The sequence below is a fragment of the Actinosynnema sp. ALI-1.44 genome, from assembly GCF_001984155.1.
In the GTDB taxonomy this organism is placed as follows: Bacteria; Actinomycetota; Actinomycetes; order Mycobacteriales; family Pseudonocardiaceae; genus Kibdelosporangium.
The window spans coordinates 112975-226320 of the sequence record NZ_MTQO01000053.1; the positions used below are offsets into that span (position 1 = coordinate 112975).

The following is a 113346-nucleotide window of genomic DNA, read 5'->3' on the forward strand; positions in this document are numbered from 1 at the left end:
GGCGGTCCCCTATCGTCGGGACCTAGGTCCTGTGGGGGGTGTCACTCGTGCGCACGCGCTTCGCGATCGCGTCCATCATCGACTCGACGGCCAGCGGTGTGTGGCCGCCGTTCGCGTTGTTGTTCCTGGTCAACGCTCAGCACCTGACGCAGACGACGGCGGGGATGAGCCTCACGGTCGGCGGGCTGATCGGTGTGACGGCCGGACCAGCGGTCGGGGTGCTGCTCGACCGGATCGGCCCGGCGAAGCTGGTAATCGCTTCCAACGTCGTGCGGCTGGTGGGCTTTCTCTACTACCCACACGCCGACACGGCGTGGGAGGCGGTTCTCGTCGCGACCGTGATCAGTGTCGGCGACCGTCTCTTCTGGACGTCGAACGCGCCGTTCGCGAAGGCCGTCAGCAGGGGCGACCGGGATCTGGAGCGGCTGCTCGGCCGCCAGTCGATCGGCCGGTTCGCCGGGTTCGGGCTCGGGTCCGCGCTGATCGGGGTCATGCCGGACGTGGCCGATCCGGCGGTCTACAACGTGGTGAACTACGTGACCGCGGCGCTGCTCGGGGTGGCGGCGGTGGTCCTGGTGGGGATCAGGACGCCGCCGCGGGTGTCGACGGCGAAGGCGGACTGGGCGGTCGTGGTCAAGGACCGCCGTTATGTGGCGATCTGCGCGACGCAGATCCTGTTCTGCCTGGCCAGTGTCGGCAAGTACACGGTGCTGCCGATCGCGGTCATCAACGAGCTGCACGAACCGCAGTGGGTCGTGGCCGCCGCCATGATCACCGGGACCGCCGTCTACATCGTGGCGCAGGAGCCGGTGCTGCGGATCGCCGAGCGGTTCCCGCGCAGCCTCGGGATGGCCGTCGCCGCCGGGCTGTTCGCGGTGAGCTTCGCCGCTCTCGCTGTCTTCCCGGCCATTCCGGTGCTCATCGCGACGAGCGCGCTCATGTCGCTCGCCGAGACCCTTTTCAGCCCGCTCAGCACGGCGGCGGCCGCCGACGCGGCGCCAGAACAGGCTCAGGGCCGCGCCAGCGCCCTGTTCCAGCTTTCCTGGGGCGTTTCCGTCGCCGTCGGTCCCGGGCTGCTGACGGGCCTCCTGGCGTTGGGTACGGCCCCGCTGTGGTTGACGCTGGCGGTCATCTCGGCGGCGGCCGTTCCGGCCGTCATCGCAACGCGACCGCGACCTCCGCGGCAGTCCGCACAACCTGCGGCCCCACGACCTCCGCGTGCAGACGTTCGAAAGTGACCACGCCGACGCTGGCACGCAACCCCGACACGCCACGCACGGGCGCGGCGATGCCGAACGCCCCGGCCTGCAGCTCACCGGCCGTCGACACCCACTCCGGCCCTTCGAACGGCAGCAGGATGGCTTTGCCGGACGCGCCCTTGTTCAGCGAATGACGCGTTCCGACGCGGTAGGCCACGTGATACGCCGTCCACGACGGCTCGACGACGGCGACGGCTTGTGCCTCATCGCCGTCGGCGACCGTCAGGTGCGCGGTCGCGCCGATGGACTCGGCGAGCTCGCGCAACGCGGGCAACGCGGCGTGCCGCAGTTGCGGCAGGACACGCGATGACAACCGCAACAGACCCAAGCCGAGGCGTACACGAGAGCCCTCCCTGCGCACCAACCCGCGTGCCTGGAGCGGCACGAGCAGCCGGTACACCGCCGCGCGGCTGGCGCCGATCGCGGCGGCGAGGTCGCTGATGGTCGGCGCTTCCGACTCCGAGTCGGCGACCGCCTGCAGCAGCGCCAGCCCCCGGTCGAGCGTCAGGGAGCTCTCTTTGCCGTGCACGCCCGGCGAGGTCATGACGCGGGTGTCACGGTTCCGACGACCTCCGCGAGCCCGACGACGGAGCCGTTCGGGCCCGGCGCGGTCGCGGTGATCCGCACGGTGTCGTCGTCCTCAAGGAATGTCCGCTGCTCACCGCCTGCCAGCGAGATCTTGTCCCGCCCGCCCCAGCTCATCTCCAGGAAGCACCCGAGCTTGTCGCGTTCCGGACCGGAGACGGTGCCGGACGCGAACAGATCGCCTGGCCGCACGGTCGCGCCGTTCACGGTCATGTGCGCCAGCTGCTGGGCGAACGAGTAGAACATGTCCGCGAACCGCGGCCGGGACACGATCGTGCCGTTCCAGTCGACCTGGAGCAGCAGATCAAGGCCCCACGGCTGGTCCTCGACCAGGTAGTCGAGCACCGCGTGGTCGCGCGGTGGCGTGTGCACGCGCGCGGCCGAGAACGCGTCCAGCGGGGTCACCCACGCCGAGACGGACGTGGCGAACGACTTGCCGAGGAACGGACCGAGCGGCTGGTACTCCCACGCCTGGATGTCACGCGAGGACCAGTCGTTGACGAGCACGACGCCGAACACGTGGTCCGCGGCCGACGACACCGGGACACGCCCGGTGACCGGCCCGCCGCAGACAAAACCGACCTCGGCCTCGATGTCCAGCCGCTGCGACGGCCCGAACGTCGGGCCGTGCTGGCCGCGCCGCTGACCGTGCGGCCGTACGACGGGCGTGCCCGACACGACGATGGTTCCCGCGCGGCCGTGGTAACCGACCGGCAGGTGAGTCCAGTTGGGCAGCAACGGCTCGTCGTTCGGCCGGAAGATCCGGCCGACGTTCTCCGCGTGGTACTTCGACGAGTAGAAGTCCACGTAGTCGGCGACCGCGAACGGCAGGACCGGCTCGCCGAGGGGCACGAGCGCGGCGCCCTTCGGCGCGGTCGGCGCCTGCGTGAGCTCGATCAACCGGGCCCGCACGTCGGTCCACGCCTGCCGACCCGCCGCGAGCAACGGGTTCAGCGAATCGGCCGCGACCAGGTCGGCGTGCTCACCGAAGGTCTCGGCGATCGGCCGCAACGGCAGCGCCTGATCGCCGAGGCGCACGGCGATCTGGCCGTCCACGACGCCGTACGGCAGCGTCTGCGGACCGAACGGCTGGTCGGCACTGAAGGCCTCGTCCTGCACCCACGTCACAGCAACCCCAGTTGTTCCAAGTCGGCGACCGGCTCGGCCAGCGAGCACGAGCCGTAGGACGCGAAGACACCGCGGACCGCGTGCGAAGCCGCCTCGGACAGCTCGGCTGCCTCCTTGGCGAGCGCCTCGGAGTCCGTGCTGGTGAGCGCCTCGCGGACATCCCCGCCGGCCAGCGACCGGGCGGTCGCCACGAGCAGGTTGAGGAAGCCGTGGTGGGTGAATCCGGTCTCTTCGTCAGTGTGCCGGACCGCGTTGTGCAGACCGGCGGTTGCCTTGAACGACACGCCGCCCGCGCTGACCACCGACATGAAGTCGGAGATCTCGTCGACGGTCGGGAAGGCCTGCTGGCTCAGCCCGCCGCAGCGCAGCTTGGGCCAGCTGCCGTGCTCGGCGACCCTGCGGATGCTCTCCAGCCAGTCCGGGCCGCCCCGGCGCGGCTCGATGACGCGGATGACGTCCTCGGGCACGAACTCGGAGACCCGCTCAAGCCACTGGTCGTCGACGTCGGACGGCGCGGGCATCTCGACCATTCGCAGTGCGAGCAGTTCGGTGCGCGATTCGACGATGGACAGCGCCTTGGGCACGCCCCCGAGGCCGGTGTCGATCACCAGGGACAGTGCTACGGGCTTGACCGGCCGGGCCTTGATCAGCTCGGTGATCAGCTCCGGCAACCGGGACGCCGGACACAGGAAGAGACCCATCACGGCGGCCCGGTTCGACGACCGCATCGCCAGGTGCGCGGCGATGGCGTCGGGCATCGCCGCGTTGCCTGGCGGGAACAGGGCGGCGTCGTCGACAAGCCTCGCGAGCAGGGGCGGAACACCTCGAGGGCCGGGCGGCGGGAGTTCGACTGCGCTTGACACGGCTGACACGCTAGTAGCGTACCGGCAACTGAACAAAAATGTCCGCTATCCGGACACAGGAGAGGCCATGCCTTACTACCGAAGCGTGGGTGAGATCCCCCGAAAGAGGCACACGCAGTTCCGCAAACCGGACGGGTCGCTCTACGCCGAAGAGCTGATGGGTGTCGAGGGGTTCTCCAGCGATTCGGCGCTGCTCTACCACCGCCACCTGCCGACCGCGATCGTCGACGCGGTCCAGGTCGCCGACGAGCGCTCGACCACCCCGAACCTCCCGCTGAAGCCGAGGCACTTCAAGTCGCAGGAGCTCAAGTGGGACTCCCCTGCCGAGGTCGACGCGGTGACCGGCCGCAGGCTGCTGTTCGGCAACGCCGACGTGAAGATCTGCTTCGTCGCGGCCACGCAGCCGTCCCCGCTGTACCGCAATGCCGCCGGTGACGAGCTGCTGTACGTGCAGACCGGCAGCGCCGTGATCGAGACGATCTACGGCCCGCTGGCCGTCGGTGACGGCGACTACGTCGTGATCCCGACGTCATGCACCTACCGCGTGATTCCCGGCGACGACCTTCGCCTGCTGGTCCTCGAGGCCACCGGGCACATCGGCCCGCCCAAGCGCTACTTGAGTGCGAAGGGGCAGTTCCTCGAGCACGCGCCGTACTGCGAGCGCGACCTGCGCGGTCCGACCGAGCCGATGCTGGCCGACGGAACCGACGTGGACGTGTTCGTGCGCCACCGCGCGGGCGTCACCAAGTTCACCTACGCCAACCACCCGTTCGACGTGGTCGGCTGGGACGGCTCGTTGTACCCGTGGGTGTTCAACATCCGCGACTTCGAACCGATCACGGGCCGCGTGCACCAGCCGCCGCCCGTGCACCAGACGTTCGAAGGCCCCAACTTCGTGGTGTGTTCGTTCTGCCCGCGCAAGGTCGACTACCACCCGCTGGCCGTGCCTGTGCCGTACAACCACGCCAACGTCGACTCCGACGAGCTGATGTTCTACGTCGGCGGGAACTACGAGGCCCGCAAGGGCTCCGGCATCGGGTTGGGTTCGTTGTCACTGCACCCGTCCGGATGCACACACGGCCCGCAGCCCGGCGCCGTCGAAGCTTCGCTCGGCGCGGAGAAGTTCGACGAGACAGCGGTCATGGTCGACACGTTCCGGCCGTTGGAGCTGGGCGAAGGCGCCGAGGCGTGCGAGGACCCGCGGTACGCGTGGAGCTGGGCGCGGCGGGGCCCCGACTGGAGCTGAACCTCCCGCAACCGGGCCGTTTCGACCATGATCCACTCCTGACCTGGGCCAACGAGAACTGTCGGTGGGTGGCCCTAGAGTCTCATCCGAGATCGAGACTTTGGGGGTCCTGCCGAAATGGATGTCGACGCGGTCCTTGCCATGGCGCCGGACAAGCAGGTCGCGAGCAGCGCGGCCCGCTTGGCGGCGCCTGGCAACTGGAGCGAGCTCGGGTACGACGAGCACGCTCTGTGGGGCTTGTGCAAGGGCAGCGGCAAAAAGCCGTACCAGGTGTGCGTCGACCTGACCGACCGCGCGACCAAATGTTCTTGTCCCTCACGGAAATTCCCGTGCAAGCACGCCGTCGCCGTTCAGGTCATGCACGCCCGTGGCGGCGCTCCGGCAGGCACCGCGCCCGAGTGGGTCAGCGAGTGGCAGCACCAGCGTGAGGTCCGCAGAACACCCAAGCCGGTGGACGATTCCCCCGAGGCCGTCGAACGCCGGGCCGCGCAGCGGGCCAAAACCGTTGAGGCGCGTGATCTTGCCGTGCAGGGCGGGGTCGCCGGGTTGCGGGAGTGGCTCGCCGACGTCGCCCGCCGGGGCGTGGCCGAACTGGCCGGCCGGGACCGGGCCTGGTGGGAGTCGATCATGCGCCGGATGGTCGACGCGCAGGCCCCTGGGCTGGCCGGCGCGTTGGAAGACCTCGCGGCTGCCGTTTTCGCCGGCGGCGCGAACTGGACCGAGCGGGCAGCCGACCGTCTCGGCGGGTTGCACCTGCTGGCGACGCTCGCGGCCAATCCGCCGCCCGAGCTCGAAGACGTCATCCGGATGCGTCTCGGTTACACCGTCACCGAACAGGAAGTCCGTGACAAACCGGGGTGGCGCGACACGTGGGTCGTCCTCCTTCGCAAAGACGAGGACGACGGCCGCGTAAGGACGACGCGGCAATGGGTGTGGGGGCGTGAGCGACGTGAATGGGTCATGGTCGTTCGTCACGCGGCCGGTGGCGCGATTCCCGGGCCCGCGTTGCCCAACGGTGAGTTCACCGGCGATCTGCACCCGTATCCGGCCGGTGCGCCGCGCCGGATGGCGGTCGGTGATCGCGATCCGTCCACGGCAACCCGCCCGATCGACCTCTCCGACACGTGGACGGACGCGTTGGCCGGTCTGGAGCCCCTGCTCCGCCAAGATCCGTGGCAGCGGCTGCACCCGTTGACCTGCAAGCAGATCCGTCTGGCCGACGGTCTGGTCGCCGTCGATGTCGACGGTCGCGCGTTGCCGGTGGTCGACGATGTCGCCGCCGATCGAGCGCTCGCCATCCACGGCGGTCACCCGTTCGACGCCATCGGGTTGTGGGACGGTTGGTCGGTCAAGCTCGGCGCGGTCGCCGAGCCCGGTGGCGCCCCGGAGGTCGTGTGATGAGCTGGCCGGAGGTCACCCAGAAACTCGTCATCGGCTCACCGGACCCGGAGCGGGCGCTCGCCGACTCCGCCGCGTTCGGCCTGGCCAGGCGAGGTGGCCGGATCGCGCCCGAAGCCGCGGCCGAGCCGATCCCGCCCGCGCCGCAGGACACCCGCGCCGAGGCGTCCGCCCGTGTCGGTGCGATCTTCAGCCAGGTGATGGCCACGGAGGACAACGAGATGCTGCGCGAGTGCTGCCTCGCGCTCGACCGGGCGAACCTCGTCGTCCCGTATCGCCAACTGCCGGACATCCTGGCCGCCGCGACGGCCCGATCCGTCGTGCGGGACGCGGTTCTGCCCGCGCTCGGGTCGCGGGGGCGGTGGCTCGCGCAGCGCCGGGCCGGCTGGGCGTGGGCGGCGGGCCAGCAGGACACCGACGGCCCGATCGACATCGAGGACGCGCTCGACCTCTCGCCCGTGCAACGCAAAGCACGGCTCGTCTCGGCCCGCCAACAGGATTCCGCGCGATTCCGGGCGTACATCGCCGAGCACTGGTCCGAACTGCGCCGGGTCGAGGACCGCAAGTTCCTGATCGCCGCCTTGTCGGAGGGCCTCACCGCCGAGGACGAGCCGCTCCTCGAACAGGCGCTCGACGACCGGTCCACCAACGTCCGTGAGGAAGCCGTCGCGTTGCTGCGCAGGCTGCCGGGCTCCGCACTGTCCAAACGGGCCGAACAACGCCTGCGCGACGGCCTGCTGGACGACACGGTGGACCTGCACCCGGACGGTCCGTACGAGCAGGAGCCCACGCGCGACGAACTGCGCGACTCGCCGGTTCGCCGGACGGGGTCCGCGCGGCTGAAGGCGGACGCGGCCAGCGTGTCGCCGGATTTCTGGCTGGACTGGCTCGGCCCGAAGGCGCCGCGCAAGCTGCGGCTGAGCACGTGGGGAACCGCGCTGCTGCAAGGCGTCGCGGAAAACCTCGGCGCCGCGCGCGATCCTGTTCCCTGGCTGACCGATCTCGCCTCCACGATCAGTTCGACGGCCCTGCTCGACGCGTTGGACAAACTCCCGTCGGCCACGCTCGCCCGTGTGTTGATCAAGCTCGCCGGGTCGTGGGACGCCAACGAACTCGACTACTTCTGCGGACTGCTCCCCTCACCGTGGCACCCGGACGTGACCAGGGTCGTGCTGGAGCGCTTCGCCGAACTGGCCGACCGCGGCTGGCGCGTCGGCCGACCGCCCGAAGCCTTGTTACGCCGTGGGGACCTGCGCGTCCTGCACGACCACTGGCCGCGCATAGCCGCGCGCTGGCCGGTGCACGGCGCCGAAGAACTCGTCTTGCGGCTGCGAACTGAACTCCACGAAGAGATCGAACGGAGCGGAAACCCGTGACCACACCGACTGTGCTGCGCCCCAGTGCGGAAACGCAGTACGCCGAAGAACTGGCCGCGCTGGCCGCTGCCGACGACAAGCCGCGCCCGCCGAAGTGGAAGCTCTCGCCGCAGGCCGTCGTGCAATACGTCCTCGGTGTCACGCTGCCGGACGGGACCGTGATCACGCCCAAGTACGTCGGTGACCGCCGCCTGGTCGAGGTCGCGGTCAGCACCCTGGTGACCGACCGCGCGCTGTTGCTCGTCGGTGTCCCCGGAACCGCGAAGTCGTGGCTGTCGGAGCACCTCGCGGCGGCGATCAGCGGCGATTCGACGCTGATCGTGCAGGGCACGGCGGGCACGAGCGAGGAAGCGGTCCGCTACGGCTGGAACTACGCGCGGCTGATCGCCGAAGGTCCCAGCGAGGCCGCGTTGGTGCCCAGCCCGGTGCTGCGCGCGATGCAGACCGGTGCCGTGGCCCGTGTCGAGGAGCTCAGCCGGATGCCCGCCGAGGTGCAGGACTCGCTGATCACGATCCTGTCCGAGAAGGCGCTGCCGGTGCCCGAGCTGAACCTCCAGGTCCAGGCCGTGCCGGGCTTCACGCTGATCGCCACGGCCAACGACCGCGACCGCGGCGTGAACCAGATGTCGTCCGCGCTCGCCCGCCGCTTCAACACCGTCGTGCTCCCGCCACCGGCCACCGAGGACGCCGAGGTGGAGATCGTCAGCCAGCGCGCCGCCCAGTTAGGGCGCGCGTTGGAACTGCCGTCCGAGCCGCCCGCGTTGGACGAGGTCCGCCGGGTCGTGCGGATCTTCCGTGAGCTGCGCAACGGCACCACGGTCGACGGTCGCACGCAGGTCAAGAAGCCGAGCGGCAGCCTGTCGACGGCGGAGGCGATCTCGGTCGTGACCAGCGGGATGGCGTTGGCCGCGCACTTCGGCGACGGCAGCCTGGGCGCCGACGAGCTGGCCGCGGGCCTGCTCGGCGCGGTGATCAAGGACAGGGTGTCGGACACCGTGGCCTGGCAGGAATACCTCGAAGCAGTGGTCAAGGAGCGCAGGGAATGGCGCGACCTCTACCGGGCATGCCGGGAGCTGGATCCGGCCTGATGAAACCGATCCCTGACCGGGTGACGCTGGTCGGCATCCGGCACCACGGCCCCGGCTCGGCCCGCATGGTCCGTGCCGCGCTCGACGCCGTGCGTCCCCAGTTGGTCCTGGTGGAGGGCCCGCCGGACGCGGACGCGCTGATCGAGCACGTCGGTGAGCTGATCCCGCCCGTGGCGTTGCTGCTGCACGACGCGACAGATCCGGCGAACGCCGCGTTCTGGCCGTTCGCGCGGTTCTCGCCCGAATGGCAGGCGCTGACGTGGGGCGCGCGGCACAACGTCGACGTGCGGTTCGCGGACCTGCCGGCTGGGGTCTCGCTGTCCCGTGCGGACGACGCGGACGAAGTCGACCGTGTGGTGGTCGACCCGCTCGGAGTGCTCGCCGAGGCGGCCGGGTTCGACGACCCGGAACGCTGGTGGGAGGACGTGGTCGAGCACTCCAGCGCGGAGCCGACACAGCTCGCCGCCGCGGTCGCCGAAGCCATGACGGCGCTGCGCGAGGAGTTCGCGGACACGGTCGACCGGCGAACGCTGCGACGCGAGGCATGGATGCGCCAGGTCCTGCGCAAGGCGTTGACCGAGTACGACGGGCCGATCGTCGTGGTCTGCGGCGCCTGGCACGTGCCCGCCCTGCGCGAGCTGCCTGCCGCCAAGGCGGACGCGGACCTGCTCAAAGGCCTGCCGAAGAGCAAGATCGCGGGCAGTTGGGTGCCGTGGAGCCACGGCCGTCTCGCCGCGACCTCGGGCTACGGCGCGGGCGTGGCGTCACCGGGCTGGTACGCCCACTTGTGGGAGTACCCGAACGACACGATCCCGCGTTGGATGGCGCGCACGTCGCACGTGTTGCGTGAGGAGGGCCTGTCCGCGTCCACCGCGAGCGCTGTGGAGGCTGTGCGGCTGGCGGACACGCTGGCCGCGTTGCGTGGACGGCCGTCGCCGGGGTTGTCCGAGGTCAGCGAGGCCGCGTTGGCCGTGCTGTGCGGCGGGGACGATGTCGGGCTGCGCATCGTCCACGAGAAGCTCGTCGTCGGCGAGGAACTCGGCGCCGTCGGGGATGGCGTGCCCCGGTCCCCACTCGCGACGAATCTGGAACGGTGGCAGCGCAAGCTGCGCCTGCCCGCGAGCGCGGCCGAGAAGAGCATGCGGCTGGACCTGCGGCGCGACATCGACCGTGGCCGGTCGCGGCTGTTGCGGCAGTTGCACGTGCTGGACGTGCGGTGGGGCGAGCCGGACGAGACGACCACGCTCGGCACGTTCGCCGAGGCGTGGACAGTCCAATGGGATCCGGGCCTCGCTGTCGCGGTCGCCGCGGCCGCCCGTCATGGCGCCACTGTGGAGGGCGCGGCCGAGCACGTGTTGTTGGAGCGGACCAAGTCCGCCGAAACAGTGGCCGCGGCTGCGGAGGTCTTACGGGAGGCGGTCGCGTGCGAGCTCGTCAGCGCTGTCACGGCGGCGCGTGCCGCGCTGGACCGTTGCGCCGCGGCCGCGACGGACGCCCTCGAGTTGCTGCAGGCGTTGCCCGCGTTGGCCGGGACCGTCCGATATGGATCGGTGCGTGGTACTGATCCGGAGTTGTTGCGGGCTGCCATGCACGGTCTGCTCGCCCGCGGGTCCGCAGGCTTACCGTTGGCGTGCCACGGAATCGACGACGCCACAGCAGAAGTCGCTTTATCGACATTGGACACCGCGCACGAAGCCGTCTTGCTCGCTGCGGACGAGGAGCACTCCGCGGGCTGGTGGGAGGCGTTGCACCGGCTCGTGCGGACGGATCCGTCGGCACACGGTCTGCCAGTCGGACGAGCGACGCGGTTGCTGTGGGAAGACGACCGCCTGGACACCGAGGCAGTCGCGATCCGCATGCAACGAGCCGTGTCGATCGCTTCGTCGGGCACGTCGTTCGTCGCGGGGTTCCTGCGTGGCTCGGCCGTCCGGCTCGCCGCCGACCCACGGCTGCTCGGCCTGGTCGACGACTGGCTCACCGGACTGCCGACCGAGGGGTTCGAGGACGCGTTGCCGTTGTTGCGGCGCGCGATCTCCACCTTCTCCGCGCCCGAGCGCCGCACGCTGGCCGAACGCGTCGGGCAGGGCGCGGGAGCGGCAGTGCTCGTCGTTGACGACGGCGACCCGGACCGCACTGAGCGCCTCGTGGAATTCGTGCGTGGGTTGTATGAGAGGGCGGGAGTATGACCGACGAACGGCTGCGTCGATGGCGGCTTCTGCTCGGCCCCGAGGCCGACCAACTCTGCGGCCTCGGTGACGACGACACCCGCCGCGACAGCGCGTTGACCGCGTTGTACGGCGGCGACAGCGACGGCAAACGAGGCGCCGGGCTCGGCGCCAGTTCGCCGAAACTGCACCGCTGGCTCGGCGACGTGCGGACGTACTTCCCGAAGTCCGTCGTGCAGGTGATGCAGCGTGACGCCGTGGAACGCCTCGGCCTGACCAAGCTGTTGCTCGAACCGGAGCTGCTGTCGTCGGTCGAGCCAGACGTGAACCTGGTCGGCACGCTGGTGTCTCTGTCCCACGCGATCCCAGCCCGGACAAGGGAAACAGCGCGAGCCGTGGTCCGCCAGGTGGTCGAGGAGATCGAACGCAAGCTCGCCGACCGGCTGATAGCCGCGGTGACCGGCGCGATCGACCGGTCCCGCCGGACCAGGCGGCCCCGAATGTCCGATGTGGACTGGTCGGCGACGATCCGGGCGAACCTGCGGCACTACCAACCCGACCAGCGCACGCTCGTGGTGGAGAACCTGATCGGCTCACACCGCCAGTCCCGCAGCGCGGCGTTGCGGGACGTGATCCTGCTGGTCGACCAGTCCGGTTCGATGGCAGAGTCGGTGGTGTACTCGGCGGTCTTCGGCGCGACGCTCGCCTCACTTCGTTCGGTCAACACAAGGATGGTCGTGTTCGACACCGAGGTCGTCGACATGACGGAAACCCTGGACGACCCGGTCGACCTGCTGTTCTCCACCCAACTCGGCGGCGGAACGGACATCAACCGCGCGGTGGCGTACGCGCAACAACACATCCGCCGCCCGGCGGACACAGTGGTGGTCCTGATCAGTGACCTCTACGAAGGCGGCGTCGCGGCCGAACTGCAACGCCGCGTCCGCGAAATGGTCGCGAGCGGCGTGATGGTCGTGGTCCTGCTCGCCCTGTCCGACAGCGGCAAACCCGCCTACGACCACGAACTCGCCGCGCGACTGTCGGCGATCGGCGCCCCGTCGTTCGCCTGCACCCCGGACGCCTTCCCCGACCTGCTGGCCACAGCCCTGCGCCGGGAAGACGTCGCGGCGTGGGCGGAACAGGAAGGCATGGCGGTCGGGAAATGATCGAGACAGACCTGGAACTGCCCGGCGGACAACGTCTGCACATCTACGACACGGGCCCAGCGCGACACACCGTGTTCTGGCACCACGGCACCCCCAACATGGGCACGCCACCAGCCCCGCTAATCCGACCGGACGTCCGCTGGGTCTCCTACGACCGGCCCGCCTACGGCACATCGACGCCCCTGCCAGGCCGGACCGTCGGCTCCGCGGCAGACCTGGTCAGCGCAGTCGCAGACGCCTTGGACATCGACAGATTCGCCGTCATGGGCCACTCCGGCGGCGGTTCACACGCCGTCGCCTGCGCCGCGAAGCTCACCGACCGCGTAACGGCCGTCGCCGCGTTGGCCACAGTGGCACCGTCCGACGCAGCGGGCCTCGACTGGTTCGACGGAATGGCAGCCGCGAGTGAGGCCTCACTACGCGCGGCAGCAGCCGGGCGTGCGGCCAAGGAGAAGCACGAGGCCTCAGCCGAGTTCGACCCCGGGGTGTTCACACCAGCCGACTTCGACGCCCTGTCCGGCACGCAGTCCTGGCTCGGCGCCGTGGTCGACCCCGCCATCGCCGCAGGCCCAGACGGCCTGATCGACGACGACCTCGCCTACGTCGCCTCCTGGGGCTGCGACCCGGCAACGATCACCGCCCCCATGCTCCTGCTGCACGGCGAAGAGGACCGCATGATCCCCGCTTCCCACAGCGCATGGCTCGCCACCCACTGCCCGACAGCCGAACTCCGCCGCACCCCCGGCGACGGCCACATCTCCGTCCTGAACCACGCCCCGGAGGCCCTCGACTGGCTCACCGAAAGCCACTAGCAACGCCCTAGACCGTCACGTTCCACTCCGCCGGAAGATCGGCATCACAGAACACACAAGCAAAGTAGCCATCCCGCACAACGTTGATCTCGGCACAACGCAGGCAACGGCGGAAAACAACCAGATGCGTGAACCCGCCAGGATGCGCAATCCCGGCACGCTCCAGCGCACTCGCAACTGCCGGCCACGACCCAAGATCAGGGCAGTATCCAGTCGACTGGTTACTGATCTCGACAACCACTCCGGCGCGATCGAACGTAACCTCGCCGGCCGCGAGGACCCCTTCGCCACCGGCACAAACCACATGCTCACTCCGCCGAGGAGCAACCCGAAAAAGCCCATCAACACCAACAACAAACGTAAAAGCCTCATCACCGCCTTGCCCGAACATCCCCCGCCACTCCCAGGGGGCGACCCCGGGTCCAGTCTATCGGGGGGAGGGTCGGATGGAATGGCTACCGGCGGGTTGTGGATAACCGGATTTGCCGATGATCCCTTCGGTACGGCTTGCGGTTGCGGACCGCCGCGCGGCGGCGCCGAGAGGTTGTCCAGCAATGCTTGTAGGTCCGCCAACGAGCGGATCGGGTGGCCTTTGCTGTCAGGCCGGACTTGGGCGAGCAGGTCGGGTGGACCGACGTAGCCGTAGTCGCGCATCGGTTCAGTCTGTGGCGATCTTGATGCCGAAGGCGATCAGGATCGTGCCGGTGACGGTGTCCATGATCTTGCGGACCCTGGGTGCGGTGAAGAAGCCCTTCAGGAGGCCGACCAGGTTCGCCAGCACGGTGAACCACGCGATGGTGACGAGCACGGTCACGGCGGACAGCAGCAGTGTGTCGGTCAGGCTTGGGGTGCCGTGGAGGAACTGAGGCATGAGGGCTACGAAGAACACCGCGCACTTCGGGTTCAGCAGGTTGGTGATCAGGCCGTGCCTGAAGGCCACCAGTGGGCGCGCTGGGGGCAGGTGGGTTTCCAGCTGTACGCGTTCTCCTCGGCGCCATGCTCCGATGAGTGCCTTGATGCCGAGGTAGGCCAGGTAGGCGGCGCCGACGAGTTTCACGATCGTGTACGCCAGGGCTGAGGCGGCGAGGAGGCTTGCCACGCCGAGCGAGGCGACCAGCGCCCAGACGAACACTCCACTGGCGATTCCCAGTCCGGCTGCCATGCCCGCGCGTTTTCCGGAGAACGCCGCGTGGCGGGTGACGATCACGAAGTCCGGTCCTGGGGTCATCGCCGCGAGCAGGACCACGCCCATGAAGGCCAGCAGGTGCGTCATGGCGTGAGCTTAGCCGGAAATAGATCCGATCATCGCCGATTTACAATCGTTTTCAACCCTTGACGGCGCCGCAAGCGCGCCCTAGTTTTGGAGATACATCGGAGGTGTAGCCGACCCGGGTAGGTGGCAGAGTGGCCGACCTCAACCGACGAACGATTCTCTCCGGCGCGCTGGCCGGGTTCGCGGGCGCCGCGTTCGCCACGCCCGCCCACGCCGGGCACAGCGCCGGGGTCGACTGGCCGCGGTTTCTCGCCGGTTCGGACATGATCTGGCGGCGGCTTCCCAGGACCTGGTACGACGGCCCGTTTCTCGGCAACGGTTTCCTCGGGTCCGGCATCTACGCCGAGCCCGGCCGCGACGTCATCCGGTTCAACGTCCAGCATTCGCAGGTGCAGGACCACCGGCCCGAGTTCGGTTCGCTGTTCGGCCTGGCCAGGCTGCCGATCGGGTACTTCACCCTTGAACCCGTCGGCACGATCACCGCACTGGATTGGCGTCTGGACCTGTGGAACGCCGAGTTACGCGGCACACTTACGACATCGGCAGGCAGCATGAAGCTCCGCGCGCTTGTCCACAGTGTCCGGTCGTTGCTCGTCGTCGAGGTCACGCCGTCCGACGGGGAACGCGCCTTCCAGTGGGTCTTCCACCCTGCCAAAGCTGTCAGTCCACGGGCCGATCCCGTTTTCGGCAAACCACCGCCCGCCGGGTACACCGAGAACCCGCCTGTCCAACGGCACACCAGCGGCGACGTCGAACTCGCGGTACAACCGCTGCACGCCGGCGGTGAGCACGTCACCGCGTGGCGGCAGGTCACACGGGGTTCCACGCGGACTTTGTACACGTCCGTCGCGTGGTCGCATCCGGCGAAGACCGCGGCGGACCGCGCGCGACGAGCCGTGCGGACGGTCGGGCCGCTGTCGTCGCTGGCGCGGGATCACCAGAACTGGTGGCACGACCACTACCGGCGGAGCTTTCTGTCTATTTCGGACTCGAGGCTTCAGTCGTTCTACTGGATCCAGCTCTACAAAATCGCGTCGGCCGCGCGCAAGGACGCGCCCGTGATGGCCACGTGCGGTCCGTGGCTGGAGCCGACGCCGTGGCCCGCGACCTGGTGGAACCTGAACGTGCAGCTGGAGTACTGGCTGATCCACGGCGCCAACCACCTCGAACTCGACGCGGTCACGTACGCGTTGGACAAGTTCCGGCAGAACCTCCGCGACCAGGTCGCCACTCCTTACCGCGCCGATTCGTACGGCATCCCCCGCACGACCGACATGAGCCTGCTCAACGGTGCCGGGTCGGGCACGTCCGGGTTCGCGCTGGGGATTCCGGGCCGGGCCTCCCCGACGCCCGAGGTCGGCAACCTCACGTGGGCGCTGCACAACGTATGGCTGTCCTACCGGCACACCATGGACCAGCGGATCCTGCACGACGTGCTGTTCCCGTTGCTGCGCGGCGCGATCAACTACTACCTGCATTTCCTCACGCGCGGTTCGGACGGCAAGCTGCACCTGCCGTTCACGTTCTCCCCGGAGTACGGCGAGAACGCCCCCGACTGCACCTATGACCTGGCGCTGATCCGTTGGGGTTGCTCGACTTTGCTGGCGACAGCGCCCCAAGATCCGCTCGTGGGGCGTTGGCGTGACGTGCTGGCGACGCTCACCCCGTACGCCGTCGACGGCAACGGGTACATGATCGGTGCCGGTGTGCCGTTCGCGAAATCGCACCGGCACTACTCACACCTGTTGCAGGTGTACCCGTTGTACGAGGTCACATGGGAGAAGTCGGAGAACCGGGCGCTGATCGAGAAGTCGCTCAGCCACTGGATCAGCTTCGAGGGCGCGTTGCAGGGCTACAGCTTCACGGGCGCGGCCTCGATCTCCGCGCAGATGCTCCGTGGCGACAAGGCTGCCTTCTACCTCGGTGAGCTGCTGCGCCGGTTCGTCCAGCCGAACACCATGTACAAGGAGTCCGGTCCGGTCATCGAAACCCCGCTGTCCGCGGCGCAGTCCGTGCACGACATGGTGTGCCAGAGCTGGGGTGATGTCGTGCGGGTCTTCCCTGCCGTGCCGTGGCCGGACGTGGCGATCGAGAACTTCCGCACGCAGGGCGCGTTCCTGCTGAGCGCGTCCCGGACCGGCGGACGGACCCGCTGGTTGCGGGTACGCAGCGAAGCGGGTGCGCCCTGCGTGATCCGGCACGACATCGCGGGCGACGTCGTTGTCCGGGATTCGGTCGGCCGGGATCTCCCCCATCGCCTGGTCAGTCCTGACACGATCGAGATCGGCCTCGCACGCGGCGGTGAGGCGTTCGTTCACCCAGCGGGTGACCGGCCGGACTTCACTGTTTCGCCGGTGCCCGGTGACTCGTCCGCACCTTGGGGCCTGCCATGAACAGTTGGTTGGCGAGGTGGTCCCGTACGGCGACAAGATCGGCGATGCGCTTGTCCAGTACGGCAAGGCGTCGTCGAGCCACCTCGGCCACCGCCGAGCCTATCCGCGCGTTCGCCATGTCCCCGTCGAGGCAGACCTGGAAGGCGTGTACGTCCTCCAAGGTCAGCCCGGCGTCCAGCAGGTATCGGATGTTGGTGACGCGGGTGACAGCGATCTCGTCGTAGTCGCGGTAACCGTTGGCCAGTCGCCGCGAGGTCAACAACCCTTCCTCCTCGTAGAACCGGAGCGCCCTGGTTGTCACGCCTGTCCGCTTCGCCAACTGCCCGATTCGCACGGGTTTTATCCGACCACGGCCGCGCCGTCGACCGGAAGCACCACGCCGGACGTGAACGCGGCCTCCGGCCGGGCGAGCTGGACGATCCAGAACGCCACTTCCTCGGGCTGACCGATCCTGCCCAGCGGCACGTATCCGACCATCGTGTCCCGTAACGCGTCGGCCTCAACCGGGGTGAGTCCCTGGTGTTCCGGCATGGAGGTGGCGATCGGTCCCGGCGCCACGGCCGCGACACGGATCCCCTTCGGCGCCAGGTGCACCGCCCAGCTGCGGGTCAACGACTCCAGCGCCATTTTCGCGGCGCCGTAGACCGTTCCGCCCGGGACCGGCCAGCCTCGCTGCGCGATCGAGGTCGTCACGTTGATCACCACGCTCACGTGCGGGGTGGCGGCCTGGGTGAGGTAGATCGGTGCCAGCAGGTTCGTCGCCAGCATCTGCTCGAGTCCGGCGCGGTCGTCGTCCTGCTTGAGGATGGCCGCGTTGTTCACCAGCACGTCCAGCCGTCCGAACGTCTCGATGGCCGTGCTCACGATGCGCTCGGCCGCGTCCGGCTCGGCGACGTCCGCGACGAGGGTTCGGATGCCCAGTCCTTCGGCGGTCTCCGCCAGCCTCGCCTCGGTGCGCCCGACCACCAGAACGTCGGCGCCCTGTTCGGCGAAGGACCGCGCGGTGGCCCGTCCGATGCCTGTTCCCCCGCCGGTCACGATCACGGCCTTGCCGTTGAAATCTCCCATGTCCGCCGACCGTAAACATTCACGCACACGTGAAGGTCAAGCCGCTGCCACCCCCGGTTCGGGTGACCTCCACTTCCCAAGCACCGGCGTTTCAAGTTAGGCTGCCCTAACCTGGAGGTGACCGTGACCGAGACACCCACGCCTGCCGAGCGTGCGCGCACCATCGCCACGCGCGGGGGCAAGGCCACGCTGATGCCGTCCGCCGAAGGTGCTGGCAAAGTCATCCCACTGACGCACCACGTGCACGCGGACGGAGTCGCCAGCGTTCTCGTCGCCCAGAGCAACCCGTTCGTGCAGGCCGCGTGGGCCGCGCCACGGGGCGAGCTCGCCGCGATGCTCGAACTCGCGGACACCGCGCCGGTGCCACTGCGGGAACCGGTGCGCGGTCTGCTGTGGTTCACCGGGTGGGTGCGGGCGCTGTCGGACGACGAGGCCAGGCGGGCCGCGGTGCTGGTCGCCGAGGAACGTCCGGACCCGCGTCTGCTTGATGTCGGTCACGGCGCCACGATGCTCCAGCTCATCCCCGCGTCCCTCGTCCTCGCCGACGCCGAGGGCACGCACTCGCTGCGGCTGGAGGACTTCACCGCGGCGACGCCGGACCCGTTCTGCGCTTACGAAGCGGACTGGTTGCGGCACTTGGAACTCGCGCACACCGACGTGGTGTCGCTGCTCGGCCGTCACCTGCCGGACGAGCTGCGCGGCGGGCACATCAGGCCGCTCGGCCTTGACCGGTTCGGCCTGCGGTTGCGTGTCGAGGCAGGCGACGCGGACCACGACGTGCGGCTGGCGTTCGAGCAGCCCGTCACCACGACGACCGAGCTGGCGAACGAGCTGCGTCGCCTGGTCGGCTGCCCATTCCTGGCGGAGACCAGAAAACGGCACTGAGAATCCGCACCGACTGAACCGAGTCTCCCCGCGGGGCGTTAGTACCCACTGGCGTGGCCCCTTCGGCGAGGAGGCATGACTGATGATCAGACACAGGCGCCTGCTGGCAGTGGCCGCCGCGGTTGGTGCCGTTGTCGCGTTGTCGGCGACCGCGAGCGCAGCAGCGCCTCATGACGTGGACGGTTTCGCCTCGCGTCATTCCGTGCGGGAACAGCTTTCCGGGTACCACGAGCACCCGTTGCCGTTGTCCACGACCGGGACGGGATCGTTCCGGGCGACGTTGAACGAGCGCACCCAGGAAATCACCTGGCAGCTGAGCTACGCCGATATGTCCGGCGCTGTCACCCAAGCGCACATCCACTTCGGGCACGCGTTCCAGGCAGGCGGGATCAGCGCGTTCCTGTGCACGAACGCGGGCAACGGCCCGGCGGGCACGCAGCTGTGCCCGGCCGCCCCGGCGACGATCAGCGGCACACTGCGGGCTGCCGACGTCGTCGGCCCGGCCGCGCAGGGCATCGCAGCAGGTGAGTTCGCCGAGCTCGCCAGGGCTTTCCGCAGCGGCGTGACCTACGCGAACGTGCACAGCGCGACGTTCCCGGCCGGCGAGATCCGCGCCCAACTCGACCGTTGACCTGGGGGAACATGCGCGGCGGGTGAGGCCGCGCAGGCGAAGGCGGCGAGTACTCGGCCTCGCCGCCTCCGCTGGCGGATCAGTCCGCCAGCTCGGGCGGGAATCCGCCGGTCGCGATCGGCCCCCAGCGCTCGATCGTCACACGGATGAGGCTCTTGTTCTGGGCGCGCATGGCCGCGCGGTACTCGTCCCAGTCCGGGTGCTCGCCCGCGATGCACCGGAAGTACTCGACGAGCGGTTCGACGGCGTCCGGCATGTCCAGCACCTCTGCCTGCCCATCGACCTGCACGTACGGGCCGTCCCAGTCGTCGGACAACGTGCACAGCGACACGCGTGGGTCACGCCTCGCGTTGATCGCCTTGGCTCGTTGCGGGTAGGTCGAGATGACCACCCGGCCCTCGGTGTCCACGCCGCAGGCCACCGGCGACATCTGCGGGCTGCCGTCCGCGCGCCGTGTCACCAGGACGGTGTGGTGCCTCGGACGCAGGAAGTCGACCAGTGCCGCGCGGTCCACTTTGTCTTTCGTCGCGATCCGTCGAGCCATGCGCTAACGGTAACGTGCGGACGTGGCGAATCGACTCCGCGCCTGGCTGGCGCCGCAGCACGACCACGCTGTCGTGACCGACCCGGCCGAGCGCCGCTCGATCAAGATCGAGCTGGTCATCGTGTTCGCGGTGACACTCGGCATGTCCGGTGCGCGGTCGCTGCTCAGCCTGGCCGACTCCCTGCTGCGGCCGGAACCGCTGTCGAGCCAGAGCGTGGCGCTCAACGTGCCGCAGGCCAAGCTCGACCTGCTCGACCTGCTCAAGCAACTGCTCAGCGCGACACAACTGTTCGGTTGGGGCGCGCTCGGGCTGTACCTGTTGTGGCGCGCGGGGAAGCGGCTCACCGACGTCGGCCTCGACCGGCGGTTCCTCGGCGGCGACACGCTGCGCGGCGTCGGCCTCGCCGCGCTGATCGGCATCCCGGGCCTGGGGCTTTACCTGGTGGCGTACGCGATCGGCGCCAACCTGGAGGTCATGCCGACGACGCTGACCGACACGTGGTGGCGGCCGATCGCGTTGACGATCTCGGCGGCGGGCAACGCGTGGGCCGAGGAGGTCCTGGTGGTCGGGTACCTGATCACCAGACTGCGGCAGCTCGGGTTCGGTGAGAACAAGTCGCTGCTGGTCTCGTCGGTGCTGCGGGGCTCGTACCACCTCTACCAGGGGTTCGGCGGGTTCGTCGGGAACGTCGTGATGGGGCTCGTGTTCGGACGGGTCTGGCAGAGGACGACCCGGCTGTGGCCGCTGGTCATCGCGCACACACTGCTGGACGTGGTCGCGTTCGTCGGCTATTCGCTGCTGCGCGGGGTTTCCTGGCTGCCGTAGGCCTACGGGCTGTCGACGATCTCGGGTTTCATGGGGATCTGGTAGCCGGAACGGCCGAGGCTGTCGCGCACGAACCGGTCCCAGCTGCCGTCGGCGACCATGGCGCGCAACGCGTCGGTGACCTTCGTGCGTCGACTGTCCCCTTTGCTTAGACCGATGCCGTAGCGCTCGGTCGAGAACGGCTTCCCGACGACTTTCAGCTTGTCCGGTTGTTCGGCGGCGTAGCCCGCGAGGATCACGTCGTCGGTCGTGACGGCGTCCGTTTCGCCTTTCAGCAGGGCGTCCACGCATTCGCGGTATGAGCCGCGCTGGTCCAGCGTGACGCTTTTCGCGTACGTCGCCTGCACTTTCTCCGCGGGCGTCGAGCCGGACACCGAGCACAGGCGCCAGTCGCTGTCGTTCAACGCTTCCGGGCCGTCGATGTCCGAGTTCGTCTTGCGCACCAACAGGCTTTGGCCCGCAACGAAGTACGGTCCGGCGAAGTCGACTCGCTGCCTGCGGGCGTCGGTGATGGAGTACGTGGCGACGACCATGTCCGCCTTGTGCTGTTCGAGCATGGTTTCACGGTCGGCGGGACGTGCCTCGACGAACGTGATCGCGCGCTTGTCGGTGCCCAGTTTGGCGGCCACGTACTGCGCGACGTCGACGTCGAAGCCGGTGTACCCGCCGTCGGCGGAGCGCACGCCGAGGCCCGGCTGGTCGAATCGGATGGCGATGGTCAGCCTGGGGCCGGACGGCGGCTCGTCACCATCGCCGCACCCGGCCGCCATCAGCAGCCCTATCGCCATACACACGACGGCAGCACGCATGAACTCAGCTCCCCGACTTCGCTGATCCGCACGGACCATACTCGACCAATCGGCGCACAACAAATGACACACGATTCGGTCATCAGATGAAACGATTCGCCGTTTATCACCTTCGACAACAACTGTTTCGATCAGAAACAGCGTCCAGCACGACGATTTGCATAGCCAGCGGCTAGGCTGGGTTCTCGTGACCACAGACGTGCAAGTCCAGGCACAGCCCCGCGTCGACAGCGAGGTGGGCACGCTCCGTTCGGTGCTGCTGCACCGGCCGGGCGCCGAACTGAAACGGCTCACCCCGCGCAACAACGACAAGCTGCTCTTCGACGGTATCCCGTGGGTGGACCGGGCGCAGGAGGAGCACGACGCGTTCGCCGAGGTGCTGCGCGGCCGGGGCGTCGAGGTGATGCTGCTGGCCGACGTGCTCGGCAAGGCGCTGGAGGACGGGCGCGCGCGGACAACCGGCGTGCTGACCGCTGTGGATGAACGCCGCCTCGGCTACGAACTCGCCGACTCACTGCGCTCACACCTGTCCAGCGTGGACGCCAAGACGCTCGCGCACGTCCTGACGGCCGGGATGACGTTCGAGGAGCTGCCTGTCGCGGAGGGCGCGTCTCTCGTGCGACGGATGCACTCACCGCATGACTTCGCCGTCGACCCGCTGCCGAACCTGCTGTTCAGCCGCGACTCGTCGGTGTGGATCGGTGACCGGGTCGCGATCGCGTCGCTGGCGATGCCCGCGCGTGTGCGGGAGACGTCGGTCCTGGACCTGGTGTACGCGTACCACCCGCGGTTCCGGCTGTCCGGGCGTGCGTACGGCGCGCATTCGGCGCCGGTCGAGGGCGGCGACGTCCTGCTGCTCGCACCTGGTGTGCTGGCGATCGGCGTCGGCGAGCGAACCACGCCTGCGGGCGCGGAGTCCCTCGCGCGGTCGGCGTTCAACGACGGCTTGGCGCACACGGTCCTTGCCGTACCGATCGCGCAGGACCGCGCGACCATGCACCTGGACACGGTGTGCACGATGGTCGACCGGGACGCGGTCGTGATGTACCCCGCGGTGCGGGACACGCTGCAGGCTTATCCGATGCGTTCGGACGGTTCCGGCGGCGTTGTCGCCTCCGGCCCTGTGCCTTTCCTGACGGCGGCCGCCGAAGCAATGGGAATCGAGCGCCTCAGGGTGATCGACACGGGTCTGGACTCCGTCACGGCGGAGCGCGAGCAATGGGACGACGGCAACAACACCCTGGCGCTGGCGCCGGGCGTGGTCGTGGCTTACGAACGCAACGCGGAAACCAACGCCCGGCTCGAGGACGCGGGTGTGGAAGTCCTCCGCATCAGTGGCTCTGAGCTGGGCTCGGGCCGCGGCGGGCCGCGCTGCATGTCGTGCCCGATCAACCGCGACTCGGTGTGAGAAATTAGGAATGCCTAACCTGAAATAAGGCGGACTTAATTTCTGTTAGGCTTTCCTAAATTCCACGACAATCGGTTGTCTCACACCACATTATTTGGTCTCCTGGGCGCGCGCGAGTTATCGTAGAAATATGACCAGCAAGTTCCACCAGCTCCTGCAGCAGCAGATCCGCAACGAGTTCACGGCGTCACAGCAGTACATCGCACTGGCGGTGTGGTTCGACGACCAGGACCTCCCCCAGCTGGCGAAGCACTTCTATCACCAGGCGCTGGAAGAGCGTAACCACGCCATGATGATCGTGCAGTACCTGCTGGACAACGACATCAAGGTGATCATCCCGAGCGTCGACGAAGTCCGGAACGACTTCGTCGAGGCAGCCGAACTGGTCGAGCTCGCGCTCAACCAGGAGCGCCAGGTCACCGACGACATCGTGGCGCTGGCGAAGGCCGCCCGCGACGAGGACGACTACAAGGGCGAGCAGTTCATGCAGTGGTTCCTCAAGGAGCAGGTCGAAGAGGTCTCCTCGATGTCCACACTGCTCAACGTCGTCAAGCGCAGCAACGGCAACTTGTTCGACGTGGAAACCTTCGTGGCCCGCGAATCCGTCGGCGACGGCGGCTCCGACGCAGGTGCCCCGCGCGCCGCAGGCGGCTCGCTGTAACCACACGTGATTCGTGGGGCCGGACGGCGTCCGGCCCCATCGGCTGTCCTACTTAACTAACACAGTCCTGTTGGTTCGCCAGCAGGGCGATGCTGGTGACTTTTCCGGACGCGAAGGTGAACTTGTACTTCGCTGCGGTGTTTCCGGGGACTGTCGCCGTGCTGCCGGTGAAGTCGCGGTAGGCGCCTTTCACCGAGTCCGCCGTCGAGCCGATGGTGATGTTTTCCGGGGTGGTTGCTTCCGAGCGGTAGACGATGGCCACCACTTTGCCGCTTTGGCCGATGTAGGCCGTGCCGGTTGCCGATCTCGTCGGGAAGGATGTGCAACCGGCGGGTTCTTTCGCCGTTGTCGGGACTCTTTTGGCTGATTCCAGGTCTTTCTGGGTGTCGCCGAGCCGGGTTGTGCCGTCGCCGGTTGGCCCGAGGATCACGCCTGGTTTGGACGCGGGCGGCTGCGCGGTCGGCTTCGTGGCCCCTGGGGAGTCGACGGGGGAGCTCGTCGATTTGCTGACGGGCTCGGGCGGGCTGGGGGCCGTCGTCACGCTGGTTTCCGGGCTTGGGCCCGCGGCGGTCGGTTGGGTGCTGTCGATGGGCAGGTCGGACGGTGGGGTGGCGACCCCGGACGACTGGGGGCCCGACTGGGTCAGCACGAGGGCGCCGCCTGCGAGCACCGCCGCGCTCAGCACTCCGGCCGCGGACATCGCCACCATTCGGCGGCGGCGCAGCCGGTGCGCGCCCGCGACCACGTTCGACTCGGCGTCGGACGCGACTCGCACGTCCAGTCTCTCGTCCTTGAACAGGCGCTGGAGTTCGTCTTCCAGATCCATCTCAGCACCTCCCTTCTTCCGTCGCCCGCATGCGGGTCCGCAGACTCGCCATCGCCTTGCTCGCCTGGCTCTTCACCGTGCCGGTGCTCACGCCAAGGGCCGCGGCGATCTCCGCCTCCGACAACCCCTCGTAGTAGCGCAGCACGATCACTGCCCGCTGTCGTTTGGGCAGTGCGCGCAGTGCCTGCCACAGTGGCTCGTTGTCGAACCGGTCTCGTGCCGCCGCGGCTGGGATGTCCGGCAGTTCGGCGACCAGGTTCTCCCGGCGGGTACGGCGCCACCTGCTGATGTGTGTGTTGGCCATGGCACGGCGGGCATAGGCGAGCGGGTCACCGGTGTTGCGCACGACACGCGCCCACCGTGACCCGAGCTTCTCCAGCACGGTCTGCACCAGGTCCGCCGCGTCGTGGGGGTTGCCGGTGAGGGCATGGCCGTAGCGCAGCAGTCCCGGCAGGGCCGCCTGGACGAACTCGCCGAAGTCATCCACGCCGTAGCTCTCCCCCACCGCGGGGTTGAGCGTTCCCACCGTCACATGCAGGACACGCCCCAGCTCGCGCTGGGGTTGCCTCGAATTTCCTCACGGGTTCGCGAGCACCGCGGGCAGGGTGAAGGTCCCGTCCGCGCCAGGCGGGAAGTCGATCACGTCGACCACCGCGTCCGGGTTGATCGGGCCGTAGACGTGCGGGAACCACGGTCCGTCCGGCGGCCCGACGACCGGGCGCTCCCACTTCACCGAAGCGGTCAGCCTGGCCGGGTCGATCACCAGCAGCACCAGGTCGGTCCGGCCGCTGAACAGCGCGTTCGCCGGCAGGTGCACGGTGCCGTAGTCCGAGCAGTGCACGAATCCCTCGACCTCGAGGGATTCGGCGCGGTAGTCGTCGCCCTGTGGTGGCCATTCAGCGCGGCCACACATGTGCAGGATCACCGGATCGTGACCTGCCTGCCGATCAGCCCGTCCCTGGCCCGGCGCTCGTCGCTGGTCAGCGGGTTGTCGTTGAGCGCTTCGGCGAGCCGGGCGCCGAGCTCGGCGACGGGCTTCTCCCACTCGCGGGAGTGCATCTCGTTGTCCAGGTCCCACACCGGCACCAGCAGGCCGTGCGCACGGAACGAGCCCGCGTACTTCGACCCCTCGCCGAGGGACAACGAACCGGCGGCGCTGAGCCGGGCCAGCGCGGCCATCAGCTGCTCCTCCGGCTCCGGACGCACCCAGCGCAGGTACGCCTTGTCGCCTGCGAGGGTCCAGTACGCCGCGTCACCGACGCGCTGCGTCGGCATGATCGCCTCGTTGGCTCGCTCGAGCGACAGCGCGACCTCGCCCGTCGCCTCGGCGTTCTCCGCGAGCCACCAGTTGAAGTTGTCGTGGATCTCCGGCTCGAACGGCGCGTCCACGACCAGGAGGTCCTGCAGCCGCTCGGTGCGCTCGTCGTCCTGGGGAACCACGCTCAGCACGTCACCCGGGTCCGCGTCCTGCGTCCACAGGATCGCCCTCGCGACGTCACGGCTGATGTCCAGCGACCGGATCTGCACCTGCAGGCCGATGAACGCGTCTTCCGAGTCGTCCCCGCGGACCAGGCCCGCGGAGGCCAACGGCAGCACGGTGCCCAGCGTGACCTGACGCTTCGGCTCCGACGCGAGAGTCAGCCGCACAGTCGCGGACGGGACGAACTCCCGCAGCGCGACGAGCTCGCACTCACCGGCGAGCCCTTCGAAGGGACGAGCGACGGCGACCTCGGTGACACCGCCCGGCGCGCCGTGGCACGCCTTGTAGCGCTTGCCCGAGCCACACGGGCAGGCCTGACGCGGGTTGATCCCCTCGTCACCGGCAGCCGACCGGCGTGCTCTCCTGGCCTGCTTCGCCCCGGCGCCCTTGCCCACAACTGACTCCCTATCTCGACGGTTCGGACTCCGGGACCGTACCGCGCAGAACTTCCAAGGTCGCGGCGGGCTTGTTGGTCGCGACGAACCTGACCCCGAGCTGCTTGCAGAGCAGGACGTCCTCGGGCTCGTCCACGGTCCAGCAGTACACCGGTCTACCCGCACGCTCCACATACGTCGGATCGGCACGGAGGCGTTCAATCGACGGGCCCGCGTAGTCGCCGATGCGCGGCGCCAGCCGGGTTCCGCTGAGCATCACCGTGGGCAGTTGCGGCGCGTGCCGCCGGACCCGCCGGACCGCCTGCTGGGAGAAGGACATCACCACTACGGGTGATTCCTCCTTGCTGGCCGGTCTGGCCAGGCCGTGCCGGGCGAGCAGGGCCACGAGTTTCGCCTCGACCAACCCGGCGTAGCGAACCGGGTGCTTGGTCTCGACGAACAGACGGACACCGGGTTTCAGCAGGTCGAGTAACGATTCCAGGCGCAGGACACCGGGCTTGTCCTCGTCGCCCCAGCGCAGTTCGTCCAGTTCGGCCAAGGTCATCACGCTGACCACACCGCGGCCCGACGACGTCCGGTCGACACGGCGGTCGTGCACGCAGACGAGCTCGCCGTCCCGGGTCAGCCGGACGTCGCACTCCAGGCCGGTCGCGCCCTGCTCCAGCGCGAGCTGGTATGCGGCGAGCGTGTGCTCGGCCAGGTGTGCGGACGCGCCACGGTGTGCGACTACTTCGGTCAACATAAGGTCCGGACTACCAGTTGACCTGCATACGAAGCTAGACCGCAGGTCAGAGGTGTTGGTTAACGTTGGTCTGCGTAGGGGTGCAGCGGAGGTTGACCGGGGTTCGTCTCCCAGATTTCTCCCAAGGTGCCGCCCCAACGCGAGCCCGTGGGGCGTCGACTGCATCGTTCAGTCGACGCCCCACGGGGGAAGTCAGCCGTGGATGCCGCCGCCCCGGATGGCCGCGAGTAGCGGCGCCAGAGGTACGTCAAGTTCGATCGACGGGTTCTTGCTGTCCCGTACCGCAGTCAGCGTGCCAGCCACTTCAACACAGTCTGTCTCCTCTGCGCTGAAGCTGGACTTCCGCCAGTTCGTTTGTGCCTCGGTCATCTGGTCTCCTTGCCATCGGCGATACCGGCGATGAGTCTCACTGAGTCATCGGGACTCATGGCCACTTCCCTACGGAGATACTCCGCAGCCTCAACAAATGCCTGAACATCAGCCTCGTCCCAGATGGACACGGACGCCCGAAGATGTTCGAGGTGCACGATGGGTGAGGCTTTCGCGAATTCGAGCAATCCGAATGAGCCCGCCAGCAGCGGGTTATAGCCGGGGCGCGTGCTGTCCACCAGTTGGATCGTGACGTTGGGACGTTCAGCCATCCGCTGCAAGTACCTGAGCTGATCAAGCATGACATCCGGCGCACCAACGGGACGAACGAGAACCTCAGAATCGATGACGGCGTAGTACTCGACTGGGTTCCGGGTTCTTGTAAGGACATCACGCCTACCCGACCGCAAGGTGACTCGCGGTTCACTGTCCTCACCGAGGATCGCTCGCGCGTAGTCACTCGTCTGAAGAAGTCCAGGAATCAGCCCGAGCGCAACGTTCGTGATACGGACGGCTACGCGTTCGTGGTCGATCAGGGCCGCGAGTGGGGCACCGATTCCGGGCGGCCCAATGGTCAGTTGGCCGGGGCCTTCAGTGGAGCGGATCATCGTCATGATCTGCTCTCGTTCTTCGTGCCCGAGGTCCAAGACATCCATGATCCGCTGATACTCCGGATCAGCCAGACGCTTGCGCCCATTCTCTGCATCATCCACGCGTGAGTGAGAGCTGATCTCCGCTGCCTTCGCCAGAGCGCGGAGTGACAAGTCCGCAGCTTGGCGCCGCTCCTTCAGCAAGGCTCCAGCCTCCCGCAAGGCGGCTTGCGCCCTGTACTCAGCCATAGGACACAGCGTACGACCCATGTGAGCACCGCGAGATGTCGCCCGATTAGGGCATTGCATGGCTGTACTTAGTACATGCACTCTGTACTCAGTACAGCTCGCTTGGGGGGCGAGCGACCACTGCAAGGCTAATGACAGGGCGTGAAACATGGGCAGGTGGACGGTCGTTGACGGCATCGATGCGGAAGGGCCTTTGTTCGTCGCCGAAACAGTCCCGGACGGACTCGTGTCCCTTCACATCCCATCGCTTGACCCTGTTGTCGTTACACGAGCGAAGGCCGTGGAGATCCGCCTAGCCATCGGCGCTGCTATGGGCGAAAGCGAGAGTTCGTCATGATCGCCTACCTTGCCTCGTTGATTGCCAGTGATGGCTACCTCATGGCCATGGGGTTGATGGCCGTCGCTGGGATCGTCAGCGCGGCTTGGCGAATCACCGAACGACGCCATCAACACCGACGCGTGGCGCATCGCAAGCTACGGGCCGCTTCACCCGCCACCAGGAACAGGGGAACCTACCCCCTCACTGGGCACCCCCGACACCGAGCTGCCGTCGACCCGTTCACAGACTATCCAGTCGACGGCAGCTCGGCCCCGATCTCCGCAGGCGGGTGCGCACTCAAGGTTGACGATAGCCAAGCGTCCACAACCACCCGCCACCCCAACACGGCGCACGCCCCCGACATCAAGTCGAGCTCCAGGCATCGCTGTCCAAGAGCGGGTCACCGCGACCACAATGAGACGAGCACTCGCCAGCGAGAAGGCGACGGTCCGGCCCCAACCCCGGTCGGTGTCGGTGTACCCCCCGCCCCGGCACCGATCGGGCCCGCTGTGTCGACCACCCAACCCGTGACCGCCACAGGCAGCAGGGGCGCGACAACATGAGCTCCTGGACGTGGCGCATCGCACCGACACCACCTCACGGCCGAGTCAAACACGCCTTCGACTTCAGTATTGACGCTCCTTGGCTCCAAGCTGCATGCGGCCACACCGTTCCCATCGAACGCATCGAGCCCCATTCCAACGATCGTGTGGTGATGTGCCAACGCTGCCTAGTCATCGTCGGTGAAGGAATCTCCTTGGCCGAAGAACGGAAAACCAGAGACTCGTCATGATCTGCGTCTGCTAGCGGAGCACTACCTGCACATCTGGAGAACGTAGACGAACGGAGAACACCCGATGAAGGCAGCACAATTGATCGCCGAAATTGCGGTCATGCTCGGAAACGAGGGCAACGTTCGGGTACAGATCGACGTACCTGGCGCCATCTATGACATCGACGCCGTCACCTTCGCCCCGGACGAGGAACTTCCCACTATCTACATCGGAACCCGTTGACAGCAAGGGAACGGTCGATCCTTGACCGTCCCTCAAAGACGCGGGACGCAATCCCCCGGGCGTCCCGTCTATGGCCGGTAGCGTCGTAGTTCTTGCTACCGGCCTACCCCTTCCGAGGTCGGGCGTTAATGCGCTTCCGGGGAAGCCTCAGCAAAGGACGGCCATGATCCTGAATCGAGCGGGTAGCCGTACCTGCGTCCGACCTTGGAAGGCCATATGGAAGTGCAACCCAGATTAGGTGTGCGATGCGTGGTAAGCCTGACTCTGATCAGTGGAAGTCGTTGGCTACGTGCGACGCATGCGGCAAGGGGTCGTATGCCAGTCGGAAAGCGGCGAAACAAGCTTCCCGTCGACGTCATCCGGGGGGTGAAGCTCAACACCTATCAGTGTCCAGAGAGGACCGGCGTGTGGCACTACGGCGGTCCACCGCCGGGTGGCCGCGCCGAAGCGGAGCGGATGCAGCGACGCGCGCACTCAACAAGGGCGGTAACGAGAATGGCGCGAGAATACGATGCGGCCCTACGGATCGCGATACCGGCCAGGAGTGGCCTGTACGCGCCTGCTGGCCATGCGCAAGGTGTCCTGCGCGCTTTGCTCGCGCATGGCATGCCGCTCTATATGGCGGAGTTGGCGCGTGTGTCTGATATCGGAGCCGATGCGGTGTGTTATTGGTTGCGTCGTTTCATTCGCAATGGTTTCGTGGAGCGTGTACCTACCGTTGGGCTTGGGCCTGATGGATACGTACGGTACGGACTAACACAAGCGGGCAGAAGATTCGCCGCGATCAGCTCGGTTGCCGACATACTCCGGTATTACGCCCGACCCCAAGAGAAACGCGAGAAAACGGCGCGAGATCAGCTTGTCGGGGAACTACGAACAACCCGCCAGATTCTCGCCGCGGTGGCCGTGGATCTTTTTACTGACGAATTGCATCCGATTGAGGCGGTTGCGTCTGCGCATCGTGCGATGGCGTCAATTGATCAGATCTACGCGCAGATAGAGTACGTGGTCCGCGCGGACACAGGTCAGATCTTGCGCCATATTCGCTGCTTTCGAGAAATGAGTACATCCCAGGTGGCCGCTAAGTTGGGCGTATCTAACCGGACGATGATCAAAGTAGAAAGCGGCGACGCTATGCCGAGTTGGCAATTTCTCCGCAATGTCACCAACCTTTACGACGTCCCACTCAGCGCTTTTCTTGTTCCTGCTTGCGCGCCGAACGCCTCCAAGAATCAAAATGTCGCACCAACCGAAAAAGAGGATCTTTAGACAGGTTAACCACTACCAATGACCGAGTCTTGCTCGCATCTAAGCACAAGTAGCAGGGTAGATAAGGAGACCGGAGAGTCCGTTATATTTTGTACGACCTGTTTCAAAACCCTCTGGCGCGGTTGAAGCAACGGTATCGTCACCGATTATAAGCCGACCGTCCGAGGCACTGGACCGAGCCGCTCCGGAAGTGTTCACGCCTGGGCGACCTGATGACAATCCAGGCCGATGACCGTACGCTCGGGGCTGTGGCTGCTGAGAACCGTTCCTCTGGCAAGACTTCATTCAGCTCTGCGTCGGCGTGGGAGATCATGCGAACCGGTTGCTCCCAAGCAGGCGTCGACAGTGCTGATGCCAAGCTGATTCGGCTGGGTGAAAACGCTCTCTTCCACGCGCCGAAGGCCGCAGTAGTGGTGCGGATCGCGCGTAGCGGCTACGGGAGAGACGCCCTCAAAGAGGTGAACGTAGCCCGGTGGCTTGCCGAGCGAAATTTTCCGGCAGCCGAACTGTACCCAGTTGACCAGCCGATAACTGTCGATGATCATCCGGTGACGTTCTGGAAATTCATCGACGGCCGCCCTGGCGAGAGGCGGGACATAGCGACTCTAGGAGAAGTCCTTCGTCGGCTACATGGGACAAGGTCGCCGAGTAGTTTTAATCTCCCCCACGCCCATATGCTCGGCCGCGTTCAGCCGCGAATCGAGATTGCACCCATACCGAAAAGTGACAGAAGTTTCCTTCTAGATCGGCTTAGCGAACTGGAATCGAAGCTACCCAGCCTTCGCTTTCCATTGAAGCCTGGTCCTATACATGGTGACGCCCATAACGAGAATTTGATGTTTCGCAACGAAAAGGCCATCCTCATCGACTTTGAACGCTTTGCATGGGGGCAACCTGAATGGGATCTCACTATGACGGCAACCGAATACTTGACCGCTGGCTGGTGGTCCACGGACGAGTACCAGAAGTTTGTCGATGCCTACGGATACGACGTCACTTCTTGGCATGATGGATTCGACACCTTGAAAGCAGTCAACGAACTAACTATGACCACTTGGCTTATGCAGAACGTTGACGAGTCGACCGAGATTGCTGCGGAATATCAGGTGCGGATGCGGACTCTTCGTGGCGAGCCTTCTCCTGGTTGGCGGCCATTCTAGGTGTGGGTGGTGTCCACAGTGTGGGGTAAGAAGAGTGCAGGAGCTCGGTAAACTGCCGGACAGAAGGATGCTCGGAGTGTTTCAGGGCAAGAGATTCTCGAAAGTCCGCCAAGTACCGTATATATCGTTGGGATTTCAGCGAGCTTTCCATACCCAGGGAAGTGGTCGCAATGGATATTGCCTCATCCAAATTGCCGGACTTCAATGCACCAGCAGCGTTTACCATGCCGATAAACGCACGAGTACGGGGCGGAGTACGGACAGCGTCGATCGCTTGCTCAACGAATCGTCGTGTTTCGTTGGGTTTACCCAAATCACGAAAGACGTGCGCCGCTTCTCCTGCAAGTTCGAGCGCATCAAAATAGTCAATCCACGTTGGGTCTTTGCTGGGATCGCTTCGGTCAAAGGCTTGTTCGGCTCTGTGAAGGGCGTCTACGCTGCCACGTTCGTCACCCGCACTCGCGAGCGCGCGGGCCTCCATCGCGAGAAACATGGCGTCAACTATCGCAGTTGACCTGCCGAAAGTGGCCGACTGGGCGGCGCGTGCGAAGTGGACCGCGTCATTGAACTTGCCAAGGTAATTCGCTTGGTGGCTTAGATTCGCGAGAATCTGGCCGCCCATCAGATGGTCGTTCGCTTCCCTAGCCAGACGAAGACCTTGGTAAAAATAACGTTGAGCAAGACCGTGACGGCCTGCGTCATAAGCGCTCCATCCGAGCACCTCGGCAGCATCAGCGGCGGCAGCAAAGATCTCCCGCTTGACAGGTTCCGGATAAGGGCGCCGGAGTTCGTTGATGACTTCCGTCTTCCAATAGAAGAGAAGCATTTTGCGGACATGGCCCCCGCCATACTGAAAGTCAAGTTCGAGAAAGTAGTGAATCGTCGATCGGATGCGTTCCGCAACCTCAATCCCGGGACTGGCGGTCGGACTTGTAGCGACCTCAAGCCGACGCGGCTGATCGAACAGGTAGCGCGTGATCACACCGGGTGCGGTGGCCGATGACCACCCGGCGCTCACCAGGAACGGCCTGTCTTCAAGATCGCCATCCGTGAGGCGTTCCATCACCTCGGGAACTTGCTCGACTTCGGTCGGGTACTGGGTAGCGTCGTCCGCCAGAGCAGCAGACTCGTCCGCAGAGTCAGCCGGGCTGTCATGGGAGGGCGACGGCGTCACAGTGCCGAACCCAAGGTCGGGATTGGTGAGCTTGCGACCGAGCTTTGCACTGAGGACGGACACAATGCATCGGACTGTCTCCGCGTGCGGTACGCCGCCAGCAAGCCACCGGCTTACTGCCACATGATCCGGCGATGCCTTGTGGTCTATGCGAGCCGCTTCGGCTCGAACACGCGCGGCGAACCCCTTATGGCTGAATCCGGCTTCTGCCAACACCGCAGCTAGGAGTGTGTTCGGCTGCGCCTTGCCACCACCCACTCAGTCATCACCTCATGATTGAGTAAAGCACGTGCACCCCCTGATGCACCCCCCGATGCACATATGCACCCCCTCGTGCACTCTTCTGCACCCCCGGTGGCCAGCGGTTTCCTTGTGACATGAACGACACGGCGAACACGGAACTCGACCCGAGTCACCGACGCCTGTCAGTACACAAGGGAGACCAGAATGGCCAAGAACATGCTCCCCATGAAGCCGGGCGGCGGGATCATGGGGAAATTGATCACGGCGGTGATCGGGCTCGCATTGATCATGCTCGTGGTCAAGTACCCGAGCGACGTCGCGAGTTGGGTCACCGGAGCCGGACACATACTGACCGGTCTGGCCGACGGCCTAGTGACCTTCTTCAGGGCACTTTGACGCTAGCGAGAACGGTTCTTGCGTTCGAGCGCATCGACCCGTTCGGCAAGATCCGCAATCAGGCTGCGAAGTTCGGCGACCTCTGTCTGCCATCCGGGCTCTGCGCCCTCGGACGCCCCGGCGGCGCCGTCGAGAACGTACGCCAGGTGCCCGGCGGGCCATTGCAGTCCTTTGGAGACGTCTTCCAAGGTGTGGCGCGCGCGCCGACGCGGGCCATAGTTGTTCTGGAGTTGGCGGAGAGTCGCCACGCTGACACCAGAGCGGTCGGCCAACTCCCGTTGAGTAGTGCCCAGCTCGGCCATGCGAGCCCTGATGGCATCCGCTACGGCAGACCAGTCGCCACTCATGACGCCTCCGTTGTCGCTTTCATCAGCGCCAACACTATCGCCGCCGTCACCTCGACGTGAACTAACCCGTGTAGGACACCGCAACCCAACCGAGACCGATTGCAGAAGCGCTATCAATAGCGCTATGGTTACCGCAACGGTTACCGCTCGCACGGTCTCCACTCCACGAGGAGAAACCAACGATGTTCCGCGAATCCCCAGCTCAGAAACCTCCTGAGTCGACGCCGGACGCGAGCGATTCCATGCCGATCGAGTCCGACATGGGCGATGCCGCTCTCCTGGAGAACGCACTCCAAGCGGCTGTTGATGCGCACGCCGCTGGCCTGCTGATCGCCCCGTTCGGGGTGGACGAGACAGCGCTCAAACGGGCGAGGCGCCGGGCGTTGCGTTCCGACCTGCGTCGCTTGCTGGTCGAAGGACAGACCAACCAGGACCACCAGGACACAACCTGACTTCGCCCCGGTCCGGCGGCTAGCCGGGAAGCACATCCGCCGGACCGGGTCTCCCGACAGCTACTAAGCAACTCCAGGAGATTCACCATGATGACCGACCTTCGCATGAACGGTCACGCACACCCTGCGGGGAACACGACGAAAAGTGCGTATCCCCGACAGTTGGAGGACCTGATCGCGCAGGCTAAGCGGCTGGCCCGCGAAGCCGGTGCGATCCCCAGTCAGAACAAGCTCAAGGCCGCCTTGCATGTGCGTTCCGAGCGAGCTCGTACCGTCCTGCAGGCACTTCGTGAATCCGGATTCGACCCTACCGTGCCAGAGGCCGGTTCCGGCGTGGGACCGGCCGAACCCGACCGGGAGCCGGTGACCGAGCCCGTTCCCGTCATCGATCCCCCAACCGTACCCACACCTGATTCATCGGCGATTCCGCAGCAGGTCAGCACGCCTGCGGAACCGGTACCCGCACCTCGTGTCCGGCGGGCACACGTACGGCACCCGATGTCGGGTTGGCCTGTGGTGTTGCTGGCCGCACCCGCGTTCGTCGCGATCTGGTCGGGTTGGGTGGGACTCGGCGAACTTGCCGGGTTCGGCATGGTGCGGCCTCTCCCGGGGATCGCGGACGGCTTCGCGATCAATTCCGCGATCACGCTCCCTATTGGAGTAGAGGCTTACGCCGCCTACGCACTGCGCGTTTGGCTGGCAACCGGTGTCGGCGCGAACAATCGTGCCCGCCGGTTCGCCAAGTGGTCAGCAATCGGATCGCTCGTGCTCGGCATGTGCGGTCAAGTCGCGTACCACCTGATGGCTGCCTACGGCGTAACGGTGGCCCCATGGGGCATCACCACCGTCGTGTCCTGCCTGCCCGTAGTCGTGCTCGGGTTCGGCGCGGCACTCGCTCACCTGCAGCATCGGGACCGAACGGAGTCCTGCCATGACTGACAAGACACGCGTCAGCTCTCCTGACCCGGACGATGACTTCCGCGCCCCGGTCTTGCGCCTGCACGCTGACGACCTTGCGTCAGGCGGCGACGTAATCGACGCACAGAGCACCGACACGGCACAGGATGACAGCGTTGACCGTGAAGCCATCGTGGTCCAGCTCGAACGCAAAGGCGCACCGGTTGATCCGCCGGACGAAACCAGGTCAATGGTGAGTCAACGACCGCCACACCGCCCGATCGTGCCAATCTGGCTGCGCAGTACGGAAAACGCACTCCGGACGGCACGATGGGCTGCAAAGCAGGCTGGCTACGCCTTGGCTTTCCACGGCCTGCGGCTGCCGAAGTACCTAGGCAAAGTCCTGCTCTACGCCCCGATCGGACTGGTCCGTACTGCAGGTCGGTTGACGCGTTGGGCAATGGCCGAAGACGGCAACTTCGCCCTGCGTCAAGCGGCAGCCGCTCAAGATGACGCGCAAGGCTGGATTCGGCTGGACATGCAACGCGAACGGCAATCCCGCTGGCGTTGGTCGCTGTTGCTCACCGCGGCCATCGGTGTCGTCATCGGTGCGGTGATCGCCACCGATGTTCTGTCCGGCTGGTCATGGTGGCTGGTATTGGCGGCTGTGGTGGCCGCATTCGCCAGGATCGGACGTCCAGCGGATCGACCGATCACCGACCGAGTCACCGAAGGGCAGGTGTACCGCAAGCTGACTGCCGAGCTGGTGCGTCGCGCGCTGTTGAGCGTCCAACTGGGCGCGATCAACTCGGCAGTGTCCAAAGACCCGAATGCGATCACGTTCCCGGTGGAGATCCATCGCGACGGGCCGGGTCACCTGGCCATAGTTGATCTGCCCTACGGGGTTGAGGCTGGCGATGTGTGTGCCCGCCGTGGCCGCCTGGCTTCAGGTCTGCGGTTGCCGTTGGACCAGGTGTGGCCGGAACCCTCACGCGGTCACACCGGTCGCTTGGCCCTGTGGGTCGGACACGAACCCGCATCCCAGATGCGGCAACCCGCTTGGCCGCTGATCCGGGATGGCGTAGTAGACGTGTTCAAGTCCTTCCCATTCGCCACCGACCCGCGAATGAACATCGTCGAAGTCGGATTGATGTTCCGCAACTGGCTGGATGGTGGGCAGCCTGGTTCGGGTAAGTCGTTTGCACTGCGGCTTAAGGTGCTTGCCGCATCGCTTGACGTCCGAGCCGAAATACGTGGCTACGAGCTCAAGGGCGTTGGAGACTTCGCAGTCCTTGAACCACTGTTGACGGAGTACGGCAACGGGTTCGATGACGAGACCTTGTCTCGCTGCGCCGCGATGTTCGATTGGCTGTACGCCGAGTGTCAACGTCGTGCCAAGCGGATCGCACACTACGCCAAGCTCGGTAAGGCGCCGGAGAACAAGGTCACGCCGGAACTTGCTTCGCTCAAAGGCTCCGGACTGCACCCGCTCGTTGTGTTCGTCGACGAGATTCAGGAACTGTTCCTGTCGTCCTTCGGCAAGCGTGCCGGGGAAGTGGCCGAGAAGGTCATCAAACTAGGCCGGGCGTTGGGCGTGATACTCCTCATTGGTACGCAGATCCCGGATAAGGACAGCTTGCCGACTGGGATTACCCGCAACGTCAATACTCGGTTCTGTCTGTCGGTGGCCGACCAGAACGCCAACGACATGATTCTCGGTACGTCGGCGTACAAGCAGGGCTTGCGAGCCACAGCCTTTAAGCCCGTGGAGGAGGCCGGTTGGGGCATCCTCTCTGGCATCGGCGAACCAGGTGCCCGCCGCTCGTTCGCCGTCAACTCCGACGACGCCAAGAAGGTCGTGGCTCGCGCCATCGCCTCGCGGGTCAAGGCTGGCACGATGCCTGATCCGGACGTTCAAACGCGCGCGGCAGGACCGGCCTACGACGTATTGACCGACGTCGCCACCGTGTGGCCACAGGGGACAGACGCCGTATGGAACGAAACTCTGATTGAACGGCTGACCGACTACCGGCCCGACGTGTACCGGGGTTGGAAACCCGCTCAGCTCACTGCGGCCCTGTCCGTCCACCGCGTCAAGGTCGGCCAGATCGGCCGACGCATCGACGGCAAGACCGTCACTCGGCGAGGTCCACGGTCAGACGATGTCCAGACGGCAATCGCGCAGCGTAGCGGAATCCGGGGCGGCGAGAACCCTTGAGAAGGATGCTAGCGCTAGCGGCCAACACTGCTAGCGCTAGCACCTCCGCTAGCACCAAAAACGCTCATCACCAGGACGCCAGCATGCTAGCGCCCTCGGGATACGGCACCCAAAACGTCATGGAGACCAGCGATGGACATCCTCACTTCGCTTGCTAGCGCTCTGTTCGTCCCTGCGCTACTTGTTACAGCCGGTTACCTCTTCACCTGCGTGTTCTGGCCCTTCAAAGCCTGCCGAGTCTGTCGCGGACACGGCCAGGTTTACGGCCTCTTCGGCGGAATTCGCCTCTGCGCTGTCTGCGACGGGACCGGCCTGCGCCTGCGACTCGGCCGACGACTGATCAACCTGGCTGGCCGCCTTTACCGCGAAATCAATTCAACCAACCGCAACCGCTAACCCACCGTGGCCCAGCCGCCCGGGACGGCCACACCACACCAAAGGACACCAACACTATGAACAGCAACATTACTACTCATACCATCACCACTCGACTGCTCGGACCGGCAGAGAATGATGACTTGTGTGGACAGTGCGCATTGGACAACGTCGTGGCGTTCGTGCGCAGGTTCTCCGCATTCCCTTCCCAGTACTGCGCACCTGTACTTGCTCTGTGGTACGCGCACACCCACATTGCCGACCGGCTCTACGTCACACCCCGGCTTATCTTGGATTCAGCCGAGCCTGGATCAGGGAAGACCCGGGTTTTGGAAGTCGCTCAGTACCTGGTGGCCGCACCAGAGATGACACTGTCGGCCAGCCGGGCGGCGCTCTTCCGCATCGTCGCCGAAGGTCCAGTCACGATCTTGTTCGACGAAGTGGACACAATCTTCAACGGCAAGGGCGGCGGCAACGAAGACCTCCGCGCGATGCTCAACGCTGGCTACAAGCGCTCGGCCACCATCCCGCGCTACGACGCCGCGACCCGCACCGTTCGCCGATATCCCGTCTACACCCCTGCCGCGCTGGCAGGGATCGCAGGCGGCATGCCAGCCACCATCACCACTCGCGCCATCACTATCCACATGCGTCGCCGTCGCACTGACGAATACGTAGAGCCGTTCCGGGAACGACTCGTAGAGCGAGAGGCTCCATGCCTACGGACGGCACTGAGCGAGTGGGTCACCTCGGTGGCCGACGAGGTTGTCACGGCGGAACCCCTTATGCCGCACGGAGTCACCGACCGATCAGCAGAGATCTGGGAACCCTTGCTCGCTATCGCGGACGCGGCTGGCGGCCACTGGCCGGACACAGCTCGCGAAGCATGTCGACACTTCGTGCTGTCACCAACCCTCACGGACGATTCACTAGGAATCCAACTCCTGTCCGATCTTCGCGATCTCTTCACCGTTACCGGCTTGGACAGGATGCCCACAAGAGACATCCTCGCCACACTGCTCGCTCTTGAAGGCGGGCCATGGGCCACGTTGCCGGAAGGGCCACTACACGCCCGGCGGCTGGCGCGAGAGTTGGGCCGGTACGGCGTCGGCCCAGTCGCGTTCGATGCAAAGATCGGCAAGGCCAAGGGCTACGTGTCCTTCGCCACGACCGGCAAACAGTCCCAACTCGGCCTGGCCGACGCATGGAGCCGGTACCTGCCCGACAGCGGCAATTCCGGTACTGCCGATAACACCGCTGATCACGTGGTTACTTCGGACACCGCAGTTACCGAACCGATTTAATTCGACTTGGTTACCAATTCCCGGCAACTCATATCAACCGTAACGCTCTGACCAAGAGGGTTACCAATGTTACCGCAGATAGGAAGTGAGCTCTCATGCCACCTGTCAAACGCCCGGCCGGACCGGCAGCAAGGCGCCGGGAACGGCTACCCCTTCAACCTCGTTTGGAGGTGTCGCGTGGCCACAACGGACTCATCAAACGAAATCGTCTACTACAGGCCCGCAGAGGTGGCGTCGATCCTCCGGTGTTCGGAGTGGTGGGTAAAGGAACAGGCTCGCAATCGGCGCATACCGTTCAGTTGGATCGGCGGTGGCTACTTGTTCACCACTGAACACATTGTGGAAATCGTCGCACTCTTTGAACGACGTCCCACCACCGGTCGAGCGGCAACCAGCAGGACTCACAGTCCAAGGCAATCGACGGACACGGTCAATGGCAATCCATTGGCCCAACTGGTAGCACGTCCCCCTCGTCGAGCACGCGACGACGTAAGCAACGACTAGGCAACTTAACAAACGAGCGCCCCGCCATCGCATGGCCGGACGGCGGGGCGCTTCATTCAAGGGGTAACCATGGGTTATGCAGAGAAGCGCGGAACATACTTCCGCGCTCGGTACAAGATCGCACCTGGTAAATATGGAACCGTGTCCGATGCCGCAGGCGCTGCAATCAAGTTCAGTACAAAGCGCGCGGCAGAACAAGCGGCAAATGACGAAGAGTCAAAAATTCGGGGAGGCACTTGGCGGGACCCGTCGGCAGGGAAACTCCGATTCGGCGCCTATGTATCACGTTGGTATGCCGCGCTGGATCTAGCAGCCTCCACAATGCAAAACTACAAGCGGCATATCGAGGAGCACCTTCTGCCGGAGTTCGAGGAGAAGGCGCTTGCCGAGATCCTTCGGCTAGATGTCGACACCTGGGAGAAGAAGGAAAAAGCCGCTGGCTACGCAGTTTCCAGTGTCAGGGTGTGGAGAAGCACCTTGCATCTGATTCTAGAAGATGCACGCGAGGAAGGGCTGATCGATGCCAATCCTGCTACGAAACGGCGCGGACGAGGAAAGCGCGCAGGGCGCGCGCGTCACAGAGGGCCGGAAAAGGCAATAACCGATCCGCTCGGTCTACTGCTCCTCGCTGAGCGTGCCTCCTTGTTGTCCGGTCGGGACGATGAGTTCGTGGCCGTCATCGTGATGGGATACACGGGCATGAGGTGGGGCGAGACTGTGGGCTTGGAGACAGAGTTCGTCCGGCCAACTTCCATCCGCGTCGAGTGGCAACTGTACGAATTGGACACTGGTGAGTTCCACCGTTGCCCACCCAAGGACGACAGCTACCGAACGCTTGACATCCCAGGCTTCCTATCGCAATTGATCTCGGATCACGTCGCCCGCGTCGCGCCACGCCCGTGCGCATGCCACAGTCGGACGTACGTGTTCCGAGGTCTGCGCGCCTCCAGGGGAACTCCTCGGCGAACTGGCGCGACATTGGCCGACGTGGCCCGCTTGGCAGGTGTCTCGATGCGCACGATGTCGACCCTGCGCAAGCGCCCAGAGGCGGTACCGGAGAGCACACGGATTCAGGTTGAAGAAGCGATCGCTACCCTTGGGTACGTCCGTAGCGCTTCATCAGGTGAGCCTGCCGCGCACTGGCGCCGGAACGGATTCAGCACTTGGTTGTTCCAACCAGCCGCCACGGGCTGGTATCCGAAGAAGGCACCGTATGACGCCCGCCCCGTCCCGCTCTTGAGCGATCAGTGGCCAGGCGTGCCGATCCGGGGAGGAAACACCTCTGGCCGCACGGAGGCATGCTGGGTTCCTATCGCACCGGGGATCACGCCGCACGGATTGCGACACACGCACAAGACACGGATGCGTGGGCTCGGTACGCCTCCCAAGCTGATGGATGAGCGCATGGGACACCTGGACGGCACAGTTCAGGCTCTGTACGACCACATCACACCCGAGATGCGTGAGCGTCTGATAACGGGGTTGACCGCTGAGTGGGAAGCGGCGCTAGGTGCTCGCAAGGCAATGTGTCCGACTTCGCCGGTGGGGGTGCTCAACGACCTCTTGGCGTCCCAGCCGTGACGCCTCCCCCCGGGAGAGGGGAGACACCCATGCCCCAAGATCTTCTCCCGGATTTCTCCCATACACGGGGCTACGGCCCTCTCTGGGTCGACGAGATGGCCTCTGACCAGTGTCGAGACTAAGAGGGTTGCACTACGACCTCTTTGGTCAACACAAAGTGATCGTCGCACGAGCCGTCTGGCGACCGTGTGAACTGCGGCCATACGGTTGCTGACATGCCGTTCGACCTCCATGACCCCGAGTTCGTCGCCGACCCGTATCCGACGTTCGCGGCGTTGCGTGAGAAAGCCCAGGTCCATGCCCATCCCGATCTGGGTGTCGCGGTCGCGGTGTCGCACGCGGCGGCGTCGGAAGTGCTGCGCAGCCGCGGCCTCGGCCGGATCTGGCACGACGCCACGCCAGTCGAGCAGTTCACGTCGTTCAACCTGCTGCACCGCAACTCGTTGCTGGAGAACGAGCCACCGACGCACACCCGGCTGCGGCGACTCGTGTCCGCCGCGTTCGGCCGTGGGCACACCGAGCGGCTGCGTCCCTGGGTCGACGAGCTCGCCGGGCGGCTCGTGGACGACCTGGAAGGCGGCGGTGATCTGCTGGAGAAGGTGGCGGCGCCGTTGCCCGTCGAGGTGATCGCCGAGTTGCTCGGCGTGCCGGAAGCGGACCGGTCGAAGCTGGTGCCGTGGTCGAACGCGATCGTGAAGATGTACGAGTACGGCCTGCCCGAGGAGTTCCGCCGCGACGCCGAGGCCGCGGCGAGCGAGTTCGTGGCCTACCTGCGTGACCTGGCCACGGCCCCGGCGCCGGGCAGTCTGATCGAGGATCTCGTCGCCGCGCATGACGGCGAGAAGCTCGACCAGGACGAGCTCGTGGCCACGGCTGTGCTGTTCCTGATGGCCGGTCATGAGGCGACCGTGAACGTGATCGGCAACGGTGTCGTGGCGCTGATGCGCAACAGGGACCAATGGCAGCGGCTTGTGGAGGACCCGTCGCTGCTGCCCACGGCGGTGGAGGAACTCATCCGATACGACGCACCGCTGCAGATGTTCGAACGCACCGCCACCGAGGAGGTCACGATCGCCGGTTACACCGTGCGCCCCGGCGAGAGGATCGCCGCGCTGCTGGGCGCCGCGGCTCGTGACCCGCTGGCGTTCGACCGGCCGGACGCGCTCGACGTCGGCCGGAACCCCAACCCGCACCTGGGTTTCGGCGCCGGGATCCACTACTGCGTCGGCGCACCGCTCGCCCGGGTGGAGATCATGGCCGCGCTGAAGGCGCTGACCACGAAGATGCCGGACCTGCGGCTGAACGGCGAGCCCGAGCGGCGGCCCGAGTTCGTCATCCGCGGCCTGCGTACGCTGCCGGTGCTCGGTTGATCCGCGCAACTCGTTCCGAATACACGACAAAGGATGTCGTGATTCGTTGAGAGGGTCGTTGACACGGCGCCGCCGAACTGACGGGCGTACGTGCTCTCAACGAATCGAATGGAACTGATGTGGCAATGGAACGAACAGCGGTCAACCCGGTGACGTGGTCGGTGGAGTTGGGGTTCAACCAGGGTGAGGTCGTCTCCGGGCACACTCGCACGCTCTACTGCTCCGGGCAGACCGCGATGGACGCGGACGGCAAGCCGCAGCACGACGGGGACATGGCCGCGCAGTTGGCGCTGAGCCTCGACAACCTGGAGGCCGTGCTCGGCGAGGCAGGCATGTCGCTGGCGAACCTGGTCCGGCTCAACTTCTACACCACCGACGTCGATCTGCTGTTCCAGCACTACGGCGCGCTCGCTTCGCGGTTGGGCGCCGCCGGAGTGGCACCGACCACCACGATGCTGGGAGTGACGCGGCTGGCGATCCCCGGCCAGATGGTCGAGCTCGAGGGAACCGCTGTCGCATAACGCCGCTCTGCGTGCTCGTGCCGGTGCCGAACCGCCACGAGCACGCAGACGGACACAGACGCACGCCCGGCTGGAATCGCTCCCAGCCACCCCCGCACCCCTCCGCAGCCAGAAAGGGGACCCCTGATTCCAGGCTATTGCTGGTAGCGGCGGGGCGGAAGCCCGGCGGGGGCCGGGCTGTGGACAACTACTTGCTGTGGACAACTCTGGCCGATCCGCGACCAGGTGCGTCAGGTCACGGTTCGGCCTGGCTCTTGCCCGGCGTCAGGCGCGGAGTTACCGTCCGGTATGTCGTGATCTAAGTCACGCTTGCCCGGTTTGCCTGGTGCACAGGAGGGCGCGCGGATGTTGGCTGTCAGCAACCTGGAAGTTGTCTACGACGACGTCGTCCTGGTTCTGCGCGGGCTGAGCCTCGACGTGCCCGACGAGTCGGTCGTGGCCGTGCTCGGCGCGAACGGCGCGGGCAAGACGACGCTGCTGCGCGCGGTCACCGGCCTGCTCGGCCCGCACCGGGGGAAGATCACCAAGGGCACGGTCCGATTAGCCGACGACGACATCACCGGTGCGGACCCGGCGTCGATCGTCCGCAAAGGCATCGCGCAGGTCCTCGAAGGCAGACGCGTGTTCGCCGAGATCACAGTGGACGAGAACCTGCGCGCCGGTGCGTACACGCGCCGATCCCGTGCCGAGGTCAAGGAGTCGTACGCGCGCGTGCTCGACCTGTTCCCCGTCCTGGCCCAGCGCCGCAAGTCCATCGCCGGGTACCTGTCCGGCGGCGAGCAGCAGATGCTCGCGATCGGCCGCGCGTTGATGGCGTCCCCGAAGCTGCTCCTGCTCGACGAGCCGTCGCTCGGGCTGGCGCCCCGGCTGGTCGAGCAGGTCCGCGACATCGTCGTGCAGATCAACCAGCAGGGCACGAGCGTGCTGCTGATCGAGCAGAACGCGGTGATGGCGCTGGCCATCGCGGACGTCGGCTACGTGCTGGAGAACGGCAAGGTCGTCAAGGACGGCCTGGCCGCCGACCTGTTGGCCGACGAGGACATCCGTGAGTTCTACCTGGGTTCCGGTGAGCGCCGGTCGTTCGCCGACGTCAAGAGCTACCGGAGGAGGAAGCGTTGGAGCGCATGACCCCTCTGCTCGAGGTGCGGGATCTGGTGCTGCGGTTCGGCGGGGTGACCGCGCTGGACGGCGTGAGCTTCGACGTCGGCGCGGGTGAGCTGTTCGCGATCATCGGCCCGAACGGCGCGGGCAAGACGTCCATCTTCAACTGCCTCAACGGTGTCTACCGCCCGCAGCAGGGCACGATCGCGCTGGGCGGCACCCGGCTGAGCGGGAAGTCACCCGCCGCGATCGCGGGCCTCGGGGTGGCGCGGACGTTCCAGAACCTCGGGCTGTTCGAACACCTCAGCCTGATCGACAACCTGATGCTCGGCCGCCATCACCTGATGAGCACGGGAATGGTGTCCGGGATGCTCTGGTGGGGCCGGGCCAAGCGGGAGGAGCTGGCGCACCGCGAGGCCGTCGAGTCGATCATCGAACTGCTCGAACTGGAGCCGTACCGGCGGATGCCCGCCGGCTTGCTGCCCTACGGCGTGGCGAAACGGGCCGAGCTCGGCCGTGCGCTGGCGATGGAACCGACGCTGTTGCTGCTGGACGAGCCCGTCGCGGGGATGAACCTGGAAGAGACCGAGGACATGGCCAGGTACCTGACCGAGGTCCGCAGGCGCCTGCCGTTGACGATGATCCTGGTCGAGCACGACATGCGGCTGGTGATGGACCTGGCGACCCGGGTGCTGGCACTGGACTTCGGCGTCGTGATCGCGTCGGGCCCACCGGCGCAGGTGCAACACGACCCGCAGGTCATCGAGGCGTACCTGGGTGGTGCGGCATGAGCGCGACGCTGCAGCGGTCCGAAGTCGGCACGGCGACACTCCCGGCCCGGTTGCTGGAGTTGGCGGCCACCCACCCCCAGGAAGTCGCGTTGCGGCACAAGCACGGGGGACGCTGGCGGGAGACGACGTGGGCGGGCTACGCCGACCAGGTCGCCCGGACCGCCGAGGGCTTACGCGGGCTCGGCGTGGTCGCGGGGTCCCGAGTGGCCATCCACGCCGAGAACCGGCCCGAGTGGCTGATCGCCGACCTCGCCGTGCAAGGGCTGGGCGCGGTGAGTGTCGGCGTCTACCCGACGTCACCGGCGGCGGAGATCGAATACCTGCTGGGCCACGCCTCGGTGTCGGTTCTGATCACCGAGGACGAGGAGCAGCTGGACAAGGTGCTCGCGGTCCGGGAGAACCTGCCGGACCTGAAGCACATCGTGGTGATCGACCCGCGAGGCGTGCGGACGACGGGAATCCTGACGTTCGGGGACCTGATGACCGCCGAGGACTCGGTGGCCGCCTACGCGGCCGCGGTGTCCTCTTTGGATCCGTCCGCGCCCGCGATCCTCGTCTACACATCGGGGACCACCGGACCGCCGAAAGGGGCGGTGATCTCCCACACCAACCTGGTGGCGTCCGGGCGGACGTTCGTCGGCGCGCTCGGCGCGGGTGCCCGCGACGAAGTGCTCAGCTACCTGCCGTTGTGCCACATCGCCGAGCGGCTGATCTCGGTGATCGACGCGGTGTGGGCCGGGTCGACGGTGAACTTCGGCGAAGGCGGTGAGGCCTTCCCCCAGGACCTGCGGGACGTCCAGCCGACGGTTTTCCTCGGCGTGCCACGGGTGTGGGAGAAGATGATGGCTGGCGTGGAGATCCGGATGTCGGACGCTTCCCGGCTGAAACGCCTCGTCTACCGGACTTGCCTGCGGCAGGGGCGACGGATCGCGCCGCGCCGGATGTCCGGCCACACCTCACTCGCGGACAAGCTCGTCCTTGCGGTGTGCGAAGTCCTGGTCTTCCGCCCGTTGCGCCTGAAACTCGGCATGTCACGGGTCCGCGTGCCGGTGTCAGGGGCGGCACCGATCGCACCGCAGGTCCTCGAGTACCTGTGGGCGATCGGAATTCCCGTCCTGGAGGGCTACGGGCAGACGGAGAACACGGCGATCTGCACCCTCACCCCGGCAGGCGACGTCCGGCTCGGCACGGTCGGCCGCACGCTGCCCGGAGTGGAGCTGCGGATCGCCGACGACGGCGAGATCCTGACCAGGTCAGCGGGTGTGTTCCAGGGATACCTCGACGACCCGGCGGCGACCGCGGCGACAGTGGACACCGACGGCTGGCTGCACACCGGTGACGTCGGCGAACTGTCGGACGACGGGTACCTGACGATCACGGACCGCAAGAAGGACATCATCATCACGGCGGGCGGGAAGAACGTCTCGCCGTCGGAGATCGAGAACCTGCTGAAGGTGTCGCCGTACATCAGGGAAGCCGTGGTGATCGGCGACCGCCGCAAATACCTGACGGCACTGGTGGGAATCGAACTGGACACCGTCGGCAACTGGGCGACCCGGCGCGGCCTGGCGTACACGACATACGCCGACCTGTCCGACAAGCCGGAAGTGCACGCGCTGATCGGCGACGTGGTGACCGCGGCGAACAAGGAACTGGCGAACGTCGAACAGGTGAAACGCTTCGCACTGATCGGCAAGGAACTCGACCACGAGGACGGTGAGCTGACCGCGACCCAGAAGGTCAAACGCAGCGCGATCGAACAACGCTTCCACGCGGAAATCGAGGCGATGTACCCATGACGCCCCCACATAACAGTCCCCCACCCAACCCGGGGGGCGACCCCGCTCCAGTCTACCGGGGCAGAGGGGTTGGCAGGGGTTTCGGCGTGTGCGCTGTGGACAACTCCGCGCCTGTGGACAACTGGGCGGTGTGGATCTTCGGCCGGTCCACGGTGTCGGCGGCCCCGCGTAGGCTGGCGACCGGGGGCCGGAGGCCGTCTGGAAAGGACCGGTCCTGGCCGGAAGCGCACCAAGCCGGGCAGTGCGGGTGGGTGGGTCGATGACCGCCTTCCTGCAGAACTGTTTCGCCGGGCTGGCGCTGGGCTCCACCTACGCACTGGTCGCACTCGGATTCGTGGTGATCTTCAAGTCCACCGGGGTCATCAACTTCGCGCAAGGTGGGCTGCTCGCCCTCGGCGCCTACCTCGGGTACACGTTCTCCAACAACCTCCTGCTGTCGTTCGCCGTGGCGATCCTGTTGGCCTGCGGCGCTGCGGCGCTGGTCGGTGCGGGGTTCGAAAGGCTTGTGCTGCGCAGGATGGTCGGGCAGCCGCCGTTCGCGGTCATCATGATCACCATCGGGCTCCTGTTCGTTCTCGAGCCGCTCATCACGGCGATCTGGGGGTTCGACAACCACCAGGTCCGCAATCCGTGGAACATCAACACCGTCGAGGTCAGCGGGTTGGTGTTCGGTGTCAAGGACCTGTGGACGATCGGGCTCACCGCCGCTGTCGTCGTCGGTTTCTTCGTCTTCTTCCGGTACTCGTCGCTGGGGTTGGCGATGCGGGTGACCGCGTTCGATCCGGAGGCCGCGTTGGCTCAGGGCATCAGCGCGAAGAAGGTCTATGCCGTGTCGTGGGCGATCGCGGCCGCGTTGGCGGCGTTGGCCGGGGTCGCGATGGCTGCCGGGCCTGGGGGGTTGTCGCCGTCCATCGGGTTCATCGCGTTGGCCGCTTTTCCCGCCATGATCGTCGGCGGGATGGATTCGCCTGCCGGGGCTGTGCTCGGCGGGGTGGTGATCGGGCTCGCCGAGGCGTTGACGCGCGGCTACCAGGATCAGCTCTTCTCCTGGGCCGGGGACAACGTCTCGGTCATCGTTCCCTACCTGTTGATGATCGTGATCCTGCTGATCCGGCCCTACGGGCTGCTGGGAACCAAGGACGTGAGGCGAGTCTGATGGCCAAGCCGCACCGCGATCTCGTCCGGGACTACCGCCAGGACCTCAGGCTGTTCGGCTCGCCGCCCGCGCGGGCCGGGCTTGTCGCCATGGTCGCCGCTCTCGCCCTGTTGCCGATGGTGGTGCAGGACGACTTCTGGCTGTCGGTTCTCATCTACGTCGGCATCACGGCCGTCGGCGCGATCGGGCTCAACCTGCTGACCGGCTACTGTGGTCAGATCTCGCTCGGGCACGCGTTCTTCATCGGCGCGGGCGCGTACGTCACCGGCTGGGTCGGCAGCGACCTCCCCCTTTACCTGTGGTTGCCGACGGCCGCGCTCGTGGGCGGGCTGCTCGGTGCCGTGATCGGGCCGTTCGCCTTGCGGCTGCGTGGGCACTACCTCGCGATCGTCACGTTGGGCCTGGTGTTCATCGGTGAGCACCTGTGGCGCAACTGGCGCGGGCTGACCGGCGGGAACTCCGGCACGTCGGTCGACGCGCAGGTGTCGCTCGGCCCGATCGACTTCAACCGGGTCGAACTCGCCGGTGAGGTGTACTCGCGCAACCAGGGCTACTTCTGGCTGGTCTGGGTGCTGGTCGCGATCGTCGCGCTGCTGGTCAAGAACCTCGTCAGGACCAGGCCTGGCAGGGCGCTGCAAGCCGTGCGCGACCGGGACCAGGCGGCCGAGGTGATCGGGGTGCGCGCCGGCCGGTACAAGATCGGGGCGTTCGTCGTCTCCAGTGCGATCGCGTCGGTCGCGGGCGCGCTTTTCGGGTCGTACCAGCAGTTCGTCAGTCCGGACGAGTGGAATCTGCTGCTGTCCATCCAGTACATCGCGATCGTCATCGTCGGCGGGCTGGGCACGGTGTTCGGGTCGATCCTCGGTGCGATCTTCGTCGGGGCGCTGCCCGCGCTGATCGACCGGTTCGGCGACGCCATCCCGGGGGTCCGCACCAGCGTCGGCGGTGAGGGGTTCATCAGCGTGTTCGCGTTGAACCAGGCCATCTTCGGGGTGTTGATCGTGCTTTTCCTCGTTTTCGAGCCACGGGGTCTCGCAGGGATCTGGTTGCGGATCAAGGCTTACTTCAAGTCTTGGCCGTTCTCGTACTAGGAGGCCGTCACCATGCATCGACGCATCACGTTGGCGTTCGTCGCCACCCTTCTCGTGGCGGGCTGCGGAGGCGCTGGAAATCAAGGCGGGAGCCAGGGCGGCGGCACCGCGGGCGCGCCGCCGTCCACCACCGGGTTCGACGGGACCACGATCAAACTCGGTGTGCTGTCGCCGTTGTCGGGGCCGGTCGCGGTGATCGGGCAGCCGCTGACGGCGGGCAACAAGATCTGGTTCGACGCGTTGAACCAGCGCGGTGGGGTGGCCGGGAAGTACAAAGTGGAGCTCGTGCAGGAGGACACCCTGTACAAGCCGGACGTCACCGTGCAGCAGTACAACAAGGTGAAGGGCAACGTCGTCGCGTTCACCCAGGTCCTCGGCACGGCGCCGACCTTGGCGGTGTTGCCGCAGTTGAAGACCGACAAGGTGCTGGCCGCGCCCGCTTCGCTGGACGCGCTGTGGGTGCGTGAGCCGAACCTGTTGCCGGTCGGCGGGCCCTACCAGATCCAGGTGATCAACGCTCTGGACCACTACCTCACCGAAGGCGGCGGCAGCAAGGACGCCAAGGTCTGCATGATGCTCCAGGACGACGTGTACGGCGAGGCCGGGTTGCAGGGCCTGCAGTACGCGGCGCAGAAGTACGGCTTCACCATCGCCAACACCCAGCGGTACAAGACCGGTACGGAGAACTTCACCGGCCAGATCCAGGCGCTGGCGGGCTGCCAGATGGTGTTCCTGACCGCGACGCCGACCGACGCGGGCAAGATCTGGGGCACGGCGGCGCAGGCGAAGTTCGCGCCGCGCTGGTACGCCCAGTCCCCCGCGTACGCCGCCGCGATGGCCAAGTCCCCGATCACGCCGTACCTGCAGCAGACCGCGATCATCGTGGCCGAGGGCACGGAGTGGGGCGACGAGAAGGTGTCCGGCATGAAGGACCTGGTGTCCCGGACCACGCAGTTCGGCCCCGGTCAGCAGCCTGACTACTACCTCGCGTTCGGCTACAACCAGGCGCGCGCGATGACCGCCGTGCTGGAGAAGGCCGTTCAGAACGGCAATCTGTCGCGTGACGGAATCCTGAACGCGCTCAACCAGTTGGGCAAGGTGTCCTTCGACGGCTTGACCGACGACTACCAGTACGGCCCGGCCGAGACGCGCAACCCGCCGCGCTCCAGCACCTTGTTCGCGGTCGACCCGGCGAAGCCGTTCGGGTTGAAGACCGTGAAGTACAACACCAGCTCAGACGCCGCCAGGTCCTTCGAGTTCAAGAAGACCGGCTAGCGACCCGCACGCGTCGGTGACGCGATCGTCAGCGCGGCGAAGTCGTAGGCGTCCCATGCGGCTCGCTGTGCGTCCTTCGGCGCGACCGCGAGTCGTGCCGGGGTGTCCCAGATCTTCGTGATGCGCAGCACGTACTGCGGCCAGCCCGGGTTGCCGTCTCGGGCGAACGACGTCCACGCGCGGCGCATGTGGTCCGACAACGCCTTGGCCGCAGGGGGATTCGCGTCGTAGGCGCGTTGTCCGCCGGGGACACCGGTGAAGCTCATGGTGCCGAACACGAACGGCAGCTCGGCGGTGTGCACGGCCGGGCCCCAGTCGAACTGGTAGACGTACGCCTTGCCCCAGCGGCGTTGCGCTTCGGCCATGCGTGTCGCGGGGACGCGCATGGTCTGGTCGGTGAGCATCGCCAACGCGACGTTCGGTTCGGCCCGGTACGGCCGCGAGACCACGGCCAAGTCGAGGTCACGGGGGAAGAACGCGCGGTACTGGTCGAGCGTGAGGTTCAGGATTTCCGGGTCGAACTGGGCGAAGTAGCCCATCTCGTCGCGGTTCGTGCCGATCAGCAGGTCGATGCCACGTGCGTTGCCCGCGCGCAGCGCGTCGATGACCGGCCGCCGGACCAGCGTCCCGTCGATGTACGGCCCGAAGTGGACGGCACCGGCCAGCGGGTTCTCGCCGACCATCTTCTCCTGCAGCCGCAGGACATCCAGTGTGCTCATGCCGGTCAGGTCGGCCTGGGGCGTCGGTGACGCGTGCGTCATGTAGCCGGATCCGCTTTGCAGGACCACGCGGCGGAACAGGCGCTGCGGATTGTCCGTGGCCAGGATGGCGCTGAGCGAGAACGCGCCTTCGGATTCGCCCATCGCCGTGACGTTCCGCGGGTCGCCGCCGAACGATCCGATGTGCTTCTGGACCCATTCCAGTGCGGTTATCTGGTCACGCAGGAAGTTGTTGCCCGCGCCGAGCAGCCCGAGGCGGTAGTTCGCGGTGACCACCACGGTGCCGTTGCGCGCCAGCGCGGTGCCGTCGTAGCGGGGTTCGTTCGCGGTGCCGAACCGGCTCGCGCCTCCGTGGAAGAACACCATCACCGGGTGTTTCCCACCGGTCCGGGGCGCCCACACGTTCAGCTGCAGGCAGTCCTCGTCCAGGTAGACCTGTTCGTCGTCGGGGTACTCCTCGGACACGGTGTCGCGGAACTGGGGGCAGACCTTGAGCTGTCCGGTTTCCTTGAGGCTTTCGACGAGCCGGGGCGGCTGTTGTCTTGCGGCGGTGGCGTACTGGATTCCACGATGGACACTTATCGACATGTCGCTGTGCGCGGCCGGGGCCGGGCCGAGTGCCAGCGCGACCGCGAGGAGGATCTTCACGACACAAGCGTGGAACAGCGTCCGCGCAAGGGGATCGCCGACAAGGACCAATCAGCTCTGGCCCGCGATGACCAGACCGGACTCGTAGGCGAACACCACCGCCTGCGCGCGGTCCCGCAGACCGAGCTTGCTCAACAAGTTGCTGACGTGGGTCTTCACCGTGTGCTCACTGACGTGCAACTCGGCCGCTATCTCTACATTGGACAGACCACGGGCCAGCTGCCGCAGGGTGTCCCGTTCCCGATCGGTCAGGTCGGCCAGCCGGGTGGCCAACGCGGGAACGGCGTGACCACGGCGCGAGAGGTCCGCGATCAGCCGCCGGGTCACGCTCGGCGCCAGCAGCGCGTCACCGGCCGCCACCACACGGATCGCGTTCGCCAGTTCGTCCCGGCGGGTGTCCTTGAGCAGGAAACCGCTCGCCCCGGCCGCCAGCGCCGCGTAGACGTACTCGTCCACGTCGAACATGGTCAGCACGATCACCTTGGCGTCGGTCTTCGCGCAGATCTCGGCGGTGGCCTCGACCCCGTCGACCAGCGGCATCCGGATGTCCATCAGCACGATGTCCGGCTCGAGCCCGACCGCGACCCTGATCGCCTCGGCGCCGTCCGCCGCCTCCCCGACGACCCGCATGTCCGGTTGGGTGTCGAGGATCATCGCGAAGCCGCCGCGGAACAGGTCCTGGTCGTCGACCACCAGTACGCGCAGCATCAGATCGGCAGGCTCACGTGCACGGCGAATCCGACTCCACCAGGTCCGGGGCCGGTACGCAGCGTGCCGCCGCAGGCGGTCACCCGCTCCCGCATGCCCAGCAGCCCGAAGCCGTGACTTCCGGACGGGCCACGGCCGTCGTCCACCACATCGACCCCCACTGTCCGTTCCCGCCAACGGACCCGGACCTGGATCCGCGACGCCGAAGCGTGCCGCACCGCGTTCGTCAGCGACTCCTGCACGACCCGGTACACCGTCGCGTCCACGTCGGGCGACAACGGCCGCGGCGCGCCGACGACCTCCAGCGACGCGATCCCCGTGACCAGTTCGGGCAACTCCGCCACGCCGGGCGACCGCAACGCGTGCACGACCTCACGCAGTTGCGCGATCGCTGTGCGGCCGGTCGACGCGATCGCCTCGAACGCCCCGGTCGCCTTGTCCGGATCGGACCGGACGACCAGCGGACCGGCCTCGGCCTGCACCACCATCATGCCGACGGAATGCGTGATGACGTCGTGCATCTCGCGGGCGATCCGCGTCCGTTCCCGTGCGGCGGCTGCCGCGGCCTGGGCTCGGCGTGCCCTGGTGCCGGTGCCCAGCGCGTAGGCGGCGATGTACGCGATGGCCAGGTAGCGGTAGGTGTTCAGGTCGCCGTCACCGGGGATGACCAGGGACACGGTCACACCGGCGACGGCCACGGCCACGCAGACCATCCGCCAGAAGGGCGGACTGGACGCGGCGATGACGTAGATCGCCAGCAACGGCCCGGCGGGGATCAGCGGGGCCACGAAGAACGCCGCGAGCACGGTGGTGGCGAGCCCGACGACCAAGCCGACCAGCAGTGGTTGGCGGAACACCCAGTACACCGGCGCGGACGCGATCACGGCGAGCAGGACGGCCGCCCACCCGGCCGTGCAGGCGACCGGTACGACGGTCGCGGCGACGACGACAGCGGTCAACACCCAGCGCACGTCGTCAGTATGTCTTCGTGCGAGGACGATCGCCTCGCTCGTGAGGACCAGACGACCTTCACCCGACCAGCTTCTCGCCGAGTTGCGACAGCTGGTATTCGGACAGCGGCAGGGTCGGCCGACCGGCACCGACCCTGATCGGGGCGCCGGAGTCCTTGTGCGCGGCCAGGTCCTTCTGACCCCAGTTCTGCACGGTCAGCCGGTAGACCGTGTGGTCGGGGAAGTAGATCGACATCGTCTGGGTCACCGACTGCAGGGACCGCGTCACCTTGTCGTAGGTCGGCCGGAGATCGTAGATCTGCAGGACCGTGCCGTCCGGCCGGACCAGCCGTTTCGGCGGCTGGCAGTTGCTCTCGGTGAACGCCGTTCTGCGCGAGTTCTTCGGCTTCGACCCAGTCACCGCACAGCGCGTACGCCGTGCGCCTGGCCCAGTCGAAGCGCGCCGAGAAGAACTCGGCGAACTCCTCGTCGAATCGTGCCACGGTTGCCTAACGCCACCCGACGTTCGCGGGTTGCATCAGCGCGTGGAGCCGAAAGCCCTGGTCGCGCGCAACGGGGGCTCCGGGGCGTCAGCCACCCTGACCACGCGCATGGGCCGCAAGGTCGCGGCGTCGATCGGCGCCAGCAGTTTCACCAGCCGACGGATCAGCAGGATCGTGAGCACGGCGACAGCCGCGCCGAGCAGGTCCGTCAGTATGGCGAGTACGACGCCGTCGGCCTGGGCCTGCACGCCGCCTCGGAACCGCCAGATGATGGTGACCGCCGTCAGCACGCCGTCGGCGATCCACAACCCCCACCACCACTTGACCAGTCTGCCGGGTTTCGGCCGGTCTTCGCGGTCGCGGCGTTCGGCGGCGTGCTCGAGCTCGGCGAACACCGATCCGGCCACCGCGAGGTTGATCCCGGGCAGCAGCATCCCCCAGAAGAACTGCCTGGTGGTGCGGCCGGAGGAGTACCCGGCGACCTCGGCGGCCGCCTGCCTGGCGACGTGCAGCCACCAGATCGTCAACGCCACGGCCAGCGCTCCGACGGCAAGAGCGAGGATCGCGCCCGTGTAGACGAAGGTGTCGGACGCGGACACGACACCGCTGCTCAGCGCGCCGTAGCGGCTGCGCAGCAGCAGCACGTACCGCCAGATCTCCGATCCGGCGGCCACCACGGCCAGGCCCGCCAGCAGCCACAGCATCGCGATCGCGTGCTTGGCGACGTACCGGACGCGGTCGACCGGCGCGGGGACCTCCGGCCGGGCACCGGGCACGGACGTCGGCCACCGCCACGCGACGCTGGGGAAACCCCAGCGCGGCGGTGTCGGGTACGCGGGTGGCCCGGCGTACGGGCGCCGCCGGTATCCGCCGCGCCCGCGCTGGTACGCACCGGGTGGCGGGGCCGCCACCCAGGTCACCCGTTGCGCGGGCGGTCTGGCCGGGTAGTGCGGGTGCATGCTCAGATGACCTGCGGCTCGGCCTGCGACTCGCTGACCATCGCCTTGCCCGCCAGCTGCCACGACTGCATGCCGCCGTCGATGTTGGTGGCGTCCCAGCCGTTGCCGTTCAGGTACGCCACCACCCGCGCCGACCGGCCGCCGGTGCGGCAGATCACGTACACGTCCTGGTCGTTGGGCAGTTCCTCGAGCCGCCCGGCCAGTTCGCTCATCGGCAGGTGCAGCGCGTCCGGAGCGTGCCCGGCGTCCCACTCGTCCTGCTCGCGCACGTCGAGCAGGGTCACGTCGGCCGGGACCTCGTTCACGGTCACAGCCGGCACGTTAGGCATGAACACAGGTCAGATGCTGCCACGACCCGCGTGGGAATGCTGTTATGCCAGGTCACCCCCTCACTGGTGGGTGGCTTTCTCCGCGCCGATGCCGGTCAGTGCGCGGACCTCCATCTCGGCGTACTTGGCCTCGTCGTGCTCCTTCGACAGGACTGTGCCGAGCCAGCCGAGCAGGAACGAGACGGGGATGGACACGATTCCGGGGTTGGGCAGCGGGAACAGGTCGAAGTCGGCGTGCGGGAACATCGCGCCGGAGTTGCCGGACACCGCGGGCGAGAACACGATCAGCAGGACGCAGACCACGAGGCCGCCGTAGATGCTCCACAACGCGCCGGAGGTGTTGAACCGCTTCCAGAACAGCGAGTACAGGATGGTGGGCAGGTTCGCCGACGCGGCGACGGCGAACGCCAAGGCGACCAGGAACGCGATGTTCTGACCGTTGGCCACGATCCCACCGGCGATGGCCACCGCGCCGATCACCAGTGCGGTGATCCTGGCGACCCTGACCTCCTGGTCCTTGTCGTCGACCGCGCCTTTCTTGATCACGTTCGCGTACACGTCGTGGGCGAACGACGCCGACGCGGTGATCGTCAGCCCGGCGACCACGGCCAGGATCGTCGCGAACGCCACGGCGGCGATGAACCCGAGCAGCACCGGCCCGCCGAGGGCGTCGGCCAGCAACGGCGCCGCCGAGTTGACCCCGCCGGGGGCCGTCCTGATCGCCTGCGGGCCGACCAGCGCGCCCGCGCCGTAGCCGAGGACCAGCGTGAACAGGTAGAAGACGCCGATCAGCCAGATCGCCCAGACCACGGAACGACGGGCTTCCTTGGCCGTGGGCACGGTGTAGAAGCGCATCAGGATGTGCGGCAGGCCCGCTGTGCCCAGCACCAGCGCCAGCGCCAGCGACACGAAGTCGAGCTGGGTCAGGCCGGTCTTGCCGTACTGCATGCCGGGGTCGAGGACGGCCGGGCCACCCTTCTGCGCGGCACCGCCGAGTAGGGCGGACAGGTTGAAACCGAACCTCGCCAGCACCCAGACGGTGATCCCGGCGGCGCCGACGATCAGCAGTGCGGCCTTGATGATCTGCACCCACGTGGTGCCCTTCATCCCGCCGACCAGGACGTACACGATCATGATCAGTCCGACGACAGCGATCACCGCGCCCTGGCCGACCGGGTTGCCGATGCCGAGCAGCAGCGCGACCAGACCACCGGCGCCCGCCATCTGCGCCAGCAGGTAGAAGAAGCTGACCGCGAGCGTGGACACCGCGGCCGCCGCGCGGACCGGCCGCTGGCGCATCCGGAACGCCAGCACGTCGCCCATCGTGTACTTGCCCGTGTTCCGCAGCAGTTCCGCGACCAGCAACAACGCCACCAGCCACGCCACGAGGAAACCGATCGAATAGAGGAAACCGTCGTAACCGTTCAACGCGATCGCGCCGGCGATCCCCAGGAAGGACGCGGCCGACAGGTAGTCTCCGGAAATCGCGATCCCGTTCTGCGGACCGGTGAACGCACGCCCGGCGGCGTAGTAGTCGGCGGCCGTCCGCGTGTTCTTGCTGGCCCGGAACACCACGACCAACGTGATCACGACGAACAGGCCGAAGATCGAAATGTTCAACGCGGGGCTCGACCCGGCGACGCCTTGGGCCAAGGTCATTCGCCCGTCTCCTCGACCGCGCCGGATTCGATCTCCGCGCGGATCTTCTCCGCCTGCGGATCGAGCTTCCGGTTGGCATACCAGACATAGATCGTGGTGATCACGAATGTGGACACGAACTGGAGGATCCCCAGCACGAGCGCGACGTTGACATTGCCGAACAGCCGCGTCGACATGAATCCGTGCGCGTAGTCGGCCAGCAGCACGTATGCCAGGTACCAGATCAGGAACAAGCCGGTCATCGGAAACACGAACCGGCGCAGTCTGCGCCGCAGTTCGGCGAAATCAGCCGAATCCTGCACTTCACGCCACGTCCCGGCGTCGGGCCCGGTTCGCTCGGATGTGCTCATTTGCCCTCCCCGAATGCCAGTTTCGTGATCAGGACACAGGTCGGACCGTAGATACAACTGTCGGTACGAGTAAGCGGCCGTTCGGGCACATTCGCTCAGCCCGTTGAGCGATGCGGTAAACGGTCACCGCACTGACGCGACCGGTTTCAACGACGGTGACGGCCGTCAGCGAGACGCGCTCTTTCCTCGGCCGTGCCGAATCGGGCCACGTCCCGGTCGCGGATGAAACCGAGCGGGTCGGGCGCGTGCATCCGCAGCAGGGTCCTGCTGGTGTCGGCGGGCAGCCGCCGGTGCGTGGCCTTGCTGACGATGTACACGACGAAGAACGCGATCGGCACCGTGATCAACGCGGGCTGCTTGACGAACGCGGGCGCCCAGTCACCGGTGTACCGGCTGACGAAGTCCAGCACGATCGCGCCGATCACCAGCCCGCCGCCGACGATCATGCCCGCACCCGCACCGGCCCAGGTCAGTTTGCGCCACCAGATCCCGAGCAGCAGCACCGGGCAGAACGTGGACGCGGCGAGCGCGAACGTGAGCCCGATGCTCAGCGAGATGTCGTTGGGAGGCAACACCAACGCCAGTCCCAGCGGCGCGAGACCCGCGATCAGCGCGGCCCACCGGAAGTCGCGGACGCGACCGCGCAGCACGTCCGTGGACAGCACCCCGGACACGCTCACCACCAGGCCCGACGAGGTCGACAGGAACGCCGCGAACGCCCCGGCGGCGGCCACCGCACCGAGGATCTCGCCGCCGATCCCGGGGATGATCTTGGCGGGCAGCGCGGTCACGGCCGCGTCGGTCTGCCCGCTGACCAGCAGCTCCGGCACGTAGATCCGCGACAGCGCGCCGAGCAGCAGCGGGAACATGTAGAACAGCGCGAGCAGGAGCATGATGTGCAGCGTCGTGCGGCGCGCGGCCTTGCCGTCGGGGTTGGTGTAGAAGCGAACCAGGACGTGCGGCAGGCCCATCGTGCCGAGGAACGTCGCGAAGATCAGCGAGTACGTGGTGAACAGGTCACCCGCGCCGCCGGACGACGGTCTCATCCAGCTGTCGTTGTCCGCGGGCGCCCCGGCGACGACGGGAACCGCGCTCCCGGCGCTGAACCGCAAGGTCGTGCCCGCGTCGACGGTGACCTCACCTACCCCCGGCTTCCAGTACACGTCACCCGACGCGGGCGCGCCGTTGACCACGCCGTCCGCCCACAGCCACACGGGTTCCTTGACCTGCAAGCGAACCGGCGTGTCCACCTGCACCGTGGTGGCGTCGGTGAACGTCGGTGACGTCGGCGCGGTCAACGAGGTCTCATGCGCCCCCGCGCCCCCGCGCCCGATGAAGATCGCGCACAGCACGAACGTGGGCAGCGCGATCGCGAAAAGCTTGAGCCAGTACTGGAAAGCCTGCACGACGGTGATCGCCCGCATGCCGCCGCCGAACACGTTGACCACCACGACGACGATCACGATGACCGGCCCGACCCATTGCGGCACAGGCATGATCCGCGAGAGCACGAGCCCGGCGGCCTGCAACTGCGGCAGCAGGTACAGCATGCCGATGAAGATCACGAAGAACGTGGCGAGCTTGCGCAGCCCGCCGGATCCCAGCCGCGCCTCGACGAAGTCCGGCAGCGTGTAGGCACCCGAGCGCCGCAAAGGAGCGGCGACGAACAGCATCAACGCGAGATACCCCGCAGTGAACCCGATCGGGTACCACAGTGCGTCGACGCCGTCCTTGAGGATCAGACCGGCGACGCCGAGGAACGACGCGGCCGACAGGTACTCACCGGAAACAGCGGCGGCATTGCGCCGGGACCGCACGGTCCGCCGCGCGACGAGGAAGTCCTGTGTCGTGCTGGCCGCCCGTGAGCTGCGGAAACCGACATAGAAAGTCATCACCGCGACCAGCGCGATGCCGGACACGGCCCACAGGTTCAGCTCAACGGCCGTGCCACCCACTGGACAAACCCTTCAGGCTACTTCTCGACCATGTCGACGAAGTCGCGTTCGTGCCGTTCAGCCAGCACGTTGTACCAGTATCCGATACCGAAGAGGACGGGGAAGGGGGCGACCCCCAGCAACAGCCACGGCAGCCGCACACCGGCCACGGTCACATCGGAGATCGAGGGGACGAAGAAGAACAACACCGGCAGGCCGCACAGCAGGACAGCGGCGAGCAACGCCAACCGCACAGCAGTCCGGAACTGGATCCGGATGAACCCGCGCACGAGCTCCTCGCCGTAGCTGGTCTGCTCCTCCAACTCGACGACAGTCCGCAGCACAGTCACCGGCGCCCGGGAGTCCGCGAGCACGACGCGCTTGCGCCTCGGCGGTGGCCCAGCGGCACCGTTGTCCTGGGAGTCCTTGGAAGACCTACCTGGTCCGCTGCCCGCCGAGTGCTTGCTCACGACTAGCCACCGAAGCCAGAACGCGGCGACCGCACGAGCTTGTCCTTCAGCTCACGCGTGTGCCGACGGCTCACCGGCAGCTCCTTCTCCTCGCTGCCGATCACGACCGTGTACCCGGACGCACCCATCCGCAACTCGGTGATCAGGTTCAACGGCACCAGGTACGACCGGTGGATCCGCACGAACCCGACCTTGCCCCAGCGCTCCTCCAACTGCGCCAACGGGATCCGGACCAGGTGCGAGCCGTCCGTGGTGTAGAGCCGTGCGTAGTCGCCCTGCGCCTCGACCCACCTGACCGACTTGCGGGCCACGAGTTTCGTGGTTCCGGCCAGTTCGACCGGGATCACCTCGTCGTCGCGTTCGTCCTGGACCGCCGCGCCGCCACCGGGCGCCGACCCCGGCGCGGGCAGGGTGTTCAGCCGCAGCTTGGCGATCACCCGGTCGACCGCCTTGTCCACTCTCGCCTGGTCGTTCAACGGCTTGAGCAGGTAGTCCACCGCGCCGAGCTCGAAGGCGTCCACCGCCTCGTCGCCGCCGACGCCGGTGACGAACACCAGGCAGGGCGGCGGGTTGAACTCGGAGAGCACGCGGCCCATCTCGATGCCGGTCAGGCCCGGCATGTTCAGGTCGCAGAAGACCGCGTCGACCGCGGGCATCCCCGCTTTGCGACGGGTGACCAGTTCCTCGTCGTTGCCGCTGAGCACCCGCAGTGCCTCGGCGGCGTCGAAGGCCGTCAGGATCTTGCGAACGTGCCGGTTTCCCTCGAGCCGTTCGGTGATCATCTCTATGCCGGCCCGCTCGTCGTCCACGCAGAGTACGACGAGCCCGGCTGCGCTCTCGTTAGTCACGGTGGGGTGCATCTTGCCTATCGCACCGCCTCGATGTCCATGTTCATCCCTACCGCCACCCTGCCGAGTGAAGTTTCCTCACCACAGGATCACAGACCGAAGCGTGACCAGGTAGCTCTGTGTTCCACCGCCTGAATCGCCGCTCCCAGAATCCCGGCCCCGAGAGTCGACACCGCCGCACCTCCGCCGACGCCGAGCTTGGCGAGCAACGGGCGTCGTGGTTCGGCGATCACGATCTCGGCGTCCGGGTAGCGCTGCGAGATCACGCCACGCAAGGTGCCGAGGTTGTCCACCAGGCCGCGTTCGACCGCTGCGGCACCCGTCCACACCTCACCGGAGAACACGTCGTCGTGGTCCTCGCTGAGCCGGTCACCGCGCCGCTCGGTGACCCACTCGACGAACTGCTTGTGCAGCTGGCCCTGCAGTCCGACCAGCCATTCGACGTCCTCCGGTTTCTCGTTCTGGAACGGGTCGAGCCGCATCTTGTTGTTGCCCGCCGTGTACACACGCCGCTCGACGCCGACCCGCTCCAGCAACCCCGTCAGGCCGAACCCGGCGCTGATCACGCCGATCGAGCCGACCAGCGACGTGCTGTGCGCGTAGATCTCGTCGGCCGCGCACGCCAGCCAGTACCCGCCGGAGGCCGCCACGTCCTCGCAGAACGCGATCACCGGCACGTTCTTGCGGGCCGCGAGCTGCCTGACCCGTTCGGCGACCAGCGCCGACTGGGTCGGCGCGCCACCGGGCGAGTTGACCTGCAACGCCACCGCGACCAGCCGTTCGTGGTCGAACGCCCTGGTCAACGCGGACTCGACCGAGTTGAGGTTGATCGACCCGCGGCCGAGTGGCGACGGGGTCGGCGTGATCACGCCATGCAGCTTGATCACGGCGACTACGGGCTTGCGATCGATCCGGTCACCCAGGCCGGGCAACCGGGACACCAGCTTCTCGGTCACGCTCATGCGCACTCTCCGTTGTGGTCGAGCTCGTCGCATGAGCGCGGCCCTGTGTTGAATGATTCGCTCGCAAGCTCGCTCATGGCCGAAACTCTACGGACTCGACGCGTGTCCGTTGGGGGACGCCGAGCCGGGAACCGGCGCGTAGTCGTCGTCCGACTCGGGTGACGAGTAGTCCGGCAGGGCCGGTCGCACGCCGGGGAACGACTTCGGCACGCGCAGGATCACCTTCATCCCGGCGCCCGGCGCGGTCTCGACCATCAGCGCGTACTCGTCGCCGAACACCGAACGCATCCGCTGGTTGATGTTGCCGATGCCCACGTGGGAGCCGGTCTTGTGGGCGTCGCGCAGGTCCGCGAAGAGGCGGTCCGCGTCCATCCCGACGCCGTCGTCCTCCACGCTGATCAGCGCCTCGGAGCCGTTGTCCTGCGCGATCACGGTGACCGTGCCGCCGCCGGGCTTGCGGGCGATGCCGTGCCGGACCGCGTTCTCCACCAGGGGCTGCAGCACCAGGAACGGCACCACGACCGACAGCACCTCCGGCGCGATCTTGAGCCGGACGGCGAGCCGGTTGCCGTAGCGGGCGCTCTCGATGGTCAGGTAGCGGTCGATGTTGCGCAGTTCCTCCGACAGCGTGGTGAAGAAGCCGGACGCCCTGAACGAGTACCTGGTGAAGTCCGCGAAGTCCTGCACCAGGTCACGGGCTTGTTCGGGGTCGGTGCGGATCAGCGAGGAGATCGTGTTCAGCGCGTTGTAGACGAAGTGCGGCGAGATCTGCGCGCGCAGCGCCCGCGCCTCGGCCTGCGCCAGCTGCTGCTTGGCCTCGTCGAGCTTGGCCAGCTCCAGCTGGATGCAGACGAACTTGGCGACCTCGTCGGCCATCCGCATCAGCCGCCCGGAGTTCATCCCGCCGACCACGATCAAGGCACCTTCGACCGTGCCCTCCACGATCAGCGGCACGATGACGGCCGTGCGCATCGGGCAGCTGCCGCGCCTGCTGCACGGCAGGCTCTCGTGCTGCACGTGCTCGCGCTGGCCGCGGGAGACGGCGCTGACGATGTGGTCGGCCAGGTCCCGGTAGTGGTGGTTGGCCTGCCCGTCCCACGACAGCAGCGAGCCGTTCGCGTCACTGAGCCCGACCGCGACGCACTTGAGCAGCTCGACCAGGTGTTTGGCGGTCTGGTCGGCGGAGGACTCGGTCAGCCCGCCGCGCAGCTCCGGCGCGGCCTTGGACAGCCGTTGGATGGCGTCCAGCTGCGCCTCGTCGACCGACGTGCTCACCCGCCGGGTCCGGCACAGGAAGACGAAGAGGCCGAGGACCGCCAGGGTCGCGATGACGCCGAGGACGATTCTCTCGGTCAGGAACGGCCACACCGCTCAATGCTCTGGTACTCGGTACACACAGGCAAGCTCTGGGTCCAGATTAGTAGACATCCGATGTCTTCGTCGGGCAGTGTGTCGATCGTGCCGACCGAGCAACGAGCTGGACGGGTCGCGCTCTTCGCGACCTGCCTGACCGACACGTTCTTCCCGGACACCGCACGCGCGGTCGTCCGGCTGCTGGAACGTCTCGGCTGTTCAGTGGAGTTCCCGCAAGGTCAGACGTGTTGCGGGCAGATGCACTTCAACACCGGCTACCGGGCGAAGGCGGCGCCACTGGCCCGCAACGTCGCCTCCGTGTTCGCGGGCTACGACGCGGTCGTGGTGCCGTCCGGCTCCTGTGCGGGCATGGTCAGGCACGTGTACCCCGATCTTTCCGTCACCCCGGGCCCGGTGTACGAGCTGTCGGAGTTCCTCGTCGACGTACTGGAAATCGAGGATGTCGGCGCATATTTCCCCCATCGGGTGACATACCACCCGACGTGCCACTCGCTGCGGATGCTCGGCGTCGGCGACAAGCCGCTGCGGCTCCTGCGCGCGGTGAAAGGCCTTGACCTGGTCGAACTGCCCGCGGCCGAGTCGTGCTGCGGGTTCGGCGGGACGTTCGCGCTGAAGAACGCGGAGGTGTCGTCGGCGATGCTCGCGGACAAGATGTCGTGCGTCCTCGACACCGGCGCGGACGTGCTCACGGCGGGCGACAACTCGTGCCTGATGCACATGGGGGGCGGATTGTCACGACTCCAGGCCGGGGTGCATCCGGTGCATCTGGCCGAGATCCTGGCGAGCACCGAGGAGGAGCCGTGGGTGACACCACTCGCAACCCGGTGACCTGGCTGGGCAGCCCGGCCTTCCCCACCGCGGCGAAGACCGCCCTCGCCGACGACCAGCTGCGCCGCAACCTCAAGCACGCCACGGGGCTGATCCGGACCAAGCGCGCGGGCGCGGTCGCCGAACTGGCGGACTGGGAGCAGCTGCGGCTGTCCGGCGAGGCGATCAAGGACGACGTCCTGGCCAACCTGGACACGTACCTGCTGCGGTTCGAGGAGTCGGTGACCGCGCGCGGCGGAACCGTGCACTGGGCCAAGGACGCCGCCGAGGCCAACGAGATCGTGCTGCGGCTGGCCCGTGAGGCGGGCGCCGACGAGGTCGTGAAGATCAAGTCCATGGCCACGATGGAGATCGGGCTGAACGATGCGCTGCAGGCGGGTGGTGTCACGCCGATCGAGACCGACCTGGCCGAGCTGATCGTGCAACTGGGCAACGACCGGCCGTCGCACATCCTCGTGCCCGCGATCCACCGCAACCGCACGGAGATCAGGGACATCTTCAAGGCGACCATGCCCGGCACCGAGGACCTGACCAACGAGCCGGTCGAGCTCGCGGCCGCCGCGCGGGCGTTCCTGCGGCGGAAGTTCCTGTCCGCCAAGGTCGCGGTGTCCGGCGCGAACTTCGGCGTCGCCGAGACCGGGTCGGTCGTGGTGGTCGAGTCCGAGGGCAACGGCCGGATGTGCCTGACGCTGCCGGAAACCCTGATCACCGTGATGGGCATCGAGAAGCTCGTGCCCACCTGGCAGGACCTCGAGGTCTTCCTGCAGCTGCTGCCCCGCTCGTCGACCGCGGAGCGGATGAACCCGTACACGTCGGTCTGGACCGGTGTGACGCCGGGCGACGGCCCGCGGAACTTCCACCTCGTGCTGCTCGACAACGGTCGCACGGACACGCTGGCGTCGACCGTGGGCAGGCAGGCGCTGCGGTGCATCCGGTGTTCGGCTTGCCTGAACGTCTGCCCGGTGTACGAACGGACCGGCGGGCAGGCGTACGGCTCGGTCTACCCCGGCCCGATCGGCGCGATCCTCGCCCCGCAACTCGGCGGCGACATGCACGACAAGCACGCCGCATCCCTGCCGTTCGCCTCCTCGCTGTGCGGGGCGTGCTTCGAGGTGTGCCCGGTGCGCATCGACATCCCGTCGGTGCTGGTGCACCTGCGGGCGAAGGCCGTCGAGGCGAAACCCCGCTACAGCCCCGAGGCGATCGGTATGGCCGCGATGTCGTGGGTGATGGCCGGGCCACGCCGGTTTCACGTGGCACAACGCCTCGCTGTGGCGGGACGGCTGTTGTCGCGCGGCGGCAAGATCCGCAAGCTGCCGTTCCCCGGTTCGAAGTGGACGAACAGCCGCGACCTGCCCGCACCCGCGAAGGAGTCGTTCAGTGCCTGGTGGAAGCGGACCCGTGGCTGACTCGCACTCGCGGGACGTGATCCTCGCCCGGATCCGGGGCGCGCTCGGCGACCGCCCGGCGCCGCGGCCGGTGCCGCGCTCCTACGAGCGGTCACGGGATTTCCCGTCCGTGCTCGATCTTTTCGCCGAACGCGTGGCCGACTACCGGGCGATCGTGCACCGGGTGACCGATCCGGTCGAGATGATCCGCTCGACACTGGCGGGCAAACGCGTCGCCGTCGCGTCGGACGCGCCGCCGGACTGGCTCGTGCCGGACGTGACCTGGCTGCGCGAACCGCTGACCAACGCCGACCTCGACACGTGTGACGGGGTACTGACCGGCTGCGCGGTGGGCATCGCCGAGACCGGGACGATCATCCTGGACGGCGGCGTGGCGCAGGGCAGGCGCGCGCTGACGCTGCTGCCCGACTACCACCTGTGTGTCGTACGCGCCGACCAGGTCGAAGGAACTGTGCCCGAGGCGTTGGCGCGGCTCGAACCGACGCGTCCGTTGACGTTCATCAGCGGACCGTCCGCGACCAGCGACATCGAGATGGACCGGGTCGAAGGCGTGCACGGCCCCCGCACCCTGGAAGTCCTGATCGTCGACGGTGGAACCGCCTGACGAGTCAGTCGGTGCTCTTGGGATGTCCTGTACTGGCGAACGTGACCCAGACGATCGTTCTGTCCGGATCAGGGCAGTACCAAATACGCCCACCTGCCGTGACTTCGTACTGCCACTGGTCCAACGCCCGACCGCCTACTTCCCGAGCCGCGAACCTACCCTTGAGCCGGTGCTGACGAGCGGGGTTCTCGGGCGCGGTTGGTCGTTCCGTGAGCACAACCCATGCTTCCCAAGTGTTCGACCGCGCGGTTTGGCAGAGGTCTTCCCAGCCCTTTGCCGCTTCCGACGTGGCGAACCGGGCCTCCCAGCCACCTGGCCGGGCAGGCGGGCTGATCCGGTCGCCGCGTTTCGCAGGCACGATCAGATCTCCGTGGGAGCAGGCACCGGACCGAGATCATCCTCGAGCGGCCCGGTGAGCCGCGTCGCCAACACCGGATCAGCGTGGATGATGGCAGTGCTCTGCCACTCCCTGACGGTCTGCGCCAAGATCGACCACTGTTCGAGCTCCGCGGAAGCTTGAAACGCCCGCACGAAGTCCGCCACGAACTGAGCGCGCTCTTCTTCGGGAAGAATGTCGACCCAGGGGAACTCGTCAACAAGCGCTTCGGCGGCCACTCCCGGTGGCACATGGCCAAGGACGGTACGCAGCGCCCTGGCTGCGGCCATCGATCCCTCCGCAGCAGACTGAACCCGATCCTCCCTGGTCAGCAAGAGGGCGACGCCATCCCTACGGCGAACCCGCACGTCTCCCTCGTCGGCGAGGGCAGCAACGCTCTTGGGGTCACGCTGGAGATCGCTCCACTGCACCTCGGTAGCCATGCCTCAATTCTGAACTTTTTCAGAAGTCCTGGCAACTCCGTTCATGGTCGACTGTGGGCTACTTGAGCAGCTTGGACATCCGGCGGTCGGCGAGCGGCTTGCCGTTGGTCTGGCAGGTGGGGCAGTACTGGAAGGACTTGTCCGCGAACGAGACCTCGCGGACCGTGTCACCGCAGACCGGGCACGGCAGGCCGGTGCGGGCGTGTACGCGCAGGCCGGATCGTTTCTCGCCCTTGAGCCGTGCCGCGGACTGGCCGACCGAACGGTCGACGGCATCCTTGAGCACGGACTGCATGGCCTCGTGCAGCCTCGCCATGGCGCCGTCGGTGAGCTTGCCCGCTGTCGCGTACGGCGAGAGTTTCGCGGTGTGCAGGATCTCGTCGGAGTAGGCGTTGCCGATGCCGGACAGCAGGCGCTGGTCGGTGATCGCGTTCTTCAGCCGCTCGGTCCGGCCGGACAGCAGCTTCGCCAGGTCTTCTGCCGACAGCGACAGCGCGTCCGGGCCGAGCGTCTGGATCTGCGGGATCTGCTGCACGTCGGTCACGATCCACACCGCCAGGCCCTTCTTGGTGCCTGCCTCGGTCAGGTCGAAGCCAGGCCCCTCGCCAGGTGGCCCGAGATGCACCCGCAACGCCAGCGGTCCCTTGCCGGGCTTGGGCGGCGCGGCGCTGAGCGTGTCCGCCCATCGCAGCCAACCCGCGCGAGCGAGGTGCACGACCAGGTGCAGTCCGTCGCAGTCCATGTCCAGGTACTTGCCGTAGCGCCCGGCGCCGGTCACCGTACGGCCGTGCAGTTCGGTCCACGGCGGTGACGCCGTCTTCAGCACTTGCAGGGAGGCGACGTCGACCCGGTGGACGGTACGGCCTACCGCGAACTCACGCAGGTGATGCGCGAGCGCCTCGACCTCAGGTAGCTCTGGCACAGGGACAGTCTCACCCGCGCACGCGGCCCTGTCACTCCACCCGATGTCATTCCACCCGATGTCATTCCACGGGGTGCAGCGGGCCGTCGAAGCTCGGCATCGTGTCCCGTTGGATGTCCCTGGCCACCTTCGCGACCTCGGAACGGACCGTGAACATGCCGCGGACCGTGCCCACCCATTTCTCGACCGGGGCCTCCGGCGTGCCGTCGCCGGTCTCGGCGACCAGCTTCCACGGGCGGCGCAGCGCCCAGCGGGCCGGGAAGAACAGGAAGATCATCAGCAGGGCCAGCACGACCCAGGCCGGGACGACCACGTCCTCCGGCATGCGCAACACCCAGACCAGGCCGAGCACGATGACCAGGAACATCATCACGACGCCGGGGCCGTGCCCACCGCTCACGTCGTGCTCGAAGTCCTCGGCTGTGGCCGGCCTGCGACCCCACTCCAGCTCACCACGCACAGTCCACATACGGCCGTCTGCTCCACGTACCAGGCGCGTCATGCTCGCCGCCTCCTCCACGACACGTCTGCGTAGGCGCCGATCCACTGTCTGCGGTTGCGCACGCGTCAACGTTACCGTGTCGCGACTAGGCCCAGCGGGTGAAAGTCCTTCGTCACTCAGCGCGTCGACTGGCTCGCGGTCTCCGGCTCGGGTGCCGGAGTCACCTGCGCGGGCCGCTGACCTGGTGCCGGAGTCACCTTGGGGGTGGGTTTCGGTGTGGTCTTCGGTGGCTTCGTCGGCTTCGAGGTCGAGGTCGTCGACGTGTCCTCGGAGATGACCGACTGCCCCGAGGTCGGCGGGCAGGTCTCCTCGTCCGGCGGGCCGATCAGCACACTGGACCCCGAGGTCTCGACGCCTTCCGTCTCGAAGTCCCGCTCCTCGGCGACCGTCGGCGGCTGGTTGCGCAGTTCCAGTTCGATCTCGCGGTGCACGACGGCACCTTGGTCCTGCTGCTGCGCGGGCTGGTCGCGCACGGCTGCGGCGCCATTGCCGTCGCCCGCGGCGGGCCCGGCGTCGTTGGCGGCGGGCGGTTGGGTTCGGCTGGTCCCCGTCGAGTGCAAGGACGACGACAGCGATCCGGTCGCGGTCTTGATCTCCGGCAGCGGCGACTCGGTGATGACGAGTTCGGCCGGGCCCTGGCCGGTGAAGTCCAGTGCGGCCACGACCGCGTCGTCGGCACCGGGCACGACCGTCATGCCGACCACCCCGACCGCGACCACCGACGACCCGGCGAGGGTCAGTTTCGCCCCGGCGGACGCGACCAGGCCCTTGAGCGTGGTCCAGAACCCGGTCTTCTGCGCCACCAGCCCGCCGAGCGCGACCGGAGCGGCCATCAGGCCCGCGTAGGACCGCAGGCCCGCGCAGACGTCACGCAGCTCGTCGTGTGTCGACTGACACGACGAACAGGCGAGCAGATGGGCACGGACCCGGCGCCGCTCGGCGCCCTTGATCGTCCCGGCGGTGTACGCGCCGAGCTTCTCCAGTACCGACCGGCACCCGGTCGACCCGTGGTGTGTGGACAGGTGCGCCTGCAGGTACGCGGCTCGCAGGCCCCTGCGGGCGCGGCGGGCGAGCGCGGCGGTCGCGTTGGGGCTCAGGCCGAAGTTGTCGGCGACCACGGCTGGCCGCTCGCCTTCGACCTCCACCTTCCACAGCACGCTGCGCCAGCGCTCGGGCAGGCTGGTGAACGCCCGCGTGATCAGGTTGCGTTCGTGTGCCTGCCCGGACGTGTCGGGGTTCTCGCCGGCGCGGTGCGAGAGGACCTCGTCGGACACCGGGACGTCCCGGCGCCGCTCGCTCCACTCCCACGCCACCCGCCGGGTGACGATCAGCAGGTACGAGCGGACGTTGTCGACCGGCCCGGCACCGCGGCGGATCGCTTGCAGCACCCGGAAGAACGCTTCCGCGGTGAGGTCCTCGGCGTCCGCGCGATCGGCCGCGAGACTCCGGGCCATCCGCCGCACGGCGTCCGCGTGCCGGGAGAACAGCTCGCCGAAAGCAGCGTCCTCACCGGACCGCAGAGCGGCCAGGAGTTCGCGGTCGTGGAACGATTCCTCGCCCGTGTCGAGAGCAGGGTTGCCCGTGGCGGTCATCCGGCTAGGTACCTCCCTCCGGATACACGCGAACGTTGAACAACATGCCACATCCGGGCGTCGCCGAGTGTGGGTAGTGTGAAGACTCTTGGTGACATCCGACCAAGGATGTGAGCCACATAACCTGATCAGATCCGCCATTCGGCCGACTGAATCGCTCATGTGTGACGCGAATGAACTACACCCGCACGGGGGAGGTCGGCCCGCTGAAATCACGTGGAGTGGATCAGGTAAGGTGTTCTCATCGCCGCAAGGCACCACGCGGATGTAGCGCAGCTGGTAGCGCATCACCTTGCCAAGGTGAGGGTCGCGGGTTCGAGTCCCGTCATCCGCTCAGCGACGCAACGGCCCGAGTCGAACAGACTCGGGCCGTTTGTCGTGTTCGGGTGCGGTCGTCCGAGCCGTCTGATAGTGGCCAGTTAGTCCACTTCGCTTGACCCGATCGGGTTAACCCGATAGAGGTAACGGCGTGCTCGACACACGAGGCGCTCCGTTACGCATGGCCGTGGGGGCGTTCCTGGGAGCTGCCGTCGCGGCCTTGTTCGCTGTCGGTGCCGTGAGTGGACGCGCGTCCGACAAACCGCCGTTGCGGCTGGAACACGTGGCCACGGACGGTACGCCGGTCTCCACGCCCGCCACCACGACCGCGCCCGCAGCCACCGAGCAAACCTCGCAGAGCTCTCAGTCGAGCTCCTCGTCCAGCTCGTCCTCGTCGTCTTCCCAGTCGTCCGAATCGAGCACGACGACCACCACGACGACTCAGAAGGTGGTCACCACCACCCCGGAAGTGACGAAGACCACTACGACGACCACCACGACGACGAGACGGCCGACCACCACGACGACAACCCGCTGCACGCACCTGCTGTGCTAGAGCACGCGGTCTAGGCAGCCTTGAACGGGTCGTGCTCGGTCATCAGCTTGTCCAGCCGGGCCTGGTCGACCCGCTTGGTCACCGAGCTGTCCTCCTGCCGGTCCCTGATGCACTTGGCCAGGGTGAACGCCGAGGTCACGGTGTACAACAGGCCTAAACTCAGGAACCCGCGCATCCAGGGATCGACCGGCAGCACGATGATCCCGACGGTGACCGCGACCAGCGCCAGGACGAAGGAAGCGACGGCCTGTGCGTAGAAAGCTGCTGTGTTCTTTGGCATACCCGTAGCGTGTCCGCACTCCGGCCGACTGTCTTGAGTACATCTACTCGGCCGGTGCGCATCGAGACACTGTCGTTAGCAACCGTTGTCAATGCAGGGTGAACACGACGACGTCGCTGTCCAGGTCGGTCCTCGTCACCGGCAGCCCCTGCACCGACCGCAGCAAGGCCCTTTCGTACGTGGGGGACTTGTCGTCGGCGGACCGCGGCCGCTCCAGCAGCGACCTGATCACGATGACCTTGCGGATGCCGTGGCTCTTGAAGTCGTCGACGCTGCGCGGGCTGGGGAACGCCGTGGCGGCCTTGGACAGCTCCGTCCACGACTTCGGGTAGTTGCCGGTGTTGCCGTTGGCGATCACCGGGAACCCCTCCTTGATCGACCACAGCATCGGGATCGAGTCGCCGGTGAGGTGGATCGGCAGGACGAGCGTGGGCCCGGCTGGTTCCATCCTGAACGCCTCGCTCAGCGCGGCGGGCGGCTGCGGCGGGTGCGCGTACGGCAGCACCGGCGCGGACTCGACCACGGCGCCGACAGCGGGCAACACCATCACCAGCCCGAGCAGTCGCCGTTTCACCGGCGACCCAGTCCGCTTCTCCGCCAGAGCCTGCGCCAGCCTGGTCACCGCGCCCGCGGCGAGCAGGATCAGCAACAGGGTCGTCCAGATGATCAGCCTGCCGGGCGTGCGCAGCGCGTCCCAGCCCGGCATGAACCGCCACACCAGCAGGTACGTGAAGGTGCCGTGGAAGAAACTTGTTCCCAGCGCCAGGATCCCGGTCAGCACCGCGCCCGCGCCGAGCAGGATCCGGGCCCTGCGCGACCAGGCGCTGACGAACAGGCCGATCACCGCGAACATGATCAGCACGAGACCGGGGAAGATCCACTTCTCCCACGGGGCCGGGTCCATCTCCCACGTCCACCGGGTGAGCGCGGTGTCGCTCCACAGCCACGAGAAGTGCGACGTGGTGATCAGCCCCTGGGGCGGCGGGGAGTACACCGCCAGTTCCTCGGCCGTCCGTTTGAACTGGTAGATGTCGACGACACGCAGGTACGGCAAGATCATCAGCAACGTGATGACCAGCAACACCCCCACGCCGACGCCGTTGGCGAGCACGAGCCGCCGGGTGATCTGGCTCCGCTTGCGCCACATCGAGACCGCGATCGCCACGCCGACCGCGCCGAGCACGTAGGAGAACGGCAAGCCGGTGGCGAACCCGATGGTGATCTGCCACGTGGCGATCAGCCATCCGGCCAGCGCCCAGCCCGGCCTGGCCAGTTCCGGCCGGAAGCCGCCGCGCAGCGAGAACCCGTGCCCGCGGGCCAGCGCGAACAGGGCGAGCGCGATGCCGCCCGTCGACAGGAGGTTGAGGTGGTGCACGTGCGCGAGCCGCCACGGCGCCCACGCGAACACCACTCCGCCGAGGGCGGCCGCGTGCCAGCTGCCGCCGAGCTGGCGAACCAGCCAGTACCCGCCGACGAACGCGAGGGTGCTCGCGAACAGGAAGACGATGTTGTAGCGCAGCAGCGCGCCCGCCTGGTCGTCCCCCCCGATCAGGCTGAACGGCAGGTAGCCGAGCAGCGAGTCGGTGAAGGCGAAGTTGTTCTTCGCGCCGAGGAAGATGTTGCCGGTCCAGAAGTCGCCGCCGTCGAACAGGAAGTGCCGCTGCCAGGCCAGCTCCCACGTCTGCAGCAGCGGGTCGCCGAGGTCGAACAGGACCGTGGTGCGCGGCGCGCGCACGATCGGCCAGCAGAAGGCCACCGCGAGCGCCAGCCCGCCCAGGATGACCAGCACGGGCTCCTTGAGAGCCCGGCGCGGCCCGGTGTTCTCAGGCCGCCGTGGTCCGCTGGGCGCGGTCTGCTCGGGGGCAACAACGGTCTGTGTGCTCAACAATCCCCCTGGAACAGCGACTTTCCGGGCCCGCGCAGCAGCACTCAGCGAACACCCGGCCCGACAATACTGGACCGCACGGCGCGCACTTACCCGCACGACGTGTTGGTCACCATGGTGCGAATGCAAATATTCGGTCCGTTCATCGCTGAGCCCGGACCGCTGACATGACGATGAGGCCATTTGGGTGACGGCCAAGCACTGTCCGTTGTACAAACAGTGGCAAGATTCGCCTGTCACGGTGACCATGGCGACCGGAGAGGATCAACCACCGTCCTTCCCGGCAAGGCACAGACCTTGCCCGTTAAGCACATCCGTCCCGGTCGCGCCGCCATGGCTGACGGCTGGGAGCGAGAATCGCCACATGGCTCCATGGCCGGGATGAAGGGGGCTGACTCATGGGTTGGCAGGACGAGCTGCAGAACTTGGACGAGCAGTTGTCCGCGGGGCAGATCCGCGCGGAGGAATACCGCAAGCGGCGTGACGAGCTGCTCGCCGCCGCGTCGAGCGGCGCGGTCAGTCTGCGACGGGTGCACCGGCAGAAGTCGCCGTCCATCGCCAACGCGTTCAGCTCGGAGACCAAGCCGGACACGAGCCGGTCGGCCGACGTGACCCAGAAGGTCCCCGCCAGCGCGTGGCAGACGGCCAGACCCCAGACGCCCTCGCTGCCGCCGCCGTCGCAGCCCACCACACCGCCGCCGCCATCGTCACTGCCGTCGTCGCCGCCCGCGTCACCCCCGGTGCCGCCGCCCCCACCGGCGTCGACGTCGACGGCGCTGGTCCCGATGCACGGTTCGGAGGTGTTCGGCAAGCCGACGCAGTCCAGCACGCGCAAGTCGTCGAAGATCCCCAAGGTCATCGTGGCCGTCGTGGTGCTCGCGCTGGTCGCGGGCGGGGTGTGGTGGTTCGCGTTCCGCGGCACCGACGGCGCCGACAACAAGGCGGCTGCCGAGCAGCCCAACGCCGCGCCACCGGCGGCCACGTCCAGCGAGCTGACCCTGGAGAAGCTGCCCAACCCGACCGATTCGCAGCTGTCGACGACGGGTGTGCTCACCGTCGACCAGGCGCAGACCAACAACCTGATCCGGCCGGACGAAGCCGCCTACCTGACCGCGACCGACCTGCAGCGGATCTACTTCCGCACGATCGTCACCGGCAACCTGAGCTACCAGCTGTTCGCCTTCCAGACCCAGACCGACACCGGCGGGCAGCGCATCGTGTCCGGTGCGCTGGAGCGCGGCAAGCGGGTGAGCATGGTTCCCGCCACGATCGACGGCCTGCCCGCGAAAGTCACTGTGACGAAGATCCTGGTCGCCGGGGCGGCGTACTACGAAGCGGTGTACCCGATCGACAAGGGCGCCGTGCGACTGGTCGTCCTGCAGTCGGGACCGAACAACGAACGGCAGCTGGTCAACGCGATGAAGCGGACGGCCGAGCTGACGACCGCGTCCATCAAGCCCAAATAACGGCTCGGTAGCGACGTACGGGCGCCCGTGGGCATGCGCAACAATGTGACCCGTTTGAACGATTCTGGAGGGTCGGATGTCCTGGCAGGAAGACCTCAGGCAGCTTGATCAGGCGCTTGCGGAGGGGCGGATCCACGCCGACGACTACCGCAAACGCCGGGATCAGCTGCTGGCGACGGCGACGGGGGCCACGACGCCGCCCGCGCCAACCGGGCCTGCCAGCAACCCGTTCCCGGCGCAGCAGCCGCAGGCGACCAACAGCGGCCCGTTCCCCGCCCAGCAGCCGCAGGCAAGCAACAGCGGCCCGTTCCCCGCCCAGCAGCCGCCCGCCAGCAATCCCTTCCCGGCGCAGCAACCGCCCCAGCAGCCCACGCCGCCACCACCACCCCAGCAGCCCACGCCGCAGCAGCAGGCCGAGGCCACCCAGGTGCACCAGCCGGGCCAGCAGCCCACCAGCGGCCCGTTCCCCACCGCGTTCCGGTGGGAACCGACGCAGGGCGGCGCCGAGTCCACCCAGATCGTCGGCCAGCAGCCGGGCGGCAACCCGGATGTGACGCAGGTCGTCAGCCAGGAGCCGGGCGGCAACACAGCCGAGGCCGAGCGGACCCAGGTCGTCCGCCCGGTCCAGCAGCCGGGCATGCAGCACCAGGCGCCGTGGCACTCCACACCGCCGAACCCGAACCAGGGCTCGCCGTGGGGTGTCGACGACCAGCCGATGCCGTCGATGCAGCCGACGTGGCTCGCGCAGGGCCCCGAGGTCTTCGCCGAGGACAAGGGCTCGAAGTTCGGCAAGGGCGCCAAGATCCTCGTCGCGCTCGTGCTGGTGATCGGTCTCGGTGTCGGGGCGTACTTCGTCTTCTTCACCGGCAAGGACGAGAACCAGCCCGGCGCGATCGAGCCGCCGCCGTCGCCGACCCCGACCAGCACGACGAAGCCGAAGCCGCCGCGCGACGAGCTGTCCATCGCCGACATGCCGGGCAAGCTCAACGAGAAGTACAACAGCGTCAAGACGTTCGCCGACGCCAAGGCCGAGAACTTCCTGACCCCGACCGAGGTGCAGATCCTGACCGACGCCGGTGCGGGCAAGGCCAGGCTGGCGGTGTCGGACACGCCGGAAGCCATCAACCCGTCGGTGTTCACCACGCAGACCACGTCGGCCGAGACCGCGGCTGTGGCCAGGGACAAGCTGGCCGAGCAGCAGATCGTCAACGGCGCGAAGGCGCTCGAGAACCAGCCGACCGGCGTGATCGCGTCCAAGTACGACAAGACGGCCAACACCCCGGCGTTCATCCGCGCGCACTACGCGCACAAGGGCACGCTGGTGCGGATCCAGGTGGTCGGCAGTGACCTGGTCACCGTCACGGAGGTGTTCAACGACCTGCTGGCCGACCAGCTGAAGATCCTGGCCGCGAATGGCTGACCGCCCCGGCGCCATCGCGTGCACGATCGTCGCGCGCAACTACTTGCCGTTCGCGCGTGTCCTGGCGAAGTCGTACCTGGAGCACCACCCGGGTCACGAGTTCGTCGTCGTCGTGACCGATGGCGTACCAGGGGGTGTGACCGGGGACGGCTTCCAGCTGGCCGGGCCCGAACTGCTCGGCGTCGACCGGGCCGACTACCTGCGGATGGCGACCGCCTACACGGCGCAGGAGCTGGCGAGCGCGGTGAAACCGTTGCTGCTGCGGCAGTTGCTCACCCGCGCCGACGTCGTCGTCCACCTGCACCCCGACATCCACGTGCTCGCGCCGATGCCGGAGGTCGTGCGGCTCGCGGCCAGCCACGACATCGTGCTCACCCCGCGGTTCCTGTCGCCGCTTCCCCGCGACCACAAGGAACCCGACGACCTGACCGCCCTCGGCGAGGGCATGTTCGACCTCGGCTTCGTCGCCGTGGGTCAGGGCGCCGGGGATTTCCTGGACTTCTGGGCCGACCGGCTGCGCCAGGACGCGCTGGTCGACGCACCCCGGCAGATGTTCGCCGACCAGCGGTGGGCCGACCAGATCCCCGCCCTGTTCCGGCACACGGTGATCAGGGACACCGGGTTCGACGTCGCCTACTGGAACCTGCACGAGCGGCCGGTCAGCCGCGCCGCCGACGGCACGCTGCGCGCCGGCGCGCATCCCCTGCGGTTCTTCCACTTCAGCGGCTACCGCCCGGAGGACCCGTGGCTGCTGAGCGTGCACTGCACGCTACGGCCGCGGATCAGGCTGTCCGAGCACCCCGAAGTCGCGCGGCTCTGCGCGGCCTACCGGGACCTGCTGCTGGCCAACGGTTACCGCGAGCCGTTGAAGTCGGTGCCGTACGGCTTCGACACGTTGCCCGACGGCACCGAGCTGACCACGTCGCTGCGCCGGGTGTTCCGCGACGCGTGGATCGAGGCGGAGCGGCCGGACGCCGAGGACATGCTGTTCAAGCGGGCCGTCACCGAAATCCCGCCACACCCGTTCGGCGACGACAACGGCGCCGAGTTCCAGCGTTGGCTGTCCACACCGAGCACACCGCCCGCCGAAGCGGCCGGGATGAACCGGCTGGTGATGGCCGTCTGGGAGCAGCGGGACGACTTGCGACGCGCGTTCCCGTCGCCGTGCGGCAGCGACGCGGCGGCGTTCCGGCACTGGTGCCGGACGCACGGTGTGGCCGAGGAGATGGTTCCGAAGTGGGCGCTGCCCCAGGAACCGCGCGCGCTGCGTCCGCCGGTCGACGAGTTCGGCGTGAACATCGCCGGGTACCTCACCGCGGAACTGGGTCTCGGCGAGATGGGCCGGATCATCTCGAAGATGGTCGAACGGGCCGGGATCCCGCTGGTGTCGGTCGTCGAGGAGCACTCGCTGGCCTGCAGCACCGCGCTCGCGCTGCCGCCGACCGCGGGCAGGCCACGGTTCCCGGTGACGATCATGGCCGTCAACGGCGACCAGACCGAGCTGCTGATGTCCAGCTATCCCGAGATCGGCCACGAGCGGTACCGGATCGGGCTGTGGGCGTGGGAGCTCGAGGACTTCCCGGCGTCGCAGCACGGCGGTTACGACCTCGTCGACGAGATCTGGACAGTCAGCGAGTTCTGCGCCAAGGCGTTCGCCCGGCACACGTCCGTGCCGGTGAAGGTGATCCCGGTGCCGGTGCTGGATCCCGGACTGCCACCGCGGCAGCCGAGGCAGCCGGGCGAACCGGCCCAGTTCTTCTTCGCGTTCGACTACAACAGCACAGGCGAGCGCAAGAACCCGTGGGGCGTGGTCAAAGCCTTCAAGAAGGCCTTCCCCGGCCGGACCGACGTCAAGCTGGTGATCAAGGCGACCAACGGGCAGTTGCACGCCAAAGCGGTCGAACGCCTGCTGTACGAGGTCGACGGCGACCCGCGGATCGAACTGGTCGAGCGGTACCTGTCCGTCGCGGAGCTGAACAAGCTCTACGCCGACAGCGACTGCTACGTGTCACTGCACCGCAGCGAGGGTTTCGGCCTCACGGTCGCCGAGGCGATGATGCGTGGAATGGCCGTCATCTCGACGGACTACTCCAGCACGACGGAGTTCTTCGACGACGATTCGGGCTGGCCGATCCCGTACCGGACGGTCGAGGTCGGCCCGGGCTGGCCGCCGTACCAGCAGGACGGGCACTGGGCCGATCCGGACCTCGACGCGGCCGCGGCGGCGATGCGCGAGATCGCCGACAACCCGGCCGAGGCGCATCGGCGTGGCCAGGCCGCGCGGGAGTACCTGCTGCGCACCCGTTCGCCGGAAGCAGCCTCCGCGTGGATCACCGAGCAGTTGCGCGACGCGCACAGGACCTGGCGGGCCCGCAAGTCCGACAAGCCGACGCAGTCGCTGCTGCCCACTGATCCCGTGCTGCGGCCGTTGGCCGAGGCGCGCGAGGCTGTGCGGTGGCGTGCGGAGACCAACGGGCCTTCCCGGCTGCCTCTCGCCCCCGCGATGCGGCGCGTCGTGCTCCGGTTGATCGACCACTACGACGTGCACCAGCGCAAGGTGCTGGCCACTTTGGCCGATGGCGTGCAGACCGCGCTCGACCGGCTCAACCGGCGGTTCGTGGACACGACCGACGCGCAGAACGCCCGGATCGAGCAGCTGTCGGAGCAGCTCGGCAAGGTCGAACGGATGCTGGACGAAAGACTTGCCGGAGGGGAATCAGATGAGCAAGGAGCTTGACAGAGTCCGCGACGCCTGGGAAACACTCGGCACGTCGGACCCGTACTGGGCGGTGCTCACGGAGCACGAGTTCCACGACGGCCAGGCCAAGACCAGGTTCTTCGACAGCGGCCGGGCCGAGATCCGCGCACTGCTCGACATCCTCGACAGGTTCCGCAGGCCGTACGGTGACACGGCGGTCGACTTCGGCTGTGGCGTCGGCCGGTTGAGCTTCGCGCTGGCCGAGCACTTCAAGAGCGTCACGGGTGTCGACGTGGCGCGCTCGATGATCGAGGAGGCGCGGGCAAGCAACCCGTTCCCCGACCGCGTCCGGTTCGTCCACAACGACGCCGCGACGCTGCCGTTCGACGACGACTCGGTCGACCTGGTGATCAGCGTGATCACGTTGCAGCACATCAGGCCCGCGCTGACGCTGCGCTACCTGCTCGAGATGGCGCGGATCGTGCGTCCGGGCGGGCACCTGCTGTTCCAGATCCCCAGCCACATCCCGGCCGTGCGGCCGATCCCGCCATGGCACAGCAAGGCCGAGCTGCGCGTGGTGGAGGCGCCGTCGTCGCTCGAAGTCGGCGAGAACAGCTACATCCGGGTCGGCATCACCAACCTCAGCGACGGCGAATGGCCGCGCGGGCAACTGCTCAACGCGGGCAACCACTGGCGCCGCAACGGGTTGATGGTGATCCAGGACGACGGCCGCGACAGTGTTCGCTGCCCGCTGGGGCCGGGTGAGCAGACCGAGGCCCTGATCCGGATCAAGGCACCGACCGAGCCGGGGTCGTACGAGCTGGAAGTGGACATCGTCCAGGAATCCGTGGCGTGGTGGGCCGACCGGGGCAGCCAGCCGGTGCGGGTGCCCGTCGAGGTGCGTGCGTCCACCGCTGCTCCTGTGAGCGATGACACCGCTGAGGCCACACCTGCTCCGGCGACCATCGGCGCGATGGAGATGCACGGCGTGCGCAAGGACCTGGTGTGCTCGATGTTCGAGCAGATCGGCTGCACCGTGCTCGAAGCCGTGCCGGACGAGCGGGCGGGCAGCGACTGGGCCAGCTACCTGTACGCGATCGAAGTCGGCGAGTACCGCGTGGACATCAATCACGGCATCTGAGGACAGGCGTCCGGTTAGGGTGGGCTCATGGCGCAGACAACGCTGCCTCCGATCCACGAGGCATGGCTGCCCCGCGAGCACACCCTGTACCGGCCGCGACACGGTGCGCGGCAGCTCACGGCGATCATCTGCGCTGTCGTTTTCTTCGGATTGCCGGTTTTCTCGCTGACAGTCGGCATGCGGCCGACAGAGCTGGAGAACCACCGGCTGGCCGCGTTCCCCAACCCGGGCGACGGCTGGTCGTTCTTCGCGAACTTCGACGGCTGGGCCAACGACCACCTGCCGTTCCGCCGGGACGCGATCGACCTGGTCAACGGGATCAGCCGAGGCCTGTTCGGCGAGCCGCCCGCGCTGGGCCGCAGCTCCGAGGTGTCCGGCCCGGTCGCGGGTGTGCCCGCCCCGCAGAGCGGCGACAAACGCCAGATCAACCCCGGCATCACGATCCCGCTGGCCATTGAGGGCAAGAACGGCTGGATGTACTACGGCGACGACGTGGTCAGCCGCTGCAACCAGGTCCGTGACCTGAGGGCGACCGTGGACCTGATCCGCAGGCTGCGCGACGGCGTGAACGCGTCCGGCCGCAAGTTCGTGATGGTCGTGGCGCCGGACAAGTCGACGATTGTGCCGGAGAACCTGCCGAACACCTACGCGGGCAAGGACTGCCTGCAGAAGGTCAACAGCGAGCTGTGGCCGTTGCTCAACGAGCAGGGCGTCGTCGACCTGCGCGGCGAACTGCAGGCCCGGGGCAAGCAGTTGGGCAAGCCGGTCTACCCGCCGCTGGACGGCCACTGGTGGGACGAGGGCGGCGTCATCATGGCCCGCAGGCTGGCAGAGGCCATCCACCCGACGATCACCCGCAACTGGGTGACCACGCCGACGCAGGAGTACTCGGTCCCGTCCGACACCCCGCCGCTGATCGGCCTGTCCGGCACCAACAAGGGCTTCCAGTACGCGCTCAAACCGGACGGCGTGCGAGACCAGACGAGGGCCGTACCGCCGGACTTCAGCACGCCCGTCCAGGTCGGTCACGCCACCGGGCAGGGCACGGTGACCAAGTCGGTCGGCATGCTCGGTGACTCGTTCACCATCAAGGCGCTGCGCTACATCGCCGCCTCGTTCGGCGACCTGACCGTGCTGCACTACGGCAAGGTCAACACCGACAACGGCCGTGCTGCGGGTGAGATGCTCGCGCAGAACGAGGTCGTCGCGGTCGAGGTGGTCGAGCGCACGATCGCGTCGGGCAACAACCAGCTGCTGCAACCCGATGTGGTCGACGGCATCGTGCGTGTGCTCAACGAGAACCCGATCCGCAAGTAGCGTTTGGCGCGCAGCCGCGCGAGACTCGCATTTCGCTGATCAGTTGTCACTGTCTTCCGTTCCCGGCTTGTTTCCCTCAGCGAGCAACGCCATGGCGAGCAGAGCATCGGCGACGCGGCGCGCCTCCGTGGGTAGCAGATGCACCATCTTGCGGTCACCGGGCAGTTGGTCGAAAACGATTCTGGGCCCCACCTCGCGAACGTGCTGGTCCAGGTAGATGACCAGTTCCACGGGCTGGTAGTCCGACGGCTTGTGGGGCACCTGCCCTCGAACCTTCATGTCCTCCGTGGACAACAAGATGGTTCGCGCGTCATCGGACACGTGTCGCCGGTCGCTGACGTCCAGGTCACCCTCATGGAACTGGTCACACCAAGTCGGACACGGTTCGTGGAGCCAGAACGGACGGACCGTGGACACAGTTCCTCCTGATTGATGTGTTCGTTGAACGAGGCTCACAGAACCAGGACCGGCTACGATTACATAATGAGGCAACGCCACTACACACGGTACTTGACCATTTGCCCCCAATGCGCGCGGAGACACCGGTGACACGAGATGGAGCGGCTGCCGAGGAGAAGCCCGTTCCCGCTGCGGCACGGCTGTCCTATGAGATCAGGCGTCAACGAAAAGCCGCCGGTCTCAGCCAGCCCCAACTCGCAGACAAGGTCGGATACACACGGCAGTACGTCTCGTTGGCTGAACGAGTCGGCAGGAACATTCCTTCTCGTGAGCTGGTCGCCGCGATCGACAAGGCAGTGGTAGCGAACGGGAAACTGATCGAACTGCGGCAGCGAGCCAAGGCCGAACAGGCCGCCCTGCGTCAGAGCTCCAGACCCCACCCGGTCGACCGGCGAAGTTTGCTCGCTGCCGGTGGGGCTACCGCATTCGACACGGTCCTTTCATCGAGAACACGAGTCCTTGAGGCACTGGAAATCGTGACTTCAGGCGACGCGGATACACTCAAAGTCGCTGTCGGCTGCCTCGATGAACTGATCGCGCACCACGCGGAGAAACTTCCAGTATCACCAATGGTCGACATGTACGGCGACCTTCTCAATCTCCGGTCTTACGCAGGCGACCTGATGCGGCGATCAGGAACTTCCGCCCGTCGGCGAACCGACCTGACCACAGCGGCCGGGCGACTGTCCAATCTCCTCGCGGTCGTCACCAGCTACCTGGGAGACGACGAATCGACCTTGATCTGGTGTCTCGACGCCGAGCGGCGCGGCCATGAATCAGGGTGCCACGAGGTCAACGGCTGGGCCGCGTTGACCAGGGCAACGTCGGCCTACTACCAGGGCGATGCGAAACGCTCGATCGAGTACGCGGTCCAAGGTCAACGAACCGCCCCGGCTGGGACAGCCGCACATGCCAAGCTCGCCGCTCACGAAATGCGAGCACACGCGACGCTGGGAGACGTCCGTGGAATGACGCAGGCGCGGCACCGGGCCGCGCAGGTGATGACCGAACTTCCCGCAAGTGTTGCCACAACGGGGGCTTTCTCGATCGCGCGGTCTGAGGATCCCCCCTACACCGCTACTTCCCTCCTCCACCTGAACCAGTTCGGGGAGGCGGCGTCCGCGACGCGGGCCGTCATTGAGACCGCTTACCCAACAACTAGGCACGTTCACCATGAGAAGTCTTCCAGTTATGGCCGTACGCTCTTGATCCTCGCCCTTGCCGAAGCTGGCCTTGGTCGCGTTGACGAGGCAGTCGTGGCGGGCCGGACGGCACTCGAAGGTAGCGGCTCGACGTGGCCGACATTGGTACTGGCCGGGAAACTGGACCGGGTATTGTGGAGTCGCCACAAGAACTCGGCGGAGGTATCGGATTACCACGACCGCTACCTCGCCGCATCAAACGCATTCGGGCAGCGGCGATGACGGAGGAGTTCCGCACCCCTGAGCAGTTGGCTGCCATCACTACCTACGTTGATGTGACAGCACCGCCAACCGCGCCTACGGCTCATTTCATCTTCGGTACCAACCAGGTGATTCCGGCGAACATCGTGGCCGACCGCTACAGGGAAGGCCTGGCGCCGCTCGTGATCACCACAGGGGGCGCCAATCGCCACAACGGCGTCGTCGAAGGCCAGGAACTCCGTCGCCTGCTCACCGAGCAAGGCGTCAGCGACGCGGACATCCTCTGCGAAGATCAGTCGGCGAGTACGCAGCAGAACGTCGAACTCGCCTTGCCGCACCTCCGGGCGGCCGTGGATTCGGGATTCGCGGTCACTGCCGTCTGCAAGTGGTACCACCTTCGGGCCATCCACTACCTGCGACAACTTCTGCCGGAGGTGGACGGCATCCACGCCGTCACCTTCGAACCGGTCTACTCGAACGTGCCGATCACGCGCGAGAACTGGAGCCACCACCCGGACGGCAGAAGGCGAGTTCTCCGCGAGTGGCAAGAGGTGTCGCGCCGGATCGCGGATGGCAGCTTCGACAGGCTGGAGCTCGCCGGGGGCATGTGGCGATGACCGTCACCCGATCGGGGACGGCTCACGCGTGTCGGTGCTGTGTTACCCGGGTCACACACTCAACCGGTGGAGCCTCGGAAACGTCCTAGGAACGTAAATCCACCACCGACGGAGGCCCCGATGTGGTTGCCAGTCGTGATCGTGGCCCTGGGGACGGCGTTCTTCCTGGGCCGGTTGATGCACGTCATGCTCAAGCGACCGCGTAAGAGCTAACGGCCGACGGCGTACGCCTGCATGCCGCGGGCGTTGGCGGCGGCGCGCAACATGCCGTCTGCCGGGTCGCGGGAGACCGCCGATGTCCGGCCCAGCGTCCACGGACCCGCGTCTGTCACGAGGTGTCCGCGTTCGCGCAGTTCAGCGATGGTGTCGGCGCCGACCCTCGATTCCACGACCAGTTCGCCCGGCTGCCAGTAGCGGGGGAAGAACGAGCTCGGGAACGCGCCCGAGTGCCATGCCGGGGCGTCGACGGCTTCCTGCATGTTCAGGCCCGCGCCGATGTGGGCCAGCCAGAAACACAGCTGCCACTGGTCCTGCTGGTCGCCTCCTGGGCTGCCGAACGCGATCCTGGCGACGCCGTCACGCAACGCCATCGACGGTGACAGCGTGGTCCGCGGCCGTCGTCCTGGGCGCAGTGAGCTGGCGAAATGCCGTTCGAGTGTGAACATCTGCGCGCGGGTGCCGAGGCAGAAGCCGAGCGCCGGGATCATCGGCGACGACTGCAGCCAGCCGCCGGACGGCGTCGCGGAGATCATGTTGCCCGCCGCGTCCACCACGTCGACGTGCACGGTGTCGCCGCGGACCACGCCGCTGTTGCCGACGGTCGGTTCGCCGAGTGCGCCGGAGATCTCCTCGGCCGGGACGAAGTACGGCACCGCGAACTCCGGCAGCCGTGGCGGTCGGCCGTCCGGGGAGCCTGGCCGCAACTCGAACGAGGCGTGGTCTGTCACGAGTGCGCGGCGGTTGGCCGTGTAGTCGTCCGACAGCAACGCCGCCAGCGGGACGTTCGAGTCGTCGCCGTACCAGGCTTCCCTGTCGGCGAACGCCAGTTTGGTGCATTCGATCGCCAGGTGGATCGTCTCCGCCGTCGGCATTCGGTCTACATAGGACAGCCTGTCGGCGAGGCCTTCCAGCAGCCGCAGCTGTTGGGCCAGGACTGGTCCCTGGGTCCACGCGCCGCACTTGACCAGCGTCCAGTCGCCGAACTCGACCGTCAGCGCATCCTCGAAGGACGCCTGCCACGACGCCATGTCCTGGCCGGTCAACAGGCCCGCGTGGGACCGGCCCGAGTCGTCGAGGAACGCGTTGCGCGCGAAGGAGTCGATCTCCTCGGCCACGAACCCCGCCGACCAGGCCGCCCTGGCCGCCTCGATCTGCGTTTCCCGATCCGTGCCCGCGTTCTCCGCTTCGGCGAGCAGCCGTTCCCACGTGTCGGCCAGCACCGGGTTGCGGAACCGGGAACCCGCCGCGGGCGGGCGGCCGTCGGGCAGCCACACCGCGGCCGAAGTGGGCCAGTGTTCCGCGAACAGATCCGACACCGTGTCGATCACGTCCGGAATCCGAGGTAACAGGGGGAAACCGGTACGGGCGTAGCCGATCGCCCGATCCAGCACGTCACGCAGGCGTTTGGTTCCGTAGTCGCGTAACAGGATCAGCCAGGCGTCCCACGCGCCGGGGACGGTCGCCGCCAGCATTCCGCTGCCGGGGACCAGTTCCAGCCCGAGTCCGCGGTAGTGCTCGATCGTCGCGGACGCCGGTGCGACGCCCTGGCCGCATAACACCCGTGGTCGTGACTCCCCCGCGGCCTGGAACACCGCAGGTACCTCACCACCGGGGCCGTTGAGGTGCGGCTCGACCACCTGGAGCACGAAACCGGCGGCCACGGCGGCGTCGAACGCGTTCCCGCCGTCCTCGAGGACAGCCATCCCCGCCGCCGAGGCCAGCCAATGGGTGGTGGCCACCATTCCGTAGGTACCGGCGAGCTCAGGACGCGTGGTGAACATAGCCGACTATTTAAGCCGTCGGTTAACGATCGTTCAACCAAGGGGTCGGCCGATGGCCTTCCACCGCAGGCCCGCCTTGCCGAGTTCGTCGCCCGACAGCAGGTCACGGGTGTCGACGACGGTGAAGCCGTCCATCAGCTCCGCCACCCTCGTCCAATCCAATGTGCGGAATTCGGGCCACTCGGTCAGCACGACGACAGCGATCGCGCCCTTGACCGCCTCGTACGGGTCGTCCACCAGACGCATCCCCGGCAGTTCACCCGTGATCGCCGGGTCGTGCGCGGTGATCTCCGCGCCTTCGGCGATCAGCGCGTCCGCGATCCGCAGCGCGGGCGAATCCCGCAGGTCGTTCGTGCCCGCCTTGAACGCGAGTCCCAGCAGGCCGATCCGGGCGCCGCGGATGGTGCCGTCGCACGCCTGGCGGATCCGCTCGACCACGTCCTGCTGCTGGCGGGTGTTCTGCTCGATCGCCGACCGCAGCAACGCGAAGTCCAGCCCGACGGAGTCGGCGACGTGCAGCAACGCGTTGGTGTCCTTGGGCAGGCACGATCCGCCCCAGCCCGGTCCCGGCTTGAGGAACGACCGGCCGATGCGCGGGTCGAGGCCCATGCCCTCGGTCACCTCGCGCACGTCCGCACCGACCCGGTCGCACAGCTGCGCGATCGCGTTGACGTAGGACAGTTTCACCGCGAGGAAGCAGTTCGCCGCGTACTTGACCATCTCCGCGCTGGCCGCGTCGAGCACGAGCGTCGGCGCCTGGAGTGCGGAGTAGAGGTCACCGACCCGTTGCGCCGCGTCGCGATCGTGCGAACCGACGACGATCCGGTCGGGGTGCAGGAAGTCGTCGACCGCGCTGCCTTCGCGCAGGAACTCCGGATTCGACACGATCGGCACGCCGACCATGTGCCGCAGGCGGTCCGCGGTACCGACGGGGACAGTCGACTTGGTCGCGACCGCACACCCGGCTGGCAACAACTCGCCGACCTCACGCAGCACGGACTCGACCGCACGCAGGTCAGCGGCGCCGTCGGCGCCCATCGGTGTGGGTACGCAGAGGAACAACACGTCGGTGGCGGGCGAGACGGCGTTCGCCGCGCCGAGCACGAACTCGAGGTTGCCTGCCGCGATGCCCCGCCGGACCAGTTCGTCCAGGCCGGGTTCGAGGATGTCCACACGGCCCTGCCGCAGTCTTTCGACCTTGGCGGCGTCGATGTCCGCGCACACAACGTGATGTCCGAGCGCTGCCAGGCACGCCCCCGTGGTCAGGCCGACATAGCCGGTGCCGACCACTGCGATCTTTCGCTGCAACCGAACCACCCCATCCTGTCACTGGGACGGTCGCAGCCGGAGTTGACCTCCGTCCTAACACAAGCTGGCGAGCTCGAATACTCCATGCGACGTACGCGGCTGGATCTCTTGGCTCGCTCCGACATAGGGTCCCACCGCATGGAGCACCGACATCTCGGTGAGTCCGGGCTCGTGGTCAGCGCCATCGGACTCGGCTGCAACAACCTCGGCAGGCCAGGCACCCCCGCGGAGTCGCTCGCCGGGTCGAGGGCCGTCGTCGGCGCCGCGCTCGACGCCGGAATCACGTTCTTCGACGTCGCCGATGTCTACGGCGCCCCGCGTGGCCGCAGCGAGGAACTGCTCGGCCAGGCGTTGTCCGGACGGCGCGACCACGCGGTGATCGCCACCAAGTTCGGCGTGGACATGCAGGGCGGCAACGGCCCCGACTTCGGTGCCCGCGGTTCCCGGCGGTACGTCCGGCGCGCGGTGGAGTCGTCGCTGCGCAGGCTCGGCACCGACTGGATCGACCTGTACCAACTGCACCGCGCGGACCCGAAGACCCCGATCGGCGAGACCCTCGGTGTGCTGTCCGAGCTGATCACCGAAGGCAAGATCCGCTACGCGGGCGTCTGCAACCTGGCGGGCTGGCAGATCGCCGACGCGGCGTGGACCGCGCGCACGCAGCACGTGGCCCAGCCGATCTCCGCGCAGAACCACTACTCGCTGCTGGAGCGCGAGGCCGAACGGGACGTCAACCCGTCGGCCCGGCGGTTCGGGCTCGGCGTGCTGCCGTACTTCCCGCTGGCCAACGGCCTGCTCACGGGCAAGTACCGACGCGGCGCGGAACCACCGCCGGGCACACGGCTGGCGGGCAGGCGCAAACTGCTCACCGACGCGCCGTGGGACCGGATCGAAGCGCTGCAGGCGCTCGCCGACGAGCGGGGCATCTCGATGACCACGCTCGCCCTGTCCTGGCTGACCGCGCAGACCCCGGTGTCGTCGGTCATCGCCGGTGCGACGACAGCCGAGCAGGTCGAGGAGAACGCCGCCGCGGTCAAGTGGCGCCCGTCAGCCGACGACCTCGCCTACATCGACGAGATCTGCCCGCCGGGCCGCCGCTGAGACAGTCTGTTCGAGCAGCAACGCGATCGTCATCGGACCGACGCCGCCCGGCACCGGCGTGATCAGCGACGCCGTCTCGGCCAGCTGGTCGAAGTCGACGTCGCCGACATTGCCCTCGTTGTAGCCCGCGTCGATCACCACGGCGCCTGGCTTGACGGCGGTGATGAACTTCGGCCTGCCGACCGCGGCGACCACGACGTCCGCCGTGCGGACGATCTCGTCGAGGTTCTCGGTCTTGGAGTGGCAGATGGTGACGGTCGCGTCCCGCGCGAGCAGCAGCATCGCGACCGGCTTGCCCAGGATCGGGCTGCGGCCGACCACGACGGCGTGCTTGCCCTTGAGGTCGACCTGGTAGGCGTCCAGCAGCCGCATGATGCCGCCGGGTGTGGCGGAGGCGGACCCCGGCTCGCTGAACGCCATGGCCGCGAAGGAGTGCATGGTCACGCCGTCGACGTCCTTGCCGGGCGCGATCGCCTCGAACGCGGCCCGCTCGTCGATGTGCCCCGGCACCGGGTGCTGCAGCAGGATCCCGTCGACCCCGGCGTCCTGCGACAACCTCGTGATCTCCGCGACGAGCTCGCCGGTGGTCGTCTCGGCGGGCAACTGCACCAGCCGTGACTCGATCCCGGCCTTCGCACTCCGGTTGCGCTTCATCTTCACGTAGGTGACGGAGGCAGGGTCTTCCCCCACCAGGACGGCGGCGAGACAGGGTTTGCGCCCGGTGCGCCGCTCGAACTCGTGGGCGCGCTTCGCGGTCTGCTCGGAGATCTCACGGGCGACGTCAGTGCCGGACATCAAGGCCATACGGCGACTCCTCTGGTGGGAAATCGCCCAGGCGCGCGGCAGGTCTCGACGGGACCGCTCCCCGGTGGTGCTCCACCCGAACGCCAGTCACGGCCCGAACCCCATGGTAGTCCCCTCAGGGTCGTGTCAGACCTGAGTCGTAGCCGTGGGTGACCCGAGCGGTCCCTCGGAAGGACAGGAAGACCGCACTCACGGCGGACGCGCCCGTGGCCTGCGAAGACGAGAGTGGAACACATGTTGGAAGTACTGGCCATCGTGCTCGGGTTCGTGGTCCTCGCCGCACTGGCGGCAGTGCCGTTGGTGCTGCTGATGCACTTCGCGGACCGGAGGCAACCCGTTAAGGACGTCACACCCCACGACCACGCCTGACCGAGCCGGATAGCCTCTCTGGGGTCCACGGCCCAAAGGAGAGCAGGCATGCAGGTCAGCGGTATCGCGGCGGTTGTCACGGGTGGCGCGTCAGGTCTTGGCGGAGCGACCGCCGAGGCGCTGGCGAAGCAGGGCGCGAACGTGTACGCCCTCGACCTGCCGAGCGCGGTCGAGAAAGCAGCCGCGATCGACGGCGTGACATACGTGGCCGCCGACGTGACCAACCCAGAGCAGGTGCAGGCAGCGGTCGACCAGGCAGCGAGCGGAGCGCCGCTGCGCGTGGCCGTGAACTGCGCGGGCGTCGGCACAGCGGGCCGGATCCTCTCCAAGAAGGGCGTGCACGACCTCGACGTGTACCGCAAGGTCATCGAGGTCAACCTGATCGGCACGTTCAACGTCCTGCGCCTGGCAGCCGAAGCCATCGCCAAGACCGACGCGGACGACAACGGCCAGCGCGGCGTCATCATCAACACGGCGTCCATCGCGGCGTTCGACGGCCAGATCGGCCAGGCCGCGTACGCGTCGTCCAAGGGCGGCGTGGTCGGCCTGACCCTCCCGGCCGCCCGTGATCTGTCCACCTCCGGCATCCGCGTGATGACGATCGCGCCGGGAATCATCGACACCCCGATGCTGGCCGGAGTGGGCGACGAGTTCCGTGCCTCGCTGGCCGAGGGTGTCCCGTTCCCGAAGCGCCTCGGCCTGCCAGCCGAATACGCCAAACTGGCACTGTCGATCATCGACCACGACTACCTGAACGGCGAGGTCATCCGAATGGACGGCGCACTGCGGATGGCGCCCCGCTAGGCGAGTTTGGCCGTCAGCCATTCGTGGAAGGCGGCGATGTGGTGCTCGCTGGGGACCAGTACGCCGCCGTTCGCGTACGCACGGGAGGACATCGCGGGCTGGCAGCGTTCGCAGGCGTCGAAGTCCTGCTGGTTGACGCGGTGGAACAGCTCCACCGAGCGCGAGACGTCCTTGCCTGCCGCGACGACTTCCTTGGTGTACAGCCAGTCGCAGACCACCACCGTCCGGTCCGCCGACATCGGGTACATCCGGTGGAAGATCACGTGGTCGGGCACGAGGTTGATGAACACCTGGGGGTTCACCGTGATCGCGTAGTACTTGCGGTCCTGGTCCTGTCCGACTCCGCTGATCCGGTCGAATCCTTCGCTGCCGTCGATGGTGAAGCCCTGTGCCTGGTCGGCGAATGCCGCGCCGTGCCCGACGTAGTACTGGGCGGCGTAGCCGTCCGCGAACTCGGGCAGGACTTCCGTGAGTTCCGGGTGGATGGTCGCGCAGTGGTAGCACTCCATGAAGTTCTCGATGATCAGTTTCCAGTTGGCTTTCACGTCGTAGACGATCCGTCTGCCCACGTCGAGTGTGTCCACTTCCCAGTGGCCGATCATCTCCGCGTCGCCGAGGCGGTCACGGGCCGCGGCCAGCACTGTGTCCTCAAAGGAGGGTGGCACGTCGGCCAGGCAGATCCAGGCGTAACCGAGCCATTCGCGTAGGTGCACCGGGATCAGGCCGTATTCGACTCGGTCGATGTCGGGCATCTTGGTGAGGTTCGGTGCCGCGATGAGTTTGCCGTCCAGGCCGTATGTCCACGCGTGGTACGGGCACTGCAGTTGCCGTTTGGTCTCGCCCGCGGGTTCGACGCACAGCCTGGCGCCGCGGTGCCTGCACACGTTGAGGAAGGCACGCAACTGCCCGTCCCGGCCACGCACGATGAGGACGCTCTCCCGGCCCACTTCAGCGGTTTCGAACTTGCCCGGGGTGGCCAGGTCCGCGCAACGCGCGACCGCGAACCACATCGACTCGAACACCCGCTCCTGCTCGGCGGCGAAGATCGCCGGGTCGGTGTAGAAGTGCCCTGGCAGTGTGGCGAGCAGGCTGGGCGGCAGGCTGACGGTCAACTCAACACCCCTTCGGAAGCGAGCTCACGCCGCCAACGCCCGAAAACACGCGGTTGGTCGACGGCGAGCACGGCAACGGGCCGTGAGTCGCGGCGGTACACGGCGGCGAACGGCCCGTCGGGCGAGCCCTCGACGATCTCGGCAACGTCACCGTCCCTGCGGTGACCGGCGAACTGCAGGTGCGAGCCGTACTGGTCGGACCAGAAGTACGGCACCGAGAACCGAGCGGCGTGCACGCTCGTGCGTCCCAACAAGCCCGCGGCGGCGATCTTGGGTTGCTGTACCGCGCTTGTCCAGTGTTCGAGGCGGAGCACGCAACCCGCGTGCTCGTTGAACGCGGATGCGCAATCCCCCACGGCGACCACGTTCGGCACGGTGGTGACGCACCGCGCGTCGGTCACGACGCCGCCTTCGATGGCCAGTCCTGATCCGCGCAGCCATTCGACGTTCGGGATCGCGCCGATCCCCACGACCACGGCGTCCGCTGGGATCTCTCGCCCGTCCGCGAGCAGCACGGCTCGCACCCGGTCGTCGCCCAGCAACGCAGCCACCGGAACGCCGGTGATCAGCCGGACACCGTTACGTCTGTGCAGGTCGGCGCACACCTGACCCATCTGCGTGCCAAGCGGTCCGGCCATCGGCGTCGGCAACGCCTCCACCACCGTCACGTCGAGGCCGAGCTGCCGTGCGGTTGACGCGACCTCGGCGCCGATGAAGCCCGCGCCGATCACCACGAGGGAGCCGCCCTGTTTTAGCGCTTCCTTGAGGGCAATCGCGTCGTTGAGCGTCCTGAGCGTGTGCACACCTGCGGGACCGGGCATCTCCCGTGCGCGTGCGCCGGTCGCCAACACGACCCCGTCGGTCACGACACGCTCGCCTGTCTCCAGCACGACCGCTCGTGCGGACGTGTCCAGCGCTGCGGCTTTGCTGCCCAGGCGCCAGTCGATGTCCAGCAGTTTGTCGTCCGGGGTGCTCAGCGTGATGTCGTCGAGCGATGCCGAGCCGTCGAGGAACCCCTTGGACAGCGGTGGGCGGTCGTAGGGCTCGTGTGTCTCGTCGCCGATCACGATGATCCGTCCGGCGAACTCCTGCGCCCGCAGGGCGCGCGCGGCTGAGAGGCCGGCGATCGAGGCGCCGACCACGGTGATCGTGCGCATCAGGTAACTGCCGGGACCGGGGCGACGACGACGTAGACGTGCCCGTCCTGAACCACTACTTCGTGCGTGCGGACTCCGACCTTGGCGGGCGGGCCCGTCGGTTCGCCGGTCCGCAGGTCGAAGCACGACGCGTGCAGCGGGCACTCGATGAGGCAGCCTTCCAGCCAGCCGTCGGCCAGCGAGGCGTCCTGGTGAGTGCACGTGTCGTCGATCGCGTACAGCTCGCCGTTCGCGTTGAACACGGAGATCGGGGGTTCTCCGTCGAGTCGGACCGCCTCGCCGGGATGGATCTCACCCAGCGCGCAGACTGGAATCATGATCAGCCTCCGTTGTGCGATACACAACAAGTCGTGCGATAAGCAACAGAGTGAGGCTTCGTCAGGAACGCGTCAAGGGTTCAACCAGGGGAAGTAGTTAACGCGTGAGTAGAGTTGCGGAATGGGGAACGAAAAGCCCGCAACTGTCCCTGCGCAGTCGACACCTGTGCAGTCCGTGGACCGTGCGCTGGCGATCCTGGACATCCTGGCCATTCGGGGGGAGGCCGGAGTCACCGAGATCGCGGCCGAGCTCGACGTGCACAAGTCCACGGCGTTCCGGCTGATCGGCGCACTGGAACAGCGCCGACTGGTCGAACAGGTGGCCGAGCGCGGCAAGTACCGCCTCGGGTTCGGGATCGTCCGGCTCGCCGGTGCCACCACCGCCAGACTCGACCTGCCAAGAGAGAGCCAACCGATCTGCGAGCGCCTGGCGTCCGAGCTGGACGAGACGGTGAACGTCGCGGTGCTGGACTCCGGCCAGGCCACCAACATCACCCAGGTGTACGGCACCGCGGCCGTGACCACGAGAAACTGGATCGGCCAGCGCACACCCCTGCACGCCACGTCGAGCGGCAAGGTGCTGCTGGCGTGGGCGGGCGAAGACGACCTGACCACGGCGATGGACACATTGGAGCGCTACACGCCCGCGACGATCACCAGTCGTTCGAAGCTGCTGTCCGAACTGGACACGGTCCGCGACCGCGGCTGGAGCAGCACCAACGAGGAGTTGGAGATCGGGCTGAACGCGATCGCGGCGCCGATCAGGGGCAGCAGCGGCGACGTGATCGCCGCGGTCAGCGTGTCCGGCCCGGCGTACCGGCTCACCGTCGAGTCGTTCCCCGCGGTGGCCGAGAAGCTGTGCGTCGGCGCGTCCGAGATCAGCTCCCGTGTCGGTTATTTCGGCGAGTAGCCTGCAAGTGATTCGCATTGCGAACAGCGTTGATTGATACGCAACACGTGGAGGGCGCGATGAGCTACGACTACATCATCGTCGGCGGCGGTTCGGCAGGCTGTGCGCTGGTCAACCGGCTGTCGGCCGACCCCTCCACGACCGTGCTCGTGCTCGAGGCGGGCAGGCCGGACTGGATCTGGGACGTCTTCATCCACATGCCCGCCGCGCTGACCATGGTCATCGGCAACCGGTTCTACGACTGGAAGTACCACTCGGAGCCGGAGCCGTTCATGGGCGGCCGCCGGGTCTCGCACGGCCGCGGCAAGGTCCTCGGCGGCTCCTCCAGCATCAACGGCATGATCTTCCAGCGCGGCAACCCGCTGGACCTGGAGCGCTGGGGCGCCGACAAGGGCATGCAGGACTGGGACTACGCGCATTGCCTGCCGTACTTCAAGAAGATGGAGAACTGCCTGGCCGGCGGCGACGCGTGGCGCGGCGACGACGGCCCGCTGGTGCTCGAACGCGGACCGGCGACCAATCCCCTGTTCGGCGCGTTCTTCCAGGCCGCGCAGCAGGCGGGCTACCCGCTCACCAAGGACGTCAACGGGTTCCAGCAGGAGGGCTTCGCCAAGTTCGACCGCAACATCCACAAAGGACGGCGACTGTCCGCCGCACGCGCGTACCTGCACCCGGTACTGGACCGTCCGAACCTGACAGTCAAGTGCTACACGCACGTCAACAAGGTGTTGTTCGACGGCACACGCGCGACCGGCGTGGAGATCAGCCGCTTCGGCCGGACGAAGTCCGTGCGCGGCAACGAAGTCATCCTCTGCGGCGGCGCGATCAACACGCCGCAGCTGCTGCAACTGTCGGGTGTCGGCAACGCCAGGGAACTGCGGGCGCTGGGCATCGACGTGGTCGACGACCTGCCGGGCGTCGGGGAGAACCTGCAGGACCACCTGGAGGTCTACGTCCAGCACGCGTCGAGGAAACCCGTGTCGCTCAACCCCGCGCTGAAGTGGCGCAACCGCCCGTTGATCGGCCTGAAGTGGCTGTTGGCGCGCAAGGGCCCGGCGTCGACCAACCACTTCGAGGGCGGTGGGTTCGCGCGCAGCAACGAGGACGTCGCGTACCCGAACCTGATGTTCCACTTCCTGCCGCTGGCCGTGCGCTACGACGGCTCGCAACCGACCGCGGGCCACGGCTACCAAGTGCACATCGGCCCGATGTACTCCGACGCCCGAGGCTCGGTGAAGATCAAGTCCAAGGACCCGCGCGAGCACCCGGCGCTGCGCTTCAACTACCTGTCCACCGACCAGGACCGGCGCGAATGGGTCGAGGCGATCCGGGTGGCGCGGGACATCCTCAGCCAGCCCGCGTTCGCCGAGTTCGACGGCGGCGAGCTGTCGCCCGGCCCCGAGGTCAGGACCGACGAGCAGATCCTCGAGTGGGTCGCCAAGGACGCCGAGACCGCGTACCACCCCTCGTGCACAGCGAAGATGGGCGTCGACGACATGGCCGTCGTGGACCCGTCGACCATGCGGGTGCACGGTGTCGACGGACTGAGCGTGGTGGACGCTTCCGTGTTCCCGTACGTCACCAACGGCAACATCTACGCACCGGTGATGATGGTCGCCGAGAAGGCCAGCGACCTCATCTTGGGCAACACCCCGCTGCCACCGGCCGAGGCCACGTTCTACCGCCACCACAAACCATGAGCGGGTGACGGCCGCCTGGAGCTGTCTCGCCGGTTGGGATGGCATGGCCAGTACATGCCGCCCAGGTAAACCCATTCGCAACACGGCGCGGTCTTGACTACGTGGCCGTCGTCAAAGAATGGTGTTCCATGCACGGAACTCAGGTGCACGATACGCAACGACCGGTGATCTCCGTCCGAAACCTGTGGAAGGTGTTCGGACCCAAGGCCGCGCGGGTTCCCGGCTCAGCCGAGCTCGGTGCGCTGTCCCGACGCGAACTGCTCGACCGCACCGGCTGCACGGCCGCGGTCCGTGACATCGATTTCGACGTCGCCCCCGGCGAGGTCTTCGTGGTGATGGGCCTGTCCGGCTCCGGCAAGTCGACGCTGGTGCGCTGCCTGACCAGACTGGTCGAACCGACCGCGGGCGAGGTGGTCTTCGAGGGCGAGGACATCCTGAGAGCCGACCCGAAGCGGCTCAGAGACCTGCGGCGCAACAAGTTCTCCATGGTGTTCCAGCACTTCGGGCTGCTGCCGCACCGCACGGTCGTCGACAACGTGTCGTACGGCCTCGAGATCCGTGGCGTGTCGAAGGCCGAACGCGTCAAACGGGCCAAGGAGGTCATCGAACTCGTCGGCCTCGACGGGTACGAGGGCTCATACCCCGACCAGCTCTCCGGCGGCATGCAGCAGCGGGTCGGCTTGGCGCGCGCACTCGCGGGCGACCCGGACGTGCTGTTGTTCGACGAGCCGTTCTCCGCGCTCGACCCGCTGATCAGGCGGGACATGCAGAGCGAGGTGATCAGGCTGCACCACGAGGTCGGCAAGACGATGGTGTTCATCACCCACGACCTGTCCGAGGCGCTCAAGCTCGGCGACCGCATCCTGATCATGCGGGACGGCGCGCTCGTGCAGATCGGCACCGGTGACGAACTGGTCGCGGCCCCGGCCGACGACTACGTCCGCGACTTCGTGCGGGACGTGCCGCGCTCGCACGTGCTCACCCTGAAGTGGATCATGCGCCCGAAACGGGACGACGACCCGCTGGACGGTCCGGAACTGGGCCCGGACGTGGTGGTGCGGGAGGCGACGCGCAGCGTGCTGGCCGCGGAGAAGCCGGTCAAGGTCGTCAAGGACGGTGAACTGCTCGGCATCGTCGGCGACGAGGAGATCCTGTCGGTCATCGCGGGCGGAAGTGACTCCTGATGGTGGCGACTTCGAGGACAACGGTGTCCACCAGGCTGCCGAAGATGAGCATCGTGGTGCGCAACCGCGGCCGGATCGTGGCAGGCATCCTCGCGGTGTGGTTGCTGCTGTGGCTGGTGCTGCGCGGCACGCACACCCTCGCACTCGGCGGCGCCCAGCTCACCACTGTGCACCACTGGTTCAACGACCTGAACGACGCGATCGGCGCGGGCCGCGACTCGAACCCCCTCTTCCTGTACTTCTTCGACTACATCCGGGTGGGCATCGACGAGTTCGTGGTGTTCGTCCAGTCGATCATCGCCCAGCCGTCGTTCGACCGGCCGGTGCCGCTGATCGGCTGGTTCGGCGTGGTCGCGCTGGTCGGCTTCGTCTCGTGGGCGGTGGCCAACGTCCGCGTCGCGCTGCTGGCCACCGCCGGGTTCTTCTTCCTCGGTCTGCAAGGTCTGTGGCGCGAGAGCATGGACACGCTTGCGCTCACGCTGGCAGCCGTGATCATCTCGCTGCTGGTCGGCATCCCGCTGGGCATCTGGGCGGGGATGTCGGACCGGTTCAACCGGCTGGTCACGCCGGTGCTGGACTTCATGCAGATCATGCCGTCGTTCGTGTACCTGGCGCCGCTGACGCTGTTCTTCCTGATCGGGCCCGCGTCGGCGACCATCGCGACGCTGATCTACGCGGCACCGCCGGTGATCCGGCTGACCGCGCACGGCATCCGATCGGCGCCGCACGACACGGTCGAAGCCAGCGAGTCGCTCGGCTCGACGAGAACCCAGACCCTGACGAAGGTCCTGCTGCCCGCGGCCAAGCGGACCATCGTGCTCGGCGTGAACCAGACGATCATGGCGGCGTTGGCGATGGTCACCATCGCGGCGCTGATCGACGCGCCGGGGCTGGGCAAGACCGTGGTGAAGGCGTTGCAGACGCTCGACGTGGGCACCGCGTTCAACGCCGGCCTGGCGATCGTGGTGATGGCGATCGTGCTCGACCGGGTCACCACGGCCGCGGCCGACCGCGGCCGCCGCAACCGTCCATACAGGATTGTGCTGTGGCTCGCCGCCCTGCCGACCGCGTTCGCGGTCTGGTTGTCGTACACCTACGTCTGGGCCGCCGAGTTCGACTCGAGCCTGGACATCGGCAGCAGGATCGCGGTGTGGGCCGGTGACGCGACCACGTGGGTGCAGTCGAACCTCGCACCGGTCACCAACGGCGTCAAGGACGTGTTCACGCTGGTGCTGATCGACCCGTTGCAGTCCGTGCTGGCCGATTCCCCGTGGTGGCTGGTGGCCGCGGCGGTCGTGGCGATCTCACTGGTCGTAGGCAGCGTGCGCGCGGCGATCGTGTCGGCGGTGTGCCTCGCGCTGATCGTGTTGTCCGGCTTGTGGTCCGACAGCATGACGACGCTCGCGTCGACGATCGTCGCGACGGTGTTCACGATGATCATCGCTGTCCTGGCCGGTGTCTGGATGGGCCGCAGCAGGCGGGCGGACCGCGTGATCAGGCCGGTGCTGGACGCGGGGCAGACCATGCCGGTCTTCGTGTACCTGGTGCCGTTCCTCGCGTTGTTCGCGGCCAGCAGGTTCACCGCCATCGCGGCGGCGGTCGTGTACGCGGTGCCGGTGGCGACGAAGATCATCGCGGACGGCGTCCGAGGTGTGTCAGGGACCACAGTGGAGGCTTCGGTAGCGTCGGGGTCGAGCACGTGGCAGACGATCACCAAGGTCCAGTTGCCGATGTCGGCACGCGCGGTGGCACTGGCCACCAACCAGGGGCTGATCTACGTGCTCTGCATGGTCGTCGTCGGCGGGCTCGTCGGCGCGGGCGCGCTCGGCTACGACGTCGTGGCGGGTTTCTCCCAAGGACAGTTGTACGGCAAGGGCCTCGCGGCGGGGATTGCCATCGTGCTGCTCGGGGTAATGCTCGACCGTCTGACACAGGCAGCGGCCAACCGAACGCACAGAGGAGGTTGATGGTGAAGCGGACGCTCGCAGTCGCACTGGTCGCGGTGCTCGGGCTGGCCGGGTGCGTCGGCCCGAAGGTCGCGAAGAACCAGGCGGGCAGCGGTGGTTCGTGCGGCCACTTCAAGCTCGCTGTCAACCCGTGGGTCGGCTACGAGGCCAACGCCGCGGTCATCGCCTACGTTGCGGAGAAGAACCTCGGCTGCCGGGTGACCAAGAAGGACCTGAAGGAAGAGGTCGCCTGGCAGGGTTTCGGCACCGGCGAGGTCGACGCGGTGGTGGAGAACTGGGGCCACGACGACCTGCGCAAGAAGTACATCGACGAGCAGAAGATCGGTGTGTCGGCCGGGTCGACCGGGGTGAAGGGCGAGATCGGCTGGTACGTGCCGCCGTGGCTGGCCAAACAGCACCCGGAGCTGCTGGACTGGAACAACCTGAACAAGTACGCGGAGATGTTCCGGACCTCCGAGTCGGGCGGGCAGGGCCAGTTGCTCGACGGCGACCCGTCGTTCGTGACCAACGACGAGGCGCTGGTGAAGAACCTGGGCCTGAACTTCAAGGTGGTCTACGGCGGCAGTGAGACGGCCTTGATCCAGGCCTTCAGGCAGGCCGAGGAACGCAGGACCCCGCTGATCGGCTACTTCTACTCGCCGCAGTGGCTGTTCACCGAGGTGAAGCTGGAGCGGGTGAAGCTGCCCGCGCACACCCCGGGCTGCGACGAGGTGGCAGAGAAGATCGCCTGCGACTACCCGGACTACGACCTGGACAAGATCGTCAGCCGGAAGTTCGCCAACGCCAACGGCCCGGCCTACCAGCTGGTGCGCAACTTCCAGTGGACCAACGACGACCAGAACATCGTCGCCCGCTGGATAGCGGTGGACAAGATGAGCCCGGAAGCCGCGGCCAAGCGGTGGGTCGAGCAGAACCCGGACAAGGTGAAGGCCTGGCTGCCCGTGACGTGAGCGGTCAGGTGGCCTTCCTGATCTCGGTTTCGGCCCAGTCGGCCCACTCCTGGATCAGGGTGCTCGCGCGCAGGCCCCATTCGAGCGCGATGCGGCCGTAGAAGGCCTCATCGCCGACCTCGTCCCGCACCTCGTCGGCGATCTTGGTCAGTGCGGCGTGCTGGTGCGCGGCGAGGTCGGCCTGCCTGCGCAGGTACGCGACGCCCTGGTCCGGTGGGAGCAGGTTGAGGAAGAAGACGCGCAGCAGCATCGCGCTGCGGCGGGGTGGCTCCGGGTCCACTTCCGTCATCCAGTGCTGGAGTTCCTCGCGGCCCTGGTCGGTGATCGCGTATTCCTTGCGGCCGCGCGGGCCTTCCGCCACCACTTCGACCAGTGCCTCGTCGGCCATCCTGGCGAGTTCGCCGTAGATCTGGCTCTGGGTGGCCGACCAGACGTTGGCGATCGAGCCTTCGAAGCGTTTGAGCAGGTCGTAGCCGCTGGCCGGGCCGGAGGTCAGCATGCCGAGCACTGCGTGGCGGAGGCTCATACCGTCATCTTGACATTCCAGCATTGACATGTCGAATTCTGACCTTCTAGCTTTGACATGTCACTACTGGAAGGAGACGGCGATGCCCGCGTACCTCGATGGTCTGCTCGCCCCGGTCGACGACGAGATCGAGGCCTTCGACCTGCCCGTGACCGGCGAACTGCCGCCCGAACTGGTCGGCCGATACTTCCGCAACGGGCCTAACCCGTTGCCGGGCCAGGACCCCGGGCACTGGTTCGCCGGGGACGGGATGATCCACGGCATCCGGATCGCGGACGGCCGCGCGGAGTGGTACCGCAACCGCTGGGTCCGCACTCGCCGGTTCGACGGCGCCGAGTTCCTCACCGAGACCGGCATCGACCGGACCGCCGTCAGCGCGAACACCCACGTGATCCGGCACGCGGACAAGATCTTCGCCTTGGTGGAGGCGGGTTTCCCGTACGAGATGACGGCCGAGTTGGACACGGTCGGTCCCTGCGACTTCGGCGGCAGGCTGACCACCGCGATGACCGCGCATCCCAAGCAGGACCCGCTCACGGGCGACTTGCACTTCTTCGGGTACAGCCCGTTCCCGCCGTTCCTCACCTACCACCGGCTCGATGCGGGCGGCGACCTGGTGGAAAGCAAGGAGATCACCGTCCCCGGCCCGACGATGATGCACGACTTCGCCATCACCGAGAACCACGTGATCTGGCTGGATCTGCCGGTCACGTTCGAAGCGGAGCGGATCGGCAAGGGCCTGCCGTACGACTGGAGCGACAGCTACGGCGCCCGGATCGGCGTGATGCCGAAGGACGGGGACGTGCGGTGGTTCGACGTGGACCCGTGCTACGTCTTCCACGTCGGCAACGCCTACGAGGACCAGGGCCGGATCGTGCTGGATGCCGTCCGCTACACCCGCGAGAAGTTCACCGCCACGTGGAGCGAGATCAGCGGCACCACCGATCCCACCGACTTCGCGGTCGGAACCTCGCTGTACCGCTGGATTCTCGACCCGGCGACCGGGAAGGTCGTCGAGCAGCAGATCGACGAACGCGAGGTGGAGTTCCCGTCGTTCAACGAGGACAGGCTCGGCCGTCCGAGCCAGTTCCTGTACACCGTCACCGACAGCGCGATCGTCAAGTACAACACCGCCAACGGCGGCAACGAGATCAAGGACTTGGGCAAAGCTCCCGGCGAAGCCGAGTTCGTCCACAAGCAGGGCGCGACGGCCGAGGACGACGGCTGGCTGATGTCGATCGTGACCGAGCGGGACAACAGCGGCTCGGAACTGCTCGTGCTGGACGCGCAGACGCTGGAGTTCGCGGCGTCGATCAGGCTGCCGCGCCGCGTTCCCGCGGGCTTCCACGGCAACTGGCTTCCCGACGCTTGACACGAAAGCACCTCCGCGCGACGCTTGTTGCGCAAGCTGCGCGGTGTTGCGAATAGTGCATCCCAAGGAGGCTGGCGTGGCCGGACCGAAGGTCGTGATCATCGGTGCGGGCGTGGTCGGCGCCGCCCTCGCCGACGAGCTGACCACCAAGGGCTGGACCGACATCACGGTCGTCGACCAGGGGCCGCTGCCCGTCCCCGGCGGCTCCTCGTCGCACGCTCCCGGCCTGGTGTTCCAGGCCAACGGGTCCAAGACCATGACCGAGCTGGCCCGCTACACGGTCGAGAAACTGGCCGGGCTCGACTGCTTCCGCCAGGTCGGTGGCCTCGAAGTGGCCTGCACGCCCGAACGCGAGCAGGAGCTGCACCGCAGGCTCGGCTGGCTCACCGCGTGGGGCGTCGAAGGCACGATCCTCGACGCGGACGCCACTCGTGAGCTGTACCCGTTGTTGCGCGAGGACTCCGTCCGCGCGGGTCTGCACGTGCCGACCGACGGCCTCGCCCAAGCGGTGAAAGCCGTCGAGGTGCAGCTCAAGCGGGCCGAGTCACGCGGGGCGACGCTGCTGGAGCGGCACGAAGTACTCGACATCCGCACCGAGGGCGACCGGGTCACGGGCGTGGTCACCGACAAGGGCGAACTGGCCGCGGACATCGTGGTCTGCTGCGCCGGGATCTGGGGCCCGAAGGTCGCGCGCCTGGTCGGGATGACGTTGCCGCTGGTCCCGCTCGCGCACCAGCTGGCGTGGACCGGCCAGGTCCCGGCCATCGCCGGGCAGCGCACCGAAGCCGTCCGCCCGATCCTGCGCCACCAGGACGCGGACCTGTACTACCGCGACCGCTACGACACGATCGGCGTCGGTTTCTACGGTCACAAGCCGATGCCGGTCGACGTGCACGACATCGCCGGTGTGGACACAGCCGAGGTCATGCCGTCCGTGCTGTCGTTCACCGAGCAGGACTTCGAAGAGGCGTGGCACGAGACCCGCTGGCTGCTGCCTGCGACCAAGGACGCCAAGATCGAGGAAGGCATCAACGGACTGTTCTCGTTCACCGTCGACGACATGCCGCTGCTGGGCGAATCCCCCACTGTCAGCGGGTTCTGGGTCGCCGAGGCGGTCTGGGTCACGCACTCCGCCGGAGTGGCCAACGCGATGGCCGAATGGCTCGTCGACGGCTACTGCAGCTCGTATGACCTGCACGCGTGCGACGTGAACCGGTTCGAGAAGCACCACCTGGCCCCGGACTACGTCACGGCACGCGGCTGCCAGAACTTCGTCGAGGTCTACGACATCAAGCACCCACTACAGCCGATGCAGGCGCCCCGGCCCCTGCGGACGAGCCCGTTCCACCAGCGCCAGAAGGAACTCGGGGCGTACTTCCTCGAAGCCAACGGCTGGGAACGGCCGCAGTGGTACGAGGTGAACCTGGACCAACTCCAGGACCGGGAGGTGCACCAGCCCAACGACTGGGCAGCGCAGTACTGGTCGCCGGTGGCGGCTGCGGAGGCGCAGATCACCCGTGAACGCGTGGCGCTCTACGACATGACGGCGTTGAAGCGGCTGATGGTCGAAGGCAGTGGCGCGACGGACTTCCTGCAGCGCATGACCACCGGTGACGTGCACAAGTCCGTCGGTTCGGTGACGTACTGCCTGCTGCTGGACGCCAACGGCGGCATCCGCAGCGACGTGACCGTGGCCAGGCTGGCCGAGGACCAGTTCCAGGTGGGCGCGAACGGCAACCTGGACCTGGACTGGTTCACCCGACATCTGCCCGACGACGTGCACGTCCGCGACATCACGTCGAGCACATGCTGCCTCGGCGTGTGGGGGCCGCGGGCGCGTGACCTCGTACAGCCGTTGACCGACATCGACCTGACCGCGTTGAAGTACTTCCGCGGCAAGCAGGGCTACATCGGCAACGTCCCGGTCACCGCGCTGCGGCTGTCCTATGTGGGCGAGCTGGGCTGGGAGCTGTACACGGACGCCGACATGGGCCTGAAGCTGTGGGACACGCTGTGGGCGGCGGGTGAGCAGTACGGCCTGATCGCGGGCGGCCGGGCGGCGTTCAACAGCCTGCGGCTGGAGAAGGGCTACCGGTCCTTCGGCACGGACATGACCTACGAGCACGACCCGTTCGAAGCCGGCCTCGGGTTCGCCGTGAAGCTCGCGAAGGAGGAGTTCGTCGGCAAGAGCGCGCTGAACCCGGGCGAGCCGAAGCGCAAGCTCACCTGTCTGACGTTGGACGACACGGTGATGGGCAAGGAGCCGGTGTTCGACGGTGAGACGTGCGTGGGTTACGTGACCAGCGCGGCATTCGGCCACACGATCGGCAAAGGCATCGCGTACGCCTGGCTGCCGTCCGCGCTGAGCACACCGGGCCAGACCGTCCACATCGGATACTTCGACCGCCGGATCGAGGCGACCGTCGCCGAGGAACCCCTGTTCGACCCGAAGATGACCCGGTTGAGGGGATGAGGCGATGGAGCACCCCGACTGGCTCTGGCGCACGCCCGAGCCGAAGAAGTCCTATGACGTCGTCATCGTCGGCGCGGGCGGTCACGGCCTGGCCACCGCCTACTACCTGGCCCGCAACCACGGCATCACCAACGTCGCCGTGCTGGAGAAAGGCTGGTTGGCCGGCGGGAACATGGCCCGCAACACCACGATCATCCGGTCGAACTACCTGTGGGACGAGAGCGCGGGCATCTACGAGCACTCGTTGAAGCTCTGGGAGGGCCTGCGGGAGGACCTGGAGTACGACTTCCTGTTCAGCCAGCGCGGTGTGCTGAACCTGGCGCACACGTTGCAGGACGTCCGTGAGGGCATGCGGCGGGTGAACGCCAACCGGCTCAACGGGATCGACGGCGAGTGGCTCACCCCGGACGAGGTCGCCAAGGTCTGCCCGATCGTGAACACCTCGCCGGACGTGCGGTACCCCGTGCTCGGCGGGACCTGGCAGCCGCGCGCCGGGATCGCCAAGCACGACTACGTGGCCTGGGCGTTCGCACGCAAGGCCGACCGGTACGGCGTCGACCTGATCCAGGGCTGCGAGGTCACCGGCTTCATCACCGACGGCAACCGGGTGACCGGCGTCGAAACGAATCGCGGCCCGATCCACGCGGGGCGGATCGGGCTCGCGGCCGCCGGGCACACCAGCGTGCTCGCGTCCACACTGGGCATCCGGCTGCCGCTGCAAAGCCACCCGCTGCAGGCTCTTGTGTCGGAACTGCTCGAACCCGTGCACCCGACTGTGGTGATGTCCAACCACGTGCACGTCTACGTCAGCCAAGCGCACAAGGGCGAACTGGTGATGGGCGCGGGCATCGACTCGTACAACTCGTACGGCCAGCGCGGTTCTGTGCACGTGATCGAGCAGCAGATGGCCGCAGCGCTGGAGCTGTTCCCGGTCTTCGCGCACGCGCACCTGATCCGGACATGGGGCGGGATCGTGGACGTCACGCCGGACGCGTCGCCGATCATCGGGCGTACACCGGTGGAGAACCTGTTCGTCAACTGCGGCTGGGGAACGGGCGGGTTCAAGGCGACGCCCGGTGTCGGCTGGGTGTTCGCGCACACGCTCGCGCACGGCGAACCCCACGAGCTCAACGAACCGTTCACGCTGGAGCGCTTCACCACCGGAGCGCTGATCGACGAACACGGCGCCGCAGCCGTGGCCCACTAGGAGGACTGCGTGCTGCTGATCAGTTGTCCGTGGTGCGGCGAACGCGAGGAGACCGAGTTCCACTACGGCGGCCAGGCGTTCGTCTCGTACCCCGCCGATCCGGAGTCGTTGACCGACGAGGAATGGGCGCAGTACGTGTTCTTCCGCGACAACCCCAAAGGCGACTTCGCCGAGCGCTGGGTGCACAGCGCCGGGTGCCGCCGCTGGTTCAACACCGTCCGCAACACCGTGACCAGCGAGTTCCTGTCATGAGGCTGGCACAGGGTGGCGAGATCGACCGCACGCGACCGCTCACGTTCACGCTGGACGGCGTCGAGTACACGGGCTTTGATGGCGACACGTTGGCGTCGGCCATGCTGGCCAACGGCATCGTGCAGGTCGCGCCGTCGCTGTACCGGCAACGGCCGCGCGGCATCTTCTCCGCCGGAGTCGAGGAACCGAACGCGCTCGTGCAGGTCGGCGCCGAACCGTCGCTCCAGGCGACGACAGTCAGACTGCGCGCGGGTCTCGTGGCACGGACGCTGTCGGGCGTTGGCCGTCTCACCCCGGAACCCGAACAGCACCGCTACGACAAGCGGTTCACGCACACCGACATCCTGGTCATCGGCGCGGGCCCGTCCGGGCGCATGGCCGCGCGGACCGCAGCCGCAGGCGGCGCCCGCGTGATCCTCGTCGGTGCCGGACTCCCGGAATTGTCAGACCCCTCCGGTAACGTTGAATCAAGGGGTCCCCTTGGGGGAATTGGTGATGAGCTGGCGGCTACCCAGCTCAGGGTGTTGACCGGCGCGACGGCGTTCGGTTACTACGACAGCAACTACGTGCTCGTGGCCCACAAGCAGACGCTGTGGCACATCCGGGCGCGCCGGGTGATCCTGGCGACGGGCGCGCACGAGCAGCCGATCGTGTTCGAGAACAACGACCGGCCCGGGATCATGCTGGCCGGAGCGGTTCGCAAGTACATCACCCAGTATGCCGTCCTTCCTGGTCGCAACGCGGTTGTCTGCACCACGAACGACAGCGCGTACGCCACCGTGGCCGCGCTTGTTCAAGCCGGTGCGCGGGTGACGGTCGTCGACTCACGCCCGATCCCGCCGGACCTGGCGCCGAAGGGTGTCGAGGTGATCAGTGGCCTGGTCACGAACACCGAGGGCCGCCACCGGATCACCGCGGCAGCGGTCACCACGGGGTCCACTCAGGACCGCAGGATCGAGTGTGATCTGCTCGCGGTGTCCGGCGGGTGGCAGCCCGCGGTGCACCTGTTCAGCCAGTCCCGTGGCTCGGTGCGGTGGAACGGCCAAGCGTTTGTTCCAGACGCATCGGCGCAGGCCAACCGCGTGGTCGGCGCGGCGAACGGGACCTTCGACACCAGGGCGGCGCTGATCGAGGCGGCCGAAGCGGCCGTCGAAGCCGCGGCGGCCGTGGGATACCCCGTCGCCATGCCGCCACTCCCCGCCGTGCAGGAACGGGAGATCACGCCCGACAACCCGGTGTGGCTCGTGCCGGGCGATCCGGCCAACCAGTTCGTGGACCTGCAGCGCGACGCGACAGTCGCGGATGTCCGGCGCGCGGTCGGTGCCGGGATGCGTTCGCCGGAGCACGTCAAGCGGTACACGACCATCGGCACAGGCGCTGACCAGGGCCGCACGTCGAACATCCCGGCTCTCGGTGTGATCGCCGAAGCGCTGGGGACGACTCCCGGCGAGTTGGGCACCACGACTTTCCGGGCGCCGTCCGTGCCGGTGTCGTTCGCGTTGATGGCCGGTCGTGACCGCGGCAAGCTGCACGACCCGATCCGCACCACGCCGATCCACTCGTGGCACGTCACGAACGGCGCGGAGTTCGAGAACGTCGGCCAGTGGAAGCGGCCGTGGTTCTACCCGAAGCCCGGCGAGGACATGGAAACGGCTGTGCTGCGGGAATGCCGCGCGGCCCGGACCGGCGTCGGCATGCAGGACGCGAGCACGCTCGGCAAGATCGAAGTGGTCGGGCCGGACGCGGGCGAGTTCCTCAACCGCATGTACACCAACGCGTTCAAGAAACTCGCGGTCGGCTCGGCGCGCTACGGGATGATGTGCAAGGCCGACGGCATGGTCTTCGACGACGGCGTGACCATGCGCCTGGCCGACGACCGCTACTACGTCACGACCACGACCGGCGGCGCGGCGAACGTGCTCGACTGGTTCGAGGAGTGGTCGCAGACCGAGTGGCCGGAGTTGGCCGTGACGTTCACGTCAGTGACCGAGCAGTGGTCGACGATCGCGGTCGTCGGCCCGCGGTCGCGGGCGGTGATCGGCCTGGTGGCGCCGGACCTCGATGTCTCCAACGAGGCGTTCCCGTTCATGACGTTCCGGGAAACCACCCTGCACAACGGCATTCCCGCCCGGATCGCGCGGATCTCGTTCTCCGGTGAACTCGCCTACGAGGTGAACGTGTCCGGCTGGTACGGCCTGGCCGCGTGGGAGGCGATCCACGAGGAAGGCAGGCCGTACGGCATTACGCCCTACGGCACGGAAACCATGCACGTGTTGCGCGCGGAGAAGGGCTTCCCGATCGTCGGCCAGGACACCGACGGCACAGTGACCCCGCACGACCTGGGGATGTCGTGGATCGTGTCCCAGCGGAAGGACTTCGTGGGCAAGCGCTCGCTCAGGCGTCCGGACACCGCGCGCCCCGACCGCAAGCACCTGGTCGGTCTGCTGCCGGTGGACCCGGGGCAGCTGCTGCCGGAAGGCGCGCAGATGGTCGCGCTGGACGCGCCGACGACACCGCCCGTCCCGATGGAAGGGCACGTGACCTCGAGCTACCGCAGCGCGGCACTGGAACGGACGTTCGCGCTGGCGTTGATCCGCAACGGCCGCAACAGGATCGGTGAGACGCTGCGGGCGCCGCTCGGCGACCGGGTGATCGAGGCGATCGTGACCGAGCCGGTGTTCTACGACAAGGAAGGCGCACGCCGTGACGGTTGAGGACCTGCGTCGAAGCCCCTTGGCCAGTTACCCGGGTGTCACCGAGATCCCGTTCCTGACCATGGTGAACGTCCGAGTCCCGCCAACCGGCGACGCGGCGGCACGGATCAGCGCCCGGCTCGGCGGACCGTTGCCGGTCGTGCCGAACTCCGTGGTGGAAGCCGGTCGCCGGCACATCCTCTGGCTCGGCCCGGACGAGTGGCTGGTCGTCGGCCCGGACGGCGACCGCGAACTGCCGGGCATGCTCCCCGAGGCCGTCGACGTCTCGGCCAACCGGACGACGATCGAAGTGCGCAGCCGTGACCTGCTGGAACACGGCTGCACGCTGGACCTGCACCCGCGTGCGTTCCACGCGGGCCGGTGTGCGCAGACCACGATCGCCCGGACGCAGGTGATCCTGTGGCAGACCTCGGACGAGCCGGTCTACCGGTTGCTGGTGCGGGGATCGTTCGCGACCTACCTGGCGGACTGGTTGTCCGACGCCGCGTGCAGTTGAACGACCGCTACAGGTCCCCGACGAACGGCATGTCGTAGACCTCCGGCGAGGACATCCAGTGCCGCAGGGTCATCGTCGCCGTGACGTCGTCCTCGTTGTACTCGATCAGACGGATTCGCTGGTCCGGCTGCGGTTCCGCGCCGTCCATGCCGACCGCGTCGCGGTACCAGCGCATGGAGTTCTCGCCGCTGGCCTCCGGGTCGCGCCAGGAGAAGCCCGCCGCCGGGGCGATGATCTTCAGCCCCTTGCCCTGCGCGCACAGGAACTGGTCCTGGACGCTGCGGAACAGGTCGAACCAGCCGTCCGAGTCGATGAAGTCCTGGACCTGCGCCTCGGTCGGGATACCCGGCATGCCCTTGAACCGCCGGGCGGACGCGAGCAGCCACCGGTTCTCGGCGAGTTCGTTGTAGCAGTAGGCGCGGAAGGTCAGGCCACGGGCGCGGGCCCGCAGGCGGACTCCCATCAGCCACTCCCAGAACTCGGCGAACGAGCGGCCCTCGTCCCTGGTCGGCAACGGATCCCACGTGACGAACGCACGATATCCCTGCCGCTCGCCGACGTCCGCGCCGCTGAGCAGGACTCCCCACATGTACGCGCCCGCGTCGCCGAAGCTCTCCATGTCCACGTCGACCTCGACGTCCGCGCGGGGCACGACCACCTCGGGCACCCGGCGGACCATGGTGAGGTCCTTCAGCCACGCCTTGGCCAGCGCGATCGCGTCGTCCGACGGCAGCCCGACCAGCTGCAGGTCCGTGCCCATCGGCACCTTCGCCAGGTCGTCGACGGTCAGCACGTTCGCGGCCCGCAACGTCACCGCGTCCTCGCCCCTGGCCACCAGGCTGACGTCGCGCTTCTCCAGCAGCGTCACCTCGCACACCGGCCACCACGGGCAGCTGCGGCACTCCAGGATCCGCGACGGCCTGGCCAGCGGCTGGCTGCCGTTGGCGGCGGCGGCCGCCACCGCGAGCCGGTCGGAGAACCTGTTGTCGTACTCGGACAAGGCGGTCCGCCCGCCGGGCCAGGTCGGCGCCTCCAGGTCGTGCCACGCCACGACGTCCGCGTCCAGGCCGATCACCCCGCCCACCGCGCGCCCCGGCGCCGCGTACCCGGACGCCTGCAGCATCCGCCACGCGTGCGCGAGCCGCATCTGGTCACGCGGCTGCGGCCGGATCTTGCGCAACGGGTCGACCCGGCTGCCGGTCGGCAACGGCTCGCCGAGCGGTGACGTCCGGGCGCCCTGGCCGGGGTCGGTCACCTTGTGCCGGACGACCAGGACAGGCACGTACCCGTCGTCGCTGCGCACCAGCAGGTCGATCGAACCACGCCGTCCGCCGCTCGGGTCGCGGGGCAGCTGGGCCGCCCAGATGAACCGGGCACCGGCGGCCAGCATCGCCACCGTCGCCTGCTCACGATCGGTTCCGCGCAGGTCGGGGCCTGCCGGGATCTCCATCCAGTCCGGCCCGACCAGGCGCGCGACCCGGTCTGCGACCGCACGGCGGTGCGCCGTCGCGTCGGCCTTGCGCTGCTGACCGGTGGGATCCGGGGCGGCTCTCGGCACGTCCCGCATGGCCGGATCGTGCTCCAGGTGCACCCGTCGCCGGCAACGGTTGACAACACCAGCGTCGAGCAGCACCGAATCCTTCACAGTGAGCACCTTAGGCCAGGCTGCGGACAGCCGAGATGCTGCTGTTGCCACTGGCCAGTAGGTTGTTACGCATGAGCGCGACGAAGCGAAAGCCACGCATCAATCCGCGCAGCGCGAAAAACGTCGTCGCCGTCGCCAAGGTGATCGGCCCCGCCGTCGCGCCCGTATTGCTTCCGTTCGCCGCCAAGGCCGCGGCGACCTTTCGTGAGCTCAAGGACAACCGCAAGGCGCACAAACTCGGTGTCCCCGTGTCCGACCTGGCCAAATTCTCCGGCAAGGGCGGTGTGCTGCACGCCCGGATCGCCGGGCTGGCCGAGGTGCTGCAGGAGCTGAGGGACCGCGGTAAGGACGCCGACTTCGTCGCCGAGACGTCGGACACGCTGGCCAAGCTGACCTCGGCGGTGCGGGCGGCCGAGCGCATGCCGACCCCCAAGCGCAAGACCGTGCACAGGGCGGTCGCGGCGGAACTGGACCAGTTGGAGCAGCGGCTGCTCCACAAGCTGGGTATCTGACGCGTCCGGTTTCAGTATTCCGGCCGACACGCCACCGGGCGTCGGTTGGCTACGCTCCACCGTGTGAGACGACGTCCGGCATCGACACGCAGCGTAGTGCGTGGCTGGACGCTGGCCGTCAGTTCGGGAGCGCTCGCGATCGCGGCGCACGGGATGGCCGGCGGCGCCACGCCGGACGCGGCCCTTGCCGTGCTGCTCACCATGATCGTCGCCTGGGCGGGGACATCTGTCGCCAGCCGGGTCGACGGGCTCCTGTCGGTGCTCACAGCCCTGGGAATGGCCCAGGCAGCGATGCACCTCGTGCTCAACTACGCGGTGCCGTCACACGCCGACCACCACATGGCTCCGGCCCCGGTCGACCCGGTGGTGATGACGGCGGCACACACCGTCGCGACGGCGTTGACCGCGTTGCTGCTCACCCAGGCCGACGCGGCGATGCGCGTGGTCAGCACCGCGATGCGGCTGCTGCTCGACCTGGCCGAACCGCCTCGCTTCCCGGCGGTCGCCAGCGCGACGTATGCGTTGCCGGAATCCCCGGACCGGATCGACCACATCCGCGCCGTGCTGCTGCGCCGGGTGCACTCCCGTCGCGGCCCACCTGCCCGCTCCTGAAACCAGCAGTACCTCCCAACCCCCGACCCCTGCACATCTCAGGAGCAGTCTCAGCATGTCTACGAACCGATACTTGGCGCGCGGTTTCGCGGTCGCGATCGCCGCGGGCGCCGTCGTTCTCGCGGGTGGCGGCATCGCCAGCGCGCACGTGACCGCCAACGTCACCGAGCCGGCCAAGAAGGGCGGCTACTCGAAGATCACCTTCCGGGTGCCCAACGAGGACAACACCCAGGGCACGGTCAAACTGACCCTGCAGTTCCCCAAGGACACCCCGGTGACCGCCGCCCGGCCGAAGCCGCTGCCCGGCTGGACCGCCGAGGTCACCAAGGTGACGCTGGACAAGCCGGTCAAGAACAACAAGGGCGTCGAGATCAAGGAAGCCATCGGCACGATCACCTGGACCGCGCAGCCGGGCACCAGGATCAACCCGGGCGAGTTCCAGGAGTTCGACGTCTCCGCCGGGCCGCTGCCCGACGCCGACCAGCTGGTCATCCCGGCGATCCAGACCTACGACGGCGCCAAGGGCGAGGTCAAGTGGGACGCCCCGCCCGCCAACGGCTCCGAGCCGGAGCACCCGGCCCCGGTCGTCAAGCTGGCCGCCGCGGGTGCGGGTGAGGACGCGCACGGCGGCGCGGGCACGACCGCGGACGTGAAGCCCGCCACGGACTCGCACAACGAAGCCGCCGCGGCCGGGACGGACAACACCGCCCGGTGGCTCGGCGGCATCGGCCTGGTCGTCGGCGCGCTCGGCCTGGGTCTCGGCATCGGGGCCACCCTCCGGGCGAAGAAGGTGACCGCTCGCGGGGGCGATCAGGCATGAGGCGATTCGCTGCCGCGGCAGTGCTGGCCGGCGTGGCGTTCGTCGGGCTGGCCACCCCCGCTCTCGCGCACAACTCGTTGGTGGAGTCCAACCCCAAGGACAAGGCGTCCGTCGAAGTGGGGCCGGACAGCATCAAGCTCACGTTCGACCAGCCGGTCCAGCCGGGCGACGGGATCAACACGATCTCGGTGCTCGACCCGCAGAACAACCACTGGGAAGCCGCGCCGCCGCAGGTGGACAGCTCGACGGTGACCGCGCCGGTGCGGCCGCTGGGTCCGAGCGGTGAGTACAAGATCGCCTGGCGGATCCTGTCCGCCGACGGGCACCCCGTCCAGGGTCAGCTGTCGTTCACGCTGAGCAAGGCGGGCGAGGGCACGCCACTGCCCGCCGAGGAACTGGCCAAGTTCAAGAACGGCGCGGGCGCCGCCCAGTCGGACTCCGGCGAGGACAGCGGCGGGATCCCCACGTGGGTGTGGATCGTCGGCGCGGTGGTCGTGCTCGGCCTCGGCGTCGTGTTCGCACTGCGGATGGGCGGCAAGGACGAAGAAGCGCGATGAGCTCGACCCGGGCCACCGCGACCCCTCGGCTGGCTCTGGTCGGCGCACTGGTCACGGCATCGATCGTCGGTGTCCTCATCGGACTCGCGATCACCGTGACCAGCGCGCCTGCCGGGCTGGTCGAGCCGGACGCGGTGGTCCGGTTCGGCATCCCGCTCGCCCGTGTCGTGCTCGACATGGCCGCGGTGGTCACCGTCGGGCTTTCCTTGCTGCCCTTGCTGATCGGCTTCGACCGGCCGAAGCTCGCCGAGGCCGTGCTGGCGGGCACGCGCCGGGTGACTGTCGCAAGTGCACTGACGTGGGCCGTCGCGGCGGTCGTCGCGCTCGTGCTGCAGACGGCCGAGCTGCGACTGTCCCAATCGGTCACGGTGGAAGCCGTCTGGGAGTACGTCCGGACGGTCGGCGCGGGCAAGGCGCTCGTCGCCGTGTTCCTCTTCGCCATGCTCTGCGCGGGCCTCGCGGCGTGGACTGTCCGCAAAGGTGAGTCCATCCCCGCCGAACTGCGGGCCGCCGCCGCGCTGTTCACGCTCCTGCCGTTGCCGGTGACCGGGCACGCCACGGACTGGTCGTGGCGCGACCTCACGATGGTCTCGATGGAACTGCACGTGCTCGCCGCGGTCGCGTGGACCGGTGGACTCGGCGCGGTGGTGGTGTTGCTCGCCGCCAACCGGACGTTGCTGGCGCACGCGCTGCCGCGGTTCTCCAAGCTCGCCACGATCTGCATCGCGGTGTCCGTCGTGACCGGACTGTTCAACGGGTTCGCCGAGCTGATCCTGACACCCGGTGGCTCGCTGTGGCGCGACCTGGTCACAACCGGTTACGGCGTGCTGGTGGTGCTCAAAGTCGCGTGTGTCTCGGCACTGGCTTTCCTGGGGGCCAACGTTCGTTGGCGCCTGCTGCCGGCGATCCTGCGTCACCAACGGACAGCGCTGGTCGGCTGGGCCGCGGCCGAACTGGCGATCATGGGGCTGGCCTTCGGATTCGCGGTGGTACTGACGCGCGCACCCGTCGTTTAGGTTGCCGCCGTTCGTCGCATGTGGAGATTATGTGGCGGCCGTCACTCCACACCGGAGACGACCGGGGCGTCCGAAGAGTCGAGCGGTCAGTCCTGCTCGGTGAACTGCGCCTGTTCGTGTGGCCTGCGCAGTTCGGTGAGCCGCTGCATGGTCGCCGCGCCGCGCGTCTCGAGCTCCTTGCGGCTGATCCAGCCCGCGGCGAAGTGCCGGTAGCTCTG

108 protein-coding genes, 1 tRNA gene and 1 riboswitch (1 of these 110 only partly in view) are annotated in these 113346 nt (G+C 67.5%); of the genes, 62 read left to right on the forward strand and 47 right to left on the reverse strand.

Going from position 1 to position 113346, the window contains the following annotated elements:
* Nucleotides 1-47 precede the first annotated feature (47 nt).
* Entirely contained in the window at nucleotides 48-1238 is a 1191-nt protein-coding gene (locus ALI144C_RS42430) for an MFS transporter (protein WP_143231196.1), read from the forward strand.
* Here ALI144C_RS42430 and ALI144C_RS42435 read toward each other — a convergent pair.
* Genes ALI144C_RS42435 through ALI144C_RS42445 form a run of 3 tightly spaced genes read right to left on the reverse strand, consistent with a single transcriptional unit; the run spans nucleotide 1156 to nucleotide 3835 of the window.
* Nucleotides 1156-1803, reverse strand: coding sequence for a helix-turn-helix domain-containing protein (locus ALI144C_RS42435; protein WP_076992947.1), 648 nt, complete (start codon nucleotides 1801-1803; stop codon nucleotides 1156-1158). The genes ALI144C_RS42430 and ALI144C_RS42435 overlap by 83 nt on opposite strands.
* The gene (gene fahA / locus ALI144C_RS42440; protein WP_076992948.1) at nucleotides 1800-2972 is read right to left on the reverse strand and encodes a fumarylacetoacetase; all 1173 of its coding nucleotides are present in this window, start codon (nucleotides 2970-2972) and stop codon (nucleotides 1800-1802) included. The genes ALI144C_RS42435 and fahA overlap by 4 nt, the downstream gene beginning before the upstream one ends.
* The gene (locus tag ALI144C_RS42445) at nucleotides 2969-3835 is read right to left on the reverse strand and encodes a hypothetical protein (protein ID WP_269086735.1); all 867 of its coding nucleotides are present in this window, start codon (nucleotides 3833-3835) and stop codon (nucleotides 2969-2971) included. The genes fahA and ALI144C_RS42445 overlap by 4 nt, the downstream gene beginning before the upstream one ends.
* A 67-nt stretch (nucleotides 3836-3902) precedes the next feature.
* Here ALI144C_RS42445 and ALI144C_RS42450 point away from each other — a divergent pair, with 67 nt between their 5' ends.
* The 7 genes from ALI144C_RS42450 to ALI144C_RS42480 all read left to right on the forward strand — a co-directional run bounded on the left by ALI144C_RS42450 (nucleotide 3903) and on the right by ALI144C_RS42480 (nucleotide 13086).
* The gene (locus ALI144C_RS42450) at nucleotides 3903-5081 is read left to right on the forward strand and encodes a homogentisate 1,2-dioxygenase (protein WP_076992950.1); all 1179 of its coding nucleotides are present in this window, start codon (nucleotides 3903-3905) and stop codon (nucleotides 5079-5081) included.
* Nucleotides 5082-5198: 117 nt separating this feature from the next.
* Entirely contained in the window at nucleotides 5199-6479 is a 1281-nt protein-coding gene (locus ALI144C_RS42455) for an SWIM zinc finger family protein (RefSeq protein WP_076992951.1), read from the forward strand.
* A complete protein-coding gene (locus ALI144C_RS42460) occupies nucleotides 6479-7855 on the forward strand; it encodes a DUF5691 domain-containing protein (RefSeq protein ID WP_076992952.1) in 1377 nt (458 codons plus the stop codon). Before ALI144C_RS42455 ends, ALI144C_RS42460 begins: the two co-directional genes overlap by 1 nt.
* Nucleotides 7852-8943: an ATP-binding protein gene (locus ALI144C_RS42465; protein ID WP_076992953.1), complete on the forward strand. Its 1092-nt coding sequence runs from the start codon at nucleotides 7852-7854 to the stop codon at nucleotides 8941-8943. The genes ALI144C_RS42460 and ALI144C_RS42465 overlap by 4 nt, the downstream gene beginning before the upstream one ends.
* Nucleotides 8943-11129: a DUF5682 family protein gene (locus ALI144C_RS56020; protein ID WP_076993682.1), complete on the forward strand. Its 2187-nt coding sequence runs from the start codon at nucleotides 8943-8945 to the stop codon at nucleotides 11127-11129. The genes ALI144C_RS42465 and ALI144C_RS56020 overlap by 1 nt, the downstream gene beginning before the upstream one ends.
* Nucleotides 11126-12274: a VWA domain-containing protein gene (locus tag ALI144C_RS42475; protein ID WP_076992954.1), complete on the forward strand. Its 1149-nt coding sequence runs from the start codon at nucleotides 11126-11128 to the stop codon at nucleotides 12272-12274. The genes ALI144C_RS56020 and ALI144C_RS42475 overlap by 4 nt, the downstream gene beginning before the upstream one ends.
* Complete coding sequence (locus tag ALI144C_RS42480) at nucleotides 12271-13086, forward strand: alpha/beta fold hydrolase (protein WP_076992955.1); 816 nt, start codon at nucleotides 12271-12273, stop codon at nucleotides 13084-13086. Before ALI144C_RS42475 ends, ALI144C_RS42480 begins: the two co-directional genes overlap by 4 nt.
* 7 nt (nucleotides 13087-13093) lie before the next feature.
* Here ALI144C_RS42480 and ALI144C_RS42485 read toward each other — a convergent pair whose 3' ends face one another.
* Entirely contained in the window at nucleotides 13094-13477 is a 384-nt protein-coding gene (locus ALI144C_RS42485) for a hypothetical protein (RefSeq protein WP_076992956.1), read from the reverse strand.
* A gap of 267 nt (nucleotides 13478-13744) precedes the next feature.
* Complete coding sequence (locus ALI144C_RS42490; protein WP_076992957.1) at nucleotides 13745-14359, reverse strand: LysE family translocator; 615 nt, start codon at nucleotides 14357-14359, stop codon at nucleotides 13745-13747.
* Nucleotides 14360-14490: 131 nt separating this feature from the next.
* Here ALI144C_RS42490 and ALI144C_RS42495 point away from each other — a divergent pair, with 131 nt between their 5' ends.
* Complete coding sequence (locus ALI144C_RS42495; RefSeq protein ID WP_076992958.1) at nucleotides 14491-16752, forward strand: glycosyl hydrolase family 95 catalytic domain-containing protein; 2262 nt, start codon at nucleotides 14491-14493, stop codon at nucleotides 16750-16752.
* Here ALI144C_RS42495 and ALI144C_RS42500 read toward each other — a convergent pair.
* Nucleotides 16700-17086: a MerR family transcriptional regulator gene (locus tag ALI144C_RS42500; RefSeq protein ID WP_076992959.1), complete on the reverse strand. Its 387-nt coding sequence runs from the start codon at nucleotides 17084-17086 to the stop codon at nucleotides 16700-16702. The genes ALI144C_RS42495 and ALI144C_RS42500 overlap by 53 nt on opposite strands.
* Nucleotides 17087-17091: 5 nt before the next feature.
* On the reverse strand, nucleotides 17092-17820 hold the full coding sequence (locus ALI144C_RS42505; RefSeq protein ID WP_076992960.1) for an SDR family NAD(P)-dependent oxidoreductase: 729 nt from the start codon (nucleotides 17818-17820) through the stop codon (nucleotides 17092-17094).
* A gap of 123 nt (nucleotides 17821-17943) precedes the next feature.
* Between ALI144C_RS42505 and ALI144C_RS42510 the strand changes: the two genes are divergently transcribed.
* Together ALI144C_RS42510 and ALI144C_RS42515 are read left to right on the forward strand one after the other, a co-directional pair.
* Nucleotides 17944-18705, forward strand: coding sequence for a DUF2470 domain-containing protein (locus ALI144C_RS42510; protein ID WP_237774586.1), 762 nt, complete (start codon nucleotides 17944-17946; stop codon nucleotides 18703-18705).
* Nucleotides 18706-18787: 82 nt separating this feature from the next.
* Entirely contained in the window at nucleotides 18788-19336 is a 549-nt protein-coding gene (locus ALI144C_RS42515; RefSeq protein WP_076992962.1) for a CHRD domain-containing protein, read from the forward strand.
* A 79-nt stretch (nucleotides 19337-19415) separates the two neighbouring features.
* Here the strand turns inward: ALI144C_RS42515 and ALI144C_RS42520 are convergent, their stop codons facing one another.
* Nucleotides 19416-19880 (reverse strand): PPOX class F420-dependent oxidoreductase, encoded by a 465-nt coding sequence (locus tag ALI144C_RS42520; protein ID WP_076992963.1) that lies wholly within the window; start codon nucleotides 19878-19880, stop codon nucleotides 19416-19418.
* A gap of 22 nt (nucleotides 19881-19902) precedes the next feature.
* Here ALI144C_RS42520 and ALI144C_RS42525 point away from each other — a divergent pair, with 22 nt between their 5' ends.
* Nucleotides 19903-20706 carry a CPBP family intramembrane glutamic endopeptidase gene (locus ALI144C_RS42525; protein ID WP_237774587.1) on the forward strand — a complete coding sequence of 268 codons (804 nt, stop codon included), beginning with the start codon at nucleotides 19903-19905 and terminating at the stop codon, nucleotides 20704-20706.
* A 2-nt stretch (nucleotides 20707-20708) separates the two neighbouring features.
* Here the strand turns inward: ALI144C_RS42525 and ALI144C_RS42530 are convergent, their stop codons facing one another.
* Nucleotides 20709-21494 (reverse strand): glutamate ABC transporter substrate-binding protein, encoded by a 786-nt coding sequence (locus ALI144C_RS42530; RefSeq protein WP_083753890.1) that lies wholly within the window; start codon nucleotides 21492-21494, stop codon nucleotides 20709-20711.
* A gap of 208 nt (nucleotides 21495-21702) precedes the next feature.
* Between ALI144C_RS42530 and ALI144C_RS42535 the strand changes: the two genes are divergently transcribed.
* Complete coding sequence (locus tag ALI144C_RS42535) at nucleotides 21703-22923, forward strand: arginine deiminase (RefSeq protein ID WP_076992965.1); 1221 nt, start codon at nucleotides 21703-21705, stop codon at nucleotides 22921-22923.
* A 130-nt stretch (nucleotides 22924-23053) separates the two neighbouring features.
* Nucleotides 23054-23584, forward strand: coding sequence for a ferritin (locus tag ALI144C_RS42540; RefSeq protein WP_076992966.1), 531 nt, complete (start codon nucleotides 23054-23056; stop codon nucleotides 23582-23584).
* 52 nt (nucleotides 23585-23636) lie between these two features.
* Here the strand turns inward: ALI144C_RS42540 and ALI144C_RS42545 are convergent, their stop codons facing one another.
* The 7 genes from ALI144C_RS42545 to ALI144C_RS42575 all read right to left on the reverse strand — a co-directional run bounded on the left by ALI144C_RS42545 (nucleotide 23637) and on the right by ALI144C_RS42575 (nucleotide 28235).
* A complete protein-coding gene (locus ALI144C_RS42545; protein ID WP_076992967.1) occupies nucleotides 23637-24410 on the reverse strand; it encodes a hypothetical protein in 774 nt (257 codons plus the stop codon).
* Between the two features lies 1 nt (nucleotide 24411).
* A complete protein-coding gene (locus ALI144C_RS42550; RefSeq protein WP_237774588.1) occupies nucleotides 24412-24936 on the reverse strand; it encodes a SigE family RNA polymerase sigma factor in 525 nt (174 codons plus the stop codon).
* A 51-nt stretch (nucleotides 24937-24987) separates the two neighbouring features.
* The gene (locus ALI144C_RS42555) at nucleotides 24988-25335 is read right to left on the reverse strand and encodes a DUF952 domain-containing protein (RefSeq protein ID WP_076992969.1); all 348 of its coding nucleotides are present in this window, start codon (nucleotides 25333-25335) and stop codon (nucleotides 24988-24990) included.
* Nucleotides 25332-26219, reverse strand: coding sequence for a DUF5926 family protein (locus tag ALI144C_RS42560; protein WP_076993684.1), 888 nt, complete (start codon nucleotides 26217-26219; stop codon nucleotides 25332-25334). The genes ALI144C_RS42555 and ALI144C_RS42560 overlap by 4 nt, the downstream gene beginning before the upstream one ends.
* A 76-nt stretch (nucleotides 26220-26295) precedes the next feature.
* Nucleotides 26296-27027, reverse strand: a complete 732-nt coding sequence (locus ALI144C_RS42565; RefSeq protein ID WP_076992970.1) for a glycerophosphodiester phosphodiesterase family protein — start codon at nucleotides 27025-27027, stop codon at nucleotides 26296-26298.
* A gap of 192 nt (nucleotides 27028-27219) precedes the next feature.
* Nucleotides 27220-27396, reverse strand: coding sequence for a DUF397 domain-containing protein (locus ALI144C_RS53815; RefSeq protein ID WP_083753892.1), 177 nt, complete (start codon nucleotides 27394-27396; stop codon nucleotides 27220-27222).
* Nucleotides 27393-28235, reverse strand: a complete 843-nt coding sequence (locus ALI144C_RS42575) for a helix-turn-helix domain-containing protein (RefSeq protein ID WP_076992971.1) — start codon at nucleotides 28233-28235, stop codon at nucleotides 27393-27395. The genes ALI144C_RS53815 and ALI144C_RS42575 overlap by 4 nt, the downstream gene beginning before the upstream one ends.
* 1176 nt (nucleotides 28236-29411) lie before the next feature.
* On the opposite strand from ALI144C_RS42575, the gene ALI144C_RS56025 reads away from it, so the two are divergent.
* The 3 genes from ALI144C_RS56025 (at nucleotide 29412) to ALI144C_RS42585 (ending at nucleotide 31999) form a co-directional block, all read left to right on the forward strand.
* Nucleotides 29412-29570 carry a hypothetical protein gene (locus ALI144C_RS56025; protein WP_168211491.1) on the forward strand — a complete coding sequence of 53 codons (159 nt, stop codon included), beginning with the start codon at nucleotides 29412-29414 and terminating at the stop codon, nucleotides 29568-29570.
* Nucleotides 29571-29936: 366 nt separating this feature from the next.
* A complete protein-coding gene (locus ALI144C_RS53820; RefSeq protein WP_168211492.1) occupies nucleotides 29937-30839 on the forward strand; it encodes a helix-turn-helix domain-containing protein in 903 nt (300 codons plus the stop codon).
* Between the two features lie 248 nt (nucleotides 30840-31087).
* Nucleotides 31088-31999 (forward strand): phosphotransferase family protein, encoded by a 912-nt coding sequence (locus ALI144C_RS42585; protein ID WP_202819201.1) that lies wholly within the window; start codon nucleotides 31088-31090, stop codon nucleotides 31997-31999.
* Here ALI144C_RS42585 and ALI144C_RS53825 read toward each other — a convergent pair.
* Nucleotides 31899-33431 (reverse strand): hypothetical protein, encoded by a 1533-nt coding sequence (locus ALI144C_RS53825; RefSeq protein ID WP_193441274.1) that lies wholly within the window; start codon nucleotides 33429-33431, stop codon nucleotides 31899-31901. The genes ALI144C_RS42585 and ALI144C_RS53825 overlap by 101 nt on opposite strands.
* 189 nt (nucleotides 33432-33620) lie before the next feature.
* Between ALI144C_RS53825 and ALI144C_RS42590 the strand changes: the two genes are divergently transcribed.
* The gene (locus ALI144C_RS42590) at nucleotides 33621-33812 is read left to right on the forward strand and encodes a hypothetical protein (RefSeq protein WP_076992974.1); all 192 of its coding nucleotides are present in this window, start codon (nucleotides 33621-33623) and stop codon (nucleotides 33810-33812) included.
* 2 nt (nucleotides 33813-33814) lie between these two features.
* On the opposite strand, the gene ALI144C_RS42595 is transcribed toward ALI144C_RS42590, so the two are convergent.
* Nucleotides 33815-34159, reverse strand: coding sequence for a helix-turn-helix domain-containing protein (locus ALI144C_RS42595; RefSeq protein WP_076992975.1), 345 nt, complete (start codon nucleotides 34157-34159; stop codon nucleotides 33815-33817).
* Nucleotides 34160-34341: 182 nt separating this feature from the next.
* On the opposite strand from ALI144C_RS42595, the gene ALI144C_RS42600 reads away from it, so the two are divergent.
* The 13 genes from ALI144C_RS42600 to ALI144C_RS42670 all read left to right on the forward strand — a co-directional run bounded on the left by ALI144C_RS42600 (nucleotide 34342) and on the right by ALI144C_RS42670 (nucleotide 50594).
* Nucleotides 34342-34611, forward strand: coding sequence for a hypothetical protein (locus ALI144C_RS42600; RefSeq protein ID WP_143231198.1), 270 nt, complete (start codon nucleotides 34342-34344; stop codon nucleotides 34609-34611).
* A gap of 513 nt (nucleotides 34612-35124) precedes the next feature.
* Nucleotides 35125-35550: a hypothetical protein gene (locus ALI144C_RS58110; protein WP_237774589.1), complete on the forward strand. Its 426-nt coding sequence runs from the start codon at nucleotides 35125-35127 to the stop codon at nucleotides 35548-35550.
* Nucleotides 35543-37726 (forward strand): cell division protein FtsK, encoded by a 2184-nt coding sequence (locus ALI144C_RS42610; protein ID WP_076992977.1) that lies wholly within the window; start codon nucleotides 35543-35545, stop codon nucleotides 37724-37726. Before ALI144C_RS58110 ends, ALI144C_RS42610 begins: the two co-directional genes overlap by 8 nt.
* Nucleotides 37727-38178: 452 nt before the next feature.
* Nucleotides 38179-39405: a DUF3631 domain-containing protein gene (locus ALI144C_RS42620; RefSeq protein ID WP_083753895.1), complete on the forward strand. Its 1227-nt coding sequence runs from the start codon at nucleotides 38179-38181 to the stop codon at nucleotides 39403-39405.
* 573 nt (nucleotides 39406-39978) lie between these two features.
* Nucleotides 39979-41490: a LacI family DNA-binding transcriptional regulator gene (locus ALI144C_RS42630; protein ID WP_076992981.1), complete on the forward strand. Its 1512-nt coding sequence runs from the start codon at nucleotides 39979-39981 to the stop codon at nucleotides 41488-41490.
* 215 nt (nucleotides 41491-41705) lie between these two features.
* Nucleotides 41706-42860 (forward strand): cytochrome P450, encoded by a 1155-nt coding sequence (locus tag ALI144C_RS42635; RefSeq protein ID WP_076992982.1) that lies wholly within the window; start codon nucleotides 41706-41708, stop codon nucleotides 42858-42860.
* 125 nt (nucleotides 42861-42985) lie between these two features.
* Nucleotides 42986-43381, forward strand: a complete 396-nt coding sequence (locus ALI144C_RS42640) for a RidA family protein (protein WP_076992983.1) — start codon at nucleotides 42986-42988, stop codon at nucleotides 43379-43381.
* A gap of 345 nt (nucleotides 43382-43726) precedes the next feature.
* Entirely contained in the window at nucleotides 43727-44509 is a 783-nt protein-coding gene (locus ALI144C_RS42645; protein ID WP_076992984.1) for an ABC transporter ATP-binding protein, read from the forward strand.
* Nucleotides 44506-45273 carry an ABC transporter ATP-binding protein gene (locus ALI144C_RS42650; protein WP_076992985.1) on the forward strand — a complete coding sequence of 256 codons (768 nt, stop codon included), beginning with the start codon at nucleotides 44506-44508 and terminating at the stop codon, nucleotides 45271-45273. The genes ALI144C_RS42645 and ALI144C_RS42650 overlap by 4 nt, the downstream gene beginning before the upstream one ends.
* On the forward strand, nucleotides 45270-47072 hold the full coding sequence (locus ALI144C_RS42655; RefSeq protein ID WP_076992986.1) for an AMP-dependent synthetase/ligase: 1803 nt from the start codon (nucleotides 45270-45272) through the stop codon (nucleotides 47070-47072). Before ALI144C_RS42650 ends, ALI144C_RS42655 begins: the two co-directional genes overlap by 4 nt.
* A gap of 259 nt (nucleotides 47073-47331) precedes the next feature.
* Nucleotides 47332-48228 carry a branched-chain amino acid ABC transporter permease gene (locus ALI144C_RS42660; protein ID WP_076993686.1) on the forward strand — a complete coding sequence of 299 codons (897 nt, stop codon included), beginning with the start codon at nucleotides 47332-47334 and terminating at the stop codon, nucleotides 48226-48228.
* Nucleotides 48228-49319, forward strand: coding sequence for a branched-chain amino acid ABC transporter permease (locus tag ALI144C_RS42665; RefSeq protein ID WP_076992987.1), 1092 nt, complete (start codon nucleotides 48228-48230; stop codon nucleotides 49317-49319). The genes ALI144C_RS42660 and ALI144C_RS42665 overlap by 1 nt, the downstream gene beginning before the upstream one ends.
* Nucleotides 49320-49331: 12 nt before the next feature.
* Nucleotides 49332-50594: an ABC transporter substrate-binding protein gene (locus ALI144C_RS42670; protein WP_076992988.1), complete on the forward strand. Its 1263-nt coding sequence runs from the start codon at nucleotides 49332-49334 to the stop codon at nucleotides 50592-50594.
* On the opposite strand, the gene ALI144C_RS42675 is transcribed toward ALI144C_RS42670, so the two are convergent.
* The 13 genes from ALI144C_RS42675 to ALI144C_RS42735 all read right to left on the reverse strand — a co-directional run bounded on the left by ALI144C_RS42675 (nucleotide 50591) and on the right by ALI144C_RS42735 (nucleotide 63001).
* Nucleotides 50591-51961, reverse strand: coding sequence for a carboxylesterase/lipase family protein (locus ALI144C_RS42675; protein WP_237774590.1), 1371 nt, complete (start codon nucleotides 51959-51961; stop codon nucleotides 50591-50593). The two genes, ALI144C_RS42670 and ALI144C_RS42675, sit on opposite strands and share 4 nt — an antisense overlap.
* Nucleotides 51962-52012: 51 nt before the next feature.
* The gene (locus ALI144C_RS42680) at nucleotides 52013-52669 is read right to left on the reverse strand and encodes a response regulator (protein WP_076992989.1); all 657 of its coding nucleotides are present in this window, start codon (nucleotides 52667-52669) and stop codon (nucleotides 52013-52015) included.
* Nucleotides 52669-53640: a sensor histidine kinase gene (locus tag ALI144C_RS42685; protein WP_076992990.1), complete on the reverse strand. Its 972-nt coding sequence runs from the start codon at nucleotides 53638-53640 to the stop codon at nucleotides 52669-52671. Before ALI144C_RS42685 ends, ALI144C_RS42680 begins: the two co-directional genes overlap by 1 nt.
* 58 nt (nucleotides 53641-53698) lie before the next feature.
* Nucleotides 53699-54040, reverse strand: coding sequence for a hypothetical protein (locus ALI144C_RS56030; protein ID WP_168211493.1), 342 nt, complete (start codon nucleotides 54038-54040; stop codon nucleotides 53699-53701).
* 117 nt (nucleotides 54041-54157) lie between these two features.
* Nucleotides 54158-55081: a DUF4328 domain-containing protein gene (locus tag ALI144C_RS42695; RefSeq protein ID WP_143231199.1), complete on the reverse strand. Its 924-nt coding sequence runs from the start codon at nucleotides 55079-55081 to the stop codon at nucleotides 54158-54160.
* A 2-nt stretch (nucleotides 55082-55083) separates the two neighbouring features.
* Nucleotides 55084-55410: a rhodanese-like domain-containing protein gene (locus ALI144C_RS42700; protein WP_143231200.1), complete on the reverse strand. Its 327-nt coding sequence runs from the start codon at nucleotides 55408-55410 to the stop codon at nucleotides 55084-55086.
* A 60-nt stretch (nucleotides 55411-55470) separates the two neighbouring features.
* Nucleotides 55471-57069 carry a solute symporter family protein gene (locus tag ALI144C_RS42705; RefSeq protein ID WP_076992992.1) on the reverse strand — a complete coding sequence of 533 codons (1599 nt, stop codon included), beginning with the start codon at nucleotides 57067-57069 and terminating at the stop codon, nucleotides 55471-55473.
* On the reverse strand, nucleotides 57066-57419 hold the full coding sequence (locus ALI144C_RS42710; protein WP_076992993.1) for a DUF485 domain-containing protein: 354 nt from the start codon (nucleotides 57417-57419) through the stop codon (nucleotides 57066-57068). Before ALI144C_RS42710 ends, ALI144C_RS42705 begins: the two co-directional genes overlap by 4 nt.
* A 146-nt stretch (nucleotides 57420-57565) precedes the next feature.
* Nucleotides 57566-59311 (reverse strand): sodium/solute symporter, encoded by a 1746-nt coding sequence (locus ALI144C_RS42715; protein ID WP_076993689.1) that lies wholly within the window; start codon nucleotides 59309-59311, stop codon nucleotides 57566-57568.
* An 80-nt stretch (nucleotides 59312-59391) separates the two neighbouring features.
* The gene (locus ALI144C_RS42720; RefSeq protein WP_076992994.1) at nucleotides 59392-59823 is read right to left on the reverse strand and encodes a hypothetical protein; all 432 of its coding nucleotides are present in this window, start codon (nucleotides 59821-59823) and stop codon (nucleotides 59392-59394) included.
* Nucleotides 59824-59825: 2 nt separating this feature from the next.
* Nucleotides 59826-60683: a LytR/AlgR family response regulator transcription factor gene (locus ALI144C_RS42725; RefSeq protein ID WP_076992995.1), complete on the reverse strand. Its 858-nt coding sequence runs from the start codon at nucleotides 60681-60683 to the stop codon at nucleotides 59826-59828.
* A 77-nt stretch (nucleotides 60684-60760) separates the two neighbouring features.
* Complete coding sequence (locus ALI144C_RS42730; protein WP_076992996.1) at nucleotides 60761-61633, reverse strand: S49 family peptidase; 873 nt, start codon at nucleotides 61631-61633, stop codon at nucleotides 60761-60763.
* A gap of 87 nt (nucleotides 61634-61720) precedes the next feature.
* Nucleotides 61721-63001, reverse strand: a complete 1281-nt coding sequence (locus ALI144C_RS42735; RefSeq protein WP_076992997.1) for a sensor histidine kinase — start codon at nucleotides 62999-63001, stop codon at nucleotides 61721-61723.
* Nucleotides 63002-63064: 63 nt separating this feature from the next.
* On the opposite strand from ALI144C_RS42735, the gene ALI144C_RS42740 reads away from it, so the two are divergent.
* From ALI144C_RS42740 to ALI144C_RS42750, 3 genes are read left to right on the forward strand one after another with little or no spacing between them, the layout of a single operon-like run.
* Nucleotides 63065-63835, forward strand: a complete 771-nt coding sequence (locus ALI144C_RS42740; protein ID WP_076992998.1) for a (Fe-S)-binding protein — start codon at nucleotides 63065-63067, stop codon at nucleotides 63833-63835.
* Nucleotides 63808-65244, forward strand: a complete 1437-nt coding sequence (locus ALI144C_RS42745) for a LutB/LldF family L-lactate oxidation iron-sulfur protein (protein WP_076992999.1) — start codon at nucleotides 63808-63810, stop codon at nucleotides 65242-65244. The genes ALI144C_RS42740 and ALI144C_RS42745 overlap by 28 nt, the downstream gene beginning before the upstream one ends.
* Nucleotides 65237-65848, forward strand: coding sequence for a LutC/YkgG family protein (locus tag ALI144C_RS42750; protein WP_076993000.1), 612 nt, complete (start codon nucleotides 65237-65239; stop codon nucleotides 65846-65848). The genes ALI144C_RS42745 and ALI144C_RS42750 overlap by 8 nt, the downstream gene beginning before the upstream one ends.
* A gap of 360 nt (nucleotides 65849-66208) precedes the next feature.
* Here ALI144C_RS42750 and ALI144C_RS42760 read toward each other — a convergent pair whose 3' ends face one another.
* From ALI144C_RS42760 to ALI144C_RS42775, 4 genes are all read right to left on the reverse strand, one after another.
* A complete protein-coding gene (locus ALI144C_RS42760) occupies nucleotides 66209-66667 on the reverse strand; it encodes a hypothetical protein (RefSeq protein ID WP_076993002.1) in 459 nt (152 codons plus the stop codon).
* A 58-nt stretch (nucleotides 66668-66725) separates the two neighbouring features.
* The gene (locus tag ALI144C_RS42765) at nucleotides 66726-67589 is read right to left on the reverse strand and encodes an Fpg/Nei family DNA glycosylase (protein WP_076993003.1); all 864 of its coding nucleotides are present in this window, start codon (nucleotides 67587-67589) and stop codon (nucleotides 66726-66728) included.
* A gap of 61 nt (nucleotides 67590-67650) precedes the next feature.
* A complete protein-coding gene (locus ALI144C_RS42770) occupies nucleotides 67651-68091 on the reverse strand; it encodes a hypothetical protein (RefSeq protein WP_054287584.1) in 441 nt (146 codons plus the stop codon).
* Between the two features lie 116 nt (nucleotides 68092-68207).
* Nucleotides 68208-69683 (reverse strand): sigma-70 family RNA polymerase sigma factor, encoded by a 1476-nt coding sequence (locus ALI144C_RS42775; RefSeq protein WP_076993004.1) that lies wholly within the window; start codon nucleotides 69681-69683, stop codon nucleotides 68208-68210.
* A 261-nt stretch (nucleotides 69684-69944) separates the two neighbouring features.
* Between ALI144C_RS42775 and ALI144C_RS42780 the strand changes: the two genes are divergently transcribed.
* Together ALI144C_RS42780 and ALI144C_RS42785 are read left to right on the forward strand one after the other, a co-directional pair.
* Nucleotides 69945-70017 (forward strand) — tRNA-Gly (locus ALI144C_RS42780).
* Between the two features lie 135 nt (nucleotides 70018-70152).
* Nucleotides 70153-70557 carry a hypothetical protein gene (locus tag ALI144C_RS42785; RefSeq protein WP_143231203.1) on the forward strand — a complete coding sequence of 135 codons (405 nt, stop codon included), beginning with the start codon at nucleotides 70153-70155 and terminating at the stop codon, nucleotides 70555-70557.
* A gap of 10 nt (nucleotides 70558-70567) precedes the next feature.
* Here the strand turns inward: ALI144C_RS42785 and ALI144C_RS42790 are convergent, their stop codons facing one another.
* Both ALI144C_RS42790 and ALI144C_RS42795 read right to left on the reverse strand, forming a co-directional pair.
* Nucleotides 70568-70837: a YiaA/YiaB family inner membrane protein gene (locus tag ALI144C_RS42790; RefSeq protein WP_076993006.1), complete on the reverse strand. Its 270-nt coding sequence runs from the start codon at nucleotides 70835-70837 to the stop codon at nucleotides 70568-70570.
* 88 nt (nucleotides 70838-70925) lie between these two features.
* Complete coding sequence (locus ALI144C_RS42795) at nucleotides 70926-72722, reverse strand: hypothetical protein (protein ID WP_143231204.1); 1797 nt, start codon at nucleotides 72720-72722, stop codon at nucleotides 70926-70928.
* Between the two features lie 398 nt (nucleotides 72723-73120).
* Here ALI144C_RS42795 and ALI144C_RS56035 point away from each other — a divergent pair, with 398 nt between their 5' ends.
* The 5 genes from ALI144C_RS56035 to ALI144C_RS42825 all read left to right on the forward strand — a co-directional run bounded on the left by ALI144C_RS56035 (nucleotide 73121) and on the right by ALI144C_RS42825 (nucleotide 80764).
* Entirely contained in the window at nucleotides 73121-74188 is a 1068-nt protein-coding gene (locus tag ALI144C_RS56035; RefSeq protein ID WP_168211494.1) for an SHOCT domain-containing protein, read from the forward strand.
* Between the two features lie 76 nt (nucleotides 74189-74264).
* Nucleotides 74265-75608, forward strand: coding sequence for a hypothetical protein (locus tag ALI144C_RS42810; protein WP_076993010.1), 1344 nt, complete (start codon nucleotides 74265-74267; stop codon nucleotides 75606-75608).
* Nucleotides 75601-78345, forward strand: coding sequence for a glycosyltransferase (locus ALI144C_RS42815; RefSeq protein ID WP_076993011.1), 2745 nt, complete (start codon nucleotides 75601-75603; stop codon nucleotides 78343-78345). Before ALI144C_RS42810 ends, ALI144C_RS42815 begins: the two co-directional genes overlap by 8 nt.
* Complete coding sequence (locus ALI144C_RS42820; protein WP_076993012.1) at nucleotides 78329-79447, forward strand: class I SAM-dependent methyltransferase; 1119 nt, start codon at nucleotides 78329-78331, stop codon at nucleotides 79445-79447. Before ALI144C_RS42815 ends, ALI144C_RS42820 begins: the two co-directional genes overlap by 17 nt.
* A gap of 27 nt (nucleotides 79448-79474) precedes the next feature.
* Nucleotides 79475-80764, forward strand: a complete 1290-nt coding sequence (locus ALI144C_RS42825; protein ID WP_076993013.1) for an alginate O-acetyltransferase AlgX-related protein — start codon at nucleotides 79475-79477, stop codon at nucleotides 80762-80764.
* Between the two features lie 39 nt (nucleotides 80765-80803).
* Here ALI144C_RS42825 and ALI144C_RS59260 read toward each other — a convergent pair whose 3' ends face one another.
* Entirely contained in the window at nucleotides 80804-81361 is a 558-nt protein-coding gene (locus ALI144C_RS59260) for a DUF6907 domain-containing protein (RefSeq protein WP_441297599.1), read from the reverse strand.
* Here ALI144C_RS59260 and ALI144C_RS42835 point away from each other — a divergent pair.
* The gene (locus ALI144C_RS42835; protein WP_168211495.1) at nucleotides 81310-82647 is read left to right on the forward strand and encodes a helix-turn-helix transcriptional regulator; all 1338 of its coding nucleotides are present in this window, start codon (nucleotides 81310-81312) and stop codon (nucleotides 82645-82647) included. The genes ALI144C_RS59260 and ALI144C_RS42835 overlap by 52 nt on opposite strands.
* Nucleotides 82644-83243 carry a YdcF family protein gene (locus tag ALI144C_RS42840; protein WP_076993016.1) on the forward strand — a complete coding sequence of 200 codons (600 nt, stop codon included), beginning with the start codon at nucleotides 82644-82646 and terminating at the stop codon, nucleotides 83241-83243. The genes ALI144C_RS42835 and ALI144C_RS42840 overlap by 4 nt, the downstream gene beginning before the upstream one ends.
* Nucleotides 83244-83452: 209 nt before the next feature.
* Here ALI144C_RS42840 and ALI144C_RS42845 read toward each other — a convergent pair whose 3' ends face one another.
* Both ALI144C_RS42845 and ALI144C_RS42850 read right to left on the reverse strand, forming a co-directional pair.
* Nucleotides 83453-85243, reverse strand: a complete 1791-nt coding sequence (locus ALI144C_RS42845) for a gamma-glutamyltransferase family protein (RefSeq protein ID WP_076993017.1) — start codon at nucleotides 85241-85243, stop codon at nucleotides 83453-83455.
* A 33-nt stretch (nucleotides 85244-85276) separates the two neighbouring features.
* Nucleotides 85277-86551 (reverse strand): UDP-glucose dehydrogenase family protein, encoded by a 1275-nt coding sequence (locus ALI144C_RS42850; protein WP_237774591.1) that lies wholly within the window; start codon nucleotides 86549-86551, stop codon nucleotides 85277-85279.
* A 138-nt stretch (nucleotides 86552-86689) separates the two neighbouring features.
* Between ALI144C_RS42850 and ALI144C_RS42855 the strand changes: the two genes are divergently transcribed.
* The gene (locus ALI144C_RS42855) at nucleotides 86690-87652 is read left to right on the forward strand and encodes an aldo/keto reductase (RefSeq protein WP_076993018.1); all 963 of its coding nucleotides are present in this window, start codon (nucleotides 86690-86692) and stop codon (nucleotides 87650-87652) included.
* Here the strand turns inward: ALI144C_RS42855 and ALI144C_RS42860 are convergent.
* A complete protein-coding gene (locus tag ALI144C_RS42860) occupies nucleotides 87599-88456 on the reverse strand; it encodes a bifunctional 5,10-methylenetetrahydrofolate dehydrogenase/5,10-methenyltetrahydrofolate cyclohydrolase (protein ID WP_076993019.1) in 858 nt (285 codons plus the stop codon). The two genes, ALI144C_RS42855 and ALI144C_RS42860, sit on opposite strands and share 54 nt — an antisense overlap.
* An 18-nt stretch (nucleotides 88457-88474) precedes the next feature.
* Nucleotides 88475-88557, reverse strand: a riboswitch (ZMP/ZTP riboswitch).
* A gap of 133 nt (nucleotides 88558-88690) precedes the next feature.
* Here ALI144C_RS42860 and ALI144C_RS58580 point away from each other — a divergent pair.
* The gene (locus ALI144C_RS58580; protein WP_269086736.1) at nucleotides 88691-88825 is read left to right on the forward strand and encodes a hypothetical protein; all 135 of its coding nucleotides are present in this window, start codon (nucleotides 88691-88693) and stop codon (nucleotides 88823-88825) included.
* Between the two features lie 48 nt (nucleotides 88826-88873).
* The gene (locus ALI144C_RS42865) at nucleotides 88874-89629 is read left to right on the forward strand and encodes an SDR family NAD(P)-dependent oxidoreductase (protein ID WP_076993020.1); all 756 of its coding nucleotides are present in this window, start codon (nucleotides 88874-88876) and stop codon (nucleotides 89627-89629) included.
* On the opposite strand, the gene ALI144C_RS42870 is transcribed toward ALI144C_RS42865, so the two are convergent.
* Genes ALI144C_RS42870 through ALI144C_RS42880 form a run of 3 tightly spaced genes read right to left on the reverse strand, consistent with a single transcriptional unit; the run spans nucleotide 89626 to nucleotide 92215 of the window.
* The gene (locus ALI144C_RS42870; protein WP_076993021.1) at nucleotides 89626-90741 is read right to left on the reverse strand and encodes an aromatic ring-hydroxylating oxygenase subunit alpha; all 1116 of its coding nucleotides are present in this window, start codon (nucleotides 90739-90741) and stop codon (nucleotides 89626-89628) included. The genes ALI144C_RS42865 and ALI144C_RS42870 overlap by 4 nt on opposite strands.
* The gene (locus ALI144C_RS42875) at nucleotides 90738-91898 is read right to left on the reverse strand and encodes an NAD(P)/FAD-dependent oxidoreductase (protein ID WP_076993022.1); all 1161 of its coding nucleotides are present in this window, start codon (nucleotides 91896-91898) and stop codon (nucleotides 90738-90740) included. Before ALI144C_RS42875 ends, ALI144C_RS42870 begins: the two co-directional genes overlap by 4 nt.
* On the reverse strand, nucleotides 91898-92215 hold the full coding sequence (locus tag ALI144C_RS42880) for a bifunctional 3-phenylpropionate/cinnamic acid dioxygenase ferredoxin subunit (protein WP_076993023.1): 318 nt from the start codon (nucleotides 92213-92215) through the stop codon (nucleotides 91898-91900). The genes ALI144C_RS42875 and ALI144C_RS42880 overlap by 1 nt, the downstream gene beginning before the upstream one ends.
* Before the next feature lie 121 nt (nucleotides 92216-92336).
* Between ALI144C_RS42880 and ALI144C_RS42885 the strand changes: the two genes are divergently transcribed.
* From ALI144C_RS42885 to ALI144C_RS42905, 5 genes are all read left to right on the forward strand, one after another.
* Nucleotides 92337-93125 carry an IclR family transcriptional regulator gene (locus ALI144C_RS42885; RefSeq protein WP_076993024.1) on the forward strand — a complete coding sequence of 263 codons (789 nt, stop codon included), beginning with the start codon at nucleotides 92337-92339 and terminating at the stop codon, nucleotides 93123-93125.
* Between the two features lie 59 nt (nucleotides 93126-93184).
* Nucleotides 93185-94825 (forward strand): choline dehydrogenase, encoded by a 1641-nt coding sequence (gene betA, locus ALI144C_RS42890; protein WP_076993025.1) that lies wholly within the window; start codon nucleotides 93185-93187, stop codon nucleotides 94823-94825.
* A 164-nt stretch (nucleotides 94826-94989) separates the two neighbouring features.
* Nucleotides 94990-96009, forward strand: coding sequence for a quaternary amine ABC transporter ATP-binding protein (locus ALI144C_RS42895; RefSeq protein WP_237774592.1), 1020 nt, complete (start codon nucleotides 94990-94992; stop codon nucleotides 96007-96009).
* Between the two features lie 44 nt (nucleotides 96010-96053).
* Nucleotides 96054-97976 (forward strand): ABC transporter permease, encoded by a 1923-nt coding sequence (locus ALI144C_RS42900; RefSeq protein WP_202819202.1) that lies wholly within the window; start codon nucleotides 96054-96056, stop codon nucleotides 97974-97976.
* A 2-nt stretch (nucleotides 97977-97978) separates the two neighbouring features.
* Nucleotides 97979-98926 carry an ABC transporter substrate-binding protein gene (locus ALI144C_RS42905; protein ID WP_202819203.1) on the forward strand — a complete coding sequence of 316 codons (948 nt, stop codon included), beginning with the start codon at nucleotides 97979-97981 and terminating at the stop codon, nucleotides 98924-98926.
* A 4-nt stretch (nucleotides 98927-98930) separates the two neighbouring features.
* Here the strand turns inward: ALI144C_RS42905 and ALI144C_RS42910 are convergent, their stop codons facing one another.
* Nucleotides 98931-99452: a PadR family transcriptional regulator gene (locus ALI144C_RS42910; protein ID WP_076993029.1), complete on the reverse strand. Its 522-nt coding sequence runs from the start codon at nucleotides 99450-99452 to the stop codon at nucleotides 98931-98933.
* An 82-nt stretch (nucleotides 99453-99534) separates the two neighbouring features.
* On the opposite strand from ALI144C_RS42910, the gene ALI144C_RS42915 reads away from it, so the two are divergent.
* The 6 genes from ALI144C_RS42915 (at nucleotide 99535) to ALI144C_RS42940 (ending at nucleotide 107966) form a co-directional block, all read left to right on the forward strand.
* Nucleotides 99535-100824: a carotenoid oxygenase family protein gene (locus ALI144C_RS42915; protein WP_076993030.1), complete on the forward strand. Its 1290-nt coding sequence runs from the start codon at nucleotides 99535-99537 to the stop codon at nucleotides 100822-100824.
* Between the two features lie 76 nt (nucleotides 100825-100900).
* Nucleotides 100901-103297, forward strand: coding sequence for a GcvT family protein (locus tag ALI144C_RS42920; RefSeq protein WP_076993031.1), 2397 nt, complete (start codon nucleotides 100901-100903; stop codon nucleotides 103295-103297).
* 4 nt (nucleotides 103298-103301) lie between these two features.
* A complete protein-coding gene (locus tag ALI144C_RS42925) occupies nucleotides 103302-104504 on the forward strand; it encodes a sarcosine oxidase subunit beta family protein (protein ID WP_076993032.1) in 1203 nt (400 codons plus the stop codon).
* A 9-nt stretch (nucleotides 104505-104513) separates the two neighbouring features.
* Nucleotides 104514-104756, forward strand: a complete 243-nt coding sequence (locus ALI144C_RS42930; protein ID WP_076993033.1) for a sarcosine oxidase subunit delta — start codon at nucleotides 104514-104516, stop codon at nucleotides 104754-104756.
* On the forward strand, nucleotides 104753-107470 hold the full coding sequence (locus ALI144C_RS42935) for a 2Fe-2S iron-sulfur cluster-binding protein (protein WP_076993034.1): 2718 nt from the start codon (nucleotides 104753-104755) through the stop codon (nucleotides 107468-107470). Before ALI144C_RS42930 ends, ALI144C_RS42935 begins: the two co-directional genes overlap by 4 nt.
* Nucleotides 107460-107966, forward strand: coding sequence for a sarcosine oxidase subunit gamma (locus tag ALI144C_RS42940; RefSeq protein WP_237774593.1), 507 nt, complete (start codon nucleotides 107460-107462; stop codon nucleotides 107964-107966). The genes ALI144C_RS42935 and ALI144C_RS42940 overlap by 11 nt, the downstream gene beginning before the upstream one ends.
* A gap of 7 nt (nucleotides 107967-107973) precedes the next feature.
* Here the strand turns inward: ALI144C_RS42940 and ALI144C_RS42945 are convergent, their stop codons facing one another.
* A complete protein-coding gene (locus ALI144C_RS42945; protein WP_076993036.1) occupies nucleotides 107974-109611 on the reverse strand; it encodes a TM0106 family RecB-like putative nuclease in 1638 nt (545 codons plus the stop codon).
* Nucleotides 109612-109682: 71 nt separating this feature from the next.
* On the opposite strand from ALI144C_RS42945, the gene ALI144C_RS42950 reads away from it, so the two are divergent.
* From ALI144C_RS42950 to ALI144C_RS42970, 5 genes are all read left to right on the forward strand, one after another.
* Complete coding sequence (locus tag ALI144C_RS42950; RefSeq protein ID WP_076993037.1) at nucleotides 109683-110123, forward strand: DUF6474 family protein; 441 nt, start codon at nucleotides 109683-109685, stop codon at nucleotides 110121-110123.
* A 63-nt stretch (nucleotides 110124-110186) separates the two neighbouring features.
* Nucleotides 110187-110735 (forward strand): hypothetical protein, encoded by a 549-nt coding sequence (locus ALI144C_RS42955; RefSeq protein ID WP_143231208.1) that lies wholly within the window; start codon nucleotides 110187-110189, stop codon nucleotides 110733-110735.
* A 55-nt stretch (nucleotides 110736-110790) separates the two neighbouring features.
* Nucleotides 110791-111555 carry a YcnI family copper-binding membrane protein gene (locus ALI144C_RS42960; RefSeq protein WP_076993039.1) on the forward strand — a complete coding sequence of 255 codons (765 nt, stop codon included), beginning with the start codon at nucleotides 110791-110793 and terminating at the stop codon, nucleotides 111553-111555.
* Nucleotides 111552-112112 carry a copper resistance CopC family protein gene (locus ALI144C_RS42965; RefSeq protein ID WP_076993040.1) on the forward strand — a complete coding sequence of 187 codons (561 nt, stop codon included), beginning with the start codon at nucleotides 111552-111554 and terminating at the stop codon, nucleotides 112110-112112. Before ALI144C_RS42960 ends, ALI144C_RS42965 begins: the two co-directional genes overlap by 4 nt.
* Entirely contained in the window at nucleotides 112109-113128 is a 1020-nt protein-coding gene (locus tag ALI144C_RS42970; protein ID WP_076993041.1) for a copper resistance D family protein, read from the forward strand. Before ALI144C_RS42965 ends, ALI144C_RS42970 begins: the two co-directional genes overlap by 4 nt.
* Before the next feature lie 86 nt (nucleotides 113129-113214).
* Here the strand turns inward: ALI144C_RS42970 and ALI144C_RS42975 are convergent, their stop codons facing one another.
* Nucleotides 113215-113346, reverse strand: the 3' end of a protein-coding gene (locus ALI144C_RS42975; protein WP_076993042.1) for a hypothetical protein. 174 nt of this gene lie beyond the right edge of the window; only the last 132 of its 306 coding nucleotides appear in the window; its start codon lies off the right edge, out of view; the stop codon is at nucleotides 113215-113217.

What these genes read in the sequence shown, in the direction of transcription:
- ALI144C_RS42435 (WP_076992947.1), bottom strand. Translation starts at nt 1,803, where the DNA reads ATGACCTCGCCGGGCGTGCACGGCAAAGAGAGCTCCCTGACGCTCGAC.
- ALI144C_RS42450 (WP_076992950.1), top strand. Translation starts at nt 3,903, where the DNA reads ATGCCTTACTACCGAAGCGTGGGTGAGATCCCCCGAAAGAGGCACACG.
- ALI144C_RS42455 (WP_076992951.1), top strand. Translation starts at nt 5,199, where the DNA reads ATGGATGTCGACGCGGTCCTTGCCATGGCGCCGGACAAGCAGGTCGCG.
- ALI144C_RS42460 (WP_076992952.1), top strand. Translation starts at nt 6,479, where the DNA reads ATGAGCTGGCCGGAGGTCACCCAGAAACTCGTCATCGGCTCACCGGAC.
- ALI144C_RS56020 (WP_076993682.1), top strand. Translation starts at nt 8,943, where the DNA reads ATGAAACCGATCCCTGACCGGGTGACGCTGGTCGGCATCCGGCACCAC.
- ALI144C_RS42475 (WP_076992954.1), top strand. Translation starts at nt 11,126, where the DNA reads ATGACCGACGAACGGCTGCGTCGATGGCGGCTTCTGCTCGGCCCCGAG.
- ALI144C_RS42480 (WP_076992955.1), top strand. Translation starts at nt 12,271, where the DNA reads ATGATCGAGACAGACCTGGAACTGCCCGGCGGACAACGTCTGCACATC.
- ALI144C_RS42485 (WP_076992956.1), bottom strand. Translation starts at nt 13,477, where the DNA reads ATGTTCGGGCAAGGCGGTGATGAGGCTTTTACGTTTGTTGTTGGTGTT.
- ALI144C_RS42490 (WP_076992957.1), bottom strand. Translation starts at nt 14,359, where the DNA reads ATGACGCACCTGCTGGCCTTCATGGGCGTGGTCCTGCTCGCGGCGATG.
- ALI144C_RS42505 (WP_076992960.1), bottom strand. Translation starts at nt 17,820, where the DNA reads ATGGGAGATTTCAACGGCAAGGCCGTGATCGTGACCGGCGGGGGAACA.
- ALI144C_RS42515 (WP_076992962.1), top strand. Translation starts at nt 18,788, where the DNA reads ATGATCAGACACAGGCGCCTGCTGGCAGTGGCCGCCGCGGTTGGTGCC.
- ALI144C_RS42520 (WP_076992963.1), bottom strand. Translation starts at nt 19,880, where the DNA reads ATGGCTCGACGGATCGCGACGAAAGACAAAGTGGACCGCGCGGCACTG.
- ALI144C_RS42530 (WP_083753890.1), bottom strand. Translation starts at nt 21,494, where the DNA reads ATGGCGATAGGGCTGCTGATGGCGGCCGGGTGCGGCGATGGTGACGAG.
- ALI144C_RS42540 (WP_076992966.1), top strand. Translation starts at nt 23,054, where the DNA reads ATGACCAGCAAGTTCCACCAGCTCCTGCAGCAGCAGATCCGCAACGAG.
- ALI144C_RS42545 (WP_076992967.1), bottom strand. Translation starts at nt 24,410, where the DNA reads ATGGATCTGGAAGACGAACTCCAGCGCCTGTTCAAGGACGAGAGACTG.
- ALI144C_RS42565 (WP_076992970.1), bottom strand. Translation starts at nt 27,027, where the DNA reads ATGTTGACCGAAGTAGTCGCACACCGTGGCGCGTCCGCACACCTGGCC.
- ALI144C_RS53815 (WP_083753892.1), bottom strand. Translation starts at nt 27,396, where the DNA reads ATGACCGAGGCACAAACGAACTGGCGGAAGTCCAGCTTCAGCGCAGAG.
- ALI144C_RS42575 (WP_076992971.1), bottom strand. Translation starts at nt 28,235, where the DNA reads ATGGCTGAGTACAGGGCGCAAGCCGCCTTGCGGGAGGCTGGAGCCTTG.
- ALI144C_RS56025 (WP_168211491.1), top strand. Translation starts at nt 29,412, where the DNA reads ATGAAGGCAGCACAATTGATCGCCGAAATTGCGGTCATGCTCGGAAAC.
- ALI144C_RS42590 (WP_076992974.1), top strand. Translation starts at nt 33,621, where the DNA reads ATGGCCAAGAACATGCTCCCCATGAAGCCGGGCGGCGGGATCATGGGG.
- ALI144C_RS42595 (WP_076992975.1), bottom strand. Translation starts at nt 34,159, where the DNA reads ATGAGTGGCGACTGGTCTGCCGTAGCGGATGCCATCAGGGCTCGCATG.
- ALI144C_RS42600 (WP_143231198.1), top strand. Translation starts at nt 34,342, where the DNA reads ATGTTCCGCGAATCCCCAGCTCAGAAACCTCCTGAGTCGACGCCGGAC.
- ALI144C_RS42610 (WP_076992977.1), top strand. Translation starts at nt 35,543, where the DNA reads ATGACTGACAAGACACGCGTCAGCTCTCCTGACCCGGACGATGACTTC.
- ALI144C_RS42620 (WP_083753895.1), top strand. Translation starts at nt 38,179, where the DNA reads ATGAACAGCAACATTACTACTCATACCATCACCACTCGACTGCTCGGA.
- ALI144C_RS42630 (WP_076992981.1), top strand. Translation starts at nt 39,979, where the DNA reads ATGGGTTATGCAGAGAAGCGCGGAACATACTTCCGCGCTCGGTACAAG.
- ALI144C_RS42635 (WP_076992982.1), top strand. Translation starts at nt 41,706, where the DNA reads ATGCCGTTCGACCTCCATGACCCCGAGTTCGTCGCCGACCCGTATCCG.
- ALI144C_RS42640 (WP_076992983.1), top strand. Translation starts at nt 42,986, where the DNA reads ATGGAACGAACAGCGGTCAACCCGGTGACGTGGTCGGTGGAGTTGGGG.
- ALI144C_RS42645 (WP_076992984.1), top strand. Translation starts at nt 43,727, where the DNA reads ATGTTGGCTGTCAGCAACCTGGAAGTTGTCTACGACGACGTCGTCCTG.
- ALI144C_RS42650 (WP_076992985.1), top strand. Translation starts at nt 44,506, where the DNA reads ATGACCCCTCTGCTCGAGGTGCGGGATCTGGTGCTGCGGTTCGGCGGG.
- ALI144C_RS42655 (WP_076992986.1), top strand. Translation starts at nt 45,270, where the DNA reads ATGAGCGCGACGCTGCAGCGGTCCGAAGTCGGCACGGCGACACTCCCG.
- ALI144C_RS42660 (WP_076993686.1), top strand. Translation starts at nt 47,332, where the DNA reads ATGACCGCCTTCCTGCAGAACTGTTTCGCCGGGCTGGCGCTGGGCTCC.
- ALI144C_RS42665 (WP_076992987.1), top strand. Translation starts at nt 48,228, where the DNA reads ATGGCCAAGCCGCACCGCGATCTCGTCCGGGACTACCGCCAGGACCTC.
- ALI144C_RS42670 (WP_076992988.1), top strand. Translation starts at nt 49,332, where the DNA reads ATGCATCGACGCATCACGTTGGCGTTCGTCGCCACCCTTCTCGTGGCG.
- ALI144C_RS42680 (WP_076992989.1), bottom strand. Translation starts at nt 52,669, where the DNA reads ATGCTGCGCGTACTGGTGGTCGACGACCAGGACCTGTTCCGCGGCGGC.
- ALI144C_RS42695 (WP_143231199.1), bottom strand. Translation starts at nt 55,081, where the DNA reads ATGCACCCGCACTACCCGGCCAGACCGCCCGCGCAACGGGTGACCTGG.
- ALI144C_RS42700 (WP_143231200.1), bottom strand. Translation starts at nt 55,410, where the DNA reads ATGCCTAACGTGCCGGCTGTGACCGTGAACGAGGTCCCGGCCGACGTG.
- ALI144C_RS42705 (WP_076992992.1), bottom strand. Translation starts at nt 57,069, where the DNA reads ATGACCTTGGCCCAAGGCGTCGCCGGGTCGAGCCCCGCGTTGAACATT.
- ALI144C_RS42710 (WP_076992993.1), bottom strand. Translation starts at nt 57,419, where the DNA reads ATGAGCACATCCGAGCGAACCGGGCCCGACGCCGGGACGTGGCGTGAA.
- ALI144C_RS42715 (WP_076993689.1), bottom strand. Translation starts at nt 59,311, where the DNA reads ATGACTTTCTATGTCGGTTTCCGCAGCTCACGGGCGGCCAGCACGACA.
- ALI144C_RS42725 (WP_076992995.1), bottom strand. Translation starts at nt 60,683, where the DNA reads ATGCACCCCACCGTGACTAACGAGAGCGCAGCCGGGCTCGTCGTACTC.
- ALI144C_RS42730 (WP_076992996.1), bottom strand. Translation starts at nt 61,633, where the DNA reads ATGAGCGTGACCGAGAAGCTGGTGTCCCGGTTGCCCGGCCTGGGTGAC.
- ALI144C_RS42740 (WP_076992998.1), top strand. Translation starts at nt 63,065, where the DNA reads ATGTCTTCGTCGGGCAGTGTGTCGATCGTGCCGACCGAGCAACGAGCT.
- ALI144C_RS42760 (WP_076993002.1), bottom strand. Translation starts at nt 66,667, where the DNA reads ATGGCTACCGAGGTGCAGTGGAGCGATCTCCAGCGTGACCCCAAGAGC.
- ALI144C_RS42770 (WP_054287584.1), bottom strand. Translation starts at nt 68,091, where the DNA reads ATGACGCGCCTGGTACGTGGAGCAGACGGCCGTATGTGGACTGTGCGT.
- ALI144C_RS42775 (WP_076993004.1), bottom strand. Translation starts at nt 69,683, where the DNA reads ATGACCGCCACGGGCAACCCTGCTCTCGACACGGGCGAGGAATCGTTC.
- ALI144C_RS42790 (WP_076993006.1), bottom strand. Translation starts at nt 70,837, where the DNA reads ATGCCAAAGAACACAGCAGCTTTCTACGCACAGGCCGTCGCTTCCTTC.
- ALI144C_RS56035 (WP_168211494.1), top strand. Translation starts at nt 73,121, where the DNA reads ATGGGTTGGCAGGACGAGCTGCAGAACTTGGACGAGCAGTTGTCCGCG.
- ALI144C_RS42810 (WP_076993010.1), top strand. Translation starts at nt 74,265, where the DNA reads ATGTCCTGGCAGGAAGACCTCAGGCAGCTTGATCAGGCGCTTGCGGAG.
- ALI144C_RS42815 (WP_076993011.1), top strand. Translation starts at nt 75,601, where the DNA reads ATGGCTGACCGCCCCGGCGCCATCGCGTGCACGATCGTCGCGCGCAAC.
- ALI144C_RS42820 (WP_076993012.1), top strand. Translation starts at nt 78,329, where the DNA reads ATGAGCAAGGAGCTTGACAGAGTCCGCGACGCCTGGGAAACACTCGGC.
- ALI144C_RS42825 (WP_076993013.1), top strand. Translation starts at nt 79,475, where the DNA reads ATGGCGCAGACAACGCTGCCTCCGATCCACGAGGCATGGCTGCCCCGC.
- ALI144C_RS42840 (WP_076993016.1), top strand. Translation starts at nt 82,644, where the DNA reads ATGACGGAGGAGTTCCGCACCCCTGAGCAGTTGGCTGCCATCACTACC.
- ALI144C_RS42845 (WP_076993017.1), bottom strand. Translation starts at nt 85,243, where the DNA reads ATGTTCACCACGCGTCCTGAGCTCGCCGGTACCTACGGAATGGTGGCC.
- ALI144C_RS42855 (WP_076993018.1), top strand. Translation starts at nt 86,690, where the DNA reads ATGGAGCACCGACATCTCGGTGAGTCCGGGCTCGTGGTCAGCGCCATC.
- ALI144C_RS42860 (WP_076993019.1), bottom strand. Translation starts at nt 88,456, where the DNA reads ATGGCCTTGATGTCCGGCACTGACGTCGCCCGTGAGATCTCCGAGCAG.
- ALI144C_RS58580 (WP_269086736.1), top strand. Translation starts at nt 88,691, where the DNA reads ATGTTGGAAGTACTGGCCATCGTGCTCGGGTTCGTGGTCCTCGCCGCA.
- ALI144C_RS42865 (WP_076993020.1), top strand. Translation starts at nt 88,874, where the DNA reads ATGCAGGTCAGCGGTATCGCGGCGGTTGTCACGGGTGGCGCGTCAGGT.
- ALI144C_RS42875 (WP_076993022.1), bottom strand. Translation starts at nt 91,898, where the DNA reads ATGCGCACGATCACCGTGGTCGGCGCCTCGATCGCCGGCCTCTCAGCC.
- ALI144C_RS42880 (WP_076993023.1), bottom strand. Translation starts at nt 92,215, where the DNA reads ATGATTCCAGTCTGCGCGCTGGGTGAGATCCATCCCGGCGAGGCGGTC.
- ALI144C_RS42885 (WP_076993024.1), top strand. Translation starts at nt 92,337, where the DNA reads ATGGGGAACGAAAAGCCCGCAACTGTCCCTGCGCAGTCGACACCTGTG.
- betA (WP_076993025.1), top strand. Translation starts at nt 93,185, where the DNA reads ATGAGCTACGACTACATCATCGTCGGCGGCGGTTCGGCAGGCTGTGCG.
- ALI144C_RS42900 (WP_202819202.1), top strand. Translation starts at nt 96,054, where the DNA reads ATGAGCATCGTGGTGCGCAACCGCGGCCGGATCGTGGCAGGCATCCTC.
- ALI144C_RS42910 (WP_076993029.1), bottom strand. Translation starts at nt 99,452, where the DNA reads ATGAGCCTCCGCCACGCAGTGCTCGGCATGCTGACCTCCGGCCCGGCC.
- ALI144C_RS42915 (WP_076993030.1), top strand. Translation starts at nt 99,535, where the DNA reads ATGCCCGCGTACCTCGATGGTCTGCTCGCCCCGGTCGACGACGAGATC.
- ALI144C_RS42925 (WP_076993032.1), top strand. Translation starts at nt 103,302, where the DNA reads ATGGAGCACCCCGACTGGCTCTGGCGCACGCCCGAGCCGAAGAAGTCC.
- ALI144C_RS42935 (WP_076993034.1), top strand. Translation starts at nt 104,753, where the DNA reads ATGAGGCTGGCACAGGGTGGCGAGATCGACCGCACGCGACCGCTCACG.
- ALI144C_RS42950 (WP_076993037.1), top strand. Translation starts at nt 109,683, where the DNA reads ATGAGCGCGACGAAGCGAAAGCCACGCATCAATCCGCGCAGCGCGAAA.
- ALI144C_RS42960 (WP_076993039.1), top strand. Translation starts at nt 110,791, where the DNA reads ATGTCTACGAACCGATACTTGGCGCGCGGTTTCGCGGTCGCGATCGCC.
- ALI144C_RS42965 (WP_076993040.1), top strand. Translation starts at nt 111,552, where the DNA reads ATGAGGCGATTCGCTGCCGCGGCAGTGCTGGCCGGCGTGGCGTTCGTC.
- ALI144C_RS42970 (WP_076993041.1), top strand. Translation starts at nt 112,109, where the DNA reads ATGAGCTCGACCCGGGCCACCGCGACCCCTCGGCTGGCTCTGGTCGGC.